At 38.5% G+C, this 115,343-nt stretch carries 93 protein-coding genes and 3 pseudogenes (1 of these 96 running past the window's edge); 28 read left to right on the top strand and 68 right to left on the bottom strand.

The genetic code is table 11. The annotated features are described in order from the left end of the window. The 7 genes and pseudogenes from ACQ86H_RS06770 to ACQ86H_RS06740 form a co-directional block, all read left to right on the top strand. Positions 1-635, top strand: the 3' portion of a protein-coding gene (locus tag ACQ86H_RS06770) for a sugar phosphate isomerase/epimerase family protein (RefSeq protein ID WP_431294248.1). 235 nt of this gene lie to the left of the window's left edge; the window shows 635 of its 870 coding nt (coding positions 236-870); its start codon lies off the left edge, out of view; its stop codon occupies positions 633-635. 569 nt (positions 636-1,204) lie between these two features. Continuing rightward, a complete protein-coding gene (locus tag ACQ86H_RS06765; RefSeq protein WP_138818133.1) occupies positions 1,205-2,194 on the top strand; it encodes an aspartate-semialdehyde dehydrogenase in 990 nt (329 codons plus the stop codon). A gap of 56 nt (positions 2,195-2,250) precedes the next feature. Next, positions 2,251-2,640, top strand: coding sequence for a CDP-alcohol phosphatidyltransferase family protein (locus ACQ86H_RS06760; RefSeq protein ID WP_431294247.1), 390 nt, complete (start codon positions 2,251-2,253; stop codon positions 2,638-2,640). A gap of 346 nt (positions 2,641-2,986) precedes the next feature. After that, the gene (locus ACQ86H_RS06755; RefSeq protein ID WP_431294246.1) at positions 2,987-3,520 is read left to right on the top strand and encodes an ATP-binding protein; all 534 of its coding nucleotides are present in this window, start codon (positions 2,987-2,989) and stop codon (positions 3,518-3,520) included. Continuing rightward, positions 3,457-4,116: an ATP-binding protein gene (locus tag ACQ86H_RS06750; protein WP_431295350.1), complete on the top strand. Its 660-nt coding sequence runs from the start codon at positions 3,457-3,459 to the stop codon at positions 4,114-4,116. Before ACQ86H_RS06755 ends, ACQ86H_RS06750 begins: the two co-directional genes overlap by 64 nt. 20 nt (positions 4,117-4,136) lie before the next feature. Next, a pseudogene (dacB, locus tag ACQ86H_RS06745) lies at positions 4,137-5,542 on the top strand (D-alanyl-D-alanine carboxypeptidase/D-alanyl-D-alanine endopeptidase). A gap of 16 nt (positions 5,543-5,558) precedes the next feature. Then, positions 5,559-5,951, top strand: a complete 393-nt coding sequence (locus ACQ86H_RS06740) for a hypothetical protein (RefSeq protein ID WP_431294245.1) — start codon at positions 5,559-5,561, stop codon at positions 5,949-5,951. A 182-nt stretch (positions 5,952-6,133) separates the two neighbouring features. Here ACQ86H_RS06740 and ACQ86H_RS06735 read toward each other — a convergent pair whose 3' ends face one another. Further along, positions 6,134-7,264, bottom strand: a complete 1,131-nt coding sequence (locus tag ACQ86H_RS06735) for a hypothetical protein (protein ID WP_431294244.1) — start codon at positions 7,262-7,264, stop codon at positions 6,134-6,136. Continuing rightward, positions 7,264-7,770: an ABC transporter ATP-binding protein gene (locus ACQ86H_RS06730; RefSeq protein WP_431294243.1), complete on the bottom strand. Its 507-nt coding sequence runs from the start codon at positions 7,768-7,770 to the stop codon at positions 7,264-7,266. The genes ACQ86H_RS06735 and ACQ86H_RS06730 overlap by 1 nt, the downstream gene beginning before the upstream one ends. 200 nt (positions 7,771-7,970) lie before the next feature. On the opposite strand from ACQ86H_RS06730, the gene ACQ86H_RS06725 reads away from it, so the two are divergent. From ACQ86H_RS06725 to ACQ86H_RS06705, 5 genes are all read left to right on the top strand, one after another. Further along, positions 7,971-8,480 carry a GNAT family N-acetyltransferase gene (locus tag ACQ86H_RS06725; protein ID WP_431294242.1) on the top strand — a complete coding sequence of 170 codons (510 nt, stop codon included), beginning with the start codon at positions 7,971-7,973 and terminating at the stop codon, positions 8,478-8,480. A gap of 36 nt (positions 8,481-8,516) precedes the next feature. Further along, positions 8,517-9,401, top strand: a complete 885-nt coding sequence (locus tag ACQ86H_RS06720) for a DUF2911 domain-containing protein (RefSeq protein WP_431294241.1) — start codon at positions 8,517-8,519, stop codon at positions 9,399-9,401. A gap of 528 nt (positions 9,402-9,929) precedes the next feature. Then, a complete protein-coding gene (gene eno, locus ACQ86H_RS06715; RefSeq protein ID WP_147225112.1) occupies positions 9,930-11,225 on the top strand; it encodes a phosphopyruvate hydratase in 1,296 nt (431 codons plus the stop codon). A 198-nt stretch (positions 11,226-11,423) separates the two neighbouring features. Continuing rightward, a complete protein-coding gene (locus ACQ86H_RS06710) occupies positions 11,424-11,723 on the top strand; it encodes an FtsB family cell division protein (RefSeq protein WP_025145767.1) in 300 nt (99 codons plus the stop codon). Positions 11,724-11,874: 151 nt separating this feature from the next. Beyond that, positions 11,875-12,489: a trimeric intracellular cation channel family protein gene (locus tag ACQ86H_RS06705; protein ID WP_138818141.1), complete on the top strand. Its 615-nt coding sequence runs from the start codon at positions 11,875-11,877 to the stop codon at positions 12,487-12,489. Between the two features lie 144 nt (positions 12,490-12,633). Here the strand turns inward: ACQ86H_RS06705 and ACQ86H_RS06700 are convergent, their stop codons facing one another. Continuing rightward, positions 12,634-14,724, bottom strand: a complete 2,091-nt coding sequence (locus tag ACQ86H_RS06700; protein WP_431294240.1) for a hypothetical protein — start codon at positions 14,722-14,724, stop codon at positions 12,634-12,636. Between the two features lie 194 nt (positions 14,725-14,918). Here ACQ86H_RS06700 and ACQ86H_RS06695 point away from each other — a divergent pair, with 194 nt between their 5' ends. Beyond that, positions 14,919-15,653: a L,D-transpeptidase family protein gene (locus tag ACQ86H_RS06695; RefSeq protein ID WP_431294239.1), complete on the top strand. Its 735-nt coding sequence runs from the start codon at positions 14,919-14,921 to the stop codon at positions 15,651-15,653. Between the two features lie 112 nt (positions 15,654-15,765). Here ACQ86H_RS06695 and fabG read toward each other — a convergent pair whose 3' ends face one another. From fabG to sucD, 15 genes are all read right to left on the bottom strand, one after another. Next, on the bottom strand, positions 15,766-16,509 hold the full coding sequence (fabG, locus tag ACQ86H_RS06690; RefSeq protein WP_431294238.1) for a 3-oxoacyl-[acyl-carrier-protein] reductase: 744 nt from the start codon (positions 16,507-16,509) through the stop codon (positions 15,766-15,768). 64 nt (positions 16,510-16,573) lie between these two features. Further along, positions 16,574-16,942, bottom strand: coding sequence for a VOC family protein (locus ACQ86H_RS06685; RefSeq protein WP_431294237.1), 369 nt, complete (start codon positions 16,940-16,942; stop codon positions 16,574-16,576). A gap of 9 nt (positions 16,943-16,951) precedes the next feature. Continuing rightward, entirely contained in the window at positions 16,952-18,028 is a 1,077-nt protein-coding gene (locus tag ACQ86H_RS06680) for an agmatine deiminase family protein (protein ID WP_431294236.1), read from the bottom strand. 197 nt (positions 18,029-18,225) lie between these two features. Then, positions 18,226-18,579 (bottom strand): four helix bundle protein, encoded by a 354-nt coding sequence (locus ACQ86H_RS06675; protein ID WP_431294235.1) that lies wholly within the window; start codon positions 18,577-18,579, stop codon positions 18,226-18,228. A 187-nt stretch (positions 18,580-18,766) separates the two neighbouring features. After that, positions 18,767-19,642 carry a carbon-nitrogen hydrolase gene (locus tag ACQ86H_RS06670; protein ID WP_431294234.1) on the bottom strand — a complete coding sequence of 292 codons (876 nt, stop codon included), beginning with the start codon at positions 19,640-19,642 and terminating at the stop codon, positions 18,767-18,769. A 288-nt stretch (positions 19,643-19,930) separates the two neighbouring features. Continuing rightward, entirely contained in the window at positions 19,931-21,070 is a 1,140-nt protein-coding gene (locus ACQ86H_RS06665; protein WP_431294233.1) for an efflux RND transporter periplasmic adaptor subunit, read from the bottom strand. A 266-nt stretch (positions 21,071-21,336) separates the two neighbouring features. Next, positions 21,337-25,440 carry a CusA/CzcA family heavy metal efflux RND transporter gene (locus ACQ86H_RS06660; protein ID WP_431294232.1) on the bottom strand — a complete coding sequence of 1,368 codons (4,104 nt, stop codon included), beginning with the start codon at positions 25,438-25,440 and terminating at the stop codon, positions 21,337-21,339. Between the two features lie 76 nt (positions 25,441-25,516). After that, entirely contained in the window at positions 25,517-25,897 is a 381-nt protein-coding gene (locus ACQ86H_RS06655) for a hypothetical protein (RefSeq protein ID WP_431294231.1), read from the bottom strand. Positions 25,898-26,129: 232 nt separating this feature from the next. After that, the gene (locus ACQ86H_RS06650; protein WP_138818152.1) at positions 26,130-28,097 is read right to left on the bottom strand and encodes an SPFH domain-containing protein; all 1,968 of its coding nucleotides are present in this window, start codon (positions 28,095-28,097) and stop codon (positions 26,130-26,132) included. A 527-nt stretch (positions 28,098-28,624) separates the two neighbouring features. Then, entirely contained in the window at positions 28,625-28,846 is a 222-nt protein-coding gene (locus ACQ86H_RS06645; protein WP_138818153.1) for a cysteine-rich CWC family protein, read from the bottom strand. Between the two features lie 146 nt (positions 28,847-28,992). Then, positions 28,993-31,377 carry a ribonucleoside-diphosphate reductase subunit alpha gene (locus ACQ86H_RS06640; RefSeq protein ID WP_138818154.1) on the bottom strand — a complete coding sequence of 795 codons (2,385 nt, stop codon included), beginning with the start codon at positions 31,375-31,377 and terminating at the stop codon, positions 28,993-28,995. A gap of 168 nt (positions 31,378-31,545) precedes the next feature. Beyond that, entirely contained in the window at positions 31,546-32,517 is a 972-nt protein-coding gene (locus ACQ86H_RS06635; RefSeq protein ID WP_090501671.1) for a ribonucleoside-diphosphate reductase small subunit, read from the bottom strand. A 452-nt stretch (positions 32,518-32,969) separates the two neighbouring features. Beyond that, positions 32,970-33,350, bottom strand: coding sequence for a septal ring lytic transglycosylase RlpA family protein (locus ACQ86H_RS06630; RefSeq protein WP_138818155.1), 381 nt, complete (start codon positions 33,348-33,350; stop codon positions 32,970-32,972). A gap of 144 nt (positions 33,351-33,494) precedes the next feature. Beyond that, positions 33,495-33,998: a methionine-R-sulfoxide reductase gene (locus tag ACQ86H_RS06625; protein ID WP_138818156.1), complete on the bottom strand. Its 504-nt coding sequence runs from the start codon at positions 33,996-33,998 to the stop codon at positions 33,495-33,497. Between the two features lie 344 nt (positions 33,999-34,342). After that, positions 34,343-35,215 carry a succinate--CoA ligase subunit alpha gene (sucD, locus tag ACQ86H_RS06620; protein WP_090501663.1) on the bottom strand — a complete coding sequence of 291 codons (873 nt, stop codon included), beginning with the start codon at positions 35,213-35,215 and terminating at the stop codon, positions 34,343-34,345. Positions 35,216-36,035: 820 nt separating this feature from the next. Here sucD and ACQ86H_RS06615 point away from each other — a divergent pair. Both ACQ86H_RS06615 and ACQ86H_RS06610 read left to right on the top strand, forming a co-directional pair. Beyond that, a complete protein-coding gene (locus ACQ86H_RS06615; RefSeq protein WP_246862629.1) occupies positions 36,036-36,461 on the top strand; it encodes a cupin domain-containing protein in 426 nt (141 codons plus the stop codon). Positions 36,462-36,530: 69 nt separating this feature from the next. Next, complete coding sequence (locus tag ACQ86H_RS06610; protein WP_138818158.1) at positions 36,531-37,220, top strand: VIT1/CCC1 transporter family protein; 690 nt, start codon at positions 36,531-36,533, stop codon at positions 37,218-37,220. Between the two features lie 341 nt (positions 37,221-37,561). On the opposite strand, the gene rlmF is transcribed toward ACQ86H_RS06610, so the two are convergent. The 13 genes from rlmF to ACQ86H_RS06545 all read right to left on the bottom strand — a co-directional run bounded on the left by rlmF (position 37,562) and on the right by ACQ86H_RS06545 (position 52,460). Beyond that, entirely contained in the window at positions 37,562-38,530 is a 969-nt protein-coding gene (gene rlmF, locus ACQ86H_RS06605; protein ID WP_138818159.1) for a 23S rRNA (adenine(1618)-N(6))-methyltransferase RlmF, read from the bottom strand. A 289-nt stretch (positions 38,531-38,819) separates the two neighbouring features. Then, positions 38,820-40,097: a C4-dicarboxylate transporter DctA gene (dctA, locus tag ACQ86H_RS06600; protein WP_210419380.1), complete on the bottom strand. Its 1,278-nt coding sequence runs from the start codon at positions 40,095-40,097 to the stop codon at positions 38,820-38,822. Positions 40,098-40,195: 98 nt separating this feature from the next. Beyond that, positions 40,196-41,038 carry a cyanophycinase gene (locus ACQ86H_RS06595; protein WP_431294230.1) on the bottom strand — a complete coding sequence of 281 codons (843 nt, stop codon included), beginning with the start codon at positions 41,036-41,038 and terminating at the stop codon, positions 40,196-40,198. Beyond that, positions 41,038-42,063 carry an isoaspartyl peptidase/L-asparaginase family protein gene (locus ACQ86H_RS06590; RefSeq protein ID WP_431294229.1) on the bottom strand — a complete coding sequence of 342 codons (1,026 nt, stop codon included), beginning with the start codon at positions 42,061-42,063 and terminating at the stop codon, positions 41,038-41,040. Before ACQ86H_RS06590 ends, ACQ86H_RS06595 begins: the two co-directional genes overlap by 1 nt. 1 nt (position 42,064) lies before the next feature. Beyond that, positions 42,065-43,153: a cyanophycinase gene (locus ACQ86H_RS06585; RefSeq protein ID WP_138818162.1), complete on the bottom strand. Its 1,089-nt coding sequence runs from the start codon at positions 43,151-43,153 to the stop codon at positions 42,065-42,067. Between the two features lie 55 nt (positions 43,154-43,208). Continuing rightward, positions 43,209-43,682, bottom strand: coding sequence for a RagB/SusD family nutrient uptake outer membrane protein (locus ACQ86H_RS06580; protein WP_431294228.1), 474 nt, complete (start codon positions 43,680-43,682; stop codon positions 43,209-43,211). Between the two features lie 35 nt (positions 43,683-43,717). Further along, positions 43,718-44,596, bottom strand: coding sequence for a RagB/SusD family nutrient uptake outer membrane protein (locus ACQ86H_RS06575; RefSeq protein WP_431294227.1), 879 nt, complete (start codon positions 44,594-44,596; stop codon positions 43,718-43,720). Between the two features lie 10 nt (positions 44,597-44,606). Continuing rightward, positions 44,607-47,915: a SusC/RagA family TonB-linked outer membrane protein gene (locus ACQ86H_RS06570; RefSeq protein ID WP_138818164.1), complete on the bottom strand. Its 3,309-nt coding sequence runs from the start codon at positions 47,913-47,915 to the stop codon at positions 44,607-44,609. A gap of 140 nt (positions 47,916-48,055) precedes the next feature. After that, positions 48,056-49,228, bottom strand: coding sequence for a FecR family protein (locus ACQ86H_RS06565; protein ID WP_138818165.1), 1,173 nt, complete (start codon positions 49,226-49,228; stop codon positions 48,056-48,058). 94 nt (positions 49,229-49,322) lie between these two features. Further along, positions 49,323-49,487 (bottom strand): sigma factor-like helix-turn-helix DNA-binding protein, encoded by a 165-nt coding sequence (locus ACQ86H_RS06560; RefSeq protein ID WP_431294226.1) that lies wholly within the window; start codon positions 49,485-49,487, stop codon positions 49,323-49,325. A gap of 50 nt (positions 49,488-49,537) precedes the next feature. Then, a complete protein-coding gene (locus ACQ86H_RS06555; protein WP_431294225.1) occupies positions 49,538-49,909 on the bottom strand; it encodes an RNA polymerase sigma factor in 372 nt (123 codons plus the stop codon). A gap of 36 nt (positions 49,910-49,945) precedes the next feature. Beyond that, positions 49,946-51,718, bottom strand: a complete 1,773-nt coding sequence (locus tag ACQ86H_RS06550) for an ABC transporter ATP-binding protein (RefSeq protein ID WP_431294224.1) — start codon at positions 51,716-51,718, stop codon at positions 49,946-49,948. Between the two features lie 130 nt (positions 51,719-51,848). Further along, on the bottom strand, positions 51,849-52,460 hold the full coding sequence (locus ACQ86H_RS06545) for a tRNA pseudouridine synthase A (protein WP_431294223.1): 612 nt from the start codon (positions 52,458-52,460) through the stop codon (positions 51,849-51,851). Between the two features lie 319 nt (positions 52,461-52,779). On the opposite strand from ACQ86H_RS06545, the gene ACQ86H_RS06540 reads away from it, so the two are divergent. From ACQ86H_RS06540 to ACQ86H_RS06530, 3 genes are all read left to right on the top strand, one after another. Next, complete coding sequence (locus ACQ86H_RS06540) at positions 52,780-53,247, top strand: DUF4293 domain-containing protein (protein WP_138818169.1); 468 nt, start codon at positions 52,780-52,782, stop codon at positions 53,245-53,247. A 37-nt stretch (positions 53,248-53,284) separates the two neighbouring features. Then, positions 53,285-54,133 carry an alpha/beta hydrolase-fold protein gene (locus ACQ86H_RS06535; protein ID WP_138818170.1) on the top strand — a complete coding sequence of 283 codons (849 nt, stop codon included), beginning with the start codon at positions 53,285-53,287 and terminating at the stop codon, positions 54,131-54,133. A 321-nt stretch (positions 54,134-54,454) separates the two neighbouring features. Beyond that, a complete protein-coding gene (locus ACQ86H_RS06530) occupies positions 54,455-56,359 on the top strand; it encodes a DEAD/DEAH box helicase (RefSeq protein WP_138818171.1) in 1,905 nt (634 codons plus the stop codon). Positions 56,360-56,440: 81 nt separating this feature from the next. Here ACQ86H_RS06530 and ACQ86H_RS06525 read toward each other — a convergent pair whose 3' ends face one another. Then, on the bottom strand, positions 56,441-56,773 hold the full coding sequence (locus ACQ86H_RS06525; protein ID WP_138818172.1) for a hypothetical protein: 333 nt from the start codon (positions 56,771-56,773) through the stop codon (positions 56,441-56,443). 209 nt (positions 56,774-56,982) lie between these two features. On the opposite strand from ACQ86H_RS06525, the gene ACQ86H_RS06520 reads away from it, so the two are divergent. The 5 genes from ACQ86H_RS06520 to ACQ86H_RS06500 all read left to right on the top strand — a co-directional run bounded on the left by ACQ86H_RS06520 (position 56,983) and on the right by ACQ86H_RS06500 (position 63,630). Next, positions 56,983-57,390: an alpha-L-fucosidase gene (locus tag ACQ86H_RS06520; RefSeq protein WP_431294222.1), complete on the top strand. Its 408-nt coding sequence runs from the start codon at positions 56,983-56,985 to the stop codon at positions 57,388-57,390. A 28-nt stretch (positions 57,391-57,418) separates the two neighbouring features. Beyond that, positions 57,419-58,822, top strand: a complete 1,404-nt coding sequence (locus ACQ86H_RS06515) for an alpha-L-fucosidase (RefSeq protein WP_431294221.1) — start codon at positions 57,419-57,421, stop codon at positions 58,820-58,822. 324 nt (positions 58,823-59,146) lie between these two features. Beyond that, a complete protein-coding gene (bshC, locus tag ACQ86H_RS06510) occupies positions 59,147-60,733 on the top strand; it encodes a bacillithiol biosynthesis cysteine-adding enzyme BshC (RefSeq protein WP_138818175.1) in 1,587 nt (528 codons plus the stop codon). A 77-nt stretch (positions 60,734-60,810) separates the two neighbouring features. After that, on the top strand, positions 60,811-61,896 hold the full coding sequence (locus ACQ86H_RS06505; RefSeq protein ID WP_431294220.1) for an Ldh family oxidoreductase: 1,086 nt from the start codon (positions 60,811-60,813) through the stop codon (positions 61,894-61,896). A 600-nt stretch (positions 61,897-62,496) separates the two neighbouring features. Then, positions 62,497-63,630: a M57 family metalloprotease gene (locus ACQ86H_RS06500; protein ID WP_431294219.1), complete on the top strand. Its 1,134-nt coding sequence runs from the start codon at positions 62,497-62,499 to the stop codon at positions 63,628-63,630. A gap of 80 nt (positions 63,631-63,710) precedes the next feature. Here ACQ86H_RS06500 and ACQ86H_RS06495 read toward each other — a convergent pair whose 3' ends face one another. From ACQ86H_RS06495 to ACQ86H_RS06420, 16 genes are all read right to left on the bottom strand, one after another. After that, positions 63,711-66,383, bottom strand: coding sequence for a glycoside hydrolase family 3 C-terminal domain-containing protein (locus ACQ86H_RS06495; RefSeq protein WP_431294218.1), 2,673 nt, complete (start codon positions 66,381-66,383; stop codon positions 63,711-63,713). Positions 66,384-66,385: 2 nt separating this feature from the next. Continuing rightward, on the bottom strand, positions 66,386-67,810 hold the full coding sequence (locus tag ACQ86H_RS06490) for an alpha-L-fucosidase (protein WP_138818179.1): 1,425 nt from the start codon (positions 67,808-67,810) through the stop codon (positions 66,386-66,388). 60 nt (positions 67,811-67,870) lie between these two features. Next, complete coding sequence (locus ACQ86H_RS06485; protein ID WP_431294217.1) at positions 67,871-69,355, bottom strand: SusD/RagB family nutrient-binding outer membrane lipoprotein; 1,485 nt, start codon at positions 69,353-69,355, stop codon at positions 67,871-67,873. A 169-nt stretch (positions 69,356-69,524) separates the two neighbouring features. Then, positions 69,525-71,330 carry a hypothetical protein gene (locus tag ACQ86H_RS06480; protein WP_431294216.1) on the bottom strand — a complete coding sequence of 602 codons (1,806 nt, stop codon included), beginning with the start codon at positions 71,328-71,330 and terminating at the stop codon, positions 69,525-69,527. Between the two features lie 5 nt (positions 71,331-71,335). Continuing rightward, positions 71,336-71,851 (bottom strand): hypothetical protein, encoded by a 516-nt coding sequence (locus tag ACQ86H_RS06475; protein ID WP_431294215.1) that lies wholly within the window; start codon positions 71,849-71,851, stop codon positions 71,336-71,338. Beyond that, on the bottom strand, positions 71,811-72,953 hold the full coding sequence (locus tag ACQ86H_RS06470; RefSeq protein ID WP_431294214.1) for a carboxypeptidase-like regulatory domain-containing protein: 1,143 nt from the start codon (positions 72,951-72,953) through the stop codon (positions 71,811-71,813). Before ACQ86H_RS06470 ends, ACQ86H_RS06475 begins: the two co-directional genes overlap by 41 nt. Before the next feature lie 119 nt (positions 72,954-73,072). Next, positions 73,073-73,939, bottom strand: coding sequence for an ROK family protein (locus tag ACQ86H_RS06465; protein WP_431294213.1), 867 nt, complete (start codon positions 73,937-73,939; stop codon positions 73,073-73,075). 661 nt (positions 73,940-74,600) lie between these two features. Continuing rightward, a complete protein-coding gene (locus ACQ86H_RS06460) occupies positions 74,601-75,935 on the bottom strand; it encodes a cytochrome c (protein WP_431294212.1) in 1,335 nt (444 codons plus the stop codon). Position 75,936: 1 nt separating this feature from the next. Then, entirely contained in the window at positions 75,937-76,311 is a 375-nt protein-coding gene (locus ACQ86H_RS06455; protein WP_431295349.1) for a TlpA family protein disulfide reductase, read from the bottom strand. Positions 76,312-76,572: 261 nt separating this feature from the next. Further along, positions 76,573-78,291, bottom strand: coding sequence for a SusD/RagB family nutrient-binding outer membrane lipoprotein (locus tag ACQ86H_RS06450; RefSeq protein WP_431294211.1), 1,719 nt, complete (start codon positions 78,289-78,291; stop codon positions 76,573-76,575). Positions 78,292-78,316: 25 nt separating this feature from the next. Next, complete coding sequence (locus ACQ86H_RS06445) at positions 78,317-81,628, bottom strand: SusC/RagA family TonB-linked outer membrane protein (RefSeq protein WP_431294210.1); 3,312 nt, start codon at positions 81,626-81,628, stop codon at positions 78,317-78,319. Between the two features lie 354 nt (positions 81,629-81,982). Beyond that, on the bottom strand, positions 81,983-83,164 hold the full coding sequence (gene lepB / locus ACQ86H_RS06440; protein WP_431295348.1) for a signal peptidase I: 1,182 nt from the start codon (positions 83,162-83,164) through the stop codon (positions 81,983-81,985). A gap of 144 nt (positions 83,165-83,308) precedes the next feature. Continuing rightward, positions 83,309-84,043 carry a 4-hydroxy-tetrahydrodipicolinate reductase gene (gene dapB / locus ACQ86H_RS06435; protein WP_431294209.1) on the bottom strand — a complete coding sequence of 245 codons (735 nt, stop codon included), beginning with the start codon at positions 84,041-84,043 and terminating at the stop codon, positions 83,309-83,311. A 118-nt stretch (positions 84,044-84,161) separates the two neighbouring features. Further along, complete coding sequence (locus ACQ86H_RS06430) at positions 84,162-84,887, bottom strand: DUF5683 domain-containing protein (protein WP_431294208.1); 726 nt, start codon at positions 84,885-84,887, stop codon at positions 84,162-84,164. Beyond that, positions 84,887-85,795 carry a ParB/RepB/Spo0J family partition protein gene (locus ACQ86H_RS06425; RefSeq protein WP_431294207.1) on the bottom strand — a complete coding sequence of 303 codons (909 nt, stop codon included), beginning with the start codon at positions 85,793-85,795 and terminating at the stop codon, positions 84,887-84,889. Before ACQ86H_RS06425 ends, ACQ86H_RS06430 begins: the two co-directional genes overlap by 1 nt. 7 nt (positions 85,796-85,802) lie before the next feature. Continuing rightward, on the bottom strand, positions 85,803-86,606 hold the full coding sequence (locus tag ACQ86H_RS06420; RefSeq protein WP_029280114.1) for a ParA family protein: 804 nt from the start codon (positions 86,604-86,606) through the stop codon (positions 85,803-85,805). A 181-nt stretch (positions 86,607-86,787) separates the two neighbouring features. Here ACQ86H_RS06420 and ACQ86H_RS06415 point away from each other — a divergent pair, with 181 nt between their 5' ends. Together ACQ86H_RS06415 and ACQ86H_RS06410 are read left to right on the top strand one after the other, a co-directional pair. Beyond that, positions 86,788-87,309, top strand: a complete 522-nt coding sequence (locus tag ACQ86H_RS06415) for an NADPH-dependent FMN reductase (protein WP_431294206.1) — start codon at positions 86,788-86,790, stop codon at positions 87,307-87,309. A 1,065-nt stretch (positions 87,310-88,374) separates the two neighbouring features. Continuing rightward, complete coding sequence (locus ACQ86H_RS06410) at positions 88,375-90,126, top strand: ATP-binding protein (RefSeq protein WP_431294205.1); 1,752 nt, start codon at positions 88,375-88,377, stop codon at positions 90,124-90,126. A gap of 114 nt (positions 90,127-90,240) precedes the next feature. Here ACQ86H_RS06410 and ACQ86H_RS06405 read toward each other — a convergent pair whose 3' ends face one another. From ACQ86H_RS06405 to ACQ86H_RS06385, 5 genes are all read right to left on the bottom strand, one after another. Then, positions 90,241-90,717, bottom strand: coding sequence for an acyl-CoA thioesterase (locus ACQ86H_RS06405; RefSeq protein ID WP_138818192.1), 477 nt, complete (start codon positions 90,715-90,717; stop codon positions 90,241-90,243). A 315-nt stretch (positions 90,718-91,032) separates the two neighbouring features. After that, entirely contained in the window at positions 91,033-92,706 is a 1,674-nt protein-coding gene (locus ACQ86H_RS06400; RefSeq protein ID WP_431295347.1) for a glycoside hydrolase family 97 catalytic domain-containing protein, read from the bottom strand. 11 nt (positions 92,707-92,717) lie between these two features. Then, positions 92,718-93,176: a glycoside hydrolase family 97 N-terminal domain-containing protein gene (locus ACQ86H_RS06395; protein WP_431294204.1), complete on the bottom strand. Its 459-nt coding sequence runs from the start codon at positions 93,174-93,176 to the stop codon at positions 92,718-92,720. A 536-nt stretch (positions 93,177-93,712) separates the two neighbouring features. Further along, the gene (locus ACQ86H_RS06390; protein ID WP_431294203.1) at positions 93,713-94,966 is read right to left on the bottom strand and encodes a DUF2130 domain-containing protein; all 1,254 of its coding nucleotides are present in this window, start codon (positions 94,964-94,966) and stop codon (positions 93,713-93,715) included. An 89-nt stretch (positions 94,967-95,055) separates the two neighbouring features. Then, positions 95,056-95,436 carry an OsmC family protein gene (locus ACQ86H_RS06385; RefSeq protein ID WP_431294202.1) on the bottom strand — a complete coding sequence of 127 codons (381 nt, stop codon included), beginning with the start codon at positions 95,434-95,436 and terminating at the stop codon, positions 95,056-95,058. Between the two features lie 392 nt (positions 95,437-95,828). Here ACQ86H_RS06385 and ACQ86H_RS06380 point away from each other — a divergent pair, with 392 nt between their 5' ends. After that, on the top strand, positions 95,829-96,194 hold the full coding sequence (locus ACQ86H_RS06380; protein WP_138818195.1) for a YtxH domain-containing protein: 366 nt from the start codon (positions 95,829-95,831) through the stop codon (positions 96,192-96,194). Between the two features lie 275 nt (positions 96,195-96,469). On the opposite strand, the pseudogene obgE reads toward ACQ86H_RS06380, so the two are convergent. The 12 genes and pseudogenes from obgE to ACQ86H_RS06320 form a co-directional block, all read right to left on the bottom strand. Continuing rightward, positions 96,470-97,464 (bottom strand): annotated as a pseudogene (obgE, locus tag ACQ86H_RS06375) (GTPase ObgE). 169 nt (positions 97,465-97,633) lie between these two features. Continuing rightward, positions 97,634-98,209 carry an adenylate kinase gene (locus ACQ86H_RS06370; protein ID WP_138818196.1) on the bottom strand — a complete coding sequence of 192 codons (576 nt, stop codon included), beginning with the start codon at positions 98,207-98,209 and terminating at the stop codon, positions 97,634-97,636. Between the two features lie 661 nt (positions 98,210-98,870). Then, positions 98,871-99,149: a DUF4142 domain-containing protein gene (locus ACQ86H_RS06365; protein ID WP_431294201.1), complete on the bottom strand. Its 279-nt coding sequence runs from the start codon at positions 99,147-99,149 to the stop codon at positions 98,871-98,873. Positions 99,150-99,560: 411 nt separating this feature from the next. Further along, entirely contained in the window at positions 99,561-100,370 is an 810-nt protein-coding gene (locus ACQ86H_RS06360; protein ID WP_431294200.1) for a zinc-binding dehydrogenase, read from the bottom strand. After that, entirely contained in the window at positions 100,367-100,717 is a 351-nt protein-coding gene (locus ACQ86H_RS06355) for an alcohol dehydrogenase catalytic domain-containing protein (protein ID WP_431294199.1), read from the bottom strand. Before ACQ86H_RS06355 ends, ACQ86H_RS06360 begins: the two co-directional genes overlap by 4 nt. Positions 100,718-100,925: 208 nt before the next feature. After that, positions 100,926-102,458 carry a 4-alpha-glucanotransferase gene (gene malQ / locus ACQ86H_RS06350; RefSeq protein WP_431294198.1) on the bottom strand — a complete coding sequence of 511 codons (1,533 nt, stop codon included), beginning with the start codon at positions 102,456-102,458 and terminating at the stop codon, positions 100,926-100,928. A gap of 41 nt (positions 102,459-102,499) precedes the next feature. Continuing rightward, a complete protein-coding gene (locus ACQ86H_RS06345) occupies positions 102,500-103,606 on the bottom strand; it encodes a hypothetical protein (RefSeq protein WP_431294197.1) in 1,107 nt (368 codons plus the stop codon). Positions 103,607-103,626: 20 nt separating this feature from the next. Continuing rightward, positions 103,627-104,976 (bottom strand): alpha-amylase family glycosyl hydrolase, encoded by a 1,350-nt coding sequence (locus ACQ86H_RS06340; protein ID WP_431294196.1) that lies wholly within the window; start codon positions 104,974-104,976, stop codon positions 103,627-103,629. Continuing rightward, positions 104,969-106,828, bottom strand: a complete 1,860-nt coding sequence (gene treZ / locus ACQ86H_RS06335) for a malto-oligosyltrehalose trehalohydrolase (protein WP_431294195.1) — start codon at positions 106,826-106,828, stop codon at positions 104,969-104,971. Before treZ ends, ACQ86H_RS06340 begins: the two co-directional genes overlap by 8 nt. Before the next feature lie 370 nt (positions 106,829-107,198). Beyond that, on the bottom strand, positions 107,199-107,387 hold the full coding sequence (locus ACQ86H_RS06330; protein WP_431294194.1) for a hypothetical protein: 189 nt from the start codon (positions 107,385-107,387) through the stop codon (positions 107,199-107,201). Between the two features lie 261 nt (positions 107,388-107,648). Next, positions 107,649-109,888, bottom strand: a pseudogene (locus tag ACQ86H_RS06325) (catalase). After that, complete coding sequence (locus ACQ86H_RS06320; RefSeq protein WP_138818206.1) at positions 109,854-110,408, bottom strand: ferritin-like domain-containing protein; 555 nt, start codon at positions 110,406-110,408, stop codon at positions 109,854-109,856. Before ACQ86H_RS06320 ends, ACQ86H_RS06325 begins: the two are co-directional and overlap by 35 nt. 353 nt (positions 110,409-110,761) lie before the next feature. On the opposite strand from ACQ86H_RS06320, the gene ACQ86H_RS06315 reads away from it, so the two are divergent. Together ACQ86H_RS06315 and ACQ86H_RS06310 are read left to right on the top strand one after the other, a co-directional pair. Continuing rightward, complete coding sequence (locus tag ACQ86H_RS06315) at positions 110,762-111,319, top strand: ferritin-like domain-containing protein (protein ID WP_431294193.1); 558 nt, start codon at positions 110,762-110,764, stop codon at positions 111,317-111,319. A gap of 416 nt (positions 111,320-111,735) precedes the next feature. Further along, positions 111,736-112,209: an ankyrin repeat domain-containing protein gene (locus ACQ86H_RS06310; RefSeq protein ID WP_431294192.1), complete on the top strand. Its 474-nt coding sequence runs from the start codon at positions 111,736-111,738 to the stop codon at positions 112,207-112,209. Here ACQ86H_RS06310 and ACQ86H_RS06305 read toward each other — a convergent pair. The 3 genes from ACQ86H_RS06305 to ACQ86H_RS06295 all read right to left on the bottom strand — a co-directional run bounded on the left by ACQ86H_RS06305 (position 112,206) and on the right by ACQ86H_RS06295 (position 114,907). Then, a complete protein-coding gene (locus ACQ86H_RS06305; protein ID WP_431294191.1) occupies positions 112,206-112,814 on the bottom strand; it encodes a hypothetical protein in 609 nt (202 codons plus the stop codon). The two genes, ACQ86H_RS06310 and ACQ86H_RS06305, sit on opposite strands and share 4 nt — an antisense overlap. A gap of 184 nt (positions 112,815-112,998) precedes the next feature. Beyond that, on the bottom strand, positions 112,999-113,361 hold the full coding sequence (locus tag ACQ86H_RS06300; RefSeq protein ID WP_431294190.1) for a response regulator: 363 nt from the start codon (positions 113,359-113,361) through the stop codon (positions 112,999-113,001). Continuing rightward, positions 113,354-114,907 carry a PAS domain-containing protein gene (locus ACQ86H_RS06295; RefSeq protein ID WP_431294189.1) on the bottom strand — a complete coding sequence of 518 codons (1,554 nt, stop codon included), beginning with the start codon at positions 114,905-114,907 and terminating at the stop codon, positions 113,354-113,356. Before ACQ86H_RS06295 ends, ACQ86H_RS06300 begins: the two co-directional genes overlap by 8 nt. Positions 114,908-115,343 lie beyond the last annotated feature (436 nt).

Here is a 115,343-nt window from a genome sequence, read left to right as displayed (position 1 = left end):
AAGAATTTAAAACCTTACTTGATGCCAATGGTTTAAAAGCACCAAGTGGTCATTACCACATGGATGATTTTGTAAAAACAGGAAATGCCGATAGATTAAAAGCAGATATCGAATCATCAGCTGCAATTGGTGGTAAATATTTCACCATTGCCGGCGCACACGTTGATATGAGTAAAGGTGCCGATGGTTTCAAAAAAACCGCCAGCGATTTTAACAAAGTGGCAGAAATTGCTAAAGCTTCAGGATTAAAATTCGCTTATCATAACCACGATTTCGAGTTTAAAAATTTGGGCGATACTACTGGTTATGATGTTTATTTAACTGAAACCGATAAAAACCTGGTTAATTTTGAATTGGATTTATACTGGGTAGTACGCTCAGGTAATGATCCTTTAGCATTATTTAAAAAATATCCCGGCCGTTTCCCTATGTGGCACGTGAAGGATATGGACAAGGCCAAACCTGAATTAAATACTGAGGTGGGTAAGGGATCAATTGATTTTAAAACCATTTTTGCCCAGGCAAAACTTTCAGGCATGCAACATTTCTTTGTAGAGCACGAAACCAATTATCAGCCAGATCCAATTGGCTCGATCAAAACAAGCTGCGATTATATCAAAGCCAGTTTGATTTAAATTTATTAAACCCCGCAGATTTTAAAAAATCTGTGGGGTTTAACTACTCGCTTGTCGGTCATCTCGACTGAAGCGTAGCGAAATAGAGAGATCTATCTTCGTAAATAAAATCTTCTCCTTTCTTCAACAACCCAAACCTCATTAAAAGATTTCACTGTCATTAGGAGAATTGTCCCTGTTTATCTAAACCTGATAGAACGGCAATACTTTTTAATTGCAGTACCTATAAATCTTGTTGTCTGCAACCGATGAAACAGATGCTTCGTACCTCAGCATTGACAATAGTTGTTTAAAAAGATTATAGTGATAGCAGGACTTTCGTAACCGATAAACGATGGAACCTGCTTTCCAAAAAAAACATTCATTGACTTCCGAAGTTGCCCCCTGCCCCGCCCCCTGCGAAACTTTGGAAGTTTGTGCTCAGACTTTATTCTCCAACCATATTTTCTATCGAAAACCAAAAATTTCAAATATTAAAAGCAAATTTAATTGGTAACAATAGGGATATCAGCTTAATTTTTAGCATATTTGAGCTCATATCAAATAATTAATAATATAAAAAAATTAAAATGAGAGTAGCAGTAGTAGGTGCAACCGGATTGGTTGGCACTGTCATGTTAAAAGTATTGGAGGAAAGAAATTTCCCTTTAACAGAGTTGATTCCCGTAGCATCAGAAAAGAGTGTTGGTAAGGAAATTACTTTTAAGGGTAAGAAGTTCCCAATTGTTAGCATGGATACTGCAATCAGTATGAAACCAGATATCGCTTTGTTTTCGGCGGGTGGCAACACTTCATTAGAGCATGCACCTCGTTTTAAAGAGGCCGGAACAACTGTTATCGATAACTCTTCTGCCTGGAGAATGGATCCTGCAATTAAATTAATTGTGCCGGAAGTTAATGCACACGAACTTTCTATCGATAACAAAATTATCGCTAACCCAAACTGTTCGACCATCCAGATGGTGGTGGTTTTAAAACCTTTGCACGATAAATACAAAATAAAACGTGTGGTGGTTTCTACCTATCAATCGGTTACCGGTACTGGTGTTAAAGCGGTTGAGCAATTAATGAACGAGCGTAAAGGCATTGATGGTCCTAAAGCTTATCCTTATGAAATCGACTTGAACGTTCTTCCTCATATTGATGTTTTCACTGAAAACGGATATACTAAAGAAGAGATGAAAATGGTTAAGGAAACGAACAAAATTATGAGCGACGATAGCATCAAAGTTACCGCGACAACGGTTCGTATCCCGGTAATGGGTGGTCACTCAGAGTCGGTAAATATCGAGTTTGAAAATGATTTCGATTTAGCTGAAGTGCGCAGCATTTTAGAAAAAGCACCAGGCGTAATCGTTGTGGATGATGTGGCCAACTTAAAATATCCTATGCCGAAAGATGCCCATGAAAAAGATGAGGTCTTTGTAGGCCGTATCCGTAGAGATGAATCAGCTCCCAAAGCACTAAACCTTTGGATTGTTGCCGATAACTTACGTAAAGGTGCAGCAACCAATGCTGTTCAGATTGCCGAATATCTAATTCAGAAAGAATTGGTTTAATCAATAAATAATTTAAGAAAAGCCTCGATTTATTCGGGGCTTTTTTATGCGCTACAATGAAACAACTTCCAATTGCTTTAATTTATTCCAGATTGCTTATTGGTTTTGGAATCATTCTGTTAAGTGTTTTCCATGCTAGCCATTATTCTTTTTTAGCCATCACCTTATTATCTATTGGTTTGCTAACCGATGTTTTTGATGGGATCATCGCCCGTAAGCTTAATATCTCTTCCGAAAAGTTAAGGCGGCTGGACTCTGGTATCGATCAGGTATTTTTTATTTCGGTAGCAGTTGCCACTTATATTCAATGTCCGGATTTCTTCAAAACCAATCTTGTCAAATTAATTGTCCTTGGTACTTTCGAAGCTTCAACCTATGCATTAAGCTATATCAAATTCAAAAAGAAATTGCCACCCATTCTATCGGCGCTAAAATCTGGACGCTGACAATATTTGCTACTTTAGTCGAAATTATGGTGCATTACGAATCGATCGTGCTCTTTGAAATTTGTTTTTGGCTCGGCATGGCCACCCGCTTGGAAATACTTGCAATTGTTCTCACCCTCAAAAAATGGACGAACGATGTACCCACCGTTTATCATGCAGTGAGATTGAGGCAGGGAAAGGAAATTAAGCGCAATAAATTATTCAATGGTTAAGGTTAAAAATTTAAAGATATATAATTTAGCGATCTTAACCACTAAATTACATATAAAAAAAGATCATAATCACCAAATTATATATAATTTAGTGATTAGATTTAAAATTTTGTTATATTTGAGAGAAGCAAAATTTGTATGATGATTATCAGAAATCTGCAAAACCATATCGAATTGAAGTTTTTAAACAAAAAGCCATTATTGTTACCGGTGCAAGGCAAGTGGGTAAAACTACTATGTTAAAGCAGTTAGTAAATAAGACTGAGCTACCTTTTGTTTTTCTAAATTGTGATGAGGCAAACGTACGCGCCACCTTAACAGATATCAGTATCGAAAGGCTGAAATCAATTATTGGTGCTAACAAAATCATTTTTATCGACGAAGCACAACGCGTTACCAATATTGGCTTAACCTTAAAACTGATCGTTGATAATTTTTCAGATGTTCAGTTATTGGTTACTGGTTCTTCATCATTAGATCTGGCTATTGGCATCAAAGAATCGTTAACAGGAAGAAAATTTGAATATCACCTCTTCCCTTTTTCAGTTGCAGAACTTGTTGACGAAACGAACGTACTTATTGAAGAACAGGCTTTAGAAAAAAGATTAATTTACGGTACTTATCCCGATGCCATCAATTATCCGGGGAAGAAAAAGAGCTGTTATTAAATTTAGCTAACAGTTATCTTTTTAAAGATATTTTATCGCTTACGAGTATCCGAAAACCCTTACAACTCGAAAAACTGGTACAGGCATTGGCCCTACAGATTGGTAACGAAGTTTCTTATAGTGAACTTGGACAAATGATTGAGGCCGATAAACTCACTGTTGAGCGTTACATCGATCTATTAGAACAATGTTTCGTTGTATTTAGACTAGGTGCTTACAGCAGCAACCTGCGGAACGAAATTAAAAAGAGCAAAAAGATATACTTCTATGATACAGGAATCCGAAATGCGGTAATCGAAAATTTCGGCATGCTCGGCTTACGGCAGGATGCTGGTCAGTTGTTTGAAAATTATATTGTATCTGAATACATAAAGGCCAGCAATAATAAAAGAAAGCATGCCAGATATTATTTTTGGCGCAGTTTTCAGCAACAGGAAATTGATTTAATAGAAGAAGTTGATGGAAAAATAAATGCCATAGAGATTAAATGGAACGCGAATAAAAAAGTAAAGTTTCCTTCTACATTTTTAGATGCATACCCCACCAACGAAACATACGTTATAAATAAAGCTAACTATACCAGTTTCCTGGTATAAAATAATCGCCTGCAAAAAAAATGAAATTTTTCAAAATATTGTCCCTATCACTGTGTTTAACAATCGCAGCAAATGCTCAAAACAGAATCCAAAACCTAGAAAAAGCTTTTAATAATTTATTAAACGACGAACAGGCAAAACATGCCCTGGTATCTCTTTGCGTTTTGGATGCCAATACCGGCAAAACACTTTATGCTAAAAACGAGCAGATTGGTTTGGCCACTGCTTCAACACTAAAAACCATTACCGCAGCAACAGCTTTTAGTATTTTAGGGAAAGATTTTCAGTTTCAGACTACTTTAGCCTATACCGGAACCATTACTACAGATGGAACATTAAAAGGTAACCTCATCATTATCGGTGGCGGCGACCCTACTTTGGGCTCTTGGCGTTATCAAAACAAAGAAAATGCTGTTTTAACACAATGGGTGGCGGCCATAAAAGCCGTTGGCATAAAAAAATTGAAGGTTCAGTAATTGGTGATGACCGTATTTTTGGCACACAAACCACACCTGAAGGTTGGGTTTGGCAGGACATCGGCAATTATTATGGCGCTGGTACTTCGGGTTTGGCCTGGCGGGAAAATCAGTTCGATATCCATTTAAGACCAGGGAGCAGCGCGGCGGATGAGGTGAAAATTGTAAAAACTGTTCCGGCTACGCCCTATGTGCAGTTGGTAAATGAACTCAAAACCGGTTCAACTGGTACGGGCGATAGAAGTTATGCTTTTCTTCCTCCTTACAGTAATGTTGCCTACCTCCGCGGAAGTTGGGGAATGGGCATTACCAAAACAGGCATTTCTGTAGCCCTCCCCGATCCTGCTTTTGATTGCGCTTACCGCTTACAGGATACTTTGAAGAGATTGGAGATTTCAACCGGTCAACAGGCCACAACGGCCCGGTTAATGACTTTAAACAATCAGGTCATTCCTTCGGTTACACAAAAAATAAGCACCATCAGTTCACCTCGTTTAAGCGAGATGACCTATTGGTTTTTAAAGAAAAGCATCAATTTATATGGCGAATCGATTTTAAAAACCATTGCGATAAAATCAGGCAAAGCGGGTACAACAAGCAAAGGTGCAGAAACGGAGATTAACTTTTGGGCTGATAAAGGCATTGATAGAACAGCATTAAATATTATCGACGGCAGCGGACTCTCACCAGGCGACCGGATTACAACCTCTGCAATGGCAACTATACTTTTTCAAATTCAGAAAGAAAACTGGTTCCCTGATTATTATAAAGCCCTGCCAGAATACAATGGCATGAAAATTAAAAGCGGAACCATAAACGATGTTTCAGCCTTTGCAGGTTACCATACCGATGCTGCCGGTAACAAATATGTAGTAGTGATCAATATTAATAATTATAGCGGAAACAGTATCAACAAAAAGTTGTTTAAAGTATTAGATGAATTAAAATAAACCTTATTTAAATACTATGACGCTTTTTGTAAAAAACCTTCATACTGTTGATGGACTGATATCTAACTTATACAAGGATGTTTCGGTAGAAGAAATGACGGGCAAAATTACCCATCTGATGGAACAACAAGGCTATAAAGTCTTCGACCATCAATATGGAAATTTAATTTTAGAGAAAGGAAGCCGAACCAAAAGGCTTTTATTAGGTGCATTTGCAACCTATTTTAAATTTAGTGTAACCATGTTACCAAATACTGAAAATGAACTTACTGTAAATGTTTTTCAGCAATCGAGTGGTATGTCAGGTGGTTTTAATCGGCATGAACCAGATCAAAACAGAGCTTGCCAGGTTAAACTTTTTGTTTTCGAATATTTAGTAAGAAAGATTTTGATACTATTGGATTCTTAAAAATGTTAAAAGAATTCCATAGAAAAGTAGTCATCTCGACTGAAGCGCAGCGGAATGGAGAGATCTATCCAGACAGATTTAGCTTCGCTGAGTACTTCGTGGTTCTCGACTGCGTTACCGAAGTAAAATCGGTACAAGTAGCACTCCGCTCGAAATGACGACATCTTGCAAGTTCATCGTAATCAGATACCTAAGCTATTATCATTCAAACAATTCCTCCTAAATATCACCCAAGCCACAACCATATTTACCGGAATTAACATTAAGCCTAGGCCAAACATAATACACACATAAAAAAGGAAAAACAGACAAAAAACACCTATCAAAAATCCTTTAACCTGAATCCCATTCAATAAAAGCAAACTTCTGAATAAAAGGATAGCGGAAAAAGCGAATGCAGCTAATTCGAGTGATGTTATCAAGCCAAAACGGGTAGTCATCCAACATATTTCGGGTAATAATAAAATGAGATAGTTTAAGCAGAAGCTAAAAAATACCTTGGCCTTACTAAAAGGAAAATTGGGCAAAAAAGATAAATACCGATCATTAAAAATCCTTTCCTGATAGACAAGTACTATATGCGGCACAACAATACAGGAAGTAATGAGCATTAATAGCTTTGAATTATCTTTAATATCGGAGAAAAGTATAAAAACACTAGAAATCAATAACCACGAAAGCAGTTTGGTTAATAAATAAGCCAGTTTCGATTGGTTAAAAACCTGAAAGCTATACAATAAAAACACAGGTTTATTCCATTTTCTGTTAATCCGGATCAACCAGTTAGGTTTATTGGTTTCAATTAAACGATTACTTTCTTTTAGAATGATGTAAGCACCAGCGATAATCAACAGCAGCTGAAAGAGCAAAATCCCAATAGAAATAAAATAATAACCAAATATTAATCCAATAACTATTGCATATAAAGTATAACACCAAACCGGGATAAATATATAAGCCAACACACTATACCAGTTGAGAATTTGTTGTTTTTTGGAAGATGAGGTAAAACTGTAATATAAAAACTCATGTTGAGGCAAAAGAAGCTGGTTAAGCACATATTTTAAGCCTTTATAGGCATATAATGCGCTTGCAACCAGATAAAAAGCCATAATCAACGGATTGCTCACCAAACTAATGGTAAAGAAAAACTGCCAAAAATCTATCTGATCAGGCATTACTGTACCCAAAGTATTGATGAACAAACCATAACTGATCAACATGACGAAAAAGAATACCAGCATACCTGCATGTGTACGGTAAAACCCATCAACAAATATTTTTCTTAAGGCAATGTTCGAAAGTGGAAACATTAAAAGTTCAGTGTTAATTTTTTATCCACGATATTAATCTGTTTATGTCCGGGTAATTTTAACTCATCTAAAGGTTGATGAGATGATAAGAGAAAACTGATTTTCTCTTTCTCATGTTTTTCGTTGATCCAACTGTATAATACTTCAAGAGATTCGGCATCGATCGTATTTAAAGGTTCATCCAACAAAATCAATTTTGGTTTCCCCAGGAAAGCCAGTACCAGCGAAAGTTTTTTGAGCATACCACTGGAATAGGATCCTAACGGATTGTTGATATAGCCCTGCATTCCCATTTCGGTAACCAGGATTTCCGCCTGACCAGCTCCGGCACCCTTCGCTTTTGCAAAAAGAGCAATCATCTCCACCCCGCTTAAAAATTCAGGAAATAATGGTTCCGCAGCAGCAAAATTGACCAGTTTTCTATAGGCTACACCATGATTTTTTAAATAAACAGTTCCTATTGCAATTTCGCCTTTAAAAGATAATATCCCTGCAATTGCTTTCAAAAAGTACTTTTTCCTGTACCATTTCTCCCTTTTATCCAAAAAATGCCCCCAGGAAGTTTAATATTATCTATCTTTAAAACAAGATGATCGAAATAGGATTTTTCAAATTGACTGAAGTGTAACATAAAAATATTTTATTTCTGACTTCATGTTTATTAAAAAGTTACAGCCTTATCTCATCTCGACAAAATTTTAAACTAATGCAATTAATTTTACGCCCCTACCAACCAGGTGACATCGAAAATCTGGTTAAACACGCCAATAATTTCAATATTTCTAAATACCTGACCAATAAATTCCCATTTCCTTACGAAAAAAAAGATGGGGAAGCTTTTATTCAACTGGCTTTAAGTCACGATCCTTTACAGATCAAGGCCATTGTGTTAAACGACGAAGTAATCGGATCGATAGGTGTGCATCAACTCGCAGATATTTATAGTAAAAGTGCAGAAATGGGTTATTGGATTGCTGAAGACTTTTGGGGAAGAGGAATTATTCCGCTTGCCATAAAAGAAATGCTTCAATATGGTTTCGCTACCTTTGATATTGATAGAATTTTCGCAAGGACAACACATACCAACCTGGCGTCACAAAGGGTTTTACAAAAATCAGGTTTTATCTTCGAAGCGAAATTAAAGGGTACTATTTTTAAAAATGGAGCATATTTTGACGAACTGATTTTTGGTTTCAGGAAAAATCAATTGATCTAAATGCTGCATTAAAACTTTTGTTAAACCCAAAGCTTATTGCGTAAATTCGCACAAACCAAAAACAACAAAGCAATGAAGTTATCGATCAAATCAATAGTGCTGTTTGTAGCACTTTTGGGTGCAGCAGATTTTGCAGGTGCCCAGGAAGTAAAATTTCCACAAGCCAGTAGTGGCCAAACCATCATTCAGGATTTTGGATTAGGCAAAATAACGTTAAGCTACTCCCGCCCCAATGTTAAAGGCCGAAAAATTTTTGGCGGAATGGAACCCATGGGCAAAGTTTGGCGCAACGGAGCAAATGCTGCAACACGCATTAAATTTACCGAGGCCGTTAAAATTGAAGGCAAAGATTTACCGGCTGGCGAATATGGCCTGTTCAGTATTCCGGGTAAAAACGAATGGACCATTATTTTTAACAAAATTGCCGATCAATGGGGAGCTTATGAATATAAGGAAAGTGATGATGTGCTTCGTGTAAAAGTTAAAACTATAACTTTAAAGGATAAAGTAGAAACTTTAACCATGCTATTCTCTGCTGTTAGCGAAACTTCGGCAACTTTAAATATGATGTGGGAGAACAGTGCGTATGGCATTAACATCACAACTTCTATTGATGAAAAAGTAATGGGCAATATTGCTGAAGCGATGAAAGGTGAAAAGAAACCATATTTTGCCGCTGCACAATATTATTTTCAACATGGAAAAGATTTAAAACAAGCTTTAGCATGGGTGACGGAAGCAGAAAAATCAGACCCAAAAGCACCATGGTTTAAACTATGGAAAGGCCGTATCCAACTTAAAATGGGGGATAAAGCAGCTGCAGCAATTACTGCACAACAAGGCATCGACGCTGCAACAGCTCAAAAGGTAGATGAATATATACGCCTCAATTCTGAACTTCTGGCTGAAGCTAAAAAATAAAAAGATTCTATTTCGGTCGGTGAGACACCGACTGATAGATGAAACTAACCCCTCGATGCCGTCATTTCGAGCGGAGTGCAACGCAGCCGAGAACCCGAAGGCTTTGCGAAGCAAAATCTGCCTAGATAGATCTCTCCATTCCACTGCGTTCCAGTCGAGATGACTGCATCTTTAGAAATAATTCCCTATAAATTACCGAACCTAAGTAATTAAACCCGATTGTAATGGAAAGCCCACAGCGCAGCGAGGACTTGTAATGAAAGCGGGACCAACCCCCAACCGAAGTACTCCCCCAACTGCTTTTCAAATTAACATAAATGCTCTTACGCTCTTTAAGCTGCCAACTTAAACATGAGTTTCAACCGATATTAACTTAAAATTAACCATCGGTTAACTCAAATCACAATCGTAACATTAACCCTTAAAACGCTTTATTTATTTAAAAATTATACTAACTTTGGTGTTGCACTTAGTAATTGTACTTTGTACACTAAGCAGGTTAAAAAATCAACAAAAAATTAAATAAAAATGAGCATAATCGTTAATGTCCATGCCAGACAGATTCTCGATTCGAGAGGCAATCCAACAGTAGAAGTAGAAGTAGTAACAGAGGCAGGCGCTTTTGGCCGTGCAGCTGTACCAAGCGGCGCATCTACTGGACAATATGAGGCTGTTGAATTACGTGATGGTGATAAATCTACATATTTAGGTAAAGGTGTTTTAAAAGCTGTAGAAAACGTAAATACTAAAATTGCTGATGCATTAAGAGGTATCGATGTTTTTGAGCAAAATGCAATTGATAAATTAATGTTAGAACTTGATGGTACCGAAAACAAAGGTAACTTAGGTGCTAACGCAATTTTAGGTGTTTCTTTAGCTGTTGCTAAAGCAGCTGCTGACGAAATTGGCCAACCATTATACCGTTACATTGGTGGTGTTAATGCAAACACTTTACCAATTCCGATGATGAACATCATTAACGGAGGTTCTCACTCTGATGCGCCTATCGCTTTCCAGGAATTTATGATTATGCCGGTTGGCGCTCCATCATTCTCTGAGGCTTTACGTTGGGGAACTGAAGTTTTCCATAGCTTGAAAAAAATTCTTCATGATAGAGGTTTATCTACTGCAGTAGGTGATGAAGGTGGTTTTGCACCAACTTTTGATGGTACTGAAGATGCAATAGAAACGGTATTAAAAGCAATCGAAACTGCCGGTTACAAACCTGGTTCTCAAATCTGTTTAGCTTTAGATTGTGCTTCGTCTGAGTTCTACAAAGATGGTAAATACGACTATACTAAATTTGAAGGTGCTACTGGTGTAATTCGTTCTAGTGAAGAGCAGGCACAGTATCTGGCTGATCTTTCTGCAAAATATCCGATTATCTCTATCGAAGATGGTATGGACGAAAACGACTGGACTGGCTGGAAAAGCTTAACCGATAAAATCGGCGACCATGTTCAATTAGTTGGTGATGATTTATTTGTAACCAACGTTACGCGTTTACAACGTGGAATTGACGAGGCTACTGCTAACTCCATCCTGGTAAAAGTAAATCAGATCGGTTCTTTAACTGAAACCATCAATGCAGTAACTTTAGCACAAAACAGTGGTTATACTTCGGTAATGAGTCACCGTTCTGGCGAAACTGAAGATGTGACCATAGCTGATTTAGCTGTTGCATTAAACTGCGGACAGATTAAAACCGGTTCTGCATCACGTTCTGACAGGATTGCAAAATACAATCAATTATTACGTATTGAAGAAGAATTAGGTGAAAACGCACGTTTCATAGGTTCAAAATTCAAATATGCTAAGAAATAACCCCTAAATCCCCTGAAGGGGACTAAGGATAATGCCGAAAAGCCCCTTTAGGGGTTTGGGGTGTTAACAAGTTGAAAAACTTATTTGCGAAACATCCGGAGATTTTAAATCTTCGGATGTTTTTATTTTAATACTATATTTGTTCTGAGTTATGTGCATGATCTCAAATCACATATCTCAATACTCATATCTCCAACTATGAAACGTTTAATAGATCTTTTCCGCAATAAATATTTCCTTGCTACTGTCGCTTTTGCGATGTGGATGCTATTTTTCGACAAAAACGATATGATGTCGCAGTACGAATACCGCAGTCAGGCCAATAAATTGCAGGAAGAAAAAGAATATTTCGAGAAAGAAACCGCCCAGGTAAAAAAAGACCTTAACGAACTGAATACCAACCTGAATACGGCTGAAAAATTTGCACGTGAAAAATATTTCATGAAAAAAGATAATGAAGATGTTTTCGTGATTATCCAGGAAGAGAAGAAGGATTAGCGCTGGGCGTTTGGCATTTAAGTTCTCTTCCCTTAGTCTAGCTCTCCTGAACTTGTTTCTGGATCCAAAGCAAAAGAATTTTGATTGACCGTTTGCAGTTTAACCATTTAACAATTAACCGATTGAGCAATTTAAACAGTTAACCTATCTAATGCTCCACATTCTTTACATTATCGCCATAACAGCTGAAGCCATGACGGCAGCACTTTCTGCAGGCAGACGTGATATGGATTGGGTAGGTGTTTGCATTATTGCCTGGGTTACAGCTCTGGGCGGCGGCACGGTTAGAAATGTATTATTTGGTCATTACCCAATGAGCTGGGTGGAACATCCGGAATATTTAGTGATTACGGCGGTAGCGGCTTTATTGGCGGCATTTATCGCCTCTATCATGACTAAACTCAAAAAGCTTTTTCTTTACCTCGATGCTTTGGGTTTAGTGGTCTTTACGATCATTGGTTGTCAGGTAGCGCAGCAAATCCATTTGCCTTATTTAATTGTACTCTTTAGCGGGATGATTACTGGTTGTGCAGGCGGTGTACTACGTGACGTACTCTGCAATGAAGTACCATTCCTTTTTAGAAAAGAGATTTATGCGAGTGCAGCGATTGTAACTGGTGCTGTTTATATCGGTGTAGAACATTTTCATGGAAGTGAAATGTTAGCTACCATTTCGGCTGCTGTTATCGGATTAGCATTGCGATTACTTTCCATCCGTTTCGAATGGCACATGCCGAAGTTCGTGTATAGGGATGAATGGCACTAATTCAGTTGGGAGTTTTCAGTTTGGAATTGAGAGTTTATTCGTGGTGTCAGATGTTACCACCTGACACGTTTCGAATTAATTGAATATCATCAATTATTTGAAAAAAACAATCTATCAGTCAGATGGTAACATCTAACTATAAATTTACAATTCCCCGTTCCTTTTCCTTAAAAACCACTCCGTGCCCAATAAGATCAGCATTAAGCCAAATAACCATTTTATATTGATGAGTTCATCGTACTTCCGGTCTTCATAGCTGATGGTTTTAATATTTTCGTTTTTGGCAATCTCATCCGCTATTTTAAGCAGATTTTCGGGCATAAACAGCTTGCCATTGCTTTGTTTAGAGATCGTATTTAAAAGCTGGTGGTTGGCAGTTGTCTGTTGGTATTCTGCAATCAATGCGTTTACATAGAAACTACCCGAGGCTGTGAATTTCTTTCCTCCCAGTTCCGCATTTGCTAAGTAAGAATAATTGCCAGCGGGCATGGTTCCGGCATCTAACTGATAGCCATTTTCCGTTTTAGAAAAAATATAATTAAATAATTTGCCTGCCTCATTTTTTACCAAAAGTTTAACTTCCGGCTCATTTACAGGTTGATAACTATCATTATAAAGTGTAGCATTAAACTGGATCGATTCATTTTCATCGTAAGCCGATTTAGAGGTAAAAACCTTAAATCTTCTTTTATCATCTTTTACAGATAAGTACTGAACCGTTTTTGAAATCAGGTCGTTTAAAACCGATTGATTACTTTCATTTTCAGCCTCTAAAAGTTTCCATCTCCAAAGCCCCTCTCCCATCAAATAACCGGCCTTTGAGCCATTCTCATTCGCGAAGAACAGTAACGGCTGCTGTGTGCTTACTTTGCCAATACGCTGGTTAAAAACAGGTATTGCGCCTGTATTTACGGTTAACCTTCCAAACGGACTAAGCAAAGGGTCAAAAGCCGAAAACTGTTTTTTATCTTCTTCAGTAAGATTAAAACTGGTAAAACCATTGGCAAAATCAGCATATACCTCCTGAATGAAACCGTTTGCTGAACTCAGATTTACCTGATTCTGGATCTGGTTAAAAGTATTAATATTGCTCTGAGCACCCAAAATGTACCAGACCGGTTTCTTCAAACCGGCCAACTTCTTTAAAAATACTGATGAAATATTTTGAACATCGGGCAACTGATACAAAACAATTAAATCAAATTTGGATGGATCAGTTGCGTTTAAATCATCAGCCAGCGCAAGTTTAGCTTCGTAATGTTTATTAAGCGATATAGCCTCTTTTAATACCCCTAAATCGGGGTGTGGCGCAACAGCAGCCAGTAATACTTTCTGTCTGCCATCAATCACCTCTACATAAAAAGTCTGAACGTTATTTCGGCTAGTGATTTCATTTTTTAAAACACCCAATTGAACAGTATATTTCTGCACACCAATTTTACCGGCATGAATCTTAACAGGAACCGTTTTAACAAAAGAATTGCTAATGATAGATATATTTTGCTGCTCAAGCTTTGCTCCATTCTGGCTAACAGTTAAAAAGCTATTTTCGCCATCGCTTTGAAAAGCCTGCACCTGCACTTCGATCGTAAAATCGTCATCCAGGTACGCGATGTTATTGTAATTCACATTTGAAATTAGTACATCCCGCTTCGGGACACTATCTCCCAAGGCAATAGTATAAACTGGCGCATTGATCTGATTGATGCTGTAAAGCGGATTTCCACCATGGTTAAAAATACCATCAGTGGCTAAAATTACAGCACCAACATTTCTGTTGGTATATTCATCTCTAACTTTTTGAAAAAAAGCAGAGGCATCGGTTAATTTACCCTGATTTTTAAAATCGAAACCATCGGCAACCTGATCACCAAAGTGAAGCGTTTTCACCTCATATTTGTCTGATAGTTTATCTTGTAAAGCTTTAAGATTCTGTTCGTATAATTTTTGGTCGAAACCTGCTGCTTTAACCTGACCAACAGATTGGGAATTATCCTGTCCGATAATGATTACAGGCTTATCTAAGGTATAATTTAAGGTTTTAATGAGTGGAGCAAATATTAACCATGCAATGGTGGTAACCACTACAATCCGCAATGCTGTTAAGCCATATTGAAGTTTTTTATCCAGATTTTTGTTACCACGATAAAGCAACCAGGCATACAGCACGCCCAAAGCCAGGCAACCCAGAAAAGACAAAATAGAAGCACCTGAAAAAAACCAGTCATAATTCATAAAGATGATAATTTTAGGGAAATTTTCAAGGCTATAACCGCAAAGTGCGCAAAGAATTTACGCAAAGTATCGCAAAGATAATGTGCACCCTTCATTTTTTAGCTTAGCGACCTTTGCGCCATCGTAATAAGGAAATCTCAGCGGCCTTTGCGGTTAAAAAAATAAATTCGTTAGTTTTAACAAAATCAATCCTTATGAAAATAATCTGTCTAACATTTCTGCTATCTCTAAGCCTTATGGTTAATGCCCAGAATAATTTTAAAGCCACTCAAATCAAATTTGAAAGAGTAGAAAAAGCATACAGCGAAAAATGGGAAACATTGAGAAAATTTGTTCAGGCCGGTGGTTATGGAGATAAATTCTCGATGGTGATTAATGCTTATAAAACGGAAGGCAAACTTGAGGTGTGGTTAAAGAATAATTCGGCTAAAACCTATTCTTTATTCAGAACTTACGATTTTTGTGCACATTCTGGCACCATTGGCCCAAAGATAATTGAAGGCGACGGTCAAACGCCTGAAGGTTTTTATTGCATCAATGTTTTTAACCCAATGAGCAATTTCCATCTATCGCTGGGTATAAACTATCCAAACGCTGTTGATTATGCAAGAACCGGAAAAGATAGAAAACCCGGAAGTGATATTTACATCCATGGCAATTGTGTAACGGTAGGCTGTATTCCTTTAACAGACGAAAAAATAAAAGAAGTATATGTTTTGGGGGTTGAAGCCAGAAATGCGGGCCAGGAAAAGATTCCGGTTAACATCTATCCTTTCAAAATGACCGATGGGAACATGAAAAAATACGTCGCTCAATTCCCAGCGCAGGCAAACTTTTGGAAATCGTTACAAACAGGATATTTAGCTTTTGAGAAGAATAAAACCCAGCCGGACGTTAGTGAGGTTAAAGGACGATACCTTGTAAAGTAACAAAAGAAGTCAAGTTTCCATAGCACACTAGCCATTAAAACTTGACTTCTTTATATTTATATAAACTGGAAAGAAAACCCTCCACCTTAAACCCTCACGCCTTCAACCTTTCTTACAGCATTCCGCCGCAAACAGATAATGTTTGTCCGGTCACGTAAGCACTCATATCTGAAGCCAGGAACACACAAACATTGGCGATATCTTCCGTTTCGCCGGCACGTTTTAATGGAATATCTTTTTCCCAACCTTCAACCACTTTCGGATCAAGAATATCTGTCATTTCGGTACGGATAAAACCTGGCGCAACTACGTTGGCACGGATATTTCGCGAACCTAATTCTTTTGCGATTGATTTGGTAAAACCGATGATTCCAGCTTTAGAAGCAGCATAATTTGCCTGACCAGCATTACCTGTAGTGCCAACAATTGAACCCATATTGATAAAAACGCCTTTACGGGCTTTCATCATTACTTTAGAAGCCGCTTTGGTTACGTTGAAGATTGATTTTAAGTTGATATTAATTACATCATCCCAGTTTTCTTCGCTCATACGCATCAATAAACCATCTTTAGTGATGCCCGCATTATTCACTACGATATCAATAGTTCCAAACTCAGCTACGATATCATTGATCAACTGTTCAGCTTCAGCAAATTTAGATGCATCAGAACGGTAACCTTTAACCTTTGTTCCGAAGCTTTGTAATTCCTGCTCTAAAGCCTCACCTTTTTCTACTGATGATAAATATGTAAAAGCTACATTAGCGCCCTGCTCGGCAAATTTCTCCGCTATTTTACGGCCAATTCCTTTAGATGCGCCTGTAACTAAGGCTGTTTTTCCTTCTAATAATTTCATTATGAAATGTTGTAAAGTTGAAATATTTTAATGTTGTAAAGTTATAATTTAAAGCAATAAAAGATTATGCTTTTTTCTGGCTAAGCTGAAAAATGTTTCCCTCTATGTCCTCCCCGTCGCAAAAAAGAAAATCAATGCCTTCAAAAGATTTGATATCTTTCATTTCTGCACCTCTTTCTATAAGTCGTTTTCGAACCACTTCAATATCTTCTTCAATACTAAAAACTAGTTTCACATTACTTTCAGCACGAAAAGAATCCTCATTTCGGAATGATTCCCCAATCCGATGAAACGCAATTTCGATGACTCCTGCGTTGAAAACCAGCCACTCGTTTTCAATTTCTTCTATTAAAGAAAAATTAAAAATGGACTGATAAAAGACCTTTAGGGCACTAATATCATTACCGAATAAAATTATTCTGCTCAGTTTCATATCAATAAATTATACCGCCGGTTCCTGCTGACTCAAACAATGGAAACTTCCCAATCCCCAAATAATATCGACTGAGTTGATTCCAATTACTTTGCGATCAGGGAAACAGCCCTGGATAATATCTAAAGCTTTCTGGTCGTTGACATCATCAAATATTGGCACAATTACCGCTGCATTAGCAATGTAAAAGTTCGCATAAGATGCAGGTAAACGCGTATCATCGTAAATTACTGGTGATGGCATCGGCAGTTCTACAATATTCAACGGGCGACCATCTTTCAGCTTCATGTCTTTTAAGGCCTCAAGATTCTCTTGTAATAAGATATAATTTTCATCCAAAGGATTACTTTCCACAACCGTTAAAACAGTATCCTCGTTTACAAAACGGGTAATATCATCAATGTGGCCATCTGTATCATCGCCAACAATCCCATCACCCAACCATAAAACCTGCTCCTGTCCGTAATATTCGAGCAAATATTGCTCAATCTGTTCTTTTGTTAAATGTGGATTACGGTTTTCGTTCAACAAACAAGCTGTGGTGGTTAAAACTGTACCTGCGCCGTTAAACTCTACCGAACCACCTTCCATAACAATATCTGGCGTAAATAAAGGGAGATTGAAATGTTTGGCAATTTTTGTCGGAATTACATCATCCAGGTCAAATGGAGGATATTTTCCACCCCAGGCATTGTAACCCCAATCTACAACAGCCTTTTCATTTCCTTTTAGCAAAAATGCAGGACCGTGATCGCGGCACCAGGCATCATTGGTTTCATTGAAATAAAATTCAACCTGACTTAAATCGGCCTCTACTTTTGTTAATTCAGAAATAGCAAAAGCTTTCATTTCTTCGTCTTTCACATTGATACGCACTTTTTCGCCTTCGGCAACAGCTTTAATAAACTGACAGTAAGGCTCATAAATGGTTTCGATTTTATCGGGCCACGAAGCCTCTTTATGTGGCCAGCTTAACCAGGTTGCTTCATGTTTTGCCCATTCGGCAGGGAAAGTATAACCTTGCTGCTTCGGCGAATAATCGAATTGATTGATATTTAAATCTTTTTTAGGAGGAAAGTTTGACATAGTTTTTAAAGTCCGAAAGTCGGGTGTCCGAAGTCGGATGATTTAGTGTGTTAATAAAATCCAAAGTCGGATGTCCGAGGTCGGATGATTTTGTCTTTTAGTTTTTTAAAGTTCGAAATGTGGCCGTCCAAGGCCAGATGATTTAGTGTATTCATAAATCGCCAGTATCGCCGGACTTCTGTCTTCTGCCCCCAGACTCAATTCAGCGATTTGATTAAAGCAGAAATCATGATCAAAATTTCTTCGCAAGACTGATAATGTTTCTGAAATATTTCCTCTGTAATATAACCTCTTCTTCTTGCTAAGTGTAAACAGTTCACGACTTCTATATCAGACCGTAAAGAATATCTTAAAAATCTACAAAATTCAGGGTTACTTTGACCTGTACTCCCTTCAGCAATGTTCATTGAAATAGAATCTGCAGCACGCTTAACTTGCGATGTTAAAACATAAACTTCATCCTTTGGAAAAGTTTTCATCATCTTATCGATTTCATCAGCTAAATCTAAAGCCTTTTGCCAAACCTTGAGTTTTTCAAATTTGAATGCCATAATTAAGTCCGAAAGTCGGAGGTCTGAAGTCTGAAGTTATAATTTATTAGAAATATACTAACAAATTACAATTTCTTACAATGCAATCCAAACTTATAATCTACGTTTCCAGACTTGCTTATGGATTTCAAACTAGCCATCTTGGCATGCATGCTCTTTGGCTTCCGTCTTCGGTCTCCCGACTTTTTTAATCCCCATCAATATACCTCTTTGTAATCGGCTGATAAGAATCGATTCTTCTATCTCTTAAAAAAGGCCAATGTTTACGGAAGAAATCAGATTCTGATAAATCCAGTTCAACTACTTCAGTTTCCTCTAAATCGTGCGAGCCTAAGTAAAGCAATTTGCCCTGTGCATTTGTAGCGAAACTTCCGCCCCAGAATTTCATGGCACCATCTTGCTCAAAACCTACACGGTTTACGCTTACCACAGGCACACCGTTTGCTACTGCATGTGAGCGTTGAATGGTCTGCCAAGCATTATATTGATCTTGATTGGTTTCTTCATCCTGATCGGTAGCCCAGCCAATGGCAGTCGGATAGAACATGATATCAGCACCCATTAAGGCCGTAATACGAGAAGCTTCAGGATACCATTGATCCCAACAGATCAGGATACCGATTTTGGCAAACTTAGTTTCGAAAACCTTATAGCCTAAATCGCCTGGGGTAAAGTAGAACTTTTCGTAAAATGCAGGATCATCAGGAATATGCATTTTGCGGTATTTTCCTAGATATGAGCCATCAGCATCTAAAACAGCAGTGGTGTTATGATACAAACCTTCAGCACGTTTTTCAAACAAAGAAGCGATAATTACCACACCCAATTCTTTGGCTACCACCTGCAAAGCATCCGTAGAAGGACCAGGAATAGCTTCAGCCAGGTCAAAATTGTCGTAATCTTCAACATCGCAGAAATATAAAGAAGTAAAAAGCTCCTGCAAGCACACAATTTGCGCACCTTTTGCAGCCGCTTCCTTTACTTTAGCAATCGCTTTATCTAAATTTTCATGCTTATCTTTAGTACAACTCATTTGCACTAAGCCAACTTTTACTTTCTTCATTTCTTAAAATTATTGGATGAGCGAATGATAAAACGAGTGAATTTCACATCATTGAGTCATTCAAATTTCATTCATTCAAATTAGGTGCAAAGTTACTATTTTGTTTAAAAGTAGAACGGCATAAAATTGTAAATGTTATTTTTAATAAGCTTCCATTACCTGTGGTTAAAGTGAGGGGCTTGTTTTAAATTAAAGCTTACAAAAATCAACAAAATGCTGCAAAGTGTTCCCTTTATATCCTGAAACACTTTGCAACATATTTAAATATTTGATTACTACACCAAATTATTAACCTTCTTCTCCTCCGTTTTTCATTTTCATTAAAATTGCATAAGCATTTTTTGTTACAACATTCCCCAGCTTTTTATTGGTTTTAATTTCTATAAATCCGTTCAATGCTGTCCCAATTTCTATGGGAACCATTTTGTATAACTTATTGCCAACTTCCTCAAAAATGTAATATTTATTTTCCCATTTAACAATAGCATCTTCTGATAAAACATTAACTTTTGCTTTTCCGATAGAAATTGCCGCGTTTAGAAATGTACCAGGCAATAACTTATTATCTGAATTTTGGATATCGCAGTGAACACTAGTGGTTCGGTCGTCTTCAATATTAGGAGTAATCAAATGTATCTTCGCTATGTATTTCTTTTCAGGATTTGCCGTAGTGTTACAGATCACCTCCTGTCCTGTCTTTAAACTGGCAGCATCCCTTTCAAATACTGTAAGGTTTGCATGCAATTCTCCAGGGCTGATTAATTCAAATAAAATATCGGTTGCATTAACAAATTTACCTGTATTTACATTAACCTTTGTAACATAGCCACTAATCGGAGCGTAAATTTTGATATTACGGGTTATTGAATTTTCATTTAAATTTTCAGGATTAACACCGATTAACCTCAGTTTTTGCGCAAGCGCTTTTACCAAAACTTTTTGGTTATTATAATCGCTCTCTATTTGCTGAAAGATTTTATCACTTGTTGCTTTCGTTTGATTTAATCCTTTTTGCCTTGTGTAATCTGCTGCTAAAAACTTCAATCTGTTTCCAGAAGTTAGATAATCTTGCTGGAGTTGAATATATTGTTGATCCTCAACGAGTGCTAACACGGCTCCTTTTTTAACGAGCATTCCAGGCATAATAATCATTTTCTTAATATATCCTCCCATAGGCACACTGACAGAATAGGTGTTTTCTGGTGGCACATCCACCACTCCATTTACATTAATGATGCTATGCATAGTCTTTTGCTCTATTTTACCGATTAAAATTCCAGCATTTTTTGCTTGTGCATCTGTAAGCTGCACCTCGTCTGTATTTGTTGTTGCGGGCTTCTCTGCCCGAACATTTTCTTTTTCATCTGCACCATTGCAAGCCAGCAAAAGTGACATACAAACTAATCCGGCTAATATTTGAATTTTCATTTTATCTTATTTATCTGTGGCTGTAACACGTTCAATTTCAAAAGCAGCTTCGTTAAATTGCTGCACTTTATCATAATATTCTACTTTGAGTAGTATAGATTGGTTAACCAGAAGCACCCAATCCAGATATGCAATCTCTCCTGCGTTAAGCTTATCAGAGGCTGTTTTAATGATATCACCAGCATTTCTTAAAGCGGTTTTCTGGTAAGAGCCAATAAGTTTTTCAAGCCGGTTATAACGTTCAACGGCGTTTGTTAAGTTATGATCTAGAGTTTTTTAGTTAACGCTAATTCTTTTTCACGCTGTTGTATTAAGATACTATTGGCTTTAACACGGGAATTTTGTGCACTGAAAAAAATTGGAATTCCAACACCAATACTAACCGAAGAGAACCTTTTGTTTCTATCAAAATACTGCTCTGTCCCAATACTGTTGGTTTGCCAACCAATAATACTCGAGTTATTGTAGCCAAAACTTAGAGAGGGCATCAATTTACTTTTTTCGAGTGCTTTTTGTTGTCTGGCTAACACCAATTGCTCTTCTCCCAATTTTAACAAAGGATGGTTAGTTTGTTCCTGACTAAATAAAAGCTCAGAGGCGTAAAGCAAGCTATCAGCCTTTGGCTGCAGGTTCTCATTGCTATTTAACAAGAACTTAAACCTGTTTTGCATTAATATATCATCTGTTCTCAGTAGTTCAAGCTGATTGCTAATTTGCTGCTTTTGATTTTCAGCGGTACGAAGTTCAAGTAGATCAACATCACCTGATTTAAAACGCTGTGTCGATTTGTCCAGAAATGCACTATAAACGCTATCGGCCCAAAGTAACAATTTCTGTTTTTCTCTTATCAATAACAGATTATAGTATGCTGATTTTACTTCGGTTTTCAAATCTAGTTGACGGGCATCTACTTCAATCTCACTGATGCGCAGGCTTGTTTTATGAGTGGCAGATTGCCTTGCATATACCGTTGGGAAATCGAGTGTCTGTACTACAGAAAATTTATTATCATTTTCCAGACTGTTGAATTTACCATAATCGAAACTGATTGCTGTTTTTGGTGCATCAAAACTGCTTTTGGTAATTTGCTGGTAATATTGAACGTTGGTTTTCGCAATCCGCAGTGATATATTGTTTTTAACCGCAGTATCCAATGCGGCTTTCAAACCAATTGGCTTTTGAGCACTGGCATTTAAAGTTCCAAAAAGTACCATGATCGCAATGACAGCTAAGTTATTTTTTGGCTTGAAGTACGAGAAGCCTTTTTCAAATAAAATATATAACATGGGTAAAACAAATAATGTTAATAATGTGGAAATTAATAAGCCCCCAATAACTACTGTGGCAAGTGGCTTTTGAACTGCCCCACCTGCACCAGTACTTATTGCCATCGGGATAAAACCTAGCGATGGAACTAATGCTGTCATTAAAACGGCACGAAGTTTTGATTTTGTTGCATGGATTACAATTCGTTTTACATCTGTCCAACCCTCTTTTTTTAACCGATTAAATTCTGAAACAAGTAAAATTCCGTTTAATACTGCCACACCAAAAAGGGCAATAAAACCAACGCCGGCAGAAATACTAAAAGGCAGATCCCTGATCCATAAGGCAAATATGCCACCTGTTGCAGAAAGCGGAATGGCTGTATAAATTAAAAGCCCTTGTTTAACAGAACTGAAAGCAAAATACAGGAGTAAGAAAATTAGAAGTAATGCAATTGGCACTACAATCGCCAAACGTGATTTTGCTGCCGTCATGTTTTCAAAAGAGCCGCCATAAGAAATGGTATAACCCTTAGATAAGTTAAGTTTTGAACCTGCCTTTTGCTGCAATTCCTCTACAATCGACTGCACATCTCTATCCTTAACATTAAAACCAACTATTATCCTGCGTTTAGTATCTTCCCTTTGAATCTGGTTAACCCCCTCCACTTCTTCGATATTTGCAACCATACTTAAAGGTACCTGGTTGCCTGACTTGGTTAAAACCATCAGATTTTCCACGTCGTTAATATTTTTTCTCGCCGCTTCATCAAGGCGGACTACCATATCAAAACGTTTTTCTCCTTCATAAACCTGACCTGCTATCTGACCTGCGAATGCGGTATTAACCACCCGGTTTACATCGCCTACATTTATGCCATATTTGGCCATTCCATCGCGGTTGTATTTGATTACAACCTGAGGCATTCCGGTTACTTGTTCCTCGTAAACATTAATTGCACCTTTAACTGTACCAATTATAGCTCCTAAACGTTTTGCATAACCAGCCAGCGAATCCAAATCTTCTCCAAATATTTTACAAACAACATCTTGCCTTGCACCGGTCATCAGCTCGTTAAACCGCATTTGCACCGGAAATTGAAAACCTACCGTAATGCCAGGAATTACTTCAACTGCTTTGGTCATTTTAGCACTCAACTCTCGAAATGATCCTGCAGAAGTCCATTCCTTTTTAGGTTTTAAAATCACCATCATATCCCCTGCTTCAAAAGGCATGGGATCTGTAGGCACTTCAGCACTACCTATTTTGGTTACTATTTTTTGTACTTCAGGGAACTTATCCAATAGAATTTTCGATGCTTTCTGAGTAGTTTCGATGGTATTATTCAGGTTACTTCCAGTAAGTAAACGGGTTTCTACTGCAAAATCCCCTTCCTCCAATTGTGGAATAAATTCGCCGCCGAGTGTGCCCATAATAAAAATGGATATGGCGAATAATGAAAGCGTAACTGCTAAGATGGTTTTAGGAAAAAGGAATATTTTACTCAGCGTTGGCTGGTACTTTCTTTCTATCCATGCCATCAATTTATCGGTTAAGTTTTTCTTGTGGCTGATGGTTTTATTCAGGCACAAAGCTGACATCATTGGAACATAAGTGATGGATAAGAGAAATGCTCCAAGAATGGCAAAAGCAATTGTCCAGGCCATTGGCTTAAACATCTTACCTTCAATACCTTCCAGTGATAGAATTGGCAGATAAACAATAAGAATAATAATCTGACTAAACACCGCCGATTTAATCATCGATCCAGTTGATTTTTCCACTTCATTGTCCATCTGGTTTTGGTCTATTTTACCGATAGCCCTAAAGTGCTTGCTATGCGAGAAGCGGTGAAGAATTGCTTCTACAACAATTACAGAACCATCTACAATTAAACCGAAATCAATAGCCCCAAGTGACATCAGATTTCCACCAACCCCAAACTTATTCATCAATATTATAGCGAAAAGCATTGATAGTGGAATTACTGAAGATACAATTAAACCTGCGCGAAGGTTCCCTAAGAAAAACACAAGTACAAAAATTACGATCAGTGCACCTTCCAGTAAGTTGGTTTCTACAGTACTGATAGCGTTATCAACCATTTTCGTTCTATCGAGAAAGGGTTCTATAACAACGCCATCAGGAACCATTGTTTGAATTTTTGCAATTTTATCTTTTACACGCTTTACTACAACGGAAGAATTTTCACCCTTTAGCATCATCACAACTGCACCGGCCACCTCGCCTTGCGTATTGTAGGTCATGGCGCCATAACGTATTGCTGAACCATACTGAACCCTGGCAACCTGCCCCATTAAAACAGGCATTCCGTTATCAAGCGTTTTCACTACAATCTTTTCGATATCGGCTAAATTGGTTGTTAACCCCTCACTTCGGATATATAAAACAGTTGGTCCTTTTTCAATATATGCGCCACCTGTATTTTCATTGTTTTTTTCGAGGGCATCGAATATTTCAGCAATGGTAATTCCGTAGGCTTTAAGCTGGTCTTGCCTCACAGCAACTTCATATTGCTTTAACCTGCCGCCAAAACTTGATACCTCGGCTACTCCGGGAGTGCCTAAAAGCTGTCTTCTCACAATCCAGTCCTGAATGGTACGCAATTCCTGTTCGTTAAATTTTCCTTCATAGCCTTTTTTTGGCCGGACTACATATTGATATATTTCACCCAGACCAGTGGAAACAGGAGCCATTGCAGGAGAACCAATACCCTGTGGAATTTCTTGCTGTACCTGCTGTAAGCGTTCGGCAATTTGTTGCCTTGCCCAGTAAACATCGGTTTCCTCATTAAAAACAATGGTAACCAGGGAAAGTCCGAAACGTGAAAAACTCCGGATTTGCTTAAGCCCTGAGATACTGCTACAGGCTTGCTCAATGGGAAACGTAATTAGGCGCTCAATATCCGGTGCACCCAAAGATGGAGAAACGGTAATTACCTGCACCTGATTGTCGGTAATATCAGGAAGTGCATCTATCGGTAATTTTGTAACCTCGTAAGCACCCCAACCAATAAGTGAGCATACGAACAAAGCAATGATTAGTTTATTCCGAATGGAAAAACCAATAATTTTATTTAACATAATAGCTTAAATTAAAATAACAGACATATTCAGAATCCATTAGAAATGGTTCTGAAAAAGATTTGAAAAAGAAATTTTACGCTATTGAAATAGGTGGGCGAAATAAGCTTCCGAAATCAGGATTGCTGTAACAATTTGTGTAATCGAAAGTTTTTCTGGTGTACACATTTAAGCATACTGCTTTCAGTAACATAAATTTTTCAGATGGAACGCCTACTGAAATAATATGGTGACTATCAATCTTTTTGAAGGGAAGTTTCATATCTTCTTCATCATCATTGTCATCTAAATCCTGGCCCAGATAATGCATTTCGAGAAAATCGATGAAACTGATTTCGGCGTTTAGCTGATGGTGCTGCAAAAAGTGAAGAACAAGTTGAGGCGCTTTTATAACTTCACGAACGGAAGTGTTAAAAATGAGTACCGGTAAAAGTAGCAGAAGGACAACTTTATTCACGCGGCAAAGATAGTAAAGCATCAAAATAATTCAAACCTTCGCGTTTATTATATCTGTTACTTTACCCAGCACTAAAAAAGCGCTAACTTAAGAGGATATCGAAAAAGCCCTTTAAAAAAGAAAGCGGATGAACATTTTAAAATCTGTTCATCCGCTTACTGTGTATAAAACAGGTATGTCTATATTTTCAACACCTCCGTTTTCACCAGTCCCTTACTATTACTTAAACAGTTTAAGGATTAATATTATCCTTTTTAGGTTTTGGTTTTGTTTCTACAATTTCTGCAACGGCTACCACTTCTTTACGTGCCTGAGGATCCATTAATTCCATCAGTTTCAAGCCCAACAGACCATCCATCGCTGATCCTCCATGATTACCACCATTACCGCCAATCAGTACATCAGGAATCAGTTTCACATTACCTTTCGATAACTCTTCAGTAATTTTGTAACGGGTAAAGTTTTCACCGCCCAAAGCTTTCACAGCAAGTTCGTAAGCTTCGGCAGTTGATTTACCTACGGCTAAGATTTTACCTGCTTCTGCACTACCAGTTAACGAAATCTGTTCAGCCTCTGCTGATGCCCTTAATTTAATCGCCTCTGAATCTGCTTGGGCTCTAGCTTTGGTGGCTTCTGCCTCAGCATGCGCTCTCATTTTAGTGGCCTCAGCCTCTGCTCCTACAGCAAGTTTTACACCAGCGGCATCACCTTCCGATTTTTTCACGGTTGCACTTGCGGTACGTTCCGCAATCTCTACACTTTGTTGAGCTTTCACAATATCTTTCTGCATATCTGCGATGGCCGTTTCTTTCTCCATCCCCTGACGGGTTTCCTGTGCCTGTTTTTGGGTTTCGTAAGTCACCTTTTGCTCTTCTGCAATTTTACGGTCGGTTAAAGTTTTCATTAACGATTCTGGCGGAACAATATCACCAATCAGCGTATCAACCGCATTTACATTATATTCATCAAGCACTTTTCGGATATGTTCTTTAGCCGATTCCTGACGTTCTTTACGAGTGCTCAGGAAAGCAATTACGTCGCTTCCCTGGGCTGAGTTACGGAAATAGTTACCAATAGTAGGCTCTAAAACCTGCGAAACCAAATTCACCATATTCCCAAAACGGGCAATTACTTTTGGTGCCTCAGTTGTGGGTACATGGATAATCTGCGCAACATCCAAATTAAACGGGAAACCATCTCTTGAACGTACGGTAATAGTCGACAGATTTTTATCCAGGTTGTGCGCCTCACTACGTGCCGATGCCCAGTTGAGCACCAGGTTGGTTGTCGGCACCAGCTCTACCTTCATAATGTATTTGTTAATCGGATACTTACCAGGACCAAGCGGCTCTAACCAAACCCCTTTCGATCCTTTTGCAACAATATTACCATGTTTGAAATCGACACCCGTTAAATCATCACCCTCTTTACCAATAAACGAAATCACCACACCTACATAACCGATGGCAATTTCGGTCATTGGTATTTCTTCTAACTGGATAGCCCAGGGGTTTAAATTGTAAGAACCAGCCAGAATTACCTGCGGTTGCAAACCACGGTTCCCGCCCATTTTAATAAAGGCATCAAAATCCTGAAAATTGTTATGTCCTTCTACCAGTTTACCCGCGATCTGATTGGCCTCAATTGGCAGCCCATCTAAAGTGGTCACAATACCTACCATACTTTCCTGAATACGGATCATATCAGTAACGGAAACCTGAAACAACATGGTATTGATACGATAGGAACCCGAAGTGATATAAGAGGTCTGCCGGCCTCTCTGACCGCCATTTTCGAGGAATTTCACGGCGTCCTGAAAATTATCAGATTCTACTTTTTGCCCGAGGATATTCCCTGTTGGGATTTCCGAACCATCTTTTGCCATTATCAGCCCGATTTTCCCTTCAGGGATGATGGTAAATTGTTCCATGGTTACACTATACTGCCAGAACCACATTCCGAAATACAATCCGGGCGCCAGCGTTTTACCCTGAAAACCCGCTTCGCCTTTAATGGCGATAATCCTTCCATCCGGTAATTCTTTTGCAGATCCAAAGAGCACGAATTTTTTGGTAATCAACCCGATCCTGTCTTCAGGTACGATAACCATCCCGAATAAGAAACGTAAAATATATTTGTATAAAACGATGCACAACAGTGCCACTAAAACCCACCAGTAATTAGAAATGAGCGCTTCCATAATGTTCTATATTTTTCTTTTTTTAAAGCCTGATAAACCATTTATCAAGCACGATATAGATATCAAATGATATGCTTTGTTACCATTTTTAACACTTATTTTTAAACTATTTTTTATTGATTTTAAGCCCTAAAAAATGACTCAGGATCGATTAAAAGCAAAATGTCATCTGCAGATGACATTTTACAGAATAACTTAACTGAACGCTTATAAAGGCCAAAAACTAACCATTTAGGTTTATGTAACTGGTACCAGAAATTTTAAATGTATATATTACAATTAATGCAAAAAACATGTCCTTTTTTGGACCTATACAATTGACCGAATTGGGATACACCAAAAAATCAGTTTTTGTTATTTTATATAAAAAGCTGCTGAGATAAATGTGTTTCCAGGAAAGACAGGAACCCAGGTTAACTAAACCCAATTGGATGAATGCCTGATTTCTTCAATCAATAAAAAATTGACAGGTTTTAGCCGGTGCGACACAGACCAAGGGACTTAGACTATAGAATTTGGAAGAAAGATTATATACCTATTTCTTCTCTGTATTCCAGTTGTAGTTCGAACAGGCATTTTGCGCAGAGGCAGCCATCATAAAGTTCGGAGATGTACTGTACTTCGTTAATGCTGAGTTGCACCACGCTACACTGGCATTTGGTATATGAATTTGCCTTGCACTCTATAGCATTGTTGCATCGCTCACAAGGAATGATTTCGTGCTTGCTATGTTTCAAGGTTGAAGGCATAAGGGGGTAAGGTTTAAGGTGAAACCTATTATGATACAAAAGTAAGAACAAAAATAAGGTTTTGAGCGTTTGCCCAAAACCTTACTTAATTTTGAATATTTAATCGGCAAGCAAGCCTTAAACCTTCCGCCTTCCTACCCTCTACCTTATCCAGAGCAGCTGATACAGCCTTCTTCCATTGAACAAACTGGTCCGTCAACGATTTCTTCTGCCACCTGATCTTGTGTCATTTGAGCAGGAATAACCGCTTCAATTGCCTTACCACCCTGGTTTTCTACTGTAAATTTAACCGCTTGCGAAGCTGCTTGTGTACGCAGGTAATACATACCGGTTTTTAAACCTTTCTCCCATGCATAGAAATGCATCGAAGTTAATTTTGAAGTATTAGGTGCGTTTACGAACAAGTTTAATGATTGCGATTGGCAGATATAAGCACCACGGTCGGCTGCCATATCGATGATGTTACGCATTTTGATTTCCCAAACGGTTTTGTATAATTCTTTGATGTAATCAGGAATGGTATCAATAGCCTGGATTGAACCGTTAGCCAATATGATTTGGTTTTTCATGTCGTTGTTCCACAAACCTAATGCAACCAAATCTTTCAATAAGTGTTTGTTTACCACGACAAACTCTCCACTTAATACACGACGGGTATAAATGTTTGAAGTATATGGCTCGAAACATTCGTTATTACCTAAAATCTGCGAAGTAGAGGCAGTTGGCATTGGTGCAACCAATAATGAGTTGTACACACCATCTTTAACTACTTTTTTGCGTAACGCATCCCAATCCCAACGGCCGCTATCTGGTGTTACATTCCATAAATCGAACTGGAATTTACCTTTTGATAACGGAGAACCTTTAAAAGTTTGGTAAGGACCATTTTTCACAGCTAAATCATGCGAAGCCGTCATTGAAGCAAAATAAATCGTTTCGAAAATGTCTTTATTTAAACGTTTAGCCTCATCACTTTCGAAAGGTAAACGCAATAAGATAAAGGCATCAGCCAAACCTTGTACACCTAAACCAACCGGACGGTGACGCATGTTTGAATTTTCGGCTTCCTGTACAGGATAATAGTTATGATCGATGATTTTATTCAGATTTAAAGTAGCCTGATAAGTTACATCGTATAATTTCTGGTGATCGAAAGCACCGTTGATTACGAAACGAGGCAATGCCAAAGAAGCTAAGTTACAAACGGCAACTTCATCTTTAGAGGTATACTCGATAATTTCGGTACACAGGTTAGAACTTTTAATGGTTCCTAAATTCTGCTGGTTAGATTTGCTGTTTGCAGCATCTTTAAATAACATGTATGGTGTACCAGTTTCGATCTGCGAATCTAAGATGGCAAACCAAAGTTCCTGAGCTTTAATGGTTTTACGGCCACGGTTTTCAGCTTCATATTTAGTATATAAATCTTCGAATTCCTTACCAAAACAATCTGCTAAGCCTGGTGCTTCGTGTGGGCAGAATAAGGTCCAGTCGCCATTATCTTTAACACGTTGCATAAACAAATCGTTAATCCAAAGGGCATAGAACAAATCGCGGGCACGCATTTCTTCTTTACCGTGGTTTTTACGAAGATCTAAGAATTCGAAAACATCTGCATGCCAGGGCTCTAAATAAATAGCAAAGGCACCTTTACGTTTACCTCCACCCTGATCTACATAACGTGCAGTATCGTTAAATACACGTAACATTGGAATAATACCATTACTTGTACCGTTTGTACCGCCAATGTACGAGCCAGTTGCACGGATATTGTGGATACTTAAACCAATACCACCAGCACTTTGCGAAATTTTAGCCGTTTGCTTTAATGTATCGTAAATACCTTCGATGCTATCATCCTGCATGGTTAACAAGAAACAAGATGACATTTGAGGTTTTGGTGTAGCAGCATTGAACAAAGTTGGTGTAGCATGTGTAAACCAACGCTCGCTCATTAAGTTATAAGTTTTGATGGCGCTTTCGATATCTTCTTTATGGATACCAACAGAAACGCGCATAAACAAATGTTGCGGGCGCTCTACAATCTGACCGTTAACTTTTAAAAGGTAAGATTTTTCTAAAGTTTTAAAACCGAAATAGTCGAAACCAAAATCGCGGTCGTAAATAATAGAACTATCTAAAATATCCTTGTTTTTTTCTATGATCTCATAAACATCATCAGCGATAAGAGGAGCCTCTTTCTGCGCTTTCGGGTCGAAATATTCGTACAACATTTTCATCGTACCCGAGAATGATTTAGTGGTATTTTTATGCAGGTTCGAAACCGCTATACGCGATGCCAGCAGCGCATAATCAGGGTGCTTTGTCGTTAACGAGGCAGCAGTTTCTGCAGCAAGGTTATCCAGCTCTGATGTAGTAACCCCATCATATAAGCCTTCGATTACCTTTTTGGCCACATCAATCGGGTCTACAAGGTCTGAATTTAAACTATAGCACAACTTTTGAATACGCGCTGTGATTTTGTCAAATTGCACCGCTTCTTTGCGGCCATCTCTTTTTAGTACGAACATATTTTATGAGATTTTTAGTTAATATTTAGTAGCGAGTATGAAGTATCAAGACTTAATGACCGCTTTATATTTTTTTGTTATTTATTTATTTATTAGTATCAGGTAGCAAGATTTGAGTAGCAAGTAACTAGATTAAACCTTCCGCCTTCTACCTTTTAGCCCTCTACCCTAGAAGTCTTCGTCTAAAGAAAACGCCTGTTTATTATTATCAGCAGCAGTTAATACACCACTTTTCTGATAATCGCCCACACGTTTCTCGAAGAAATTAGTTTTACCCTGTAATGAAATCATTTCCATAAAGTCGAATGGATTGGTTGCATTGTAGATTTTTTTGTAACCCAGCTCCTGTAACCATCTGTCGGCCACAAACTCGATATATTGACTCATTAATTTTGCATTCATACCAATAAGTGCAACTGGCAGAGCATCGGTAATAAATTCTTTTTCAATTTCAACCGCATCGCTGATGATGCCATGTACTTGTTCTTCGCTGAGTTTATTGCTCAACATGCTGTATAACAAGCATGCAAACTCGCAGTGAGAACCTTCATCTCTTGAGATTAACTCATTACTGAAAGTTAATCCAGGCATTAAGCCACGTTTTTTTAACCAGAAGATAGAGCAGAAACTTCCGCTGAAGAAAATACCTTCAACTGCAGCAAAAGCCACTAAACGTTCGGCAAAAGTTCCGTTTTCAATCCAGCGTAAAGCCCATTCTGCTTTTCTTTTTACCGCAGGCACGGTATCAATCGCATGGAACAAACGGTCTTTTTCTTCAGGATCTTTAATATAAGTATCGATTAATAAAGCATAGGTTTCGGCGTGAATGTTTTCCATCATAATCTGAAAACCATAAAAACAACGTGCTTCTGGCAATTGAACCTCACTCATGAAGTTTACGGCAAGGTTTTCGTTTACAATACCATCACTAGCAGAAAAGAAAGCAAGGATATGCGAAATGAAATGTCTTTCGCCATCATTTAAATTGTCCCAGTGTTTCTGGTCGTCAGAAAGATCAATCTCTTCTGCTGTCCAAAAACTAGCTTCGGTCTTTTTATACATTTCCCAGATTGCCGGATACTTGATCGGCAAAAGCACAAATCTGTCTTTGTTTTCTTGTAGTAATAATTCCTGTTCCATACGCTGATGTTTTTAAATCTATTTTTAACAGAGCCGACAAAGACACGCATCCATCAATTTTATATGATGATTGTAATGTCTTTTATCAAAACGCTGTTGTGAAAGTGCTAACCCTTTTGCTTGGCGAACAACTGAATTTTTAGTTAAGGAAATTTAAAATTACAATCGGGATGTTGTATGTATAAACTACTAAAAATTAAGCTTTTATATTTGTTTCCAAACGCAAGAAGTTAAAGAACTTTGTTATAACAAATATATATACGCCGGTCCTTTTTAGTGTACCAAAGTTGTTAACACCCCACCCAATTACTGGGGAAAAACGATCAGCCAAATATCATTTTCAAGCGAAAAAAACCTAATCGTTTCTTTTCAAGGGTTTAGCAAACTAAAATGAGTGTTAATAACTTAAATTTGAGGGGTATAACCAAGGTAAAATAGAGCTAAAAGGAGTATTACTCAGCCGTATAACTGAGGCTTACTTTAGCGATGCCTTTACGGTATATACCAATCTGTTTTGCAGCACGTTCAGATAAATCTATGGCTAATCTTTTAGAGAAAGGACCACGGTCATTTACCTTTACTATAACCGATTTTCCATTATCTGGATTGGTTACTGTAACCATGGTACCGAATGGCAGGGTACGATGGGCGGCCGTTAGTTTTTTTGACCGGTATTTAGCGCCACTGGTGGTTCGGCGGCCTTCGAATTTTCTGTGGTAATAAGTGGCGAGAACTGTTTTTTTGATGCTATCCGGTTCGTTTGAGGAATCAGAATTTTGTGCTTTACCTTGTAAAAACAGGAAACAAAAACTTAATAACAACAGATACTTCATAGGCTAAATTTTCTTTATCGAGCCTGCAAATATAAGCATTTAGTTTATAATCAATAATTTGTGGAAAAACAGCCCGGCTTTGTGCACTAAAAAAGGCGTACAGCTTGTCGCCATACGCCTCTACCTAACCCATCTACATCCACCTTATTTTTTATCCGGCACAAAATTCATTGAGATGGAATTTACACAATGACGGGTGTCTTTATTGGTAAATCCTTCTCCTAAAAATACGTGACCAAGATGCGCGCCGCAATTGGCGCAAACTATTTCTGTACGCGAACCATCTGCATCAGGAATACGCTTTACCGCGCCTTTAATTTCGTCATCGAAAGCAGGCCATCCGCAATGTGCATCAAACTTACTTTCCGAACGGTATAAGGCCGCATTACAACGTTTACAGGTATAAGTTCCTTTATCTGTTGTATGCTCGTATTTACCTGTACCAGGGTATTCCGTACCTTTATTTACGATTACTCTTTCTTCTTCGGGTGTTAATGGATTCCAGTTCATTTTCTTCTTTGGTATGATTTGTTCTGTTTCCTTTGATTGTTTTGCAGCTTCTTTATCTTGCTTTTGTGCACAAGCAGAAAGACCTGTTATTAAAACAACAGCAGAAAGCAAAAATAGTTTATTTAACATCGTTTTCATATCTCAATATACGCTATAGATTCTGTTTTGGTTTGATGGTTTAAGAGAATTAATTACTGTTTACTTCACCCTGACAAAGTTTGATGAGTATCCTCTTTGTGCTGTCTCGCTTCTAGAAGAGTGGGAAACAAAGTGAAGTGGCTTTAACCCAAAGTTAAGCTTAACCAAAGGCATTAAGATTCCTGCCTGCGCAGGAATGACGAAACGAAAAACAATAATAAAGCCCCTACTTTGTGCTCTTTGCGCCTTCGTGGTCAAACCCAATCTTTGCGAATTTTGCCGTTAAAAACAAAAAGCGCCTCGAAATTAATCGAAACGCTTTTCTATAAAAAGATTTTTAAATCTTATTTTGCTAATTCTTCTGCCATTGCAGCACCGATTTCAGCAGGACTTTCTACTACACGGATACCACACTCACGCATGATTTTCATTTTAGCAGCTGCAGTATCATCAGCACCGCCAACAATAGCACCTGCGTGGCCCATTCTACGTCCCGGAGGCGCAGTTTGACCAGCGATGAAACCAACAACAGGTTTAGTACCGTGTTCTTTGATCCAACGGGCTGCTTCAGCTTCCATACCACCACCAATTTCACCAATCATGATGATACCGTGCGTTTCAGGATCGTTCATTAATAATTTTACCGCTTCTACAGTTGGTGTTCCGATAATTGGGTCACCACCGATACCAATAGCTGTAGTGATACCTAAACCAGCTTTAACCACCTGGTCTACCGCTTCGTAAGTTAAAGTTCCTGATTTAGAAACCACACCAACGTGACCTTTTTTGAAGATAAAACCTGGCATGATACCAATTTTAGCCTCATCAGCAGTAATTACACCCGGACAGTTAGGGCCAATAAGCGTAACATCACGGTCAGCAATATATTCTTTAACCTGAATCATATCCTTTGTAGGGATACCTTCGGTAATACAAACAATAACTTTAATGCCACCTTCGGCAGCTTCCATAATTGCATCAGCAGCAAAAGCCGGTGGTACAAAAATGATAGATACATTTGCACCCGTTTGATCAACGGCATCTTTAACAGTATTAAAAACAGGCTTTTCTAAATGCAATTGCCCACCTTTGCCAGGTGTTACACCACCAACTACGTTTGTACCGTATGCCAGCATCTGCTCAGCATGGTAAGTTCCTTCGTTTCCGGTAAAACCCTGAACGATAACCTTAGAATCTTTATTTACTAAAACGCTCATGTATCAATATTTTTTTGTGCAAAGCTAATATTATTGAACTGGAATTCAAATCTAAAACCATATTATTTAGTCCGTTTTTTCAGGAAAATGTAAGGATTCTTTACTTTAGTGAAGAAAGACCAAAGTGGGAAGACCAAAGCGGAAAAAAGTTAAAAGCACGAGGCGAGAAATAACCACCGTCATAACAAATTTAGAATTACTGCTTTTAAAACAAGCCATTCGGTTATAAAACTGGCAGCAGCGAACACGTAGTGCAACAAAGTAAAGCGGATGGCAGGACTGCAAGGCCAAGAAAACTGAATGTTTGTTTTCAAATTAAAATATCAACATTAAGGATTAAGAAATGAGCAGTTCAGCGCTTTTGGAGAGCTGCACTCCCGCTCTCCGTTCTCTCCAATGAAGAATTGGAACCACTGCGATCAGGTTTAGGGAACAAAGTTTGGCCGTTCCTGGCACCATATCAGGAGCAAGCCCTTGGGTATAAACCCGACAGGAACGGCAGCCTCCGATTTTTCTATCGGAGCTACAGTGGATGGCGGGACAGAACCTGACCTAAGCACTACGAAACATTCGTTTTCAAATCAAAAGCTCAACATTAGGATTAGAAAACGAACACTTCAGTTCTTTTGGAGGGATTCAGTACCGCTCTCCGTTCTTTCTGATGAATACAGATGTAAAAATCGGGAGAAACAACCGCGATCCAGGTTTAATAACAAAGGTTATACACTTTTGGCAACATCCGGTGAAAACACTTAAATTTACCTTTAAAGCTGAAAGACCAAAGCGGAAAGACTAAAGCAAAAAGCTAAATAATATCAAGATGAAAAAATCCATATTAGTTGTAATCGTTGTTACTGCAACCTTCATTTCGTTTAAAGCATCTGCACAAAATAGCGATACTACAAAATATATCCTCCAAAACGATGTCGAAGTAGCGAAAGAAGAATCCGGCACGCACAATGGCGGAGGGAAAACCATTGGTTTCAATTTTTTCGATAAGGCTAAAAACCTCAAAACGGTATTCAAAAAACGAACTTTAAAACCGGGGTCATCTATCGGTTACCATTTGCAAAAAGAAGATGAAATTTATTATGTAATCAGCGGAAACGGAACCATGCAAATGAATGGAAAAATTTTTGCAGTTAAGCCTGGCGATGCGATTTTAACGCGTCCGGGCAGCTCGCATGGCATTGCACCCAATGCGGGCAACGACTTGACCATTTTGATTGTTTATGAAAAGAAATGATGATATTAGAAGAATAAGGGTCCTTCGACTCCGCTCAGCCTGACAAAAACAGATAACACATCACCAAAAATGGAACTAGAAAAGCATTATACAAATAGAACAGGCTGGTTAAGGGCCGCTGTACTGGGCGCCAATGATGGTATTATTTCTACGACCAGTTTGGTGATCGGTATAGCTGCTGCGAGTGATACGAGAAGCCCCATTGTACTGGCGGCTTTGGCCGGTTTAGTGGCAGGCTCATTATCGATGGCTGCTGGTGAATATGTTTCGGTAAGCTCTCAGGCCGATATTGAAAAAGCAGATCTGGCCCGGGAGAAAATGGAACTCGAAACCATGCCCGAAGTGGAACTTAAAGAGCTCGCGAAAATATATGTGGTCCAGGGATTGGATGAAGATTTAGCCATGCAGGTAGCAGTACAGCTTACCGGGAAAGATGCTTTGGCCGCGCATGCCAGAGATGAACTAGGCATTAACGAAATTACGCAGCCAAAACCGCTTCAGGCAGCTTTTGCATCTGGCGCATCTTTTATCAGTGGCGGCATTTTACCTTTTCTGGTTGCTTTTTTTGCCCCGATAAAATCGATGGTGTTTTATCAATATGGTTTCGCCATTGTATTTTTAGCTTTATCTGGCACAATTGCAGCTAAAGCAGGGGGATCAAATGTAATTAAAGCAGTAATTAGAATCTGTTTCTGGGGAACGGTGGCAATGGTGGTAACCGCTTTAGCTGGATATATTTTCGGGGCTAAGACGAGTTAGTTTTCAGTTGGCAGTCTACAATTTTCAGTAAACAGTTCTATAGTTTCAGTAATCCCATTCTTAAAAAGCTTGACAGTTTCGGCAGTTAATTACCAGCCTTTTATAAACAACTTAAAGGATTATAAATCCTTAGCTCTCGAATCGGAATTGCAAATCCGACTAACTAAACGAAAAATAAGCTAGTGATTCTAATCATAATAAACAATATCCAAATTCCAATGTTCAAACGAAATCAACTTTAAACAAAAATGCCGAATGAATTAATATCCACTCGGCATTACTATATCATTTGCCTGGGTTATGCGCTCAAAACTAAAAACTCCAAACTGGAAACTCCAAACTTAGGCCTTCCATCCTTTAACCCACTCCGCCTGTGCAGCTTCATCATGGAAAGTCCAGGCTACGAAACGGCTTATTTTTTGTCCCTGGCTCATTTGCACGGTACGTACTTCAAAAGCATCTGCCTTAACCAGATTATTGTAAATACTTTTTAGGTTTGCACTTTTAGAAACCAGTGAACTGAACCATAAAACCTGATTTTTGATTTGCGCGCTCTGGATAATGATCTGTTCTACAAAGGCACGTTCTCCACCCGGGCACCACAGTTCGGCCTTGTTTCCACCAAAGTTCAATACATGTTTTACTTCTTTTTCGTTTCCGCCCAGGTTGCGCCATTTCTGGCGGGTGCCTTGCTCAGCTTCTTTTAAAGAAGAATGGAACGGTGGATTACAAACAACAGCATCAAAATGCTCTGTTCTGCCCACAATCCCTCTAAAAATACCCATTTTTGATGATTGCTGACGGATTTCTATCGCACCTTGCAGTGGTTTGTTGGCTTCGATAATGCGTCTTGCCGATTCAACCGAAAGCGGATCTATTTCTGAACCTACAAAGTTCCAGCCATATTCTTGGTGACCAATGATCGGGTAAATGCAGTTGGCACCTACACCAATATCAAGTACATTAATTTTAGCGCCTTTTGGATTTTTTCCTTTATTGCTCGAGCCCAAAAGATCAGCTATATAATGGATATAATCTGCCCTGCCCGGAATAGGTGGACAAAGAAAATCCAGAGGGATATCCCATTGCTGGATATCGTAAAAGTATTTCAGCAATGCCCTATTTAATGCTTTTACAGCATTTTGATCAGCAAAATCGATCGAATCGTCGTTATGCTCGTTTTTAAAAACGAAACGTCTTAATTCTTTTGAAGTTGCAATAAGTTGTTTGAAATTGTAACGCGAACGGTGTTTGTTGCGTGGGTGTAACTCGCTTTTTTCTTTGCGGTTATTTTGTTCTTCTTGAGCCAATGTGCTATGGATTAATTAAACAAGCTGTGTGCATGTTTCTGCTGCAAAGATAGGTAAAAAAGGTGAAGGCACGAAGGTTGAGGGTAGAAGGGTTTATCGAGCGCTCGTCATGCTGAATTTATTTTACAAGCAGAAGTAGTATTTTAAATTGCCTTGTAGCCACTACATGGTCAGCATCTTTCTTGCTATTAAGACCCTGAATTCAGGGTGACGCTTCGAGAGAATAACTCCAACCTAACCATTTGCTTTCGACTCCCTTAACGCCTTACGCCAAACGCTCAACTCCAGCCTAACCTTCCTCTACTTTTTCCATCGTTATGGGTTGAATCGCTTTCAAATATTTTTCCTGGTCAAACTGGTTTTCACTTTTAGCAATTACGATGGTGGCCACTCCGTTTCCAATTACATTGGTTATAGCCCTAGCTTCACTCATAAAACGGTCTACACCAATTAATATGGAAATATGTTCAACAGGCATAATTTTTAAGGCAGTAAGGGTTGATACCAATACAATAAAACCACTTCCGGTTACGCCTGCGGCACCTTTAGAAGTAACCATGAGCACGCCTAAAACCGTAATCTGCTGACCTAAGGATAAATCGACATGAAAAACCTGGCAAAGAAATATTACTGCCATGGCCAGATAAATTGCCGTTCCATCAAGATTAAAAGAATAGCCAGTAGGAATAACCAAACCAACAACCGATTTATCGCAACCGATGGCTTCCATTTTCTGCATCATGCTCGGCAGGGCTGATTCGGAAGAAGAAGTACCCAGCACGATTAAAATTTCCTGTCTGATATACTTCAGGTATTGCCAAAGACTAAATTTATAGTATTTACAAATTCCATTTAAAACAATAAAAATGAACAGGATGCAGGTTAAATAAACTGAGCCCATTAGTTTAGCCATGCCCACTATACTTTCCAAACCATGCGTACCAATACTGAAAGCCATCCCTCCAAAAGCCCCAATTGGCGCTAAACGCATAATTACTTTCATAATTTTAAAGAGTACTTTCGATATTTTATCGAAGGCGTTTAAAAGGCTTGTTCCCTCTTCGCCCAATTTATTCAGACCATAACCAAAAAGAATCGCAAACAGCAAAATCTGTAAAATGTTACCCTCTGCAAAAGCAGCAATCACATTATGTGGAATAATATGGAGGAAGAATTCGGCCCAGTTCATATCCTTCGCCTGTTCTGCATAACGGGTAATTTTTGTGGCATCACCCGCTTTAGCTACCATTCCGGCACCCGGCTTTAGAACATTAGCGACCAATAAACCAATTGCAATGGCTACTGTGCTTACAATTTCGAAATACAACAGTGCTTTGCCACCTACCCTGCCTACTTTTTTCATATCGCCCATGTGTGCGATTCCCAAAACAATAGTAAAGAATATAATTGGCGCAATTAACATGCTAATCAGGTTGATAAAACCCTCACTGATTAATTTAGCAGTTGGCGCAAAACCAGGAAAATAGGTACCCACGCTAATCCCTATGATGATGGCCACTAAAACCTGAAAGGTTAAATTGGAGAATATTCGCTTTATAAAAATCATCTACTTGATTTGAAGAATGAAATATAAAGATATTTTTTAAATAAAAAAGCGTGATCCGACTGCTCAGAACACGCTTCCAATTTATCAGAGTGGATAATTTAAGGTTTAATGTCGATTACATCCCCGGCGGTAAAAATGCCAAAATCGACCTGTTTAAACTTTAACAAACCTTTATCCGTCTTTTTAAGTTCCTTCGGATTTGCCAAACGGATTACCTGACTTTCGCCTGCAACGGTTGCCTTATTGCCATGAACTATAATGGCGGTACTTTCATCAATACCAACGCAAATCAGATCCGGATGGGCAGCTAAGGCAGAGATTAAACGGTTGTAACGGTTGCGTTTTAGAAAATGCTGATCGATGATGGTATTTTCCAATAACCCCATTCCCGGGGAAAATTCGATATTTTTGCCCCACAGCTTATTAAAGGTTTCTTTATAAACCGTATCCAAAAGCTGTTGGCCCGTAATCATATATTTGCTCATTACAGCGGCACCGGCACTGGTTCCGGCAATGGTAGCACCACTCTGGTAAGCTTTATGGATAGCGGTATAAACTGGGGTATTCAGTACAGATTTCATGAAACGGTTCTGATCACCTCCTAAAATATAAATCAACTTTGCACGAGCGAGAGAATCAACCCACTTTTTATCATTTACATCGTGTTTGCTAAAATTGAAGTTCCTGATCAATCTCTGATCAAGCTTTCTTAATTGGGTAGCGAGGGTATTAAAACCAGCATCTGGAATTTCGCTCGCCATGGGTAATACAACAATATAATCATTTGCTTTCAAAGCAGCGGTGTTCAGCATTTCCGTCATTAATGCATCGGAACGGTTGCCACCACCAATAATAAAGAGGTTACCTTTAGCCGCATTATTTTGCGCATTTGCCAATAGTGCAAAACTGGCAAATAACAAGCTTAAAAATATTTTCTTCATTATTTATAAATGTTTACTTCAATTTTTCCATCTGCAGTTACCGTACCTCTGTACATCCCTTCGGTATTAAATGGCATGGCTACGTTGCCCTTTTTATCAAGCGCAATTAAACCACCGTCTCCGCCCATTTTACCTACTTTATCCAATACGATTTTAGACGCTTCGGCAACCGATAAACTTTTGTATTCCATTAAATCGGAAATGGTTTTAGCCACAACATTACGGATGTAAAACTCACCCCAGCCTGTACAGGAAATACCAGCTGTTTCATTGTTGCAATAGGTTCCTGATCCGATAATTGGCGAATCGCCAACGCGTCCGTATTTTTTATTGGTCATCCCGCCTGTTGACGTTCCTGCAGCCAGATTCCCGGCTTTATCTAAGGCCACACAACCGACTGTTCCGAATTTGTAATCGTGATTAATTGTCCCTAAAAGAGAAGACTTTTTACTACCATGATCCAAAACGGCTTTAGTTGAATCTTCTTTAATGGCTTCCTGCAAACCATCCCAACGTTCTTTTGTCCAAAAGTATTTAGGATCAACGATTTCCAATCCTACTTCTTTCGCAAATTTATCCGCTCCATCTCCAAACATCATTACATGTTCCGATTTTTCCATCACTGCCCTTGCAGCAGAAATCGGATTTTTGATTGTGGTAACGCCAGCAACTGCACCAGCCATTAAGGTTTTTCCTTCCATGATGGCTGCATCGAGTTCATTTCTGCCATCATGGGTAAAAACAGCACCTTTACCCGCATTAAAATGCGGATCGTTTTCGAGCACGTGGATGGTGGCTTCGACAGCATCTAAACTTGATTTACCTGCTTTAATTTCAGCATAACCTGCATTTAGCGCCTTTGTCAGGGCAGCCACGTAAGCCGCCTCTTTTTCTGGTGTCATGTTTTTCTTCAGAATCGTACCTGCACCACCATGAATCACCATTACATATTTTTTCTGCTGTGCAGCAACATTTAATGCGAATACTGAAATAATCAGTACCACAACTAATTTTAATGCTCTCATTTTATTGATCTTTTTTATTTAATACACCATTATCTATCCACCACCAGTACCATTTTCCACCACTGGCTTCGTTTGCTTTAAAGTTAGCAACATTAAAGTTTCCGCCACCATTAACCGAAGCAGGAATTTCATAAACAGAAACCGCTTTTTCTGCATTATTCCAATTTACCTTCTTGTTCGTTTCGAACTGTTCTGGTTGCTTAGCTGCATCCGGAACAATGAAATAAGCATAACTGTATGGCCTGGTGGCTGAATAATCGCCGAAAACCTGTGCTTTTCCAGTTGCATCGATACAAACTGCTGTCCGCTCGTCTGCCGCGATACATTTAGCCTGTACAGAAAAATCTTTGCTGATCCTGCCTAAAAACACAACAGATCTTCCTTCCCGATCGCGCGTTAAATAATGCTGATCGGTAATTATATTTTGAAGGTATGGCGCTTTCAGGAAATCGTTATTGTATAAAGTAACATTAGCATCGTATGGATTTGCCAGCGCCTGGGCAGAGGTTACCCCGCCTGTTTCGCCACTGTAATAAAAACCACCCAAAATGGCGCAACCTGCACTGGTACCACCAACGGGTACTTTTTTATCATTTAACAGATAATTTAAAGCCAGCTCGGTTTTAGTTCCTTTCCAATATTTCATATAGTCAGACTGATCGCCACCAGCAATAAAAACCATTTCGGCGTTGCGGATTATGTAAGCAACTCCATCATCATTAGCCAATTCCCTCGAATTGATTAATAATGTTTCTACAGAATTTACAGTTCCTAACGCGTTTACAAAGGGATTATAGCCATCAGTTCCTGTGGAACGGAGAATAACCACATCTCCTCCTCCACTCCTTGCTATCATCCATTTAAATGCGGCTTCTACATCTGCACCACCACCCATTAGTACCATGCCTCCGGTAACTGGTTTAACAACGTTGGCACTATCGCCAATTATACCAATAGAACCTGGCCTGTTGGGCTTTGATACTGTCCCTCCAGTATTTGCCGGAACGATTGCTGTTGTACCATCCGATTTACCGCAGCCGATAGATGAGATGCAAAAAACCATCAAAAGCACAAGAAATGATTGTTTCATAATAAAAATTTAAATATACCGGGAGAGAAATAAGTTCCCCCGGCAAAAAAACTTCCTAGTATTTAGGGTTTTGGATAATATTTTTGTTAACAGATATTTCTGTTGCAGGAATTGGCAATGCATATTGCGCCTGGGTTGGAGACAAAGTGAGTGCACTTTGCGTTGCGGCGACATCGGCGGCAGTTCTTTCGATTACCATATTTCTACGTCTCAAATCAAAGAAACGATGACCTTCAAATGCTAACTCTTTATATCTTTCATCATAAATAGCACTAATTAAAGCCGTTTTATCTGCAAATACTGCATTAACATAACCATTAATTCTTGCTGCACGTAAGGTATTAATATCTCCTGCCGCATCGCCTGTAGTTTCTGCCCTGGCTTCTGCCCTGATCAGGTACATTTCGCCGGTTCTAAATTGTTTTACATCTGATAAACCAGGTGCAGATGAAGTTCCACCGATATATTTATTTACCAGATATTTAGATTTTGTGCCTGTACGTGTATTATCGAATTTAATGTAAGGCACAAACCTGATGTCATTTGTCTGATCGAATGTTGCAATTAATTTAAATGAAGGCGCATATAAAACATAGCTACCCGATTGTCTGAAAAGAAATCTCCGGTTCTTGAATCACCGGTTACCCGTTTTAATTTCCAGACTACTTCAGCATCATTTGCATCGGTCCAGATACCAGGAAACTGTGCTTTGGTAGCCAAAGGTAAAGCATTAATTACTTCAGTTGAGTAGGTAATGGCATCAGCCCAGTTTTTTTCGTACAAAGCAACACGTGCCTGAATTGCCGAAACTGCAGTTTTCGTAATCCTCGTTTTATCGGTAAAGGTTGCCGGAATTAATGCTTTTGCTGCGATTAAATCTGTTTTTGCTTTTGCAATTACAGCCTCAAAAGTTTCTCTGGCTGGATAAATGATAGCAGATTTTTGCATATAGGTTACCCCTAAGGCGCCTGTTTGATAGGAAGATGCGTAAGCCCTTAACAATTCGAAATGCAAATAGGCCCGGAGCGCCAGTAACTCACCTTTATAACGATCGGCCAAAGCAATATCTGTTCCCGTAAAAGTTAATTTTTCCATTGCTTCTAAAACCCGGTTAACCCTATCAATAGCTGTATAATTTGTATAGTACAATCCGGTAACAGAACCATTAGACCCATTGTACAGCCACCTGAATGCATCGCTGTTTCCTACTGTATTTTCTTGCGGATATATGGCTTCGTCAGAAACGATTGAACTATAGCTTAATGTAGAATAATCAATTGGTGCATAAGCGCCAATTACTCCTAAATTAACATCTGTAATGTTCCTGAATGCTTGTTCAGGTAAAATTAAATCTGTTGGCTTAAAATCTAGTTTGGTACAAGATGCTACCAATAATACTACTGCCAATAACACAGTGCATTTTGTATATATTTTGTTAATCATAACTTACTTATTAAAAGTTAACATTAATTCCTGCAGTGTACGTTCTGGTATTTGGATATTGAAAACGTCCGAAAACATCATTGTTTTCAGGATCCAAACCTCTCCAACTGGTCCAGGTAAATAGATTCTGGCCCTGAACAAATACTTTAACACCTTTGATGATTTTAGTTTTTTCCAAGATCGATTTAGGTAAAGTATAACCAATAGTTACATTTCTTAATCTTAGATAAGAAGCATCCTGAATATCTTTCGAAGTGAAATTTCTAGGGATATCAAATCTTTGTAAAATGGCATCATCTCCGGTATCGCCGGGGTTTTGCCAACGATTATACAACATCCTTACCGATTGGTTACTGGTACGATAGGTCCTGTTTTCGTTATAGAAATCTTCATTATTCCAACGCATTACATTGCTTACAAAAGAAAACAGCGCAGAAGCCGTTATTCCTTTATAACTTAATGAGGTATTGAATCCACCGGTAAATGTCGGGTACATGCTGCCAGAATTTGTGGTACTTTGGGTATTCGCATTGTACAGTGTAGTAATACTGCCATCAAGGTTATAATATTGAGCCTCTCCGGTCTGCGGGTTTACACCTGCCCAATCTGGCGCAAAATAAGTTCCATAAGGCAATCCAACTTTTATAATTCTCGAATCTCCATCAGGGAAATTATCAGTTACATCGCTCACGCGTAAAATCATGTTTTTATTGTAGCCTGCATTAGCGCCAACTGTCCATATAAAATCTTTGGTTTTAATTACATCTCCGCTAACGTCAAATTCGATACCCCTGTTTCTCATTTTACCCGAACTTAAAGGCAAAGTTGCATAACCTGCAACGGCCGATGGAGGCTGATTGATGAACATATTGCTGGTAATTTTATTATAGAAATCGCCACTCAAACGTAATCTGCTGCTTTTAAACAAACTCAGGTCGAAACCAGCATTAAATGTACTTACGTACTCCCAGTCGTAATCTATATTACCTGCGGCAGTTGCCCTAATCCCAACATTACCGCCATAGGTAGTATTACCGTAGGCTTGCTGGTAATCGAAATTGCCGCCAAATGGACTTGCTGCAGTTCCGTAACTTACCCTAACACTCAGATCTGAGATAATTTCTAAATTTTTAAGATAATCTTCCTGTTTAGCATTCCAATTGGCACCTACAGAATAGAAACCATGCCATTTATTTTTTTCGACAACAGTTGTAGAACCATCATAACGGTAGCTTCCGGTTAAAGTATATTTACGATCGTAGGTATAACGGCCAATGCCCATAAATGATGCCATGGCATTTCGTGTTTTACTTCCGGAAAGTGATGGTAAGAAAACCGTGCTTACGGTTATGCCAGCAGGTGTTTCCGGTAAGCGATCATCTATACCAAACCCTCTGTAACCGAAAGATTTATAGTCATTGTATATATACTCGTACAATGCCGAAAATTCAACATCGTGTTTACTATCAAATGTTTTAGCAAAGGTTAAACCACTTGTAGATACTATGCCAAAATTTCTACGGCTAATCTCATCTAAACGGCCTTTTCCACCCAGGGTATTTGCAACAGATCTAGAGCCGTAATAAGAATTTGGATTAACATAGTTTTCATCTGATGAATTTCTATAATCGATACCAAATCTGGTAGTTGCCTTTAATGATGGTAAAATCTGATAAGCAAATGAACCGCCAACTATGGCTTTAAACTGATCGGTTTTATTACTGGAATTTAGCAAACGTTCCAGGGCCAGGGTTCCTTCACGCTGATCCAAAATATTATACTTAGGCAGACTACTAATACCTGGATGCACCAGCGTACCATCGAAGGCATAGGGTTTCTCATAAGGCAATGCATAATAAACTGCAGACATTGGTGTGCCTGCCGTAGTAGCGCCTTCTCCATCAATAAAAGTAGATTGAGAATAACCTAATGATACGTTCACGGCCCCACTAAATTTATCATCATTAAAGTCTAAATTACTTCTGAGTGCATAGCGGTTAAGGCCTGTATTTACGGCGACACCTTCCTGGCTGTAATAATTTAATGAGTTATAAAAACGCAGTTTATCATTACCACCGCTAATACTCACCTGTTGTTCCTGAAACTTACCTTTTCTGAAAAAGATATCTCTCCAATCGGTATTAATCTGCCTTAAACTATCTAAAATAAAATCTGCGCGGCCTCTTGATGCTGCCGTTCCTGCTGCGTAAGATGGGTTTTTCGGAGAATATGTCCATCCCGGGCCAATGTTCACCCCTGTTAAGCCAATTTCTTCTTCAAACTGTAAACGCTCACTGGTATTCATCATTACAAAGTTTGGCCTGCTCAGATTAGAAAAACCATACTGTGAATTATAGCTTACAGAAACACTACCTGCCTTGCCTTTTTTAGTGGTATAAACAATTACCCCGTTAGCCCCCCTCGAACCATATAAAGCGGTAGCTGATGCATCTTTTAGCACTGTTGCTGATTCTATATCATCAGGGTTAATGGTTTGGAAATAGCCTGCCTCGATAGGTACGCCATCCAATATAATCAGTGGCCCCCTAACACCATTAATGGTACCGATTCCTCTAATTACAACAGATGCACTTGTACCTGGCTGGCCTGAAGTTGAGATAACGCTCATGCCCGGCACACGCCCCTGCAAGATCTGATCTAAAGTTAAACCCGGAACCTGATTAATTTTATCGGAAGTAACCAGAGAACTTGCTGCTGCAGATTGCGTTTTTTTATAACTGGTATAACCTGTTACTACAACATCATTTAATGTACCAGCCGACAAACTTAATTTAAGAGTTCCCAACTGGCTTTTGGCTGCTACTTCCCTATCCGTATAACCAATATAAGAAATAACCAGAACGGCATTTTCATCAACATTTCTGATGACAAAATTTCCATTATTATCGGTAACTGAAACAGCCGGTTGGCCCTTAACTTTTACTGAAGCACCTGGCATAGGATTGTCTTTTTCATCAACAATTTTGCCACTAACATCAATTGCTTTAGTGTTGTTGCTTTTTGCAATGGGCATAATTAAAATGGTATTTTCTTTAATCTCCCAGCTAAATGGCTGAGTTTTTAAAACCTGATTGAGTACCTCTTTGATCTCTGCATTTTTAAGATCGATGGTTACCGGTTTCGATTGTTTTTCGATTAAATCGGCATCATACAGGAAGAAATACCCGCTTTGTCGTTTAATTTCTTTTAAAACGCGTACAAGCGGCACGTTCCTTTGGTTTATGCTAATGTTTTGGGAAAATGCCAAAGCACTTACCTGCACGCATAAAACCGTCATTAGAATAATAAAAAGTTTCATAGTCCTAATAAATGGTTGGTTTAAATAGTTTGTAATACAGCCCACAGCCTTTGGGGCATCGGATTGATTACCTTGAGTGTAAAAGTTCATACATTCAGTTTGGTTTAGGTGTAAATTGATTGATTAGCTTGCGAGCGGTTTTATTTTTCCGGTAATACTTTTAAATTTCTTCCATCTACAATCTCGAACCTGATACTTCCGGTTTTCTCCAACATCTTTAATACTTCAGATAGTTTTGCCTTACGCGGAACCATACCGTTAAATTTTTTATCAGGAACTGAGCTATAATCTATATTGATATCGTACCACCTTTCTAACTGACTTAAAATACTTTTCAGATTGGCATTATTGAATTGGAACAAACCATTTTTCCAGGCGGTTTCATCATCCGTATCTACATTGGCAGCCAACCTGATGCTGCCATTGCCCGAAATATCAGCAACAGACTGCTCTCCTGGTTTTAAAATCCTGGTCGATTTACCATTGCTTACCCGAACACTTCCTTCGAGCAAAGTGGTTTTAATAGTGTTATCGTCCATGTAGCTATTGATATTGAAATGCGTACCCAATACTTCTACATCCTGATTATGGTTTTTAACATGGAAAGGTTTTGCTTTATTTTTAGCCACTTCGAAATATGCTTCGCCGGTGAGTTCTACGGTACGTTGGCTACCTACAAATACTTCAGGATATTTTAGAGATGAAGCAGCATTTAACCAAACTCTTGTACCATCGGGCAGAATAACCTGATATTGCCCACCTTTTGGCGTTTGAATAGTATTAAATGCTGATGCGTTTTTTAAATCTTTTTGATCAAGAATGGTATATACCAACTGCCCATTTTTTGTCCTCGAGATTCTTAAACCATTGGTATCGCTAATATTTGCAGCGGTGTGCTCATCCAAAATAACCTTTGATCCATCGGCAAGGGTTAAAATCGCTTTATCGGTACCTGGCAAAATATCTAAAACTTTATTTCCTGCAAGTTCATTTTTAGGCAATGGTGCAGTTTTATGCAGAAAAACAAAAGTGATTCCAGAAATTAAGAGCAATATGGCTGCTGCGGAAATGTATTTATAAAGTGGATTTATTTTAGGCTTTTGTATGCCATTAATTTTAGATTTGATGGCCATTAAATTAGCTTCACCCATTTTGGCTAATTCATCAGCATCAGTTTGATCCAGAACGTTCGGGTTCTTATCTAAGTATTGATAGTATTTTTCTACAAAAAGAATTTCATCAGCAGTTGCTGTTCCCGAAACATAACGTTGAATGATTTTCTGCAGTTCTTTTTTATTGTTAAAAGGGATCATTTTTTTCTGACTTTTATATAGATGTACCAGAAAGCATAAAATATCCCAAAAGAATTTTAAAATATTTTAAACAAAATTAAAACAGGGCTAAAACTTATTTGGAAATTGCAGTAATAACGACAGAAACTACTAAAAACAGATGGGTTAACCTGAAACGCAAAGCGTGGGTAGCTGTGGTTAATTGATTTTGAACCGTTTTTTGAGAAATATTGAGTTCGATAGAAATTTGTGCGGTCGATAAACCGTCAAAATAGTGCATTAAAAATATTTTTCGGCGCTTTTCGGGCAACGCTTTTATAAAAAACGCTATTAATTCCGCCACTTCCCTTTCCAACAACTTACCATCAGTCTGTAGGGGGAAATTAATTCATTTTCGAAAGATTCGGCAAAAAAATTATTTTTTGGGCTTCTGGAAATATGTTTTAGTACCTGAAACCGGACTGCGGTATGTAAATAAGCCAATGGTTTTTCTAGATCCAGTTCTGTTTTTCTATTCCAGAGATCGGTAAAAATATTTTGGATAATATCCTGGCATTTCTCTTTTTCGGGTAAACGCTTGTAGGCGGCGTTATAGAGTTCTGCCCAATACAGATTATAAATCTTGCCAAACGCAACTTCATCTCCTTGCTTTAATAAGTCAAAAAGCACATAATCGTCATCACTATTTCTCAGAATTTTCAATGATTAGGTTTGTTGGGAAACCAAACATAATCATTTTTAAGAACTTTTAGCAATCCCTTTTGAGGAGAATTGCAGATCGTAAAGCTTTTTATAATAGCCGTTTAACTTTAATAACTGTTGGTGTGTGCCTTTTTCTTTGATTTCTCCCTTATCCAGCACAATAATCTGATCGGCTTTCTGAATAGTTGACAGGCGGTGGGCGATTACGATCGAAGTACGCCCCTCCATTAAGTTATCAATAGCCTTCTGAATCAATAATTCCGTTTCGGTGTCAACTGAAGAAGTGGCTTCATCCAATACTAAAATAGCCGGATTGTGGACCAATGCACGGATAAAAGAGATCAGTTGGGCCTGCCCTGCCGAAAGCGTTGCTCCTCTTTCCATTACGTTATATTGGTAACCACCTGGCAAACGTTCTATAAAATCGTGCGCACCTACCTTTTTGGCTGCATTTACTACTTCATTGAGCGTAATTTCGGGATTATTGAGTGTGATGTTGTTCAAAATCGTATCCGAAAACAGGAAAACATCCTGGAGTACGGTTGCGATATTACTTCTCAGGTAATCCAGGTCAAAATCTTCAATACGGATGCCATCAACGATAATATCTCCTTTTTCGACTTCATAAAAGCGGTTCAGGATATTGATGGTAGAAGATTTACCCGCTCCGGTTGCCCCTACTAATGCTACGGTTTCGCCTGATTTTACTTCAAACGATAAATCTTTCAACACATAGTTTTCATCATTATAGGCAAACCAAACCTTCTCAAATTTGATGTTCCCATCCAGCTTTGCTGGTTTCTGTGTTCCTTCATTTGGCGTAGTTTCATCAGTATCTAAAACTTTAAAAACACGTTCGGCACCAACCATTCCCATCTGCAAAGTATTGAATTTATCTGCCAGCTGACGGATCGGCGTAAACACCATGCCCAGGTACATGATAAACTGTGTAATGGTTCCGGGCGTTACATCCAAAGGTTTAGAAAGAATACTTTTTGCACCATACCAAACCAATAAACCCAATGACATAGCGGAGATTAATTCCACCACAGGAAAAAAGATAGAATAATACCAGTTAGAACGGATATTGGCATTACGATAGCGCTTGTTAATGGCATAAAATTTCCTATATTCCTGTTTCTCCCTCGCAAAATACTGCACAATAGATACGCCTGTAATGTGTTCCTGTAAAAAGGTATTCAGGTTGGATACTTCATTCCTGATTTCCTGAAAGGCAACTTTAATGGCTTTCTGAAATTTCCGGGTAGCCATGATTAACAGGGGAATAGGTAAAAGTACCACTAAACTCAATTGCCAATCGGTGTATAACATTACACATACAATTACCACCACCTGCAAACTATCTCCGATCATGGAGATTAAACCTTCCGAAAAGATATCCGCAATGGTTTCTAAATCTGAAACTGTCCTGGTGATTAACTGGCCAATGGGTGTTTTATCGAAAAATTTTAGGCGGAGTTTCGTAATATGGTTAAAAACATTGATCCGCAGATCGCGGATAACCGATTGACCTAATGTATTGGTTAAAAGCGTATGATTATATTGGATCAAAGTCTGTAAAATCAACATAAAGATCATGAGCATTGTCATATTCACCAGGCCAGAATAATTGCCTGTTAAAATATAATGATCAAGCGTATACTTAATTAAAAACGGACGTACCGGAGAAATAGCCGCGAGCATAATGGTTAAAATAACCGACCACACAAACACGGTACGGTAAGGCTTTACGTATTGAAAAATACGTTTCAGTAATCCGGTGTTGTATACGTCGCCTGTAACTGCCATTTTTAGGGTTTAGGGTGTAAGGTTTAGGGTATAAGACCTTACACCGTCTTAAAATTTAAATTATACTATCTTTTTTGTTGTAATTTCACTTTTTCTATGGTGGTCGCTGTACCTTCCACCTTAATCCCTTCTACCTTATATAAGGATATTCTATCTTCACTAAGTACAAGCCACAAGCAGGTACCGATTGACCAGCATTGCTGCGGTTTTTACTTTCTATAATTGCTTTAAAATCCGTTAAATTTATTTCTTTTTTACCGATCTGTACCAAAGTACCCATAATGGCTCTCACCATGTTGCGTAAAAAACGGTCGGCCTGAATGGTAAAAACCAGTCCATCTTCCGTTTGTTCGAAAACGGCTTTGGTTATTTTACAGTTATTGGTAAAAGTTTGTGTGTTCGACTTACTAAAACACGAAAAATCGGTATAATTTAATAATAATGCCGCTGCATCGTTCATCACTTCTACATCCAATTTATCTTTAACCAACCATGATCTGTTAAGCTTGAAAGGATTTTTTTCGAAGTGAATGTAATATTTATAAGCACGGGCAGTTGCATCAAAGCGGGCATGGGCATCATCATGTACGGGTATAATCTGTTTTGCTGCAATTTGATAAGGTAACATGGCATTGATTCCTGTAATGGCATTCAAGACCTTAAGCTCTTCTACATTTTCAACATCAAAATGGGCATAAAAATCTGTGGCATGCACGCCAGCATCCGTTCTTCCACAGCCCAATGTTTCGATTGGTTGCCTAAAAAAACAGACATCGCCTTATCTAACAATTCCTGAACGGTGATTGCATTAGGTTGAATTTGCCAGCCGTGGTACAAGCTGCCATCATAAGCCAATTGGATGAAATACCTTTTTTTACTCAAAGTGATGCAAAAGTACAGTTTAGCAGGCAAAGGGCAAAGCGCTAAGGTGGGAGTTTGGAGCAAACTTCCATCATAGACATCAATTAATGCGTCTTATGAATCCCTGTTCCTATTCGGAACTTTAATCTTTCTTTCTTTTCTCAAAAAAGGCTAGATTTGTTGCTATACATTTTACATTCATGATACAAAGAATACAATCGATCTGGTTTTTTTTAGCGGCTTTAACCTTAATTTTAATGTTGTTTTTACCTATCGCAACTAAAGTAGGCAATGAAACAGAAGTTGCAATATATACAACGGGACTACATCAAACATTAATCGGAAAATCTGGAAGTGGATTCACAGTGGCATTTCATCTACCCTTACTCATTACCAATATTGCTGTTGCACTTATTTGTTTTATCAATATTTTCAATTATAAAAAGAGAAGTTTCCAAAAACGCTTTGCCATCGTTTCGATCATATTAATCGGTGGTTTTGCTTTTTGGTGCAGTATTTATGCTCAAAAGTTACCCGGCGGTATTGAGGGTGCAAGTTTTGGCTTCGGTGCTTATTTGCCCGCATTGGCTATTTTATTTGTTGTGTTGGGTATTTTCGGTATCAATAAAGACGAAAGATTAATCCGTTCGGCTGAAAGGTTGCGATAATTCTTTAATTTCAGCAGAAAATTACCGCTCTACCCGGATGAAATTAAACAATGTCCCTTATATTTTTGCTGTATTTTTGCTTTGCGGAATCTTATCCTGCAGTAAGCGTATCAACACTTTCGGAAAAACCAAAATCGATAAAAGTGTTGATTCTATTTACCTTAAACAGAGAATAGCAGAGATCAAAGGCTTAAATACCGATGGTTTTACGAAAGCATCATTCAAAGGCACAGCCGATACCGCAATTGTATACCGATTATTAAAACCTAATCACGCTAAAAGCAAACTTCCATTAGTGATCGTGTTTCATGGATCGAATGCGGTTGGAACCGATAATACCAGTCAGTTAGGTATTTTGGCAAAACTATTTGCAACCGATGAAATACAGGCGAAATACCCTGCTTTTATTTTAGCACCCCAGTTTCCTTCACGTTCGTCGAATTATGTTTTAGATCGAAACAGAAATGCATTAACTTCAGTACCACAGCCTTGCCTAACAACGGCATTACAACTGATTGATAGTTTAAAAAGCACTTTAAACATTGATGAGAAAAGAATTTACCTCATTGGCTTTTCAATGGGGGCTTCTTCAGTGATCAATGCTTTAGCATTAAAACCAGATGTATTCGCCGCAGGAATCAGTATTTCGGGCATACCTCAATTTAACCAGGTAAATCGACTCGCAAACATTCCAATCTGGCTGATCCATGGCAATATAGACAGTGAAAACCCCTTCAACAGCGACAAGCAATTCTTTAAAGAGGTAAGCTATCAAAACAAAACCAGGTTTTGGGAATTCGACAATCTTGCCCACAACGATATATTTGCTCCAGAACTATTAACCTATGAGTTACCGAAGTGGTTATTTAAAAATACACGTAAATAATTGCATTAAGCCCGCCACCTAAACCCGGTTGGAGTGATAATCCTTTTAAAACTTGAAAGGTTTGAAAGATTGAAACGGAAAACGGGACTGATGCAACCTAAGCCCACTTCAACTGCTTTCCAGGTAAAAAACACACATCCTTATCACAATCACGTCCTCAATCTAAACCTGCTTCATTCCTCATTTTCCATCATCCATTTCACATCACCCCTTACTTCCTTATTTTCAAATATTTAGCCTTAAAAAACTATTTACTTGATTATCTGTGAAATACGGATTATTAACCTTACCTTTGCGGCTCAATTAAAAATAAAAAGACGAATGACAAACCCATTTCAATTATTGGGGATAAGTGATGACGTCGTTAATGCCGTAAAGGATCTTGGATTTGAAACTCCAACACCTATTCAGGAGCAAAGTATTCCTGTACTGTTAGAAGGCACTAATGATTTTGTTGGTTTGGCCCAAACAGGAACAGGAAAAACAGCCGCATTTGGTTTGCCGCTGTTAGAACTAATCGATTTTAAAGTTAACAAACCACAGGCATTGATTTTATGCCCTACCCGTGAGTTATGCTTGCAAATCGCTAACGACCTTAAAAACTTTTCTAAAAACATTGCTAATGCCCACGTTGTTGCCGTTTACGGTGGCGCGAACATTATGCAACAACTACGCGAAATCCGTCAGGGAATTCAGATCGTAGTGGCCACGCCCGGCCGTATGCTGGATATCATTGGCCGTAAGGCAATTGATTTTTCAAACGTTAAATATGTTGTGCTTGATGAAGCTGACGAGATGTTGAACATGGGTTTCCAGGACGACATTAACGACATTTTATCAACTACTCCTGATGACAAAAAAACCTGGTTATTCTCGGCTACCATGCCTGCAGAAGTTCGCCGTATAGCTAAAAACTATATGGATAACCCTGTAGAATTAACTATGGGCACAAAAAATACAGGTAACGTAAACATCGAACATGAATATTATATTGTTCGTGCACGTGATAAGTACGCTGCCTTAAAACGTATTGTAGATTTTAACCCTGAAATTTTTGCTGTAGTATTTTGTAAAACCAAATTGGATACACAAGATGTTGCCGAGCATTTAATTAAAGATGGTTACAATGCTGATGCTTTACACGGCGATTTATCGCAACAACAACGTGATAAAGTAATGCAACGTTTCCGTGAGCGCAACATGCAATTGTTAATTGCTACTGATGTTGCTGCCCGTGGTATCGATGTAAACAATGTAACACACGTAATCAACTATTCTTTACCTGACGAAATCGAAAGTTATACCCACCGTTCTGGTCGTACTGGCCGTGCAGGTAAAACCGGTATCTCTATCTGTATCATCAACTCTAAAGAATTAGGAAAAATCCGTCAGTTAGAGCGCATTATTGGTAAACAATTCACCAAAGCTGAGCTTCCTACAGGATTTGACGTTTGTGAAAAACAATTATTCTCTTTGGTACATAAAGTACATAACGTAGAAGTTAATGTAGAGCAAATTGATCAGTACATTCCTCGTATCATGGATGAATTCAAAGATTTATCTAAGGAAGATGTAATTAAACGTTTTGCTTCATTAGAATTTAACCGTTTCCTGGATTACTACTCTAAAGCTCCTGATTTAAATGCTGCTGTTGGTGATGATCGTGGTGAAAGAGGTGAGCGTGGTGAAAGACGCGGACGTGGTAGCGAAGGTTACACCCGTTTGTTCATCAACTTAGGTTCTGTAGATGAGTTTACCCGCGGCGATATGTTATCATTTATCTGTAACAACGGTAAAATTGGCGGTAAAAGCGTTGGTAAAATCGATTTAAAAGGTGTTTTCTCTTTCTTTGAAGTAGAAGACGCTGTAGCTGACAAAGTTTTCGAAGGCTTTAAATCCGTTGAATTCAATGGACGTCAGGTTCGTATTGAGAAAAGCGGAGACGGTGGTCGTGGTGAAGGTGCTGGCGAAAGACGCGGTGGCGGTGAAAGACGTAGCGGTGGTTTCGGCGGAGAACGCAGAAGCGGCGGTGGCGGTGGTTACCGTGGCGGAGGTGAGAGAAGATCTGGCGGTGGCAGCGGAAGACGCGAAGGCGGAAACAGCGGTGGCGGTTTCAGGGATTTCTCTGGTCGTAGCCGTGATGACAAAGGTGGTAACACCGGAGGCCCACGCAGAGAAGGCGGAAACCGTGAAGGTGGAAGCGGCGAGCGCAGAAAAAAATGGTAAATTAAAAAAACAATATTTTACAAACCGGTCTTGTTTATTCGAGGCCGGTTTTTTTATGCAATTTAAAATTTTCAACTACCGTCAGGCCCAAGAAAAACGATCATACTTAATATTCTCAGCATCCATGAATTCACCAAATAATGAATAAGCTTTATTTCCACTAAATTGAAGCTTCAAAGCTTGTAGTAAACCAGATCTGTCACCCTGCTCTAAATTGAATATTTGGTAAAATTTAGCTACTTCTTTCAATTCAATGGAATAGCAATACTCATAATCAGAATCTCCCCATATCTCTTTTACCGATTTTCCAATATCGTATCCATCAAAGTACAATTGGTCATTATCATTAAAATACAATTCCATCGATATTTTGATGTCAGGTTTTTCCAGATAAAATAAAGTTACTTTTTCCAAGGTGTGAGTCTGTTTTATTCTAGTAATGCAGGATATTGACATTTGACACGAAATCTAAGTATAATTTACAAATTTCACAGCATCAATGAGTACAACAGCGGTGTCAGATATTTCTATCTGACATACTTAAATGATACAAACGCGCATATTTTCCTAACCAAATCGCTTTCGAAATATTATATTTAACGTTTATATATACTAATAAGATCATGCGTTATTTAAAGTTTTTCATCATTTTATTTGCACTATTCATAAACAGCAGGCTTTCTGCCCAACAAAAGGTTTCTGATCAAAAAATGCAATGGTTTGCCGATGCCAAACTGGGCATTTTCATCCATTGGGGTATTTATTCGGTTAACGGTATTTCCGAATCTTGGTCATTTTTTAACAACTACATCAATCATGATGCTTACATGAAACAGCTTGATGGTTTTACCGCTGCAAAATACAAACCAGAAGAATGGGTAAACTTAATCAAAGAAAGCGGTGCTAAATATGCGGTAATTACCACCAAACACCATGATGGTGTGGCCCTTTGGGATAGTAAAATTCCGAATGCAACCACAACAGTAATAAGCAGCGCAGCAAAAAGATTTAATCACCCCATTTGTAACTGAACTTAAAAAAACAGGATTAAAAACAGGCTTGTATTTCTCATTACCTGATTGGAGTTATCCGGATTATGATGGTTTTACCCGCGACAGGAAACGTTACGATTATAAACAGAATCCCGCGCGCTTTAAAAAATTTCAAAACTATTTCCAAGGGCAGTTGAATGAACTTTCGACCAAATATAATCCTGACCTGGTATGGTTTGATGGCGATTGGGAGCATAGTGGAGAAGAATGGCAGGCCAAAAATATATTATCGGACTTACGCAGGGTAAATCAGAATATCATCATCAACTCCCGGTTAAATGGCCATGGAGATTATGATACACCCGAACAAGGTGTTCCGGTGGTAAAACCAAGCTCGCCTGAATGGGAACTTTGTTACACCATGAACGATTCGTGGGGCTATCAGCCTTATGACAATCACTATAAATCATCCAACATGATTATCCGTACATTGGTTGATTGTATCAGTATGGGCGGTAACTTATTGCTTGATATTGGACCAAAAGCGGATGGAACTATTGCGCCAGAGCAGGTTAAAATTTTAAAGGATTTAGGCTGCTGGACCAAAAAACACAGTGAGGCCATTTACGAAACGCAAGCAGGTATCTCTGAAAAACATTTCAATGGAAAAACTGCAGTTTCGAAAGATAGAAAAACCCTATTCCTTTACCTCGATTATAAAACAGATGAAGGCATTTTGCTATCGGGTATAAAATCAAAAGTAAAAAACATGCAGCTAGTTGGTGGTGGTGAGGTAAAATTTGCCAACATTAGTGCCTCAGACTATATATTTAATATTCCGTTAACTGATTTTGATCAAGACGTTACTGTAATAAAAGTGAGTTTTAACGAGCCTGTCAGCCTTATTGAAGCCAAAAATGAAGCTATTTCATTAAAAGATTTATTTACGGCAAATAAGAAATTGAATTCTGCATCTTACAAGCTGAAAAAGTTAGCTAAAACCTTAGATAAGGGCATCAATATTTTTAATGACACCAATTTAGCAGCCGATGGAATGAATTTCAACGCGAACATTAAACCTTTGGATCAAACAGTGAACAACTGGGTAATTAAAAATGCGGAAGCACTATACAAAACAACGGGTGGAATTCTGGCAGGTCACTATCAGGGCAATACCGCACTTTCTGCAGATAAACAAACGCTTTATTTATTTGTAGAAGGCACGCCAACCGGGCCAATTGCCATTAAAGGTTTAAAAAATAACATCAGCAGGATCAGGATTGTAGGTGAAGGCACCATGCTTCCGCACGAAATTTATAACAAACTGTATTGGAGCAAAATACCGGGTATTGTTTACATTCCAGTGCCTAAAGACAAATTAGATCCTGAATTAACTGTAATTGCTGTACTTTTAGATAGCCCGATTGATCTGTACCGTGAAAAAGTCGGCGCCATTGAAAGCAACCTCTAATTATGTTCCGTTTAAAAATCCTTCGGCTCCGATACTAAACACAGATTCCAACAGAAAAGTCTTCGTGTCTACTGGAGTGCAATGGAATGGAGAGATCTTTGAATCATTTACGATAAAAATTGAAATTTAAAATATTTCTCCACTCCGGTCGAAATGACGAACCCACAAAAAACCAGTCATCAAAATTTATATGTTTTTATAAAACTAAGTCAGGAGGATGAGCATATGTGATTTCCACGCTTCCGTGGCAAAAAATTATTTAACAATTGTAAAATAGTGGCGCGACTTTAAGATTATCCTTAAATTGCATTACTTTCGCAAATCATGCAGGCAAAATATATCTCTTATCAGGAAACCGGATCATTTTCAAAACTGGTTTTAGATTATATTAACGATGAAGAACAGCTTAAAGCTTTTTACAGTTACCGCCCCGACATGGCCGGTTTAGCCAGCGCAATTAAGCATAGAAATTTCCCCGGAGACCGGACTACCTTAGTGCAGGTTTTGCAAGATCAATACCGGCATTTACAGCCTAATAAATCGGTTACGAAAAATATCGAACTTTTAGCCCTCGACAATACTTTCACTGTAACTACCGGTCACCAGTTAAACTTGTTTACCGGACCACTTTATTTCATCTATAAAATTGTAACCACTATTAATTTAGCCATTGAGCTAAAAATGGCACATCCTGAAAAGAATTTTGTTCCGGTTTATTGGATGGCTACTGAGGATCATGATTTCGATGAAATTAACCATGTAAGTGTTGATGAGAAAAACATCAGCTGGATACAGCAAACCAACGGTGCCACCGGAAGATTAAGCACCAAAACCGTTGCTGCTGCAGTAACGGCCTACAAAGGCTACCTGGGTATTTCTAAAAACGGAAAACGGATTGCCAAATTGGTCGAACAGGCCTATTTGCAACACGATAATTTGGCCGATGCCACCAGGTTTTTGGTCAACAACTTATTCGAGAAATATGGACTGGTGATCGTGAATGCAGATGATGAATTATTAAAAAAACAATTTGCTAATATCATTACTGAAGATATTATTCAGCATAACAGTGCTAAAAACATAGAAAACAGCTCAAAAAACCTGGAGGATTTAGGCTATAAAACCCAGGTAAACGGGCGCGACATTAATTTCTTTTATTTAATTGATAATTTGCGTGAGCGTTTGATCTTTGAAAAAGGAAAATATATCGTAAACCACACAGATATCAGTTTTACAGAAGAAACACTAAAAGCTGAAATCGAATCACATCCTGAACGTTTTAGTCCGAATGTAGTGATGCGTCCCATGTACCAGGAGGTTATTTTACCTAATATCGCTTATATAGGTGGTGGCGCCGAGGTAGCTTACTGGATGCAACTGAAAGCAAATTTCGATTTCTACAAGGTCGATTTTCCGGTTTTACTATTGCGTAATTCAGCTTTATTGATAGATCAACGCAGTGCTCAGAATTTATACCATTTAGGCTTTTCTTTAGAAGACATTTTCCTGCCGGTTGAAGAATTAAAAAACATTTGGGTCAAACGGAATACAACCGCAGAATTGAGTTTAGCTGATGAAACAAGAGCCATCAACAGTATTTTCGATCAGATTAAGCTCAATGCCTATAAAATTGATAAAACACTTTCTGTTTCTGCCGATACGGCGAAGCAAAGAACCAACCATTTGTTAGCTAACCTGGAAAAGAAACTATTCAGGGCAGAGAAAAGAAAGCATGAAACGGCATTGCTACAGATTGATAATGTAAAGAAAAGACTTTTCCCCAATGGAACATTGCAAGAAAGAATCTTGAATATTGCGCCCATGTATGTAAATTATGGAGAAGATTTTCTTTCATCCTGCATAGAAAACTTCGAACCACTGGGTGGCGATTTTACTGTTTTATTGCCGTAATATTAGTCCGAAGTCCGGAGTCGGAAGCCGATACCTCAAAGCGCCAATCTCGATACTTACTACTTGATACTAACAAAATGAACTTCATCACCTTTACTGAAACCAACCTTAGAACCTTCACCTACAACGTTTTTAAAAAAATGGGCTGTTCTGATGAGCATGCCGGTTTAGCAACCGATGTATTAATCCGATCAGATTTACGGGGGATCGACTCGCATGGCGTTGCCCGTTTAAGTGGCTATGTACGTCTTTGGGAAAAGAAAAGAATCAATGCTAAGCCCGACATCAAAATCGTACATGAAACACCTACTACTGCCACTGTAGATGGCGATGCAGGTTTAGGTTTAGTAGTTGCACCTTTCGCAATGAAGATTGCAATCGAAAAAGCAGAAAAATATGGTAGCGGATGGGTTTCAGTTAAAAATTCCAATCATTTTGGAATTGCCGGTTATCATGCTTTGATTGCGGTTGAAAAGGATATGATCGGCATCAGTATGACCAATGCGAGTCCGCTGGTTGCACCAACCTATGCAAATGAAAGATTATTAGGCACTAACCCAATGTGTTACGCCTTTCCAGCGGGAAAATACCCACCCGTAATTGTGGATATGGCCACCGCAGCTGCTGCTAATGGAAAGTTAGAAATTGCGCAAAGGGCAAATAAAAGTATTCCCGATGGCTGGGTTCAGGATAAAAATGGCGAAAACTCTGCCGATCCTAATGAACTAAAAAACGGTGGCTCGCTTCTTCCTTTAGGGAGTGATAAAGACCATGGCAGCCATAAGGGTTATGGTTTGAGCGCAACGGTTGATATTTTATCGGCAGTATTATCTGGCGCCAATTACGGACCATGGGTACCTCCATTTGTAGCTTTCTTAGAGCCATCGTCCAATCCGGTTGGCGAAGGACTTGGCCACTTTTTAGGCGCTATGCGTGTAGACGGCTTCAGACCCGCTGCAGACTTCAAAAATCATTTAGATAATTGGGTAGAACGCTTTAAAAGCGCAAAAACAATAGATCCTGATAAAAAGGTAATCATTCCCGGCGAACCTGAACACGAATTTGAGCAGGAAAGGAAAATCAGTGGTATTCCATTAATCGATGTTGTGGTAAAAGACCTGAATGAACTTGCTGTGAAACTGGGAATAGCAGAACTGAAGTAATTCGTTTTTATTTAACCGCAAAGGGTGCTGAGAAGCAAAGCGCGAAGATCGCAAAGTTGGGTGAGAAATTCTAAATATCCTTCAAGTCCGCTACCATTAGAAAGAATCTATCAGTCCGGCCGTCATTCTCGCGCAGGCGGGAATCTTAAAGCGTTTGCATTACGATTATTCATAAGTTTCCCTTGTTTCAAGATCCTGAAATAATTCAGGAGGACGAATACGATAATCTGTTCTTAGCGCTCCCAAAGGCTCTACGGATTAAGCAATAGAAAAAAATCTTAGCCTCGGCTTCGTGATTATTGATTTTCGAAAACTCAATCTTATTGGTCATCAGTAGAGACCTAAGCTTAACTTTACAGACAGCAGATACATGATCAAATCATTTAATTAATTTCTGATAAGATTGTCCTATCCTATATTAAACACATATATCATCTATTAAATAATACTTATTCTACCTATATAATTTTATATTTAATATCATATATTAGTACATTCATGTATATTAGATTTCAAATAATCTAATTATAAATCTACAAGCTAAATTCAAACTATGATCAAAAAAATCTTTATTCGCTCTTTGCAGTTTTATTTATTTTCATGATTTATTCATGTGCTAAAAAACAAAATACAGAAACCCAACAACACAGTGAAATACCTGAATCTGTATTAGCTACTATTAAAGAAATGGGATTTAATACCAATGGCATAACAATTATGAAAGATGGATATATTGTGGAAGGAGATATTTTTCTGCCAAAATCTTCTCTAGGTAAGGCCACAAACTCTTCAAACTTAATCATTGCTAAATCAGAACAGTACCAAACCAATAATCTTGTTCAAAACTTACCCCGTACAATAACAATTTCTGTTTCAAATTTACCTGCTGTTTATTCAACAGCAGCAAGTAATGCTGTTGGAAGGTACAACTCGTTAAACCTGAAAATCAATTTTCAATTGGTTAGCAGCAACGGGAATATTGATATCACTGGCTTTAATCAAGGTCCAACTCCTAATGGCACCCTATTAGGCTATGGTGGTTTTCCTTTTTCAGGAAATCCTTTTAATCAAATTGGATTAAATACAAATCCTGCTGCATTCGGTACAAATCCAGATGTAGGCTATATCACCTCTGTAATTCAGCATGAAATAGGTCACTGTATAGGTCTAAGACATACTGACTATTACGACCGGGGTTATAGCTGTCCAGTAAGCTGGGATGAAGGTAATAGCTATAATAGTGCTGATATTCAAAACTTTCCGGGGGCAATTCAAATACCTGGAACTCCTGCTTCTGCCGAGCCCAATTCACTTATGCTTGCCTGCAATAGCGGTGTAGATCGTTCTTTTAATACAAATGATATCGTTGCCTTAAACTATTTATATGGTTATCCTACATATACTTACTCCTTCAGGGTTACGACCATGAGTAATACACCAACTTATTATGGATTAATATTAAATGGAACTCATATTGCAGCAACAATTTCTACTCCACCAGTAAATACTACTTCAACCTATGTTTATAACATTAACAGTTATAATCCAAGTTCGACGCTGGTGGTAAAAATAAGTTCAGGATATATACCGGTGTCTGCCACAGCAAGTGCTAACGGCTCTACAGTTAATGGTGTTATTAATGCCAGCGATAAAACAATTACTTTTTCTAATCTTAACATGTCTGTACAAAATGGTTTTGTATCCATTGCATTAAAGAACTATGGATTAGATTAACCTTTGAAAAGCCGCAGATTTAACCAGGATCTGCGGCAAAATTACTTGATATGGATTATACCCAACCATAGGAGATATTTTTAGAGCTTAACCGTTAAGTTATCTTTTAAATAAAGAGCCTTGCTTGATGATCCTATCATGATTCTATATTCTCCCGGCATTACTTCCCATACATTATTGATATCAAGTGTTTGCAACACTTCCTTATTCAGTTTAAATGAAATGAGCTTTGTTTCACCAACCTTTAAATGTATCCGCTGGAAAGCCCTCAGTGCAAGGACAGGTTGGGCCAATTTGCTTAACAAAGGTCTCATATACAGCTGCACCACTTCTTCACCATCGTAATTGCCAGTATTTTTAAGTTCGAAATTTACCATAACTGTTTCATTTTTAGCGATGCTTTTACGGCTAAACTTCAAATTTTGGTAAGAAAAGTTGGTATAACTTAATCCATATCCAAATGGAAAAAGTGGCTCACCGCTTAAGTTGTTATAATCATCGCCTCTTCCGGTAGGTTTGTGGTTGTAAACCAAGGGTAGCTGCGATTCATCAATCGGATAAGTAATTGGAAGTTTACCTGATGGATTTGCTTTTCCGAGCAATACATCGGCAACGGCAGCTCCCCCTGCTTCACCAGGGTACCATACGTTTAAAACCGCGCTTACTTTATTTAACCAGGGTTGCATATTAATGGCACTTCCGCCGGTTAATACCACAACAATAGGCTTCCCGGTTTTTACGAGTTCTTCCAGTAACAACTCCTGGTTGCCGGGCAGCTTTAACATTGCCCGATCCAAAAATTCTCCTTCTTTTATACCTGCAACAAATACAATGGCATCATTATTCTTTGCCGCAGCCACTGCATCAGCTATTTCGCTTGATTTCCTGATATTATAGTCCCAGATCAGTTTGATCTTACCATTACCTTTGGGTTCAAAAAATTCAACCCTAATTGCATACTCCTTATTTTTTTCAAAATGAAAGGGAATTGTCCTGGTATTGAATGACTTTTTGTCCCAGTTATCGATCAGTAATTGGTTGTCAAGGTATAATCGGTAACCATCGTTACCTTCCAATCCGATATTAACATCTTCATTCTGCGGTACTTTAATTTTACCATCCCACCTTACAGAATAATCGTCCAGTTGGAGCTGCTCATCTGGTGGGTATAATGTCCAGCTGAAATTAACAACCTGATCATTTACTTCTTTAACAGGTTTTCCGGAGAAGTGAAGCCCTTTGTAATAGCTTCCTTTTAATCCTGCTTTTTGATCGGCAGAAAGAAATTGGCTGTCAATTGGAATATAAACTTGCGGCTCACGACTACTGCCTTTTAAGTAATTGACCTTAATGTCATTTGATACTGCATTTTTTAGTCCATCCCACATATTTAGCTTATTGTTTCCAGTACCGCTGTAGCCGCCTAACCTGGCTTCAACAGCATCTTCCCCGAGAAGTAAAATATGCTTTGCACTTTTTAACGGAAGCGTATTGTTTTCATTTTTTAGCAGCACAAAAGATTTTAAAGCAGCCTCTTTTGCCAGATGATGATTACTTTGATCGCTTAACATCTTTTCAGCAATACTTTCATCTACATAAGGATGCTCAAACAAACCTAACTCAAATTTCGCCCTTAAAACCCTTCCCAATGCATCATCTATTCTCGATTTGGGAATACTGCCATCCAAAAATGCTGGGAGAAAAAGTTTATAATGGTTATAATCTACCTGGAAGATGACATCGAGGCCAGCATTAATTGATTGTGCCGTTGCATCTTTATAATCTTTAGCCGTAAAATGTAATACATTGGCTCCTCCAACTGCGCCTGCATCAGAAATCACGAAGCCCTTAAAGCCCCATTCTGTTTTTAGTTTAGAGGTAAGCAGCCATTTATTGGAGGTTGCCGGAGTACCAAAAACACTGTTGTAGGAAGTCATTAATGAACGGATGCCTACATTTTTAACGCCATCTTTAAATGCAGGGAAGTGGATTTCTTCCAGAAAATGTCTGTCCGCTTCTATAGGATAACTATCGCGCCCACCATCGCCCACATTGGCAATAAAATGCTTTGGCGTAACAATAATATTCTGTCTTTCTATAGCATTCATGAAAGCATGGCCCAGAACGGTTGTTAGATAAGGATCTTCTCCATAGGTTTCTTCTACCCTGCCCCATCTTACGTCAGTAGCCATATTAATTACCGGCGCCAGAAGATCTCTTAAACCACGTGCCTTTGCTTCACTGGCAATAGCTGTACCGATTTTGGCTACCAAAGCAGTGTCAAAACTTGCCGCTAAACCAATTGATTGTGGAAAGGCCGTTGCCCCTTGCCTAACCAAACCATGTAAAGCTTCATCAAATGGAATGATTGGAATGCCCAAACGGGTTTCTTCAATGAAGTATTTTTGAATCTTATTAACCTTTTTAGCCAGAGAAAGTCCGTCTTCAGAGGTATTGTAGGTTAACATCTGTTGTGCATTGCCACTTCCCTGTGCAGCAGCACTTACCTGCAAACCAAAAATCCCATGCTTAAACTGGTTTTTATTTTGTTCGGTTACATCACCCGGAATCATGAACAACTGCCAGAATTTTTCTTCCGGAGTCATTCTCGAAATCAGGTCTTTTACCCTTAAACCGATACTTAATTTTGGATTTTTATAAGGCAAGGTTTGTTCTTTTTTAACCTGAGCAAAAAGGCTGCTGCATAAAAACAATGCGGGCAATAAGCATAGGTATCTTCTCTGTTTTAGCATTACTAATTGGTTTCGGGTGTAAAAGAAAAAGTCAAGGCAATTTTCTCCTCGGTTTTTGGAAAATCAAAATGTACTTTGCCATCTATCAGCTTCCATTTTACTTTTTGCTTATTACTTAACAGGATAATAGAAGTCCCTTTTTTGGGGATGCTTCCCTGCCAGGAAATTTCTTTAGGCGCGTTACCATCCAGCAAACTGATTCCATAAATGGTTTTACCATCTTTACTTTGGGTAAACCAATTTTGCCCATCATGGTAGTTTTTGGTAATCCGTGTTCCGTAAATAGCTGTACCATTTTTTGAAGTCCACTGCCCAATTTCTTCTAATTTTTTAATCACATCGTCAGGCAGCATTCCATCTGCTTTTGGACCAACACCTAAAAGCAAACTCCCGCCTTTGGCAACAATTTCTACCAGTTTATGCACCACTTCACCTGCTGATTTATATTGATCGTTGGGTACGAAACCCCAGGCTCCGCCTAAAGTCATGCAGCTTTCCCATGGGTAATCCAATTGCTTTTCAGGGATTTTCTGCTCAGGAGTCTGGTAGTTTTCATACTGGCCATGTACCGTTCTATCCACCACAATTAAACCAGGTTGTGCTTTTCTGGCATCAGCTGCAATTTTAGGCATATCAATATCCTGGCTCCACTCCGGAATTGGAGCACCCCATGAGCGGACTTCTTCATTAACCGACGCCAAAGGCCTTACCCACCCCCCATCTAGCCATAAAATATCAATGCTTCCGTAATTTTTCATTAGCTCGCCAATCTGGTTCTGGGTATAGCTTTTAAACTTATTCCAACGCCACGGATTCATTCTGATGTCGTAATTGTTATTTCTATCTGCAGTGGCATATTTGTCCCACCAATAGTATTGCGAATGCCAATCAGGTTTAGAAAAATAAGCACCGATCATAAAGTTTTCTTTGCGGAATGCATCGAATACATATTTAGCAACATCTTTTCTAGGGTTGTTGGCAAACGGACCTTTTGCAATGCTGAAATCAGATTGTTTGGTATCAAACATCGCAAAACCATCGTGGTGTTTCGTGGTAAACACCAGGTATTTCATGCCTGCATCTTTACCTGCTTTTGCCCATTGTTCGGGGTTGAACTTTGTAGGGTTAAACTTTTCGCTCTGCCCCCAATACCATTTTTTATAATCTTCGTATTTGATGGTACTATCCCTCTCGATCCAGTCTTCAGAGCAGATGGACCAGGATTCGATAATTCCGGGTACCGCATATAAGCCCCAGTGAATGATCATTCCAAATTTTTTATCCTGCCAAGTATCGAGTTTTTGTTTAACAGCGTCATCTTTTGGCCATTCGTAAATCTCTGATTGAGGCATAATGTCGTTCTGCTGGGCAGAAGAACGATGTACAAACAGTATTAAACAGAAAAGAAAGTAAATTTTTATCTTCATTATCAGGGTATAAAATCCCGACCAAATGCTGGCCGGGAAATGAATAAATTTGATTTAGGATTATGGCATCCAATACACCTTTTTAGCAACTTGAACATTAGCGTCTACATTACCACCAATCGCATTCAAATTAGAAAGGTTGTTGGTTTTCTCATCGTCAGGATAAGGCAACCTATTATAAGTAACAGGGGTATAAGTGCCATCTTTAGGTGTCACCCCGGTACGTCTGACTGTACACCAAGTTTCTACTGCATTAAACATGCTTGCCAACCACGACTGAGTAATTATTTTCTGATAATTTCCGGCTACATCACCAGTTGTAAACTTAACAGCAGGATTACTGGTAAAAATATCTATCTGTGCCTGGGTAATTGGACCAGGTTTAGCAGCAGCAGGCCATATTGCGGTGGTATTGCTATTAACTGTAGTATACCAAAAGTTAACAGAGGCTTTCATCCCTTCATTATATTCTGTTTCGGCCAAAGCCTGATCAGCACCAACGCCTATACCTTGGTTATAAATTTCGGCCTTTAAGAAATGTACATCTGCTTCTGAAATAATTACATAAGGGAAACTCTGAAAATCACGCACGAGATAATAATTAAATGCAGCAAATTTATTACCAGGATCGGTACCCGGTGCTTTTGGACTATTGGTTGATTCATTAGGATAAGGTGTACCGCCATCTTGTACAGATCCATTTTGTGGTTGAGGCACCCACTTACCGGCATTATTTGGCATAAACCAGACTTTATAACGCGGATCAAAAAATCCGGAACCATCATCAGCATTGGTTGATGACATTTTAGCGAATACATTTGAACTCATCCTAATGTTTGAAACAGAGAGTTCGCGGAATGCATACCAATAGCGATCACCATAATCTGGAGAATTTGGGATAACCACTAAAGGAAAACTGCCGAAATTACTTTTGTATAAAGCTGTAAGATCTTGATCGTTAGGTAATGGGTAGGTAGATGGATTACCCAGAATTTCTGCAATGATGGCCTTCGCCTTGGTTTGCAGATTGGTTTTACTTAAACGAACAGCGTAACGCAATCTTAAAGCGTTTCCAAATTTTTTCCAAGCAACAAAATCGTTGGCCAAAAAAGATTCATAGGTCCCTATTGAGCTTTGGTTCTGTCCACCAACACCTTCAACAGCAGCTTTTAGATCATCTAGTACACTATTATAAATACTTTCTTCTTTATCATACTTTGGCTTATAGTTTGCTGAGCCTTCGGTAGCAACAGCAGCCTGGCTATATGGTATATCTCCATAGCGATCTAACATCGATAAAGTTTTTTGGCTCATCAGGATAGTTGCCATATACTTTACATCATTATAAATACCTGGGTTGGGGGCAGCACTAACAAGCTTTAAAAGTTGTTTATAATCGGCCAGATCCTGGTAGTAATTACGCCAAAAAGTAGTGATATAATTAATGTATGGCAAGTTTTTATTCTGAACACCCTGCTGATTGGTAATAGGCATAAACAGACCGGCATAGATCGTATAATCTTCTTCTGTTGCGCGTTTTGCCAAATTATTAAAAAGCCTGCAGGTGTTGCCGTAGAAACAGTTGCATCTTTATAGGGCTTATTTAATTCTTCGAAACCTTTTTTACACGATGCCACACCAATGACAAGCGAGAGGCCAAGTATACTATGGATTACTTTATGTTGAATTTTCATGTGATTAATGCTTTAAATGATTAAAATGAAGATCTGATAGTAAAACCAAATGATCTTGTTTTTGGCAGAGATCCATATTCTATACCCTGCATATTACCAATGCTGTTTACACCTTCAGGATTTAAACCTTTAGGGATAGTGGTAAAGATGTAAAACAGGTCTCTTCCAACCAATGAAAGTGATAAGTTTTGGATAACCTTGGTTTTTTGGATAAACTTAGCTGGCACTTGATAAGTTAAAGCTACTTCCCTTAATTTCATCCAGGAATTTTTGAATACCGATGCAGAACGTGGTACACCAAGGTGATTCCAGGCTGAGAAAGTGCCTTGATAATACCATTGATAGTTTACCACATCCGTGTTAGGCGTACCATTTGTAAAAACTCCACCAAAATTAACTCCGGTATTCGCCGTGGTTCCATCTGGATACACTAAAGGTAAACCTCCCCCATTACGCTCTTTTAAGGTCTCTACTAAGTTTCCACTACCCATACCTGCAGCATAGGAACCAAAAAAGGTATCGCCTCCAATTTTAGCATCAGCCAATACATATAATGAAAAAGCCTTATACTTAAAGGTGTTTGTAATACCACCGGTTAACATTGGTTGAGAATTACCAATTGGCACTTCATCCTGCGTTAATACCCATTGCGTACCCGCGTAATAAGTTTTTCCATCAACGGTATACTGCAAAGGCAAATCGTCCGTGCCAGTAGCCCGTTTTACAACTTTTTGGCCATTAAGATAGGTAAAATCTTTTCCATAAAGTGTTCCGTAATAATCACCAACTTTTACCCTTTGGGTAATACCACTGCCACCAAAAAAGTTTCCAAGTGTTAAGGTTTCAACGCCATCCTGTAATTCCAATACTTTAGTTTTAGCATGCGCTCCACTTATAGATACATCCCAGCTAAAATCTTTCGTTTTTATTGGAGAACCACTAATAATAAACTCAAAACCGGTATTACCCAACGATCCTGTATTAATTTTCACATTGTTAAAGCCCGATGATAAGGCCAATGGATTATCCAAAATCTGGTTAAAGCTTTTCATGGTGTAACCTGTTAAATCTATATTTAATCTGTTTTTAAATAGACCTAAATTGATACCAGCTTCGAACGATCTGCTTTTTTGTGGCTTTACACCTTCAAATTTTAATGTGCCCGGTAAACTTTGTGCCTGCTGCCCATTATTTGTGGTTACATCCAAAAGATTAAAAATAGAGTATGGGTCGGTATCTGATCCTGTTTCTGCATAAGAGAGTTTCAACTTTCCGAAACTTAACCATGGCAAACTATTCTGCAACCCCTTAATTCCATCCGTAAATACATAACTCAAATTAGTTGCAGGGTAAAAGTAGGAGTTTGAGCCATTTGCCAATGTACTCGACCAGTCGTTACGGGCTGTAGCTTCTAAAAACAAATAATTCTTGTAAGAAAGGTTTAAAAAACTGTATGCAGAATTTATCTTTTTGGTGTATTTTGTTTCCTCTGGCTGTGGAACCGGGTTTGAACCATTATTTAAAGCAAAAACAAATGGTTTTACTAAACTTCCATCAGTGCGGTTACTCGAAATATAATCATTACGATAATAGCTTTCTACTCCAGCGGTTAAGCTTGCATTAATTTCTTTGCCAAAAAGATTGTCTTTATGCAAACGAGCGAAAGCTTGTAGGTTGGTAGACAGATTCTTGGCTTGTGCCAACTTATAAGCACCGTTTGCCTGCCCTAAAACATCGGTAGGATAATTTTTTACAGTAGTTACATCGTTCGAATTATCTACTCCTCCTTGTGCGGTTACATTTAAGAAGTCTGTTAAATCAGCCATTACCTTCATCCCCCGGTAAGTCCATTACGATTAAAAAGCGTGTTATTGTTATTAATATTCCAATACTGGTTAGCTAAATAACTTCCGCTGTAAGGATAAGCTGGTGAACCCGCAGGGAAATTACCTGGGGTAAGTACATCTTTACGCGAATTATTTGGACCATAAGTATTGTCAAAATCTACGTAAGGATTATAATCTCTTGGCATGGAATAAATTACTCCACCTAAATAGCCCGAACCAACAGTAGGGGCATTTAAACGGGTAAAGTTTACATAACTTGCGGTTACTTCTGCACTTACTTTTTTAGAAACCTTAAGTGTAGAGCCTAAGTTAAAAACGTTCGATTGGATATTACTATTTAAAATATTGGCTTTAGTATCATTTCGGGTATAGGAAATACGCCCAGTAGCATTGTCATTGCCACCAGAAATGGCTACATTATGGCTTACCACAGAACCATCAGGAAAAAATGCTTTCCAATTATCTGGCTGAGCCGAATAAGGCCTTAAAAACCCCATCATAATTCAATATGGGTAGATTATCAAATCTGGGCCCCCAAGATTGACTACCGGGATAACTGAAATAGGCATCTGTTGCTTTTCCATTTGGATAAGGAACCGTACCAAAAGAATTACTTAAATATTCACCCTGTGCTGTATTCCCATTACCAATTTGATATCTTTGTCCGGCACCATTAATTGGGAACATTTTACTGTTATCTGCAGTTAACATGGAAGCTACACCGCCTTGCCCATATTCATTTTGAAAATTTTGTATTTCGTAAGGATCTGTATGTCGGTAAGAATAATTATAATCGATACCAAGTCCTGGGCGGTTACTCCCTTTTTTGCGTGTAATTAAAATAACACCATTACCTCCCCTTGCACCATATAAGGCCGCAGCAGCTGGTCCTTTTAATACCGTAATGCTTTCTATATCATCCTGGTTAATAAAGTTCATACCTGTACCCCAATCGTTATTTGAGGAAACATCGGCTCCTGTATTACCGGCAACAGATGAAGTGTTATTGCCGTTTACATTGGCTGGATCATTATTTATGGCGACACCATCTACAATAATAAGCGCCCTGTTATCACCTGTTAACGAGGTATTTCCACGGACAACAATCCTTGATGAACCTCCTTCTACCCCACCTCCTGATTGTGAAATCTGTAAACCAGCCACTTTACCCATTAAACCCTGTGCTATAGTGGGCGCCTGGCCAATTGTTAAATCTTTTCCGGATACTTCCTGCGTAGAGTAGCCAAGCGCTCTTTTTTCCTTTTTAATTCCAAATGCTGTAGTAACCTGAACTTCCTCCAAACTATTAGCAGAAGACTCTAGTTTAACATTTACAACGGAAGATGTTCCTACTGTAATTTCTTTTGAAGTGTAGCCAATAGACCTGAAAACAAGGATATTTCCATCTGCTGCAGAAATAGAGAATTTACCGCCTGCATCTGTCTGGGTAACTTTAGCTGTGCCCTTAATGGAGACACTGACGCCCGGCAGTGGGCCAGATGCTTCCACCACCGTACCGGTAATGGTTTTTTGTGCAAATGCGGTAATTGTTAAAAAACTCAATAACAACACACTTAAGCACTTTAAGTACATTTTTTTCATAATTTATTTAGGTTTAGATTAGTTAAGGTGGTTCACTATTTGGTTTAATAACTTTTCTTTATTTCTTCATATATTTCTCCTATTAGTTAAAATTTAATTTGCTTTATTATTAAGTTAAACTATTCAAATAAACTATTTTCTACCATCAAGCTAGCTGCTGCCAATAGTTCGGCCTCGTCGGTTAATGTAGATAACTTAATTTCCGTCTGTTCAGCTACTCTCGGTATACAAAATTCGTTAATAGCCTGTTGTATGGGAGGGAGCAGCATTTTTCCTGCTTTTGCACCACGACCACTTAATACAATCCGTTCAGGATTCATAATATGGATTAAAGTGGCTAATCCTTTACCAATCTGAAATGCGGCATCAGCCAATATAGAAATGGCTACAGGATCTTGTTTTACAACTGCATTCAAAAAATGATCTACATGGCTTTTACTTTTGTCATTAAAAAGGGCTTTCAAACTCGTTTCTTCTCCATTTTTTACCGCCGCTTCTGCTTTTTGAACCATCACCAAAAGTGACGTTTCAACTTCAAGGCAACCTCGCTTACCACAAGAGCATAAGGCATTTGAATTAGATAAAGGGATATGGCTAAATTCGCCCGCATAACCACTACTACCCCTGTATAATTTGCCATTAATAATCATACCCAAACCTGTACCCCAGCCAATATTTACTACAAGTACATCTTTTAAATTTCTTGCTTCACCAAAGTTTAATTCAGCTAAGGCGATTAAGCTCGAATCGTTATCTATATAAACTGGTAAACTTAATTTTTTAGCGAGATAATCTTGCAGGCTTATATCGTTTTCAATTTGCATAAAGGAATAGTTTATTCCCTTATCTGCATTCACAAAACCCGGCATACCAATACCAATTCCCAATAAATTTTCTTTATCGATTGTTGATTTCTTGATACAGCGATCAATGAATTCAATTAAAGTATCTGCACTTTTACGCTCGGTCATATCTAAATCAATCACCTGTGTGGGCAAAACCTGATGATTAGATAAATCATATATGGTTAACTGACTGGTTAACTGATCCATGGCTACGGCTATGATGTACCTCTTATAATCGGGGTTTAATAAAAAATTTAAAGGGCGACGGCCTCCGGTAGATGGAGCGAGTCCTTGCTCAATAATTAAACCATCTTCTATTAAAGCATTTACAGTAGACGTGATTAGAGGCAGGCTCTTTTTAATACGTTTACTTAAATCGGTGAGAGATGATTTTTTTATAATAAAGCAGCTTAATGATGTCGGCCCTTAATCGTTGTGCTTTCTTAGTAGTTGCTGACATTTTTGATTGGTTTAAATAAATTTACAAAAAAAAGAAAAGAAAATCAATCTTTTTAAAAAAATTAAAAAGATTAGTAAAATTGACTTATTTACTGTTATACTTTGCAAATAAATCAATTTGATGGGTAGAAAATTGTAATTTTTAATACGATTAAAATAAAAACAATGCAAAAAATTGATAGCTAATTAGAAATGCCACAGAATGCATCCTATAAATTTCTATTAACAAACTCCTCAGCTTTAATAAGAAAATGCATTATGCTTATATCAATTGAGAAAAAAGATATTTTATTTTATACAGGCTATTTTAAGCAATGAAGCTATTGTCAGTTGCAGCTTCCTTCTAATTATTTTTTTGGCTTTCCAAAATATCAAGGCTTTTATTTTCATCACCTTCTTCATATTTTAGAAATATCAGCAACATGGTGAGCATTTCGTCCGTAGATTTCATGTCGTTGGCAGAAAATACCATTTTTGGAGGATTATTTGGATTATTTGGATTATCCTTTGTATTATCGTATGTACCTTCTATGGTCAGTACTGATCCTTTAGGAACTTTAATTAACTTATTAAATCTATAAATCTCTTGCCATCTAAAATCCCAGGCGGGAATGGATATCAGTTTAATAGTATCACCTGCAGCCGTAACAGCATAAGATTTAAAGCTCTTACCCAACAAATGCATATGTGGCCATACATACAACAAAGATTGATCCTGAGGAGTTAAAATTTTAAGATTGAATTTTTTTACAGAATCAGCTTGGATCATAAAATAGGGATCGATAGAGCTCTCGCCTACTCCCCCAGAACCTAAACTAACTACATTTACGACACGTTTAACTGGTGTATCTTTAAAGAAGAAATTTATACCCGAAATATCCTCTTCGGTTTTGCCAATGGGTGCGTAATGTATGGTAAGCAAAACAACACCACGTTTTGGCATTACCCATCCTAAATCGGCAGGGTATGATTCGAATGTAGTACCAGGTATCCAACCACCATAGTAAGTCATTTCTTTTTTAAAGGGCAGGTATTGATCGTAATTTATTCTTGATTCGTCAGTTAAATTTACAAAATCAGCACCTTGTTTAATATCTATATCATCAGGAACCGGATGTATGGCAAAATTTGCATGATGGATATTTTTTTTGTTGGTTGAAATAAATTCTATAGCTGCTACATTTTTAGCTGAAGCCATTTCGAAAGGAATTTTAAAAACAATAAACCGCTCCTCATTATCTCCCTTCACCTCAAATGCTTTATTAACTTTCAGCGTAATATCAGGTTTTCTGTTATACTGCGTACCCGAAATAAATTGCGTATTAACTGGCTCTTTGTTTTTTTCCATTCCTTCGGGAGCTTTATTGTCTATCCAGCTGATAATTGTTTTCTTTTCCTGATTGGTTAACGAACGATCATTTGCAAACATGCGGTAATGATTATCGGGTTTCCATGGCGGCATAAATCCCGATTCAACTACATCTCTGATAAATGAAACCCTTTTGGCAACATCAGCATAGGTTAGCAACGAAAAAGGTCCTGCCTCACCCGGACGATGACAAGGTGCACATTTAGTTCGGATTATTGGAGCGATATGTTCATAGTAGGTAATTTTCTGTCCATAAGAACTTCCAAAAGCGCAACAAAGTATAATTATTGTAAAGAGTTTATTAAGCATATTAAAGATCATTTATGAGACAGCCTAATGGTATCGTCTCTACATATTTATAGGTTGCCGTATTTATTCCATGAAGTGCATCATCCAAATAATGATCGGTGATGACCTTCCTTTTCACCCCTAATTTGGCCTGCCAATTATCTATTAAGCCTCTATACCTTACATTGCCATTTTTATCTATCACAACTGTTTCTGGTGTAACTTTAGCTTTTAAGATTTTTGTAAAGATTTTATTCTTATCCAAGTAGATGTCAAAACCGGAATTGTACTTTTCAGCAAATCGCTTTATGTCCTGTAGCGTGTAACTTTTCCCTGGTACAATACCAACAATATTTACCTGGGGATACTTTTTACACAAATCATTTAAAACAAGTATATAGTTTTTACAAAGCGGGCACTCCGGTGAAATAAATACAAATGCAGTATTTTTTTCAGTGCAACTGTCGCTTTACTTTTAACATTAATTAGATTACTGGCACTAATTTGTGTCCAAAGTAATCTGTTGGGCAAAATACCTTGGCCAAGTACATTTGTAAACGGAAAAAGAAAAATTAATGTAATGGCTATAGCTAATTTCATAATACAAAAGAACTCCTAAATTACATTAGGAGTTCCATTAATTTACATAAAGATATTTTTATTTTTTATCCCACCAAACTCTGCCGGTAATATCTGTAGATCCGACTCCAAAATCTGGATCTGCCTGCATTATTTTGTAAGCATCAACAATATTTTGATAGTTTAAATTTGTTGGTGCCGGGAATGGCAAACTCGCTCTTCTTGGTATAACTTGTTCTGTTCCACTAGCCATTATTTTTTCTAATTTTAACACGGTTGTAGAATTAGGCATTCCAGTTCTCTTATACAAAGACCAAGCTTCGTTTGGCTGTTTAAAGAAATTTATATACGCCTGACAAATAATCTGGTCTAGTCCTCTTGCCGGATCATATTTAATATCAGCTTTAGCCATATAATCAGGAATCTCAGTAGCAGTTAAAGCCACGTAACTTAATGCATTCAATCTATCAACAATCTGAGCTTTATTGGCCATATCATCATAAAAAGATATCGATGCAGCTACCCCTTTATTGTACCAGTCTTCAGCAGATTCTGTCGTTATATTTCTTGCTGCTAATTCCGCTCTCATGAAACAAACATCAGCGTACGTAATTAAAGGGAATGCATTAATCCCCTTTGAACCATTTTCTCCAGCTGCCCATAATCTTGGTTGAATAAACGATAAAGAATCCATGGTTTGATTTACCGTTTGACCTGTAGAATTAACTACTGAGATACTAATATTATTAAAGAAATTTGCAAATGAAGCACTGGATGAAGCGTCAGGGCTAGAAGGCACACCATAAAATCTTCTGGCATCAAAAACAGCAGTAGATGGAACTTTATTTTGTGCCTTAGCAAGGTTAAAATTAGTTTGAGTAAAGGAATTTTCCTGATAGAAGAAACGAATTCTAGGATCAGCATTGGTGTACATGAAATCTACCGTTTGTTTTGGTGCGCGTAAATTTTGAGGTGACCAATCTCCACCATCTGCAAAGTTAGCTCCTGCCCTAAAAACCCAACTGTCGCTAGCGCTATTAATTAAGCCACCCGGTGCTGAAAGTATATCCAAAATTTTAGTTCTCATTTTGGCAGGATCTCTTTTCATTAATCGCATAGCCATACGCAAGCGCGTAGAGTTTGCAACTTTAATCCAATTGGCTACAACTCCTTGATAGAATAAATCATTTGTTCCCAAAGAAGTTTGAGCTACTGGTTGAGTAGCTGATAATATGGTTACCGAATTTTTTAATTGTGTATCCAATAAATCAAACAATGCTTCTTGCGTAGTATACTTAGGTGTAACTGTACCTCCATATCTAAACATAAATGCATCTGTATAGGCTATACTTCCACTTACATCAGAAACATAAAAGGCATAATAGGCTTTAACAATACGGCCTATTTCTAATTGATATACTCTTTTTGCTTGTTCTTCAGCAGACATCTTTTTAATTAACTGCTCCATATCAGTTAAGTTGCCACCAACTTTAGGATAAAAATTACCGTATCTTACGTTTCTAAAGTTTGCAGCATCAGCGATAAAGGTAGTACTGTTACCAGCCAATGGGGTTAGCATTTGCATCCAGGGCATAATTGCTCTAAAATTATCATAATAGTATTCAAATCTATCGCCATGCATATTTACGGTAGAATTCATAAATTGCTGTTCGGGCGTGATTACTTCTAATAGAGCGGGGTTTGTATTCAGTTCTACAAACTGATCTTTTTTACATGATGATATTGAAATCCCAATTAATGCGGTTAGCAGAAGGGTTATCTTATTTGTCGTTTTCATTTTTAATTGCTTTAAATGTTAATAATTATAGCGCCGCTCTTACCGAAAAAGCAAATGTGCGAATGTAAGGCATCCCTCCATATTCGGCAAAAGAACCAGCACTATTACTAAATAAACCTTCTGGATTTAAATGATCGGGCAAACTATTATAGATATACATTAAATTTCTTGCGGTAACACCTACGTTAACCTGCTTAAAATTAATTTTATCAGTGAATTTTTTAGGCAACGTATAACCTAGAGATACCTCTCTTAAAGCTACCCAGCTATTTTCGAATGTAGAATACTCTCTTATACCGGTAGACCATTGCGTTAATCGTGCATAATATATACGGGCACTAACCGGCTGTATTAACCCTTTATCAACGGCTTGTTGAAAAGTTAAACCTGTTACATTAACATTATTGATGACAGTTCCTTTAGCAAATACACCTTCAGGGATGATACCATCATTGGCTATAACATTTCCAGAGGCGTCTTTTCTTGGCAAACCGCCAAACTCAGCCGAACGACCAAACAAGGTACTTTCAAAAGCGCCAAAATTTGAACCGTACTGATGTGTAGCTGAAGCTAGTAATCCACCAACTTTAGCATCAATCTGGAAACCTAAGTTAAAGTTCTTATAACGGATATTATTGATGGAGCTTGCATTAAATTTCTCCATCATACTCCCTAAATTTTTATTCCCTTGTCCAACATCACTACTTCTGTAATAGCTACCATTAGCTTTTAAAAGTTTTTGTCCATTATTAGGATCATCAATCTTATTACCATTAGCATCAGTTGCCTGATATGTTGCATACCCATAACCAGTGTAAATACTACCATATTCTTGTCCAGCAATTGCAACTGATGCCATATCAGCACCAAAAGCATTACTTAATGTATAAGATTCTACACCTGGTGCTAATGAAATAATCTTATTTCTGTTTCTTGCAAAGTTAATTGTTGAATTCCACTCTAAGTTTTTAGTCTTGATTGGTGTTCCTGTTAACAAAATCTCAATACCTTGATTTTGAATATTACCAGCATTAAACAACCTCTTCCGAACGCCAGATTCGGCTGGTAATTCTAAAGAAAGAATCTGATTTGTTGTATTCTTTTTGTAAAAAGAGAAATCAATACCTAAGCGATCTTTAAAAAATCTCAATTCTGTACCTAATTCAAATTCTTTAGTTAATTCATTTTTAAGGTTATCATTGCCTAACACGTAATCTTCATAACCGTATCTCGGCACTTGTTGTCCTTTTTCGTTTGTAAATAAATCTATAACCTTATATCTACCAGCGCTGGTAACATAAGGTGAAGTACCCATACCTGTGTAACCAAAATTGGCTCTTAATTTACCATAAGAAAGAAAATCAAAGGCTGGTTTATTTTTTAATGATTCTGAAAATACATATGCTAATCCAACAGAAGGATAATTATAACTATAATCGCCGGTTCCATTTGGATAAGTTAATGTAGAAGACCAATCATTTCTAACACTAAAATTTAATGTCAGCATATTTTTATACGTTAAATCACCAAAGCCATATAAAGCATCTGTTCTCTGACTTCCATCAAGCCTGGTATCGGTAATTGGCGTATTTACTGAATTAGACACAAAGAATTTACCAGGGTCCCGTAAACCTCCGTCTGTTCTTGTACGGGTATAATTATTTCCAAAATCTTTAGTTGTTTCAGCACCAAGACTCATATTAAAATCAAAGTCTTGGCCAAATTTTGTATTCCCGTTTAATAGAAATTGTAATCTGCTACTTCTTTGACTTGATTGCATCAAAGCATATTCGCCACCAGTAAAACCAACACCATCACCAATATTTTTGGTCTCTCCATTCGTATTCACCTGATTTAAATTTCCTCTTACCAATGCATTTAACCAAGGTGCGATATTCGCTTTTACATCTATGTTACCTCTAAAAACGTTTTCACGCTGGTTAACTTTTTTCTGATTGATGTTCCACCACAAATATGCCATACCGTATGGATTATCAGCATTCGATAATATCCCACCGTTAACTGGGTCGATATATTTATCTTTCCAATATTTTGTATCGTAGCTTCTTGGATTTCCATATACTAATGCAAATAACGGATTATCTGAATTACTTTGACTAATTGGATTTAAGCTATTACTAATTGTGTAATTAACACCTGCATTAATTTCAAATATCTTCCCGATTTTTTGAGATCCCCTGAAATCTAATGCATCACGATCAAATTTATTATTTGGAAGAATACCAGTACTGTATAATTTCGAATAAGATAACCTAAATGTTCCATTCTCATTTCCACCTTGAAACGCCAAGTTTGAGTTACTATAATTCCCCAACTTGTACGCATCTAATAAATTGTTTGGTTGTGCATTCCAGGTGATCATTCTTCCATCAATATCTTTTACAGTGCTGCCATCGAACCGAGGACCAAAACTCCAAAAATAATTGGCTGCATCTACTATTGGGGTGCCTGAGGGATCTTTTGCAAATGTAGGATTGATACCTGCGCCAAATTCATTCTGTACATCCATTGTTTTGTATGCTTCTTCAATCGTTTGGGTGTGCGAAAAGGAAATTCCTAAACCTTGCCCACCTTTACCTTTCTTAGATGTAATTAACAATACTCCGTTTTGTGCCCTGGAACCATAAAGGGAGCTTGCTGCAGCACCTTTCAAAACAGTGATACTTTCATAATCATCTGCATTAAGGTTTTTCATAATATTACCAAAATCCTGTGGCGAGTTACCATAAGAATCTGCTCCTGTAACGCCAGGCTGAATAAGCACCCCATCAATAACAACCAATGGCTGGGTATTTGGACTTAAAGAGGAGTTACCCCTGATTCTGATTCTTGATGACGACTGTGGTCCTCCTGAACCTTGATTGATCATTACACCGGCCACTTTACCTTGCAATGCATTTACAATGTTCTGTTCGTTAGCCCTAACTAAATCCTCGCCTTTTACTTCTTGAATAGAGTAACTCAGCTTCCTGGTTTGTTGTTTGACACCAAAGCCTGTGGTTACGGTAACTTCTTCCAGAGATTTCGAATCTTCTTTTAAAGAAATATTGAAATTTTTGTTGCTGCCAACCGGTACTTCTTGACGCAAGAAACCTACGGCAGAGAAAATAAGTGTTTCGTTACTGGATGCGCTGATGCTAAATTTACCATTTCCATCAGTTTGTGTGGCTTTTTGAGTGCCTTTTACAGAAACATTCGCTCCTGGCAGCGGCCCGGTTGAATCCTTTACGGTTCCCGTAATAGTTTGTGCATGAGCTGCAATTGCAAGAAACGTAAGCAAAAGCACACTCAAACATTTAAAGTACATTTTCTTCATGTTTAAAAGATTAGTTAAGTAAAATTGTTTGGGTTTGTTGGTTTTTGAATTTTGAACGATTTAAGATTATATAATAAGATTAGGTAGCATAAATAATTTTCGATTCTTATGGTACTAAATCGATTTAAAACGCAATAAGGTCATTTAAAGTGATTTCCGCTTGATAAGTATTGCTATAATACCAGATGGTTACATTGGATAATGGGATTCATAAATTATTGGTGTTTGATTAGTTATAACAAACTTAATAAAAAAACACAAAACCACATTATTCTTTTTAATTTTTTTAAAAAGGTAGTTTTGACAAAAAAAAGCCTGCATAAAGCAAGCTTTTTCTAAAAAATATTGTCTCAATTAATGAATTCCCATAAACAATCTGCTCCATCTTATTTTGTGCAAGAAAGAAGCAGTACTATCCCAGCTCATCCAAACAAATAAAGCTTTACCTACAATATGATCTTCTGGCACAAAACCCCAATAGCGTGAATCAGCCGAATTGTGGCGGTTATCGCCCATCATCCAATAGTAGTCCATTTTAAAGGTATAAGAAGTAGCTGGTTTATCATTAATGTACCAAACCCCGGCCTTTTGTTCTACTTTGTTTCCTTCGTAAGTTCTGATCGCCCTGTAATACAGCGGCATTGTATTGCTGTCTATGTTTACGGTCCATCCTTTTGAAGGGATTTTAATCGGTCCGAAATTATCCCTGTTCCAAACTCTGTTTGGATCGTTTGGAAAAACACCACCCGGAACGGCTCCGGCTGGATCGGGACTTAACGTCACTGACTTTACAAAATCAAAAGTTTTCAGTTTTTCTGCAATTTCCGGCGAAGCATCTAAGATGTAGGTATTGGTAGCCACTGCCGGTGCACCGCCTAAATTTAAATTAAATTCATCAAGTGCTGCATAATTAAAGTCCATGGTTTTAAACTCGATGCGGTATGGCATCATACCTGTATTTTTTAAAGGCTCATTTTTGCCATTTACACTGGCAACACCATTGCTCATCGAAATCACGTCACCCGGAATACCAATACATCTTTTAATAAAGTTCTCGCGTTTATCTACCGGACGATCTATTATGGTATAGGTGCTCCTCACCTGTTGGCGGCCCATACCACGTACCAAAGCGTAATAACTTTCTGCCTGGTTTTCTACTGCAACCGTATCTCCTTCAGGAAAGTTAAATACCACTACATCGTTTCTTTTAATTTTAGATAAACCTGGTAAACGGTGATATTTCCACTGCACACCATCCCAATAAGCTTTGGTGGACGTGGTTAAAGGCATTGTATGGTGAGCGAAAGGAAAAGCAACCGGGGTCATCGGGATACGCGCACCGTAATTAACTTTACTCACAAAAAGGAAATCGCCGATAAGTAACGATCTCTCCATCGAACCAGACGGAATGGTATAGGCCTCGATAAAAAATACACGGATGATGGTTGCAGCCACTACTGCAAAAACAATTGCATCAACCCATTCGCGGGTTTTAGTTTTCTTCTTCTTTGGGGCATCTTTTTTCGTTGCCAGAATTTATAATTCATATATCTTATTTTTGGTTTCGCGATTTATTTTAATCGACTACCTGTTATCTGTAATCCTTTAGTGTGATTTCACTGATTGAGTGATTTCACAGATTATATTGTGCTTTGGTCTTTCAGCTTTAGGCTTTAGACTTTATTCAAAAATATCAGTAATGCTGAAAAATCCTTTTTTATCTTTCAACCATTCTGCCGCTACAACTGCACCTAAAGCAAAACCAGCTCTATTATGGGCAGTATGTTTAATTTCTATTTCATCCACTTCGCTACTGTAAATTACAGTGTGTGTACCCGGAATATTTTCTATCCTGTGCGATTCTATCAACAATTGTTCTGCTTTCGGAAACAATTCAACATCAGTTCCTACCACTTCGTTTAACCACTCTTGTTTTCTATCCAGGTTATCCACAATCCCTTCTGCAAGCGTAATGGCTGTACCACTTGGTGCATCCAGTTTTTGTATATGGTGTATTTCTTCAACCTGAACTTCGTAAGCCGGATAGTTGTTCATCAGCTTCGCTAAAGTTTGATTAAGCTTAAAGAATAAATTTACGCCAATGCTAAAGTTAGACCCATAAAGCAATGTATTGTTACTGTTGCTGCAATCGTTTTTTACTTCCTGGAGTTTGCCATACCAACCTGTTGTACCCACTACTATTGGCACATTGGCATCAAAACAGGCGTCAATATTTTTTAAAACCGAATCAGGCGTACTAAAATCGATAGCCACATCAGCTGATTTTAAATTTTGTCTGGTTAAATCTTCCTGATTATCGATCGTTATTTTCAAAACAATTTCGTAGCCACGTTCCACCGCAAATTTTTCGATAATCTGCCCCATTTTACCATATCCTAAAAGCGCAATCTTCATCTTTATGTTTATTTTCTGTTTATATCCTTATTTCTTACCCTATCCCTAACCGTTAATTGGCAAATCATCACAATTTCAAATTTAGTCTGCTTTATTGATTTTCACGATGGTTTCGGCATTAAAATGTTAATGATAATTTTAACGCAGGAGTTGCATTAAAACCATACATCGAATTGGCATTAATCATGGATGGCATTACCTTAAAAGAAAGGTTATCATCAATATTGAAGAAATGCAAACGCGCAGCAACGTAGGCATCTACTATATTGGCAAAATAAACCAAACCGTAAGAGAACAAGACAATTTGTTTATTCCTTCTATAAGTATCTTTACGCTGGGTGATACCTGTTGTTGAATAACGGCTACCAAAAGGACCGTTAGGATCAGGCTGACCGTTATGCGAATCGCGATATTGTAATTCCGTTAATGATAAATTATATTGTTTGCTACTTTCTATGTACGACATGGTAAGCACGGTTATCCCACCGTAAATAGCCGCAATTTTGCCCCCGGTATACAGCTTTTGAAAAAACTGGCTTTTTCCTGCTCTTGTGCCATAACCATCGTTTAACAGTTGCATATTATACAATTGCCCCCAACCGGGTATAATCATCGATCTGAAAACAGCTTTTCTACCAGCAACCTTACCCGGATTAACATATTTGGCTTTCATCGAATCCTTTCTCGTCATCGGTTTTCTAGCCGCAGTATCTAATGATTTGGATAATTTAATTTTCGAGGTATCAGCAGGTTTTAATAAGGTATCCTTAACCTGCGCCGAGGCTAAGTTTACAAGAAAAAATGTAAATGCAGTAACCAGTATGAAAAGCTTAGTCTTTTGCATTACCAGTCTAATAACTCTAGAATCCGGTTTAAGTCGTCATCGCTCATAAAAGGAATTTCTATCGCCCCTTTACCGTTCTGACTCACTTTTAACTTTACACGGGTAGCAAATTTAGAAGCCAGATCATCCTGTAATTTTTGATATTGAAAGGAAACAGCTTTTTCTTTCGATTTTTCATTACCTTTTAAAGGTATATGCTGCAAATTACGTACAAGCTCTTCCACTTTACGTACGGATAAACCTTTTTCTAAAATTTCCTGGTGAATAAACAATTGTTTGTCAACACCATCAACATTAATTAAGGCTCTTGCATGCCCCATGCTAATTTTCTGATCGCGGATGGAAGCCTGAATAGCAGGAGGAAGTTTTAACAAACGCAGGTAATTAGTTACAGTGGTACGGTTTTTACCAACACGCTCGCCTAATTGTTCCTGTTTTAAACCCACTTCGTCAATCATCCGCTGGAAACTCAATGCTACTTCAATGGCATTTAAATTTTCGCGCTGTATATTTTCGATCAGGGCCATTTCCAACATCTGTTGATCATTGGCACTGCGGATGTAAGCAGGAATCTGTGTTAAACCAGCTAATTTCGAAGCCCTGAACCTACGCTCACCCGAAATGAGCTGGTATTTATTTGCAGCCAGTTTTCTAACCGTAATCGGTTGTATTAAACCTTGTACTTTTATCGAATCGGCAAGCTCGTTTAAAGCTACCTGGTCAAATTCGGTACGTGGCTGGTATGGATTGGTTTCAACTTCCGTTAAACTTACGTGACTGATATTGCCAATCTGCTCGGTTTCGCTAACAGCATTTACCTGCTGTTTGGGCGGATGAGTAGATTCGCTATCATCTAAAAGCGCACTTAACCCTCTTCCTAAACCTGTTTTTCGCTGAAAAGATGTCATCTATAATTTATAAAGTTGCTGTTCCAATGTTTTCTTCTTCCTTTAAAAGGCCGTTTTTCTTCACAATTTCGCGTGCAAGGTTTAGGTAATTAATGGCACCTTTGCAATTCGCGTCGTGCATAATGACCGAAACGCCATAACTAGGTGCTTCACTTAAGCGTGTATTGCGCTGAATAATGGTATCAAAAACCAATTCATGGAAATGCGTTTTCACCTCCTCTACCACCTGGTTAGATAAACGCAAACGTACATCGTACATGGTTAATAAAATACCTTCAATCTCCAGATCAGGGTTTAAACGGTTCTGAACAATTTTAATGGTATTTAATAACTTACCCAAACCTTCCAGCGCGAAATACTCGCACTGCACAGGAATAATAACTGAATCGGCCGCTGTTAAGGCATTGATGGTAATTAAACCTAAGGATGGCGAACAATCGATGATAATGAAATCGTATTGATCTTTGATTTTCTCCAAAACCGCTTTCATTTTATACTCACGGTTATTCAGGTTAATCATCTCGATTTCCGCACCAACCAGATCGATGTGGGCAGGTAGTAAATCTAAGTTCGGTGTATCTGTTTTTTGAATGGCCTGTAAAGGATCGATATCATTAATGATACACTCATAAATACTGTCTTTAATATTCCGGGGATCGAAACCGATACCTGAAGTCGAATTTGCCTGAGGATCAGCATCAACCAGTAAAGTTTTGTATTCTAGTACGGCCAAACTCGCAGCCAGGTTTATAGATGAAGTTGTTTTACCAACACCACCTTTTTGATTTGCTAATGCAATAATTTTGCTCATCTATGTATCCGAAATTTACTTAACGTTTATTTGGGCTGTGTTATTTATGCGTTTAAATTGGCAAAAAAGTTCTATTTTTGCGTTGTTTACGGCCTTTTTCACAATCAGCTAAGATACAAACTATATGGCAATTTTAGCAAGAAGCGTCTTTGGGTTTTACACATCTTATTAACAATTATCCATGATCACAATTATAGCTGCAACCAACAGGCCCAATAGCAATACGCTAAAAGTTGCTAAATATTACCAAAGGCAACTAAAAGAAAATGGAGCTGATGCCAGTTTGTTCAGTCTGGAGCACCTGCCTGTAGATGTTTTGAATACGGATATGTATGGCAAACGATCGGAAGCTTTTCAGAAAATCCAGAATATGATTTACCAAACCGAAAAGTTTTTGTTCATCATGCCTGAGTATAACGGCAGTTATCCTGGTGTGCTAAAAGTGTTAATCGATGCCTGTAATTTCCCGGATAGTTTTTACGATAAAAAAGCGGCATTAGTGGGCATTTCATCTGGTAAATACGGCAATATCCGTGGTGTAGATCATTTTACAGGCGTTTGTCATTACATCCATCTCAATATTTTACCCTTACGCCTGCATATTCCAAATATTAAGGCCGAATTAGATGCTGAAGGCAATTTCAATCATCCTGATACGATAAAGTTTATCAACGAGCAGATAGAAAAGTTTATTAAATTCTAATCATCATTCTAAATGCTTCTAAATTTGCTTTCCTAAAACAAAATTCATGTTTACTGTTTTTTTGGAAAGCCAAATCTGTATTTCATAGGAATATTTCTCTCTTCGCTTTATTCCGTTGCACTCCGTGTTCGCTACGATCAGGTTTAGAAACAAAGAACAGTGCTGTAAGACTCAAAAAATAAATTAAAGGCGCATTATTTCCGCACTTAGCAACCCCAAATATTATTACTACCCGCGCCACCTAAACCCGATGGAAGCAGCACGCAGTAAAGCGGACAGCGGGAACTACACCAACCTAAATGTCACTTAACCTGCTTTCCAAAAAATAATAGTCTAATCTACTTTTGTAAAGCCCAGCCTGCATTTCATAGGAACGTCAGTCCTGCTTTCTGTTACAAGTCCTCGCTGCGCTGGGCTTTCCACGTCAATCAGGTTTAGGAATAAGGGAATTACCATGACTTAAAAACTTTTCGGGTAAGATCAGATTTATTTTCAGCGCACTGCAACCCCAAATATTATTACTACCCGCGCCACCTAAACCCGATGGAAGCGGCACGCAGTAAAGCGGACAGCGGGAGTACATTAACCTAAATGCCACTTAACCTGCTTTCCAAAAAAAGACAGAAATTTATTCTTATTTTGAAAAGCTCAGCCTGCATTTCATAGGAGTATCAGTCCTGCTTTTCATTCCAAGTCCGCACTCGTATCTCGCTTACGGGCTTTCCATTGCAATCAGGTTTAGCAACATAAAACTGTGCATTAAAGCCTCCGAAGTAATAGTTCATAATGATAAAAACCCTTCCAAAATGAAAAGGTTTTTTTGCTTAATATAATCACAAAACAGCTTATCACCCTAAAAAACAACAACTTAAGCAATCCCCATATCTACTGGCATAGCTATTGACTACAGGCTAAACAGATGCTATTTATTTAACCAGCAGTTATGTAATTTAGTTCATCAGGAAACAGATTTAATTATAAGCTATTTTTACCACGAAAAGAGAGAAATTACTTTGCGTTTCTTCGCGAAAAACTTTCCGCTCTTTGCGGTTAAACCAAAACACCATGAAAATTAAAACCAAGCTCCGCCTCGGATTCGGGTTTCTCTTTATAATCGTTTTATCCTTCGGATTGATTGCGCTCTTTTTCTTAAACGAGCTTTCTGATAAATCGAAGGTAATTCTTAAAGACAACTATAAATCTTTGAAATATGTTGCTGCCATGCGCAATGTAATCGACCAGCATCCTTTTCCATTAAGCCACACACAGCTGACAATATTTACTGAAAACCTCAAAAATGAGGGATTAAATATTACCGAACCTGGCGAAAAAGCAGCCTTCAGGAAATTGGAAACAGCTTTTAATGCGCTGAACGGTCCACAACTGTCGACCACTACAGAAAGTAGTATTAAAAATTTGCGTGTGGCACTGCAAAATATAGAAGAGGTAAACATGAAGGCCATTTATGATAAAAACGAGTTGGCTAACGAAACCTCATCAAGAGCAAACGTTTATATTATGATTGCCGCGACGCTGAGTTTTATCATCCTTTTTACATTTATTGTTAATTTTCCGGGTTTTGTAGCCAACCCCCTTGCCGAGTTTAGTGCAGCGATTAAGCAGATCAGTCGTAAAAATTATAAACAGCGTTTACATTTCGAAAACGAGGATGAGTTTACAGAACTGGCAAACTCCTTTAATGGCATGGTGATTAAATTAAATGAATGGGAAAATAGCAACTTATCTAAAATCAAATCCGAAAAGTCGCGCATTGAAGCCATTATTGCACAAATGCAGGATGCCATTATCGGCTTAAATGAGAAAGGAGAAGTGCTCTTTCTAAATCATCTGGCGGCGAAACTGATGAGTCTGGATGAAGACAAGGTTATTGGTCAGAATGTAGCCGAACTGACACAAAAAAATGAGTTGCTCAAAAGGATTATTAAACCTGAAACCAATGATAACACCTTAAAAATTTATACTGATGATAAAGAATCATATTTCCTGTTGGAAAATCGCGAAATCATCATCCCGAATTATGAAGAACAGGATGATAGCACATTAATTGCCTCCTCTAAATCTGCCGGAAGCGTTTACACGTTAAAAAATATTACACAGTTTAAAGAGCTTGATGAAGCCAAAACAAATTTTATTGCAACCGTTTCGCACGAGTTAAAAACACCGCTTTCGTCGATCAAAATGAGCCTGAAATTGCTTAACGATGAGCGTGTGGGCATGATGAATGAAGAGCAGCACGAGCTACTTAATCACATTAAAGAGGATAGCGACAGATTGTTAAAAATTACCAGCGAACTGCTTGATCTATCGCAGGTAGAAACCGGCAATTTAAAACTCACTTTAGCCATCACTAAACCTGAAGAAATTGTGAGTTATGCGGTTGATGCTGTTAAATTCCAGGCTGAACAGAAATCGATCCAGCTGGTGCTTAACTGCGACCACAACTTACCAAATGTAAATGCCGATATTCAGAAAACGGCCTGGGTAATGGTTAACTTTTTATCTAATGCATTGCGGTACAGTTCAGAAAAATCGAAGGTAATCATTGATGTTTTCCAAAAAGACAATTTTATTGAATTCTCTGTCCGCGATTTTGGAAAAGGCATTGACGAAAAATACCAGAAAAAATTATTCGACAGGTATTTCCAGGTACCAACCGATGGTCAGAATAAATCGGGTTCTGGATTGGGCCTTGCCATTTCTAAAGATTTTATCGAAGCCGAAAACGGAAAAATATGGGTAATAAGTGCCATCGGTGAGGGCAGCAAGTTTTGTTTCAGTTTACCAGTTGTAGAATAGATTCATGCTCTTTTTAACCGCAAAGGACGCAAAGTGTGGCAGAGGCAAAATGGAAGAAATAAGATAAAAAATGGATAGTGGAAAACGGCATCGCTGAACGCAACCCGCCTGGCGCTAAACAATATACGGTTCCATTTCCTTATCAATGCTTTTACGCAATTCCATTAATTTAATGGCATAACCATGCATGGCGATTTCTTTTTCGGTTTTGGGTTTAAAAGCCGGAATTGCTTTCGGCTGTCCATTGTCATCAACGGCAACAAACACAATAATACAGTGTGTATTCTTCACAAAATCGGTTTGACCTACGGGTTTAGAAAAAGCATCAACGGCAATATGCATACTGGTTTTACCCGTGTAAATAATGCGTGCTTCCATTTTAACCAAATGCCCAATATGAACCGGGTGGAAAAACCTGATTCCGCCCACATAAACCGTTACACAATAGGTTTGGCTCCACTGCAAGGCGCAGGCAAAAGCAGCCTGATCAATCCACTTCATCATCATCCCACCATGCACCTTACCCCCATAGTTAACATCAGAGGGTTCGCTTAAAAATTGAAGTTCAATATGATTTTTAGTTCTGGGCATGGTGATACTGCTTGGTTTAACGGTTTCGCTAAGATATTATAAAATAAGATATTTTCCTGTATGCAGTTAGCTGTTATGATCTGTTAAGGAGACTCAGCACAATAAACAGCCAAATACAAAAAAAGAGTCGCGCGGACATAAAATGATTACCACAAATTGATTGTTTTTTCTGCGCTAATCTGTGAAATCTGCGGGAAAATCAGCCAGATAAAAACAAAAAAGGTGTTCTGTGCAGTCAGATGTTACCATCTGACTGATAGATAATGTCGTGTCAGTTGGTAACAACCGACACCACATCAATTTCTAAACATAAAATTATTTCGCTATAATGCTAATCGCATATCCTCCGCCAGGCGCACAATACTGCGTTAATTTAGTTTTGTTGGTTACTTCCATTTTGCGGATAGTATACGCTTTAGGATTTTTTTCATAATGGGCATCCTTTGCATCACCATAAATGGTTGCGGTATATTTTTTACCAGGATCCAAAAAGCTAAAATCGATTTTAGATGTTCTGGCCACCTCATCATTGGTACGGCCAACAAACCAGTTGTTCTTACCTTTTGCTTTACGCGCAAAAGTGATATAATCGCCTGGCTCCGCCTCCAAAACTTTGGTATCATCCCAATCTACAGCCACATCTTTAATAAACTGAAAAGCATCCATGTATTTATTATAAGTCTCTGGTAAATCAGCAGCCATTTGCAACGGGCTATACATGGTCACATAAAGCGCAAGCTGGCGGGCTAATGTACTGTGTACAAATGAAGTATTTTCTGGATTGTAAACACTTACCTTGGTTTCGAAAATACCTGGTGTATAATCCATTGGTCCGCCGATTAAACGTGTAAAGGGCAAAATCGTAGTATGATCGGCATTGTTGCCGCCAAAAGCTTCATATTCAGTTCCCCTTGCTGATTCGTTTCCAATTAAGTTCGGGTAAGTGCGCGCTAAGCCAGTAGGCCGAACAGCCTCGTGCGCATTCACCATAATTTTATATTCAGCAGCTTTTTGGATGGCATACAGGTAATGATTGTTTAACCACTGCCCATAATGGTGCTCACCTCTTGGGATCATGTTGCCTACATAACCGCTTTTCACAGCATCGTAACCATTGGCTTTCATAAATTTGTAAGCAGTATCTAAATGACGCTCATAATTACGTACCGACGAGGAAGTTTCGTGGTGCATAATCATTTTAATGCCTTTACTGGCGGCGTAACGGTGCAGTTCTTTTACATCAAAATCGGGATAAGGGGTTACAAAATCAAATACATAATCTTTTGTTTTGCCAAACCAATCTTCCCAGCCTACGTTCCAGCCTTCAACCAAAACAGCATCTAAACCATTTTTGGCAGCGAAATCGATATATTCCTTTACATGTGCAGTATTTGCAGCGTGTTTACCATTAGGCTTCGTTTTGGCGTAATCGGTTACTCCTAATTGCACACTGGTTAAATCGTTATATGCCCAGGTACTTTTACCAGTAATCATTTCCCACCAAACCCCAACATATTTTGTTGGCTTAATCCACGATACATCTTTAAATTTTGTTGGTTCGTTTAAGTTATAGGTTAATTTTGAAGTCAAAATATCACCTGCTTTATCACTTACGATAATGGTTCTCCAGGGTGATAAACAAGGCGCCTGCATATAACCTTTATCGCCAATTGCATCAGGTGTTAACCAGGATTCTAAAACCATGTTTTTATCATCAAGATTTAACGACATTAAAGAATAGTTGATCAGTGCTGCTTCATGGATATTGATATACAAACCATCTTTACTCTTCATCATTAACGGCGTCTGTAATCCTGTTGGCGAGAAAGTAGTTTGCGAAGCGTTTGGTGTTACCGCAGCTTTCATTTTACCGCGAACTTCTGATAAGTTTGAGGTTACGGTACTATATTCCTGTGTATCATAATCACCAGGAAGCCAGAATGCTTTATGATCTCCGGCTAAAGCGAACTGGGTTTTCTCTTCCTTAATTACGAAATAATCTAAGTTTTTTGCTCCGGAAATTCATATCTAAAACCCAAACCGTCATTAAACAGGCGGAAACGTAAAATAATAAAACGGTTGCTCTCCTTTTGGGTTAAAGTTACCGCCAGTTCATTGTAATGATTTACAATTTCTTTTACCTCGCCCCAAACGGGTTTCCAGGTTTCATTAAAAGTGCTCGTTTCGGTATCGCTTATGGTAAAACCGTTCATTAAAGATTTACCGTCGTTAAGCTCGAGACCCAGTTTACTGGTTTTAATAACGTCTTTTCCTTTGTATTTTAAAGTATAGGTGGGTACTCCTCCTTCAGCCAAAGCAAAACTGGTCACCAGGTTGCCATCCGGCGACTTCAAACTCTTTCCGGGAACGTTCCCGAAGACATCCCCAAAAAATAGCAAAGTGCATATTAAAGTAAGGATTTTAAAGCGGTTAAAAGATTGGTTAGATTTCTTGTTCATGTTATTATTTATTTATTGTTATTATTTATATCACATCAGAACTTGCAGGTTTTGGTTTCTGATACAAAAAAGCATGTAATTAAATACAATTTGTATCTAAGGTAGATACTAATCCGGTATAACCTGTTACAAAAAGTATTTCCTCTTTACTATATTTCGATTCATGGCTCCACGAACCGCGGCAGAAGTTAATACTTTTTTAATGGCCTCATTGAGCGCTACATCGTTTAAAATCGGCGAGGTGGTCACGCAGTACCTCCGCGTTAAGGATTGTAAGGGTTCAGCACCGATTAAGCATCTGTTTTTATTTAATTACGGTATGCTTGCTTGTTTCACAGGTTTTCATTGGTACCGAAGCGTAGTGTAGCCCTGAAAAGCCTAAACCAATCCCGTTTTCCACGGGATTGGGTAACGCCCAAATCAGTTGGCAATTCACACCTGTTGATGGGCCAACCCCGATCTATTCAAATAGATCCTGAAACAAGTTCAGGATGACGTTACGATATAAAAATCGGGACAGGAGACGATGCTGTGCTTTACTCTAAAAGCAAGGTATCATCATCTTCATCTGTTAAACTCAGCTGCACACTATCGCTACCTGCAATTCCCTCTATAGAACCACGGATATGGGTCGCATTTAACAATACTTTCTCCAATTGTTTTTCACGTGCTTTCCATAAACGTTCCATCGCATCGCGCTCACGCTGTATGGATAGTTTCATACTCATAAAACCCTCTCTGATGGCTTTCCATTGTTCAGAAAACTCTGCCCCCATTAGGTAATCGTATAACATGTGCATTTTTTCGCCACGGTTTTCCTGCGATTTTACTGCGCCTGCCAAACGCAAAATACCTTCCCGCAACACATAAGCTACGGCATTTACTTCTTCGAAAGAACAGATCCAAACTCCATCACGCTGTCCGAAACAATCCATGCCTTTTGGGTAACACTGACTTACAATCACCGCTACATCAATGCCCATACTGCGCATATCTTTCTTCAGTTTTTCGATCCAGTCGCCACCAAAGTCTTTGGTACGTTTGCTTTCGTAAATAATTTTACCGCATTCCTGTCCAAATTGATTACGCACCACCTGTACGCAATCTGCCCCACGTACACCTTTGCCAACTTCTTCAATTAAATCGAAAGGGTAATTAACACGGAGCAGTTCTTCCAGGATCAATTCCTGTACTTCGCCCTGTAATTGCATACTACCCTGCTCGGCTTTGCGTTTCATCTCTTCAGCTAGTTTTTTCTGATCGTCGAGCTGTTTTTCCAATTCTTTTAAACGCAATTGATGTTCAGTATCTTTAATGCTATTCTTTTCTGCCTCTTGTTTCCGAATCTGTTCTACCAGCTCATTACGCTGTTCTTGCATTTTACGCTGAAAAGCAAGTTCCATCTCTTCTTCTTTTACCTTGAGGCTTTCTTCACGGCGTAAGAAATCCAGTTCCTTTTCTCTGGCTAACTTTAGTTTTTCGGCATTCTCTTTCGCATTACCTTCCAGCATTTGCAGTTTGGTTTCAAAATCGGCCGAAATACTTTTACGAAGGTTCTCCTCTAAGCTATCCTTAAGTTTGGTCTTCTCTTCGTTAAGTTTAGCCTCAAAAGCTTTCAGCTGTTGCTGTTTTTCTGACTCGAAAACCTGTAGCTTACGTTGATATTCTTCATCTTTCTGCCTTGCATAAGCAGCCGCTTTCTCACGTAACTCTTTCTTATAATCTTCGGCCATAGCTTCTTCCATCGGAAAAATATGGGCACAATTGGGGCATTTTATTTCGGTAGGCATAAATTATTTTTTACCGCAGTAAATACTGTGGATTACAAAGATATTAAAGCTTTTTATGAATGTGCAAAGGAGTTTTGCACCATCATACCCTAAAGCACTTTCGATCTGATTTCATGACCAGCGGCAAGGATTTTACTGACCGGGCATTTTGTTGCAATTTCTTCCAGTCTGATTTTTTGTTCTTCGGTAAGCACGCCAGTACAGGTAATTTCTTCCAAAAAGATTGTTTCACCGTTTTCGGTATCAATGTTTACTTCCACCTCAATTTTATCAATGGGCCATTCCTTCCTATCGGCATACATTCTTAAAGTAATGGCTACACACGATGCAAAAGAAGCCATTAATAATCCTTTTGGTGCAAAACCTTTATGTGTTCCTCCTAACTCTAAAGGTTCGTCTACGATAATATCATGTGAACCATTGGTTACCGAACATGCATAATGTTCTTTATTTATTGTTGCTTTTACCATTTTAATTCGTTTAGTAACCCAAATATTGTGCTTTAACTTTAAACTTAGGTAAAAGTCTGGTCTTTTTTTAAGATCGATATCGTAATTTCATGATTGCTGCAGCCTTAACGGTTCACCACTAACCTCATTGATCACCTAAATACAGATATAAAATTGTAAACATTAATTCACAGAGGTATACCACAGCTACATTGCCATCTAAACGCGATTTCAGCGGGTGCTCCCGACTTAAGCACTTATTTTGTTGTTTTATGGTGTGCTTGCTTGTTTCACAGGTTTCATAGGAGCGGAAGCAGGACTGCTTTTCCAAAAAACTACTGTACTTGCTTTCCAAATTAAAAAACATCAAACATTATATCAGCCGAATTGTTCATTTATAAAACCACATGATCATGAAATACAGAAAGTTAATCGGAAAATATTTAAAGCACGAATCGGATAACAGTGCAAAAATAGCCCTTGCCTTGGTGGCTGGTTTAGCAGCTGGTGCAGTAATTAGTATTTTATTTGCTCCAGATAGCGGTGCAGGCACCCGGGGAAAAATTGTTGGTGGAGCCAAAAACCTGCGTTATGGCTTTCAAGACAAATATAACCTGTTAAAAGAGAAAGTTTTTGGCGTAGAAGCCATTGAAGAAGATATTGTTGAACATGAAGTGCCTCATTTTAAACACACAGTTGCTAAAAAACGCAAATCAGATGTGAAAGAGATTCTTGAAAATGCCCACGAAAATGGTCAGGTACAGGAAGGACAAGGATAAAAAATACAAAAAAATTTAATGAGTCATTTGCATGGATTAATGATCCATGCAAACCTTTCGCCTTTAAATAATTTCTTAGTATTGGAGGTTAGCACCTTTTCCCATTTTATCCTCTCGAAAATTTTGCCTTTCCTTATTAAACTGATATCCAGCCAATTTTATCAAAAACAGGGAATTTCAATTAAGTGTTTGAGCGCCTGGTTTGGTAACGTTCATTAGTCATTAGTTGAGAGTAGAAACTAATGAACAACTGACCATTGAACTAATGGATTACTTTATCCTTCAATTGCCTTCCAAAGCATATCTTTCAGCTCTAAAATATTTTTTTCGGCTACTGATGAGATAAATATCGATGGGATATTTGGCAGATCCTGTTTCATTTCTTCCATCAGTTCTTCATCTAACATATCTGATTTGGTAATGGCTAAAACGTGTGGCTTTTGCATTAATTCAGGATTGTAAGACTCCAGTTCGCTTTTAAGAATTTCGTATTCTTCTTTAATTGAGCGACTTGTATCAGCCGGAACCATGAATAACAGCACCGAATTACGCTCGATATGACGAAGGAAACGGTATCCTAAACCTTTACCCTTTGATGCACCTTCAATAATTCCAGGGATATCTGCCATTACAAAAGATTTTCCACCCCGGTAGCTTACAATACCCAGATTAGGAACAATGGTAGTAAAAGGATAATCGGCAATTTCTGGTTTAGCCGCCGAAACTACAGAAAGTAAAGTTGATTTTCCTGCATTTGGGAAACCTACGAGACCAACATCGGCTAAAACTTTTAATTCTAAAATATTCCAAACTTCCTGTCCCTGTTCGCCTGGTTGTGCGAAGCGTGGTGTTTGTTGAACAGAATTTTTAAAATGCGCATTACCCAAACCGCCACGGCCACCAGCCGTTAAAATTTTAGTTTCGCCATCTTTTGTAATTTCAAAAGGATTTCTCCAGTTTCAGCATCTTTGGCAATAGTACCAAGCGGAACTTCTAAGATTTCATCCTTACCTTGTTTACCGAATTTATGGGAACTTCCACCTGCCCCACCATCTTCTGCGATGATATGTTTACGGTATTTAAGGTGTAATAATGTCCAGATATGAATACTGCCTTTAACGATAATGTGGCCACCACGACCGCCATCACCACCATCAGGACCACCCATTGACGTTAAAATATCACGATGTAAATGTGCTGAACCTGCCCCACCCTTACCAGAACGGCAACAAATTTTTACATAATCTACGAAATTCGAACCCTGCGACATATTTTAATATTGAAATGTTTTACTATTGGAACGTTGAAATGACAACTCCATTAAAATTAAAGAGTTATAACGTTTTAACATTATAACTCCTTTTATGTTTTTTATAACGGATCAGGAATTAATTAAAACCGTTTCCCTGATACTATATTTGCTTCCTGAACCCGATACTTTACACTTTATACTGATCAATTACGGCGCAAAGATCATGATATACTGTTTCTATTTCACCAATCCCGTTTACTTTATTCAACTTCCCCTGCTCTTCATAATAAGGCAATACATGGATCGTTTTATCAAAGTATTCTGAAATCCGTTTTTTCAGTTTTTCAGCATCATCATCTGGACGGCCACTGGTTTTATGACGTTCGGCAATACGTTTTGTAAGCTCGTCCTGGTCAACATCTAAAGCGATAACACCAGCAATTTTACTGCCTTTACGCTCTAAAAATAAATCAAGCTCAATTGCTTGCGGAACGGTACGCGGAAATCCATCAAACACAAATCCTTTAGCATCAGGATTTTTATCCACCTCTTCCTCAAGCATGGCAATCGTAATGGCATCGGGAACCAATTCTCCATCAGCTAACAATTGACTTACTTTTTTTCCTAATTCTGTTTCTCCTTTAACGTGTGCTCTAAAAAGATCGCCTGTTGAAACGTGTACCAACTGATATTTTGCAATCAGCTTTTCAGATTGGGTGCCTTTACCCGCCCCTGGAGGGCCAAAGAGAACTAAATTAAGCATTCAAGTTGTTTAGGTTGTCTTCAAAAAATTAAAAAAGCCTTATTCCTATGGCTCTGTTATAAGTAATATCCAAATCACTGATTAATAGCATTAGACATTGCTTAGTTTCAAGGCTGCAAATATATAATTATTAATTTAGATGCCATTTAAAATTGGCAATTTATTTAGAAAAGGGCTATTTTAATGACATTTATCTTATTCTAAGAAGAATCTTGTGCCATTTTTATATTTGACAGAATTTCCATCAAATACTAAGTCACATAAACAAAAGATTCTTTTTAAATTTTGATCAATTTTCACAAAGAATTTAGATGTTTGAAACAATTTTCTAATTATATGAACCTATCCATATAAAAAAACAATCCCAATCAATGAATCCTGAATTTAAGTGAACTTACAGAACGTATTGGTTAATAATATTCCATTGCTAATTATTTTAATACTGCAGACTCTAAACCAAATAGCTAATGTATCATTAAGATAATTTTTTAGTCAATATATAGGCCCCATTCTATACATCCCTGAAATGAAATCAATTTATTCTACGCATGTTGCCTGCAACACAGCCTAATGGTTTAACTGATTTCATTTAAACTATTGGTCATAAATTCAATTTTTGATGAATCCTTTCCTATTACAATTCAATGAGTAATTATCCAATCTAATGAAGTGCCTGAATCTCTGAAAGATTCTCGGTTAGCACCGGAAGTTTTTGTCGGGCCCACTCCCTTAATGCAAGATCCTTAGCCCCTTCTGAAGAAATCGCATTAACATGAAATCCGACAAATTGCTGATCCGATTCAACAGTTAACCTGACCAGTTCCTTCTTAAAGCTATCTCCTGTAAGCTGTTTTAATTCAACAAGCCTTTCATGGTTTTCATCACTGATAGCAATGGAAGAATCAGGTCCGCTTATTCCTAACAGCGCATTCAACTCCAAAATGTATTTTTTGAAAACTCTACACGCTTTTTTGCAAGTACAGGAAAACGCGGATCAGCATTGATTTTGAAAAGCTCTTCATTCAGAAGTTGTTGATAGTTATGCTCAGGCACGGCCATGTCATAGAAATTTTCAGATGTGACCATATAGGCCCCAGTATCTTCCTTATGGCAGGATGTACACAGCAACCAGCAACATACCAAACCATATAGTAGCAGCTTAAAGTGTAGCGAAAAAAAGATTGGTAGCACGTCGAATATCCATGGTTTTTCGTTTTATTTCGAAAAGCCTTTTATCTGATCGACGGGTACTGCGAAAAACAGTTACAACATAAAGCAGCATAAAAAAGCAAATTTTAAAACAGAGTAAATGTTAGCCTGGTTATGCTACCAGGCTAACATTTATTAGGGGCTAAGGCTTCAAAACAACCTTAACGCAATCGTCTTCCTTTTCATCAAAAATTTTATAGCCACGTGCGGCATCTTCAAGCGGAATTGTATGGGTTATAATATCATCCAGCACTACTTTACCCTCATCTACAAGCCCGATCAGTTTATCAATATAGTTGAGTACCGGAGCCTGCCCCTGCTTAATGGTAATACCTTTGTCGAATATCCTAAAAAGCGGAAAATTATCATAAGGAGATCCGTAAACGCCCATAATAGATACCGTTCCCATCCTGCGGACAGCCTCAAAACACATTTCAAGGACTTTGATTGATCCTTTTTCAAAATTTATCGTTGCCTTAACCTTATCCATAAAGCTACGCTCAGGTTCGAAACCAACAGCATCTACACATACATCGGCTCCCCGTCCACCGGTCATTTCCCTGATGGCTGCTACAACATCAACTTTATGTGGATTGAGGATGTCGACATTGTTTACAGCTTTTGCTTTTTCCAACCTGTAATCAAGGGGATCAATCGCAATTACCCGGCTCGCTCCATTAATCCAAGCTGCTTTCTGGGCCATTAAACCCACCGGACCTGAGCCAAAAATGGCCACCACCTCTCCTCCTTTAAGTTGTGCCCAGTCAATAGCCGACCAGCCTGTAGGAAAAATATCGGTCAGAAAAAGTGCCTGCTCATCACTTAAATGTTCCGGAACAATCCTCGGACTGACATCCGCATAAGGTACCCTTACATACTGTGCCTGCCCGCCCGAATATCCGCCGTACAGATCGGTGTAACCAAATAATGCGCCACCTTTTTGGCTCATCATATCCCCGTTAGGACCATAGTTTTTAAAATTCGAATTTTCGCATGCAGGGGATGCCTCATGCGTACAAAAAAACATTTACCGCATGAAATTGGAAAAGGAACCACCACACGGTCGCCACGCTTAAGATTGGTGATGGAAGCACCGACTTCTTCAACGATCCCCATAAATTCATGCCCCATAACCAATGGTTCTTTTTGTGGAACTGCACCGCTTAAGATATGGAGATCGGAACCGCAAATGGCAGTTGAGGTAACTTTCAGAATTACATCCCTTGGATCCAGAATTTCCGGATCGGGAACGTTATCTACCCGGATATCGCCAGGTTTGTGAAATACTGCTGCTTTCATAGTATTGATTTTAAGATATTGATGTTTAACCCTTCATAAATTACCCGTGGTGTTAAAGAATCAACAATGAAAAATCGGCTATAGTTTAGGTAATTTTTCATTTTTAAAATATTCAGTAAACAACAAGTTAAATAGCTGTTACTAAAAAAGCTTTTTATGCACCAAAATTGATTACACAAGCGGAATAGGATCCCCTTTTCTGAAGTTTTTAGCGCCCATAAAGTTCGGTTTCTGCTTTCAGCCAGTTTATCGTTTCTTCTTTTATAAAATTTTTATCTGCCCTCCATGCCCAATTCCCTGTTGCCTTACCGGGTATATTCATCCGGGCAGTTTCGTCTAATTGCAGAATATCCTGCATGGGGATAATGGCAATTTTAGCAATGGAAGCATAGCAGAGCCCGATCAGGATGGTATTGATATTCTTTTCATTAACCTCGGCGCCAACATATTTTGAAAGTCGCTTTTTAACGTTTGCATCGGTTTCATTTTTAAACCAGCCCAAGGTTGTATTGTTATCATGTGTGCCTGTGTAAACAATAAAATTTGACGAGCCGAATTGATGTGGGATATGCACGGATCCTGCTAAATCTTCACCAAAAGCAAATTGAAGTACTTTCATGCCCGGCAACCGAAATTGTTTTCTCAACTGCTCAACATCCGCTGAAATTTCACCTAGATCTTCAGCAATAAAGGGGAGTTTGCCCAATTTCTTTTCCATCGTTTTAAAAAATGCAGCACCAGCTCCAGGCTTCCATGTACCATCTACAGCATCTTCTTTACTGGCCGCAACCTGCCAATAATTAGAAAAAGCCCTAAAATGATCTAAACGAAGAAGATTATATAGCTGTTGGTTTTTCTTTAACCGATTTTCCCACCATTTAAAATCATCCTCTTTCATCTTTTCCCAGTTGTATACCGGCATGCCCCAGAGTTGCCCCTTTTCGTTAAAATAATCAGGAGGAACGGCAGCAACCTCTGTTCTGTTTCCGTTTTTATCCAATAAAAAATTTTCACGCTGTGCCCATACTTCAACAGCATCATAATCAAGGTAAAACGGGAGATCGCCAATCAGTTCTATGTCTTTCGCATTTGCGTATTCTTTTAACCTATACCACTGGTGATAAAAAATAAACTGGTTCCATTTTATTTCTTCAATTTCGGCCTGATTGCCTTTTTCAAATTTAACGATAGTTTGGACATCCTTTAATTTAAATTTTTCTGACCAGTTAAACCATTCCTTACCCTTAAAATGTTGCTTTATGCAGGTATAAACAGAAAAATCGGCTAGCCAATCTTGTTCGGTTCTACAAAACAGGTTAAATTCATCTACCAGTTTTTCATTCCTTTTAGCTTTAAACAGTTGATAAGCCTTATTTAATATCTGCTGCTTCATTACTTCTGTTTTTTCAAAATCTACCGGCCCTGTTTCTGGTAACATACAGGCGTTCAAATCACTTTCATTTAAAAGGTCTTGTTCAAATAAGGATTCAGGACTGATCAGCATCATATTTCCGGCCATGGAAGAGTTGCTGGAATAGGGCGAATACCCAGTTTCTTTTTTAGTTGGATTAAGCGGTAAAACCTGCCAGTAGCGTTGCCGTGACTTGGCAAGGAAATCTACAAATTTATAGGCGCCAGGGCCTAAATCACCAATACCAAAACGAGACGGCAAAGCACTAATGTGCATAAGCACACCTGCAGAACGCGGATTATTTTTAGGCATTAACTTAATTACCGCCAACTGCATGTGGTTAAACAACTGGCTGATCAGGATACCTTCATTTAAGGGATCTTTATACTCCTTTTTTCGGTCAGCAGGTTTTGCCAGCTAAGAGGTGCCTCATTTGGCAACAACACCTGGGTATCTTCCCAATCAAAATTATCGGCTGCTACATTTTGATTTTTACAGCATTTAGCAAACCCCAAAGGAACCACAGTGACTAGCCATTGCTGTTTATATTGCCTTGCAAAAGCACAAATATGCTGGCTATACTTACCTTGAACCTGTAAAGGAATGTATGCTCCACGTTCAAAAACTTCTGACTCAGACTTTCTTATCTTTAGCAAAGTTTTAGTTAGCCACATTTTAATTTTTCCCGAAAACCTGTCTTCCCAAAGCCTTTTAAAATTAACAGGCGCATCAAATGCTGCGATCAAATCCGTCCTATCGGCATAATTGACTGGTCTTCTGTTATCTGGATCAACAAGACTTAAATCCCATAATTCGGTTCCCTGGTAAATATCCGGGATGCCCGGAGAGGTGAATTTCAGGGCGAGCTGGGCTAAACTGTTGATGACTGCAAAATCGGAGATGCGTTTTAAAAAATTTCTGATTAAACTATTACTTTCCTGCTTTTCAGTTAAAAGAGCCTGCGAAAATTCAGTGAGTTTATCCTCATAGTCTTCATCAGGATTTGCCCAGTCTGATCGTTTTTTCGATTCTCTTAATGCTTTTACAATAAACTGCGCCAAACGGCTTTCGATTTCATGATCATCATCTTTATGAAAGGGCAAAGCGCCGATAATGGTCTGCAGGACTAAATAAACATCATTATCATGTAATAGCTTAAAAGACGTATTCTGTTTTTGTAGGGATACGAAAGTTCTTTTTAGTTGCTGCACCAATTGAGACCACTCATCCGGAAGATCGCTAAGTACATTTAATCTTGCTCTAACATCTTCCCCTTTTTTGGTGTCGTGAGTGGAACTTCCATTGATGCTAAATGGCCAGTCCTGTTGGCGTTTATACATTTCATTATGAAACTCATGCACTGCCATTCCAAAAGCATCTGGCGCATCACCCACTTCTGCATGGCCTATAAACCGGTTATAGGTGAACATGGCGGTATCCTCTACGCCTTTGGCCATTAGCGGACCTGTAAACTGCATACAGCGCTGAAAAAAATGACTCAACTTTTTGTTGTAGGCCCTGTTTTTCTTTTTGGGGTTTCTAAGAAGATTTTGTTCAACAACTCTCCTGCTTTAGCCAGCTTTTTATCACGGAGAATGGGTGCAAGCAAATTTTGAATATGAAGTGATTCAGCCTCTGCCAGGGGAAAGCGATAGTTGTAATATCGGTATACAGGCATAGTGATAAGCATTTCGGCAAGTGCCTTTTTAAGATCAGCTTGCTTAATGATCGAAAAATCGGGCAGTTTAAGTTCCAAAAAGAGTTCGAATAAATTATCCAGTTCTCCCTGCATGTGCTTAAACAAGATGTTGCTTTTCTTTTCGTAAATCAGCGTGGATGGATCGAGTTTTTTACCTGTTACTTCCTGATAAAGTTTATTAAAGGGCTTTTCTGCTTCTTTGTTTGTAAAAAGATTATTTACCATTGCTAAAAAATCGTAGCCTGTACTTCCCTGCACTTTCCAGTCTTTAGGTAATTCTTCACCATTTTCGAGAATTTTTTCTACAACGATATAAATGTCTTTGCCTACAGCGTTTCTAAGCCGTTGTAAATATTCCTTAGGATCATATAGGCCATCAACATGATCAATCCGCAAACCCTGAAAAACTCCTTTATCAATCAATTCAAAAATGTAGCGGTGGTAAAGATCGAATGTTTCCTGATGTTGCATATTGAGGCAGATCAGGGCATTAACGGTAAAAAACCTGCGATAGTTGATGTTATAGTTGGTTTCCTGCCAGTTGCACAAACGGTAATGCTGATTTTTGACAATCCTGCTTAAGGCAGCAGTATCCCTATTTATTTCCTTAAGGTCTTGTGTGGAAAGAGTCCTGGCGGTTTCCGCATTTACCGGCCAATTGGAATCGCCGTAACTTAGGTAGTATTTGCCTTTAATCTCGAGTACCTTTAATTTTTGCTCTGCAACTGCTGCTTCAAGATCCTCACCTAAAAAAGGGACCATCAAACGTCCATCCCCCTTTTGCAGATCAATATCAAAAAAATTTACAAAATCAGATGCCTTTCCTTTTTGCAGTATATCCATTAACCACAAATTATCAGGATGAAAGGCCATGTGATTAGGAACGATATCCTGAAGCCAGTTAATGCCAGCTGCTTTCAACTTTTTAGAGACCTCTATCAATTCGGCTTCAGTACCAATTTCAGGATTGATCTTCAGGGGATTTACCACATCATAACCGTGTGTACTTCCGGGCATAGCCTCAAAAATTGGGGAAGCGTATAATGTACCGATCCCCAATTCTATTAGATAAGGAATGATTTGATCCAGCGATTTGAGGTTAAAATTTTTATGAAACTGGATCCGATAGGTAGAAGTTGGTTTATACATCTGTTTTGTAAAGAATAATAATTGATTCGGGAAATAAAGTAATCTGGCCTTCAGCAGATATATTGTTTGATTCCTGGTTTGGACCGTTCCACTTTACTAAAGCAGAATCTAACAGCACCGGGGCATATTGAAATGCCGGATCAATGAATAAGGTTTGTATATGTTTGGAAAAATTGAACATCGCCATGATTTCATCGCGACCTTTCCAGCGCTTTAACACGAGGCAGTTTTTTTCAGAAAAAGCTTCCGCAGTCACACTTTCCCGATCCAGGTTAGCAAGTACAGCATGTTGTTTTCGCAATGCAATTAAGTTTCTATAATAATTGAGCATCACCTTATGCTTAGGTTCACCGGTTTTTTCCCAGTCGAGCTTAGAACGTTCGAAAGTAGAGACTGCCTGTGGATCGGGTGTAACTCCATTATTATGGAAAGCCGCAAATTCTGCCTTTCTTCCTTTCCTTACGGCTTCTATCAGTTCCTCATCACTATGGCTCACAAAAAACTGGAAAGGATTGGTTTCTGCCCATTCCTCGCCCATAAATATTAAGGGCAAAAACGGACTGCAAAAAGCTGCAGCAGCCATCACCTTTAGCATTTCAAAACTAACCAGGGTACTGCTTCTTTCGCCCAGCATACGGTTACCCACCTGATCGTGGTTTTGTGAAAAAACAACAAATTTAGCACCTGAAACTTGTTGTAGGGGCATTCCAAACTTCCTCTGCCGGTGCACAGAGTACTGTCCGGTGTATACATAAGCATCCCGGTAGGATTTGGCGAGATCTGCTACACCATTAAAATCGGAATAGTATCCTTCTTTTGCCTGCCCGGTACAAACCCGAAGTGCATGGTGAAACTCATCGATCCACTGTGCATCCATTCCATAACCATACTGGCTTTGATGCCTGATATAACGTTCATCATTTAAATCAAGTTCAACAATCAATTGGTATCCCCTGCCGGTAAATTGAGAAAGTTTTTCGGTATGGGTTTTAATCTCCGCCAGAATATGCACAGGACTAAAATCTTTAATTGCATGTACTGCATCCAGCCTGAGGGCGTCGATATGAAAATCCCTGAACCACATTAAAGCATTTTCGATAAAGAAATTACGCACGGCATCGCAGCCTGCATCATCAAAATTAATGGCCTTCCCCCATGGGGTATGGTATTTATCGGTAAAATATTCACCAAAATCGGAGAAATAGTTCCCTTCAGGTCCTACGTGGTTATAAACAACGTCTAAAATTACGGATAAACCTTTAGTATGGCAGGCATTAACCAAATGCTGCAGGGCTAGTGGTCCGCCATAAGTATTTTGAACAGCAAAGGGAAACACGCCGTCATAACCCCAATTCCTGTTACCCGAAAATTGTGCTACAGGCATAATTTCTATAGCAGTAATACCAAGCTCAACCAAGTAGTCGAGTTTAGTTTCCATTGCGGCAAAATCTCCATCTGGGGTAAAGGTTCCGGTGTGGAGCTCATAAATAACGAGATCTTTAAGATCTACACCTTTCCATCCCGCATCTTTCCATGGAAAAGCATTCAAATCAAATGCCGTAGAGTGTCCATTTGGGCCTTCTTCCTGACATAAAGAGGCTGGATCTGCCCGATCAAGCGTTTCTCTACCACTTAAAGGGGTTATTTTAAAGCGATACTGATCAAATGCTTTGATCTGGTCTGTTTGCAAATACCAGTAACCATAGCCCTCATCAAGCATTGCTAAAGTCAGTTCCCCATCTTCAATTAAAATAGAAACATTTGCAGCCAATGGCGCCCAAAGCCTGATTTCAGCAGTCCCGTTTTCACTAAAATTTAATCCAATATTTCTCTTCTGTATATCTATTTCCATTAAAGCACTTTAGAAAAAAACAAAAAACATAAGCCAATAGTTTTGGAGACAACAAGCTCATTTATACAAGTTCAAGAAAACTAAACCTTCTAAAACTTCATCTGGTTATATCTATACCCTATTAAATACATCATTATGAACACGAAAATTAATATAAATAATATCGTCATTTCGATCTGATAGCTAGCTATCAGATGAAGCTTCCCGATTCTTCATTGGTAGCGTAATGGAGAAATCTTTAAACTTTTCGGCAACGCAATCCAACGATCTTTCCACTCGACGTTGCTCCGGTCGAGATGACGAAATTTTAGAATCTGTTAATGAAGTTCGAAGTGTATTTTCCAGGCTAATCAAAACCATTATAACCTGTTTAGTCAGTCTTGCTTTTTCCAGTGTGTTCATCAATATCCGAATCAGATTTTGCGGACTGTTCAGCCAGTTTCTCTGCAGCATCATTCTGATTAGCACTGTCTGCATCACTTCCCTTTATCTGCGAGACCGGGATAATGCCTATTTTATCTTCATTTTGCGTTTCGACCTCTTTTTTATGATTTTCCATAGCTTTAAAGTTGTTAAATGATATTAGCGGGCAGATGAATTCTACCCTTATATGTAATGTGTTATGTACTCACCCGCAAAGGGTATAAGTACTCTGCAAACGCGCTGCATCATCACGCAACAGGAATAAAATGCCACACTATTTATAGAACCAGTAAAAACCTTTATCAGTTTGGTTTTATTTTTAAAAAAACAGCCAGGCAAAATAATACCTGGCTGAAATGATGTTTAAATCAATGTTATACTAAAAAATTTAACATTTCTATGCCGGAATTTTTCTTGGAACTTCCCGGTCCCAAAATCTGTGCTGGGCAATCATCCTGATAAACAGTTCTGCTAATGAAGAAAGATTTTCCGAAACAATTATCCCCTCGCGCAGCACAGTCTCCTCCGAATATTCATCCGGAAGTTTCTTGTAGAAATATGTAGCCTCCAAAACCTGTATTGCGGTAACATCGGCTGCTATTGCCTTACAATGCTTAAAGGCCTCGTTCAGAAAATGTACTGCATTAGCCTCTGCTTCTAATGTAGCAGAACTGTTTGTTCCTCCCGGAAGATAAACAGCATCATAAAGTACAGAAGCGGCTGTAAGAAAACTCTCATCAACCTTGATCTGCTGATCTTCCTGCGAAAGAATGGCACCAAGTTTTGGCGCTATAATGTGCACAACTGCACCCTGGGCAATAAGTGCATCCTTAACTTGACTGAGCGATTTACCATCTACCCCATCTGCTGCTAGGATGGCTATTTTTCTGGTAGCAATGCTATCCTTAAGTGTTCCAGACATACTTAATGCCTCCGATTTTGCAAGTTCTCCATCTTTCTGTTCGGGGCTATAATCAGCAGGATCAGCGTCTGCCGGCACACTGCCATTTAGTTCTTCCAAAGGAATAACGGGAACGTGAAGCCCAAGAGCATAAGCTACTGTTGCAGCAAGTCCTTTATCAACATGGTTAAGTAAGCCAAGCATGCGTTCCCTTATCTCAACCATTTTTACCTTGCCCAGCTCAAAGCTTAATGCATCTATAAGGTGGTTTTTTCGGCATCAGACTGACTGTTAAAAAACAACCTCGCCTGTGAGAAGTGATCGAAAAAGCTCCTGCTTCTTGCGCGGATCTTCTTCGCATCAATACGTTCGTTATAACTTACAAAGCCGCCATCTGCAGCTGTAGCCTGTTGTGGATCGTTTGCAGCTATTCCATTAGGACCATAACTGGTCTTCCCACGGTTTATAGTTTGGCGCATATAGCCGTCGCGCTGGTTATTGTGTACAGACACAACAGGTCTGTTAATCGGAATCTCATGAAAATTTGGTCCGCCAAGCCTGATCAGCTGCGTATCGGTATAAGAAAAAAGCCTGCCCTGTAAAAGCGGGTCGTTGGTAAAATCTATTCCCGGAACAACATGCCCGACATGAAAAGCAACCTGTTCAGTTTCTGCAAAAAAATTATCGGGATTGCGGTTTAAAGTCATTTTTCCAATGCGTTGCACCGGAACCAGCTCTTCAGGAATTAATTTTGTCGGATCCAATAAGTCGAAGCCAAACTTAAATTCATCTTCTTCTGCAACAATCTGAACACCAAGTTCCCACTCCGGAAAAGCACCTGCTTCTATCGCATCCCAAAGATCTCTTCTATGAAAGTCTGGGTCCTTTCCAGAAATATTCTGCGCTTCATCCCATGCAACCGAATGTACGCCCAGCAGTGGTTTCCAGTGAAATTTCACAAAACTTGCCACCCCCGATCCATTAACAAAGCGAAAAGTATGTACCCCGAAACCTTCCATCATCCGGTAACTCCTTGGAACGGCCCTGTCGCTCATCAGCCACATAACCATGTGAGCAGACTCGGGCATAAAGGAAATGAAATCCCAAAAAGTATCGTGTGCAGATGCCGCCTGGGGCATTTCATTGTCTGGCTCAGGCTTAACAGCATGCACTAAGTCAGGGAATTTAACTGCATCCTGAATAAAAAATACAGGCATGTTATTACCTACAAGGTCAAAATTACCTTCCTGAGTGTAAAATTTTACGGCAAAACCCCGGACATCACGGGCAAGATCGGTAGAACCTCTTGATCCTGCTACAGTTGAAAACCGGACAAAAACAGGTGTTTCCAAACCCGGATCGCAAAGGAAAGCTGCCCTTGTCATGTCAGACATGTCCTCATATACCTTAAACACCCCATGTGCCCCAGATCCTCTGGCATGTACAACACGCTCGGGTATCCGCTCATGGTCGAAATGGGTAATCTTTTCCCGTAATATAAAATCTTCCAATAAGGTTGCACCGCGATCGCCGGCCTTAAGAGAATTCTGGTCGTCGTTTATTTTGACTCCATGATTGGTGGTTAGTTTCTGACCGGTAGAATCCGCAACAAAGGCCTCAAGTTTTGTCGTTTTATCATTGTCCTGTTGTATTGGACTGGTATCTTTTACTGTTGTTTTTTTGCCATTTTTTTCTCCTTTCTTAAGCCTCCTCAGCTGCTTTATAATTAATTTCATTCTCAGCAATATCGGTAAGCTTTACATCAGCAAGTTTTTCTTCTGCTAGTGTTTGTTCAAGTAAATCTGCAATTTCTGTTAAACCCAATGTAGTTGCCAATTGGAAAAGCCCGCTGTAAGAAGCAATTTCGTAGTGTTCTACCTTTTGGCTGGCTAATATAATGCCCACATCCCGGGTTGCTGTTCCAGCCTCAGTTTCTTCAATAATACTTTCTCCCTCTTTACTCAATCCTTCCATCGCATCACATTTTTTGGCTATGGGTTTTTCGCCAAGGAGTTCAAATACCTTTTCAAGTCTGGCTACATGTCCTGTGGTTTCAGTAAGATGCGATTCAATTGCACCTTTAAGTACTGGTGATGTTGCGCTGGAAATCATTTTAGGCAAATTTTTAACCAAATGATTCTCGGCCCAATAAAGATCACAGATTCCATCTTTAAAGAGTTCTTTCAAGGCCGGAGAAGCCGCTATCGTATCTTTAGCGCTAAGTTTTGGTTTACTGCCGCTGTCTTGTTTTTTCATGGTATGTTTATGTTTAAGATGTTTCGTTGTTGACCATCATGTATTATAACCCTATATTTTGCTATTTAGTTTCCGAAATTTATCCGCGTTTTAATACGTCTTTTAATAAAAGATAGCTGCCAGACGGAACCCTCACTTCAAAACAGGGAAATAACCTGACGAGCTGATAAACCGGGCTTCATCAAAATTTAGTGATGAGTCCAATTTTTAATGAAAAATTTTAGCATAAACTCCGTTCGGTCAGAAAGAATAATAAAAGATTTTAGCATCGAAAAGTACAAACAAGTAAAAAACTCAAAACTATCCACAATTTTATCCTGTTCTATAATAAAGAACCTATTAAAAATATAATTATGGCAACTACAAAAACACCGGCAAAGAAAACCGCGAAACCTACAGGTAAAACAGGAAAAATTGAGAATTCAGAATTCCATGATTTTTTTGTAGATGAGTTAAAAGATATTTATTGGGCAGAAAAGCATCTTGCTAAAGCACTGCCAAAAATGAAGAAAGCTGCTACAAGCCCGGAGCTGGCAGCTGCTTTTGAAAAGCATACTCAGGAAACGGAGCAACATATCAGCACCCTCGAAGAAGTATTTAGTCTTTTAGGCGAAAAAGCGACTGCAAAAAAATGTGATGCCATGGCTGGTTTACTGGAAGAGGCAAACGGAATTATTGCTGATACTGATAAAGGTACCATGATCCGCGATGCCGGGCTTATCCTTGCTGCTCAAAAAGTTGAGCATTATGAAATTGCAACCTACGGAACCTTAAGGGTATTTGCAGAGAATATTGGCCACAATGATGTAGCTGAACTCCTTACGCAAACACTAGAAAATGAAAAGGCAACAGATGTAGCCCTGACCGAAATAGCGGTTAACGCAGTTAATGCGGAAGCAGTAACAGAATAAAAGACAAAAAAGGCTCTACGGAGCCTTTTTTGTCTTTTGTTCAAATCAAAACGAAGTGAGGGATCTCAAACCGAAGAAATACAAATCCCGAAACACTGATCAAAATAGCCTACTGAAATATACAACCAATAAGGGAAAGATTCTTCATTACATTCAGAATGACAGCGTATTTCTACAAGGTGTTATGCTGAAAGCCTGCCCTGATTTTAGGGAAAGTAATCTTTTTAGCAAAGATCGCTAGCAGGAAAGATTGCTTCGTCGTTTCACCTCAGCAATGACGACATTTCTTAGGTATTTATTATTGAAATAATTGATTTGCGAAACAACAGCAACAGTTGTTTATCGCAGCATCTTCATCATAGCATTATTTAACTTCAAGTATAAAACCTTTTCTCTATAACCACAGTTATATTTACATGGAAAACTTAGACCTATTGATAATACCCGCAGCTAGACAGGGAGAAAACGAAGTATTAAAAGAGCTCATTAGCAGGGGCGCTGATGTGAATTTCAGGGATGAGAAAGGTTATACCCCGTTGATCATTGCCTGTTACAATAACCATTTATCATCTGCAGAGATACTTTTGGCTGCTGGAGCAGATATAGATGCTGCAGACTATGGCGGCAACACAGCGCTGATGGGCGTTTGTTTTAAGGGTTACCTTCCTATTGCAGAACTGCTGATCGCCAGGGGTGCTAAATTAGATCTTCAACATGGGAATGGAGGAACTGCCCTTATGTTTGCAGCCATGTTCGGCAGGAACGACCTGCTGAAACTCTTACTTGAAAAAGGTGCAGATCCGTCGCTTACCGATATCCGCGGTCAGCGTGCTGCAGAACTTGCCGCAATGCAGGGTAATGAAGAAGGACTTGCAATTTTACAGCATTAAGATCTGCCATCAAGTAGTCCTTTTACCAGCAGTTTCCATTGAGGATAGGATAAACCAAGCTTTGCACTAAAACCAACAATGAGATTCCGTGTTCTATCGATTAAAATTCCTTCATCGGTATTCGCCTGCTCATTCCTGCCATGTTCCTCTGCCCATACAGTAATCCCATCTCTGCGGACAATAAAGGTGGAAGTGGCATGGTTTTTTAAAAAATGAGCAGTTTGTTTATCGTTATTAAAAGGTGAAGGACATGGACGGACACACATACTGATCATTTCCTGATCACCCTCATGGTCTTTTTTAATTTCTTCAATCATTACCCAATCAAATCCATCTCCTGATACCGGACCTGGCCCAGGGATATCTATTCTAATGAAATCTCCCTTTTGGGCTGATCGCATAGCTTCTTTCCCTTCAGGCGCAAAAATCTTAAAGTCTGAAAGTCCGGAGATTTTACTCCATTCATTCACTTCAAGTAATCTTTTTGCAGCTATTGAGAAAAATTCCTGCGCCTGAATGAGGTTGCTTAACTTACGTTCTTCAACTACATCCATCTGGCTTCCAATAACCTGTTGGGGAACCAGGCTGTTCTTTAATTTTTTCATTGTCTTTTCTCTATAGAACCATCTGTTCTTGCGCATGGTTTGATTATTTATTAAAACTTAATAAAACCAGATATGAAATAGCCAATAAAATTTACGGAGACATAGTTGAAACACGATCCAAAATAGCGTAAGCGTTATTTGGCAGAACAGAAGCATAAAAAACAAAATAACGTACTAATCTCTTCTAATTAAGTAGGGTATTAACCGAATCTAAAATATTGTTCAAATCGAAAGGTTTGGCAATAAATTGATCTGCATCTGCACCCATTGCGATCTGTTCTCCATCCCTGCTGGCTGAAATTACAATAACCTTCAGATCATCATGGCCTGAATGGCTTCTTAATTGCCTCAGTACCTCCTGCCCTGAAAGCCTTGGCATCCACAAGTCAAGAATCAATAAATCTGGTTGTTCCTTATCTATAACCGACTGTACCTTTAAACTATCATTTACCGAAATCACCGTATGTCCTACTTCTTCCAGAATCATTTCCAACACATCAATAATCCCTTCATCATCATCGCAGATTATGATTTTCTTTTTATCCATTCGGTTCCTTTCCTGCCTTAGGTAAAGTAAAACTAAATATAGAACCTTTGCCTATTTCGCTTTCTACCCAAAGGGTGCCGTTATGGTTTTTAATAATCTGGTCGCAGATATAAAGACCTATTCCCATACCTGGAAATTTCTTCTGGATTTCTACTCCCCGATAAAACCGTTCAAAAACTTTTTTCCTATCTTCAGGACTCATTCCCAATCCAAAATCCTTTACTGATACCTTTACATAATCACTTACGTTGGCGATGTTCACTTCAATTTTCTCAGAATCTGGCGCATATTTAATGGCATTTGACAAAAGGTTGCTCACTACCTGGGCAATATGCGACTCATCAGCCATCACGCTTGCCCCGGTTTGGCCATTAAGTACAATTTGGTGACCAGGAACCGTAGCGCGCATACCTTCAACGGCTTCTGCAATCATGACATCGAAATCGAATTTCGCCATGTGTAGTTCCATATTACCACTTTGAATACGCGAAACGTCGAGCAGTTCACTAATTAGCGAATTTAACCGCTCTACGTACACAGATACTTTACCAAAAGTCGACAAAAATTTCTCACTGGCATTTTGTGGCATAGCGCGTTCCAACAGCTGCACATAACCTTTTATGGTAGTTAGCGGTGTACGAAGTTCGTGACTGGCAATTGATAAAAAATCATCCTTCCTAATTTCTACCTCACGCCTTTCGGTAATGTCTTCTATAGCCAGTAGAATCTGGTCTTTAAATTGCCCCTCAAATTCTACCCGATAAGCATTCAGGAGCATTAGTTTCCTTCCAATATGCGGAAAATCATGCTCAACCTCGAAATCAACAACAGGATTATTGGTCGGCAGAATTTTAACGAGTAAATCGCGGAGCTTCGGAATATCCCATTGATGGTTACCTAAATCATATAACTGACGACCCACTGTTTCTTCTTTACTTACCTTAAAAGTCCTCAGAAAATGATAATTTGCACTCAGCACATTAAAATCAGGATCGAGCACTAAAAGACCCTCGCGCACTGTTTCAATAATACTCGATAGAAATGCTTCGCTTTCGCGGAGTTCTTTTGTGCGTTCCCTGATCCTCTTTTCCATTACCAATTTCTGCTGCCGCAAATCTTGCTCTGCATTCTTTCTCGAGGTTACATCATTCTGAACACCTATAAAATGGGTAACCTCACCGTCTGGATTTTTAACCGGCGACATATAGAGTTCGTTCCAGAACAGGTCTCCATTCTTTTTATAATTCCTGATTTCTACCCGGCATTCTTCACCCTCGGTAATACACCTGGCTAAAATTGCCCTTTCTTTTTGGTTTCGGTCTTGCGCCTGCAGAAACCTGCAATTATGACCTATAATCTCCTTCCTGGAATATCCTGTAATATTTTCAAAGGCCTTATTGCAATAGATAATTGGGTTGTCTGGCTGGGTATGATCGGTGATAATTATGCCAGAAATAGAGGCATCCAATGCCATGGTCATCAGCTGGAAATTAGATGCGCCTGCATTTCCTGAAAGTTCGAATTTTCGATTATTTGATGTTTCCAATTGATCAGTATAAAATGTGAGTATCTGACTTATATTTTAAATAGTGATTTAATCACGCTTAATGAAATTAAATCCATCTTATAACCCATTAAGCGATATTTTGTTTTTTCTTTACAACTAAAATACGGTGATATTGCCAAAATATGGACGACTGTTTAAGATCATATCTGTGGGATAAAAATAGAAGAATCAAGAATATTTTCTCCTTTCCTGACCTGGTTTTGTGGCAATGTGAAATCTAATTAGTTTAAATATCCTGCTAAAATAATTTTTTTCAAAAACAATTTGGAAACTACGTATGTTAAAAATCCACACCTACCTAAAATGACTATAAAATCGGTTAGTTGAAAATCGATCCGGCTGCCGGTATTTCCGGCAGCCTAAGTTAAACACCGCAGTTGTCAGTCTGAGCGTAGTTGAAGACTTCTTGAGATTG

It is taken from the genome of Pedobacter sp. P26, from assembly GCF_050632135.1.
Taxonomy (GTDB): Bacteria; Bacteroidota; Bacteroidia; order Sphingobacteriales; family Sphingobacteriaceae; genus Pedobacter.
Note: the sequence above shows the minus strand (reverse complement) of the source record. Positions and strands in the feature narration are given on the sequence as shown.

Excerpts from the sequence above, each read along its gene's own strand:
- ACQ86H_RS06610 (WP_138818158.1), top strand. The coding sequence starts at position 36,531 with ATGGAACTAGAAAAGCATTATACAAATAGAACAGGCTGGTTAAGGGCC.
- bshC (WP_138818175.1), top strand. The coding sequence starts at position 59,147 with ATGCAGGCAAAATATATCTCTTATCAGGAAACCGGATCATTTTCAAAA.
- ACQ86H_RS06760 (WP_431294247.1), top strand. The coding sequence starts at position 2,251 with ATGAAACAACTTCCAATTGCTTTAATTTATTCCAGATTGCTTATTGGT.
- ACQ86H_RS06645 (WP_138818153.1), bottom strand. The coding sequence starts at position 28,846 with ATGCCTTCAACCTTGAAACATAGCAAGCACGAAATCATTCCTTGTGAG.
- ACQ86H_RS06330 (WP_431294194.1), bottom strand. The coding sequence starts at position 107,387 with ATGGAAAATCATAAAAAAGAGGTCGAAACGCAAAATGAAGATAAAATA.
- ACQ86H_RS06625 (WP_138818156.1), bottom strand. The coding sequence starts at position 33,998 with ATGAAAACGATGTTAAATAAACTATTTTTGCTTTCTGCTGTTGTTTTA.
- ACQ86H_RS06740 (WP_431294245.1), top strand. The coding sequence starts at position 5,559 with ATGACGCTTTTTGTAAAAAACCTTCATACTGTTGATGGACTGATATCT.
- ACQ86H_RS06725 (WP_431294242.1), top strand. The coding sequence starts at position 7,971 with ATGCAATTAATTTTACGCCCCTACCAACCAGGTGACATCGAAAATCTG.
- ACQ86H_RS06685 (WP_431294237.1), bottom strand. The coding sequence starts at position 16,942 with ATGAAACTGAGCAGAATAATTTTATTCGGTAATGATATTAGTGCCCTA.
- ACQ86H_RS06735 (WP_431294244.1), bottom strand. The coding sequence starts at position 7,264 with ATGTTTCCACTTTCGAACATTGCCTTAAGAAAAATATTTGTTGATGGG.
- ACQ86H_RS06320 (WP_138818206.1), bottom strand. The coding sequence starts at position 110,408 with ATGAAAAAACAAGACAGCGGCAGTAAACCAAAACTTAGCGCTAAAGAT.
- ACQ86H_RS06660 (WP_431294232.1), bottom strand. The coding sequence starts at position 25,440 with ATGTTAAATAAAATTATTGGTTTTTCCATTCGGAATAAACTAATCATT.
- ACQ86H_RS06425 (WP_431294207.1), bottom strand. The coding sequence starts at position 85,795 with ATGACATCTTTTCAGCGAAAAACAGGTTTAGGAAGAGGGTTAAGTGCG.
- ACQ86H_RS06550 (WP_431294224.1), bottom strand. The coding sequence starts at position 51,718 with ATGGCAGTTACAGGCGACGTATACAACACCGGATTACTGAAACGTATT.
- dapB (WP_431294209.1), bottom strand. The coding sequence starts at position 84,043 with ATGAAGATTGCGCTTTTAGGATATGGTAAAATGGGGCAGATTATCGAA.
- ACQ86H_RS06460 (WP_431294212.1), bottom strand. The coding sequence starts at position 75,935 with ATGCTTAATAAACTCTTTACAATAATTATACTTTGTTGCGCTTTTGGA.
- ACQ86H_RS06560 (WP_431294226.1), bottom strand. The coding sequence starts at position 49,487 with ATGCACTATTTTGACGGTTTATCGACCGCACAAATTTCTATCGAACTC.
- ACQ86H_RS06420 (WP_029280114.1), bottom strand. The coding sequence starts at position 86,606 with ATGAGCAAAATTATTGCATTAGCAAATCAAAAAGGTGGTGTTGGTAAA.
- ACQ86H_RS06665 (WP_431294233.1), bottom strand. The coding sequence starts at position 21,070 with ATGAAAATTCAAATATTAGCCGGATTAGTTTGTATGTCACTTTTGCTG.
- ACQ86H_RS06540 (WP_138818169.1), top strand. The coding sequence starts at position 52,780 with ATGATACAAAGAATACAATCGATCTGGTTTTTTTTAGCGGCTTTAACC.
- ACQ86H_RS06470 (WP_431294214.1), bottom strand. The coding sequence starts at position 72,953 with ATGAAAAAAATGTACTTAAAGTGCTTAAGTGTGTTGTTATTGAGTTTT.
- ACQ86H_RS06390 (WP_431294203.1), bottom strand. The coding sequence starts at position 94,966 with ATGCCTACCGAAATAAAATGCCCCAATTGTGCCCATATTTTTCCGATG.
- ACQ86H_RS06520 (WP_431294222.1), top strand. The coding sequence starts at position 56,983 with ATGCGTTATTTAAAGTTTTTCATCATTTTATTTGCACTATTCATAAAC.
- ACQ86H_RS06500 (WP_431294219.1), top strand. The coding sequence starts at position 62,497 with ATGATTTATTCATGTGCTAAAAAACAAAATACAGAAACCCAACAACAC.
- ACQ86H_RS06490 (WP_138818179.1), bottom strand. The coding sequence starts at position 67,810 with ATGAAGATAAAAATTTACTTTCTTTTCTGTTTAATACTGTTTGTACAT.
- ACQ86H_RS06495 (WP_431294218.1), bottom strand. The coding sequence starts at position 66,383 with ATGCTAAAACAGAGAAGATACCTATGCTTATTGCCCGCATTGTTTTTA.
- ACQ86H_RS06675 (WP_431294235.1), bottom strand. The coding sequence starts at position 18,579 with ATGGCATTCAAATTTGAAAAACTCAAGGTTTGGCAAAAGGCTTTAGAT.
- ACQ86H_RS06505 (WP_431294220.1), top strand. The coding sequence starts at position 60,811 with ATGAACTTCATCACCTTTACTGAAACCAACCTTAGAACCTTCACCTAC.
- ACQ86H_RS06575 (WP_431294227.1), bottom strand. The coding sequence starts at position 44,596 with ATGATTAACAAAATATATACAAAATGCACTGTGTTATTGGCAGTAGTA.
- ACQ86H_RS06395 (WP_431294204.1), bottom strand. The coding sequence starts at position 93,176 with ATGAACAAGAAATCTAACCAATCTTTTAACCGCTTTAAAATCCTTACT.
- ACQ86H_RS06345 (WP_431294197.1), bottom strand. The coding sequence starts at position 103,606 with ATGCAGTTTACAGGTCCGCTAATGGCCAAAGGCGTAGAGGATACCGCC.
- ACQ86H_RS06355 (WP_431294199.1), bottom strand. The coding sequence starts at position 100,717 with ATGAAAGCAGCAGTATTTCACAAACCTGGCGATATCCGGGTAGATAAC.
- ACQ86H_RS06380 (WP_138818195.1), top strand. The coding sequence starts at position 95,829 with ATGAAATACAGAAAGTTAATCGGAAAATATTTAAAGCACGAATCGGAT.
- ACQ86H_RS06430 (WP_431294208.1), bottom strand. The coding sequence starts at position 84,887 with ATGCAAAAGACTAAGCTTTTCATACTGGTTACTGCATTTACATTTTTT.
- ACQ86H_RS06565 (WP_138818165.1), bottom strand. The coding sequence starts at position 49,228 with ATGATCCCTTTTAACAATAAAAAAGAACTGCAGAAAATCATTCAACGT.
- dctA (WP_210419380.1), bottom strand. The coding sequence starts at position 40,097 with ATGATTTTTATAAAGCGAATATTCTCCAATTTAACCTTTCAGGTTTTA.
- ACQ86H_RS06535 (WP_138818170.1), top strand. The coding sequence starts at position 53,285 with ATGAAATTAAACAATGTCCCTTATATTTTTGCTGTATTTTTGCTTTGC.
- ACQ86H_RS06415 (WP_431294206.1), top strand. The coding sequence starts at position 86,788 with ATGATCACAATTATAGCTGCAACCAACAGGCCCAATAGCAATACGCTA.
- ACQ86H_RS06640 (WP_138818154.1), bottom strand. The coding sequence starts at position 31,377 with ATGTTCGTACTAAAAAGAGATGGCCGCAAAGAAGCGGTGCAATTTGAC.
- ACQ86H_RS06305 (WP_431294191.1), bottom strand. The coding sequence starts at position 112,814 with ATGAAAAAATTAAAGAACAGCCTGGTTCCCCAACAGGTTATTGGAAGC.
- ACQ86H_RS06445 (WP_431294210.1), bottom strand. The coding sequence starts at position 81,628 with ATGAAGAAAATGTACTTTAAATGTTTGAGTGTGCTTTTGCTTACGTTT.
- ACQ86H_RS06710 (WP_025145767.1), top strand. The coding sequence starts at position 11,424 with ATGAAACGTTTAATAGATCTTTTCCGCAATAAATATTTCCTTGCTACT.
- eno (WP_147225112.1), top strand. The coding sequence starts at position 9,930 with ATGAGCATAATCGTTAATGTCCATGCCAGACAGATTCTCGATTCGAGA.
- ACQ86H_RS06385 (WP_431294202.1), bottom strand. The coding sequence starts at position 95,436 with ATGGTAAAAGCAACAATAAATAAAGAACATTATGCATGTTCGGTAACC.
- ACQ86H_RS06410 (WP_431294205.1), top strand. The coding sequence starts at position 88,375 with ATGAAAATTAAAACCAAGCTCCGCCTCGGATTCGGGTTTCTCTTTATA.
- ACQ86H_RS06670 (WP_431294234.1), bottom strand. The coding sequence starts at position 19,642 with ATGAAGAAAGTAAAAGTTGGCTTAGTGCAAATGAGTTGTACTAAAGAT.
- ACQ86H_RS06695 (WP_431294239.1), top strand. The coding sequence starts at position 14,919 with ATGAAAATAATCTGTCTAACATTTCTGCTATCTCTAAGCCTTATGGTT.
- ACQ86H_RS06405 (WP_138818192.1), bottom strand. The coding sequence starts at position 90,717 with ATGCCCAGAACTAAAAATCATATTGAACTTCAATTTTTAAGCGAACCC.
- ACQ86H_RS06480 (WP_431294216.1), bottom strand. The coding sequence starts at position 71,330 with ATGGCTGATTTAACAGACTTCTTAAATGTAACCGCACAAGGAGGAGTA.
- ACQ86H_RS06475 (WP_431294215.1), bottom strand. The coding sequence starts at position 71,851 with ATGATGGGGTTTTTAAGGCCTTATTCGGCTCAGCCAGATAATTGGAAA.
- ACQ86H_RS06650 (WP_138818152.1), bottom strand. The coding sequence starts at position 28,097 with ATGGAAGCGCTCATTTCTAATTACTGGTGGGTTTTAGTGGCACTGTTG.
- ACQ86H_RS06765 (WP_138818133.1), top strand. The coding sequence starts at position 1,205 with ATGAGAGTAGCAGTAGTAGGTGCAACCGGATTGGTTGGCACTGTCATG.
- treZ (WP_431294195.1), bottom strand. The coding sequence starts at position 106,828 with ATGGAAATAGATATACAGAAGAGAAATATTGGATTAAATTTTAGTGAA.
- ACQ86H_RS06595 (WP_431294230.1), bottom strand. The coding sequence starts at position 41,038 with ATGAAGAAAATATTTTTAAGCTTGTTATTTGCCAGTTTTGCACTATTG.
- sucD (WP_090501663.1), bottom strand. The coding sequence starts at position 35,215 with ATGAGCGTTTTAGTAAATAAAGATTCTAAGGTTATCGTTCAGGGTTTT.
- ACQ86H_RS06585 (WP_138818162.1), bottom strand. The coding sequence starts at position 43,153 with ATGAAACAATCATTTCTTGTGCTTTTGATGGTTTTTTGCATCTCATCT.
- fabG (WP_431294238.1), bottom strand. The coding sequence starts at position 16,509 with ATGAAATTATTAGAAGGAAAAACAGCCTTAGTTACAGGCGCATCTAAA.
- ACQ86H_RS06590 (WP_431294229.1), bottom strand. The coding sequence starts at position 42,063 with ATGAGAGCATTAAAATTAGTTGTGGTACTGATTATTTCAGTATTCGCA.
- ACQ86H_RS06705 (WP_138818141.1), top strand. The coding sequence starts at position 11,875 with ATGCTCCACATTCTTTACATTATCGCCATAACAGCTGAAGCCATGACG.
- ACQ86H_RS06310 (WP_431294192.1), top strand. The coding sequence starts at position 111,736 with ATGGAAAACTTAGACCTATTGATAATACCCGCAGCTAGACAGGGAGAA.
- ACQ86H_RS06340 (WP_431294196.1), bottom strand. The coding sequence starts at position 104,976 with ATGTATAAACCAACTTCTACCTATCGGATCCAGTTTCATAAAAATTTT.
- ACQ86H_RS06570 (WP_138818164.1), bottom strand. The coding sequence starts at position 47,915 with ATGAAACTTTTTATTATTCTAATGACGGTTTTATGCGTGCAGGTAAGT.
- ACQ86H_RS06700 (WP_431294240.1), bottom strand. The coding sequence starts at position 14,724 with ATGAATTATGACTGGTTTTTTTCAGGTGCTTCTATTTTGTCTTTTCTG.
- ACQ86H_RS06370 (WP_138818196.1), bottom strand. The coding sequence starts at position 98,209 with ATGCTTAATTTAGTTCTCTTTGGCCCTCCAGGGGCGGGTAAAGGCACC.
- ACQ86H_RS06530 (WP_138818171.1), top strand. The coding sequence starts at position 54,455 with ATGACAAACCCATTTCAATTATTGGGGATAAGTGATGACGTCGTTAAT.
- ACQ86H_RS06300 (WP_431294190.1), bottom strand. The coding sequence starts at position 113,361 with ATGGATAAAAAGAAAATCATAATCTGCGATGATGATGAAGGGATTATT.
- ACQ86H_RS06680 (WP_431294236.1), bottom strand. The coding sequence starts at position 18,028 with ATGTCAAACTTTCCTCCTAAAAAAGATTTAAATATCAATCAATTCGAT.
- ACQ86H_RS06630 (WP_138818155.1), bottom strand. The coding sequence starts at position 33,350 with ATGAAGTATCTGTTGTTATTAAGTTTTTGTTTCCTGTTTTTACAAGGT.
- ACQ86H_RS06315 (WP_431294193.1), top strand. The coding sequence starts at position 110,762 with ATGGCAACTACAAAAACACCGGCAAAGAAAACCGCGAAACCTACAGGT.
- ACQ86H_RS06615 (WP_246862629.1), top strand. The coding sequence starts at position 36,036 with ATGAAAAAATCCATATTAGTTGTAATCGTTGTTACTGCAACCTTCATT.
- ACQ86H_RS06360 (WP_431294200.1), bottom strand. The coding sequence starts at position 100,370 with ATGATGAGCCAAAAAGGTGGCGCATTATTTGGTTACACCGATCTGTAC.
- ACQ86H_RS06450 (WP_431294211.1), bottom strand. The coding sequence starts at position 78,291 with ATGAAAACGACAAATAAGATAACCCTTCTGCTAACCGCATTAATTGGG.
- ACQ86H_RS06635 (WP_090501671.1), bottom strand. The coding sequence starts at position 32,517 with ATGGAACAGGAATTATTACTACAAGAAAACAAAGACAGATTTGTGCTT.